We start from the raw sequence: 114189 nt of genomic DNA, 5'->3' as shown, positions 1-114189 counted from the left end.
TTCCAGGATAGGCATGCCGGCAATCGACGACTTCGGATCCTTGGCGGCCGGATTGACGACGTCGTTGGCGCCCAGCACCAGCACCACATCGGCCTGGGCGAATTCGCTGTTGATGTCTTCCATCTCGAACACCTGGTCGTACGGCACTTCAGCCTCCGCCAGCAACACGTTCATGTGGCCTGGCATGCGCCCCGCCACCGGGTGAATCGCAAACTTGACGGTAACGCCCTTGTGCGACAGCTTTTCAGCCAGCTCCATCAAGGCATGCTGCGCACGCGCCACCGCCAGCCCGTAGCCGGGAACGATGATGACGGTTTCGGCATTCCCCAGCAGGAACGAGGCATCGTCGGCGGAACCGGACTTCACCGGACGCTGGGCCTGTGCGCCAGCCGATGTCGCCGCCGCGGCGTCGCCGCCAAAGCCGCCCAGGATCACGTTGAAGAACGAACGATTCATCGCCTTGCACATGATGTAGGACAGGATCGCGCCGCTGGAACCGACCAGCGAACCGGCGATGATCAGCATCGAGTTATTCAGCGAAAAGCCGATGCCGGCTGCCGCCCAGCCTGAATAGCTGTTGAGCATAGACACCACCACCGGCATGTCGGCGCCGCCGATCGGGATAATGATCAACACACCCAGCGCAAACGCGATGATGGTCATCAAGATGAAAGGCAGCCAGGACTGGGTCAGCACAAAGATGATCCCCAGCCCCAGCATCGCCACGGCCAGCAACAGGTTGAAGAAGTGCTGGCCGCGGAAACTGACCGGCGCACCCTGGAACAGGCGGAATTTGTACTTGCCCGACAGCTTGCCGAAAGCGATCACCGAACCGGAGAAGGTAATCGCGCCGACAAAGGTGCCGATAAACAGTTCGATGCGGTTACCGGTCGGCAGCAATTCGCCATGTGCGGCAATACCGAAAGCCCATGGCTCCGACACCGCGGCAACCGCGATACATACCGCCGCCAGACCGATCAGCGAGTGCATCGCCGCCACCAGTTCCGGCATCTTGGTCATCTCTACCCGCTTGGCCAGGAAGGCGCCGATGCCGCCGCCCGCCACCACGCCGCCGGCCACCAGCCAGAAACCGAGGCCGGCTCCTTGCGATTCCGCTTTCAGCTTGACGATCAGGGCAATCGTAGTGACGACTGCTATCGCCATGCCGCTCATGCCAAAGACATTACCGCGCCGCGCCGAAGACGGGTGCGACAAACCCTTGAGCGCCTGGATGAAGCAAACCGAGGCGATCAGGTACAACAAGGTCACCAGGTTCATGCTCATTGCTGCGCTCCCTCTTTAGCTGCAGGCTTGGCCTTGGGCTCTTTTTTCTTGAACATTTCCAGCATGCGCTGGGTCACCAGAAAACCGCCGAATACGTTGACAGCCGCCAGCGCCACCGCCAGCGTGCCGGCGACCTGGCCGACGATGCCTTCGGTCAGGCCGGCGGCCAGCATGGCGCCGATGATGATGATGGCCGAAATGGCATTGGTGACCGCCATCAGCGGTGTATGCAAGGCAGGTGTAACGGTCCAGACCACGTGGTAGCCGACGTAGATCGCCAGTACGAAAATGATCAGGTTGGTGATGGTGTGCGTGACTTCCATGATTTCCCCTTGATAGAAGGACAGCGCTGTTGAAACGCGCCGCTGGCCTTAGATTTTCTTCAGGCCGGTGATACGGTTGTTGTCATCGACAAACACCACTTTCGGCACATAGCTGCGGGCCTCTTCATTCGAAAGCGGAGCATAAGTGCAAATGATCAGCAGGTCGCCCAGATGCGCGCAACGTGCAGCGGCGCCGTTCAGCGAAATCTCGCCGCTGCCGCGTTTGCCGCGGATCGCGTAGGTCGAAAAGCGCTGGCCGTTGTTGACGTTGTACAGTTCGATCTTTTCAAACTCGCGGATGTCGGCCGCTTCCAGCAGATCCTCATCTATCCCGCAAGAGCCCTCGTAATGCAGGTCAGCCTGAGTAACGGTTGCGCGATGAATTTTTGCGCGCAGCATGATGCGTTGCATATCTTGTTTCTCCAGTTTACGAAGCCTCCGACCTCAGCCGGACGCCTCTTTACAGCTATTAATTAAATCGGTATTTATATCGGTATTTTTTTGCGCCGCTTAGTAATTTACTTATGTAACTTACTTGCGCAGCACCTCGCCGCCGCTGCACAACAAGGTGCCGGCAACGATATCGTCCTCGCGGTTGATCACCAGGCCGCCTTCGGCATTGATGATCAGCTTGAGGAAATCGAGCACGTTGCGCGCATACAGCGCCGAGGCGTCAGCCGCCACCAGCGTCGCCAGATTGCCTTCGCCGATGATGTGGACGCCGTGCCTGATGACGGTTTTGCCGCTTTCCGACAAAGGACAGTTGCCGCCCTGGTCCACCGCCATGTCGAGAATCACCGAACCCGGCTTCATCGCCTTGACGGTGTCTTCGCTGATCAGCACAGGTGCTTTGCGGCCGGGAATCAGGGCGGTGGTGATAATGATATCGGCTTGCTTGGCGCGCTCGTGCACCAGTTCGGCCTGGCGCCGCATCCAGTCGGCCGGCATAGCCCGCGCATAGCCGCCTACGCCTTGGGCGATTTCCCGTTCTTCATCCGTGATGAAAGGCACATCCAGGAATTTCGCGCCCAGCGATTCGATCTGTTCCTTCACCGCCGGCCGCACATCGGAGGCCTCGATCACCGCGCCGAGACGCTTGGCGGTGGCGATCGCCTGCAAACCGGCTACGCCCGCGCCCATGATCAGCATGCGCGCCGCCTTGACGGTGCCGGCTGCGGTCATCAGCATCGGCATGAAGCGCTGATAGGTATTGGCGGCCATCAGCACCGCTTTGTAGCCGGCGATATTGGCTTGCGACGACAACACATCCATAGCTTGCGCACGCGAAGTGCGCGGCGCCGCTTCCAGCGCAAACGCGGTCAAGCCATGGCTTGCCATAACAGCAATATTGTCGGCATCAAAAGGATTCAGCATACCGACCACGACCGTACCGCTCTTCAGCAGGGCCAGTTCGTCAGCGCCGGGGGCACGCACCTTGAGCACGGTTTCCACGCCGAATGCCGCCGCCGCAGTCACCATCTCGGCGCCTGCAGCCGCGTAGGCTTCATCGGTAATACTGGATAAAATGCCGGCGCCGGACTGCACCAAAACCTGGTGTTTGGCCGCCACCAGCTTTTTTACCGTCTCCGGAGTCGCTGCAACCCGTGTCTCGCCAAGCCGCGTCTCGGCGGGAATGCCGATTTTCATGTACTTCTCCCACGATGTTAGAAATTTTTTAGATTTGTTGAGGACAGAGTAATTCACCACGCTACGGTGGTTCTTAAACCCTACCCGGGCAGCTCTGTCCCGCAATTAGTTGTATGGAATCTTACACGGAAAAATTGCGGCTCAACAACCAGACGTCTTGATGTAGGTTATTTATCCTAAAATTAATCATTAGTTGCGCGTATGACTACAATCGCTTCTTCGCTCTATGCTAGGACGCTGCGGATACCCTCCTTGCCCGCTTTTCATCGAAAACCGGCAGGCAAGTTAAAATATCGGATTAACCGAGGAATTTATGACTGACGTTTGGAAACCCTCTGTCACAGTCGCCGCGATCATAGAGCGCGACGGCCGCTTCTTGCTGATTGAAGAAGCGACCAGTGACGGCATCCGCATCAACCAGCCAGCCGGCCATCTCGATCCCAACGAGTCGCTGCTGCAGGCTGTCGTGCGCGAAACGCTGGAAGAAACCGCGCATGATTTCACCCCTACCGCGCTGGTCGGCATGTATATGGCGCGTTATGTATCGGCGCGCACCGGCAAAGCGGTCACTTACTTGCGCTTTGCCTTTTGCGGCGATCTCGGCGCACAGCACGATCAGGCGCTCGATCACGGCATCTTGCGTACCCTGTGGATGTCGCGCGACGAACTGGCAGCCTGCCAGGAGCGTCATCGTAGTTCGCAGGTGTTGCTTTGCATCGACGATTACCTGCGCGGTCAACGCGCACCGTTAAGCATGCTGAACACTCATCCAAGTGCTTACGGAGCGGCTAATGTCTAGTAAAAAACGCGTAGTCATCGGCATGTCGGGCGGGGTCGACTCCTCGGTTTCGGCCTGGATGCTGAAACAGCAAGGTTATGAAGTCATCGGCCTGTTCATGAAAAACTGGGAGGACGACGACGATTCCGAATACTGCTCGACGCGCCAGGATTGGATCGATGCGGTCAGCGTGGCCGACGTCATCGGGGTCGACATCGAAGCGGTGAATTTTGCCGCCGAGTACAAAGATCGGGTATTCGCCGAATTCCTGCGCGAGTATCAGGCCGGACGCACTCCCAATCCGGACGTCCTGTGCAATGCCGAAATCAAGTTCAAGGCCTTTCTCGATCACGCCATGAAACTGGGCGCCGACCTGATCGCTACCGGCCATTACGCCCGGGTGCGGCAAGCCGATTCGGGTCGTTTCGAGTTGTTGAAGGCGGTCGACGCCAGCAAGGATCAAAGCTATTTCCTGCACCGCCTGAACCAGTCGCAGTTATCGCGAACCTTGTTCCCGCTGGGTGAAATCCAGAAAACCGAAGTACGCAAGATCGCCGAACAGATTCAGTTGCCGAATGCCAAGAAAAAGGACTCAACCGGCATCTGCTTTATCGGCGAACGGCCATTCCGTGAATTCCTGAACCGTTACCTGTCCTATCAGCCGGGGCCGATGAAAACCCCGGACGGCGATGTGGTGGGCGAACATGTGGGTCTGAGTTTTTACACGCTGGGCCAGCGCAAGGGCATAGGCCTGGGTGGCATGAAGACGCACAAGAATGCGGGCGGCGATAGCGATCCCTGGTATGTCGCCAGGAAAGATGTAGCAAACAACACGCTGTACATCGTCCAGGGACATGATCACCCTTGGCTGCTGTCGTCGACGCTGCAAGCCGGACAACTCAGCTGGGTGTCGGGTGAAGCGCCGGATAGCGGGCATTTGTCGGCCAAGACGCGTTATCGGCAGGCTGACATGGCATGCGCGTTTGACGGCCTGCTGTTGCCGGGAACGGAAACCGAAACGGGAGTGAAAACGGGGGTGGAAAACTTCGCCCTCAAATTTACCGATCCGCAATGGGCGGTCACTCCCGGCCAATCCGCCGTGCTGTATGACGGCGATATCTGTCTCGGCGGCGGCATTATCGAATCATCCGGCAACACTGCCTGACCACGATCTGGCGCTGGTTTTGCATCTTGACAATGCAAAACCAGCGCGCTTCCGACCGGCCGTTCTGGCCCGCTCGTTCTTACCTACCTTACCGACCAGCCTTCCCGAACTATGCTTTGTTGTGCGTCCGCAGCAAAAAGTTTCCGATAATTATTTCTATTTCAGAAATAGTTAATTTCCAATAAGGCTATTTATTGTTGATCGTGGAATCTCTACACTGAGCTTCATCGATGGGCGCAACACACAAGCAATCTCAACAACGCAAGTGCGCCGCTCACCGAGGCAGGACCCGACGGGCTGCACAACGCCTGTTCCGCCGAGCCCGGTGCCATCAACTTACTGGAGAAAAACATGAATGCCAAACAACTTATCGCAGGTCTCGCAATCTTAGCCGCCGCTGGCAGCGCCCTGGCCGTCACCCCATATCCACCCGAAACACCGTTCGTCTCGACCAAGTCGCGTGCCGATGTCCAGGCTGAACTGTTGCAAGCCCAGAAAGACGGTTCGCTGACTGTAGCGCGTAACCAGTACCCTGTCGTTGCAGCCGCAGGCAAGTCGGTTAGCCGCGCTGAAGTCGCAAGCCAGATCGACAAAGCAGAGCCATCGGTCTACAACGGCAACTAAGCTGAACCAAGTTAAAAAAAGCAGCTGATGCGACGCTGACCCAGCAAGTTTCAGCGTTGCGCAAAAACGCCAGCAATGCTGGCGTTTTGCTATTATTCACGCATATCCTTGTGCGCCGCGAAACCCGGTTTATTTAGCAGGTAGAAGCGTTCAAACCAGTCATCATATTTTGGGTACACATGCGGTTATTTTCCTTCCCCAAGCGTTACCCTCCGGTCAATCTGCTGCTGGCCTGTTCCCTGACGCTCCTGCTAAGTGCCTGTGCCGATTTTTCGGGCATCATTCCGCAATCCAAATTGACGGACGGTAATTCGCTCTCCGCAGGCGCGGCGCTGACGAACATCGCCAACACCGCATGGCCAACCAGCTCCTGGTGGGAAAGTTATCGCGACCCGCAACTTGACGCCCTGGTGCGACAAGCCATCGCCGACAGCCCCAACCTGAAGATCGCCCAGGCGCGCATCCGCCAGGCTTCGTCATTGGCCGGCGTAGCGCGCGCCGCCACACTGCCCAAGGCGGGCGCCGAAGCAAGCAGTACGCGCGGCTTGTACTCATCCGAATATATCTTCCCGCCGCCGCTCGGCGGCAGCTGGAACTGGGACAATGAAATTACCGTCAAGGCCAGCTACGATCTTGACCTGTGGGACAAGGATCGCAGCGCGCTCGAATCGGCACTCGATACAGTCCATGTGAGCGCCGCCGAAGCCCAGAGCGCCCAGTTGAATCTGGAAGTCGCCGTGGTGCGCGGCTATCTGCAGCTGGCCACGCAATTCGCACTGCGCGACATCTCCAGCGCGACGCTGGCACAGCAAACTTCCATCGCCAGCATCGCGCGACGAAAACTGGCGGCGGGTCTCGGCACCCGGCTGGAAGTCAGCCAGGCCGAAACGGCATTGCCTGACGCCCGCGCCAACATTGAAAAAATCGACGAAAACATCGCCTTGCTGCGTAACCAGATTGCCGCCTTAAGCGGCAAAGGCCCTGGCAGCGGCGCAGCGATTCAGCGGCCGCAACTGGCTGCCCGCCTGGTCGGCGCCGACAACCAGGCGCCGCTGGCGATCGGCTTGCCCGACAATGTGCCGGCACACCTGATCGGCCGCCGCCCGGATGTGATTGCGCAACGCTGGCGGGTCGAGGCGATGGACAAGAATATCGATGTCGCCAAGGCGGCGTTCTATCCGGATATCAATATCTCCGCCTTCATCGGCTTGCAAGCGCTCGGCTTCACCAATTTCCTGAGTTCGTCTGCCGCAGTACGCGGCGCCGGACCGGCGATTTCGCTGCCGATTTTTGAAGGCGGCCGCCTGCGCGCCAATCTCGGCGCGCAAACCGCGGCGCTCGACGCCGCTATCGAAAGTTACAACAACACCTTGGTGCAAGCCCTGCAAAACGTCGCCGACCAGATCATCAAACTGAAGTCGCAGCAACAGCAGCGCGGACAGTCGGAACAGGCATTGGCGCTCTCGCAGCAATCCTACGATCTGGCCAAGCGCGCTTACCAGGCCGGCCTGACCGCCAATATCAATGTCATACAAACTCAGTTGACCCTGTTGCAACAGCAGCAGCACGTGGCGCAAATCCGCGCCGCTTACCTGGATAGCTGGGCGCAACTGATGCAGGCGCTAGGCGGCGGCCTGGGCGACGATTTGCCGCAGCCGGCGAGCACCGTCGCTGCAGAAAAATAAGCGGCGCCAATCATGACCATCGCGAGCGAGATTGCAGGCAGGCGGCAAAACTGGCTGGACCATCTGAAGCATGCTGCCGTCAGCTGGGTAGAAGGCCATGGCCAGGATCTGCTGCATATCAGCAAAATCCTGCTGGCGACTTTGCTGGCGCTGGGCCTGTCGCTGTTGTTCAACCTGTCCAAGCCGGGCACCGCAATGGTCACCGTCGTCATCGTGCTGCAGCCGCGCAGCGGCCTGGTGCTGGCCAAAGGTTTTTATCGTTTCATCGGCACCGCGGTCGGGGTCATCATGTCGATCATCCTGGCCGCCTCGTTTTCGCAGCAACCGGTTTTGTTCCTGGCTGCCGGCGCCTGCTGGCTGGCTTTTTGCACCGCCGGCTCGACCATATTCCGCAATTTTCAATCGTATGCCTTCGTGCTGGCCGGGTATACCCTGGTCATTGTCGGCTTGCCGGCGGCGCTGCAGCCGGACCAAGCCTTCGATATCGCCATGACGCGTCTGAGCGAAGTGATGCTGGGCTTGCTCTGCGCCGGAGTAGTCAGCGATGTGCTCTTCCCTAAACACTTATCCGACGTCCTGCTGCAAATTGCGCGCAAGCGATTCGCCGATTTCAAGGGCTTCATCGCACTCGATGACGTTGCCGCCGACTCGCGGCCGGTGCGCGAGCGGATGGTGCTGCGCTTTATCGGCGAAGTCGTTTCGCTTGAAGCCCTGCGCACCTCATCGGTATTTGAAAGCGCTGCCGGGCATCTGCAAAGCCTTCGGCTAAGGCAGTTAAATAATGCCTTCATGACCGCCTCCACTACCTTTCACTCGCTCGACCAGCTGTTCGGCCGCCTGCAAACCAATGGCAAGCTAAGCACGCTCAATGCACTATTGATGGAATACAAAGCGATCGTGCACGCGCTCTGCGGCAAGGATCGCACGCTGCTGGCGCAAGTGCGCAGCGCGCTGCCGCAACGCCTGACCGCCTTGCGCCGCGGCCTGGCTGCCAGCAGCAGCGACAGCGACAGCAGCAACCTGCTCGATTTCGACTCAGCCACCGAATTGCTGACAAGATTTGCCGATGAATTGCAGATCTATGCAAGGATCCACGCAGTCGTGATCCAAACCGAATTGCACAGGCCGGACGACGTCCAGCTGATCTCGCATTATGTAGCGCGCACCGACCCGACGCTGGTCGTGACATCGGCCTTGCGCGCGGCGATCGGTTTCGGCGTGTCGTCGTTATTCTGGATACGGTCAGGCTGGGTTTCCGGCACCGACGCCGTCGTCATGGCAACCGTCGTCAGCGCCCTGTTTGCAGCAGCTCCCTCCCCTGCCAAGGTAGTAAAACAGTTCATGATCGGCGCTGCACTGGGAGGATTTTTCGGTTTCTTATCCGCTTATTACCTGCAATCGCAAGCCGAAAACTTCACCATGCTGTGCCTCTCGCTGGCGCCATTCATCCTGATCGGCGCCTGGCTTAGCACCACCAAAAAACATTCCGGCATCGGCACCGGCATCTTGCTTTTCTTCTTATCCTACGCCAGCATCGGCAGCAATTATCAATTCGACATGCCGGCGCTGCTCAACGGCATGGCCGGCGGCCTGATCGGGGTTGCCATTGCCTTGGTCATGTATCAGATCATCGATCCATCCGACAGCAGCTGGATCAAACGCCGCCTGGCGCGGGCGTTGCGACGTCAAGTGGTAGAGGCATGCAGCCGGCCGCTACCCGGATTGCCGGCCCGCTTCGAGAGCGGCACCCGCGATCTGCTGTCGCGCTTTGCGGTGACCCACTCGCTGGATAACCCGGATGACCGCGATATCATGACCTGGTTATTATCGGTACTGGAAATCGGCCGCGCCGTGCTGCAGCTGCGGCAGGAAACCCTGAGCGTCGCCGATCCTGCGGTGCACGAAAAAATCGAACACAGCATACGCAGCATCGCCCATCTTTTTGCGCGCCCTAGTCAAACCCGCCTGCGCGCTGCGCTGGATGCCGTGTTGGCCGCGATTGCCGTGTGCGGCGACCTGCCGGCAGTGCTGGCCAACCTGCATCTGATGCGCGGCGCCATGCTGGAGCGCGTCACGGTGCTGACGCCGGCCGAAACTTCACCTATCGCTTCCGAGACTTGACCATGCCGCGTGAAATCGCTCTCTTCGATGCGCTCATTCCAACCTTGCTGTTGGTATTTATCGGCTGCCTGTTGTTACAGATGGCAATCGATTGGGTGTTCACCCGCCTGGGCCTGTTTCGTTATGTCTGGCATCCCAATCTGTTCCGGATCGCCCTGTTCTTTTGTATTTTCGGCGCCGCCGGATTGCTGTTGCACACCGCTTAACTTGCCGTAAAAATTTGTTCTAAGGCTGACATGAAATCATCCACTATTTTAAAAACCCTGTTGCAGGTAGCGATCACGCTGATTGTGGTGCTGATCGCCTGCTTGCTGGCGCGCGCGCTGTGGGACCGCTACATGAATACGCCCTGGACCCGCGATGGCCGCGTGCGCGCCGACGTCATCAGCGTCGCCGCCGACGTCTCCGGCATCGTGGTCGCGGTGCCGGTAGCCGACAACAGCTATGTACACAAGGGCGATTTGCTGATGAAGATCGACCCGGCGCGCTACGCGCTGGCGTTGGCCCAAGCTGACGCGGCGGTAGCCGAACGCCGGATCGGCCTGAGCACCAAACAGCGCGATGCCGCACGCCGCGCCAAGCTGGACGGCGATGTGATCTCCAGCGAAAACCGCGAAAACTCCAGCGCCGACGCCTCTGCCGCCCAAGCCTTGTATCAGGCGGCCCTGACGGCACGCGACAGCGCCAAGCTGAACCTGGACCGCACCGAAATCAGAGCCACGGTGGACGGCTGGATCACCAACCTCAACGTGCATGCCGGCGACTTCGCGCAGGCCGGCACGCCCAAACTGGCAGTGATCGACGCCAATTCGTTCTGGGTGTACGGCTATTTTGAAGAAAACAAACTACCCCTGATGAAAGTCGGCGACGCCGTCGACATGCGCCTGCTCGGCAGCGAGCAAATCATCAACGGCCATATCGACAGCATCTCGCGCGGCATCACCGACCGCGACAATGCGCTGGGCAGCTACGGCCTGGCCAATGTGAATCCAAGCTTCAACTGGGTCCGGCTGGCACAGCGGGTACCGGTGCGTATCCATATCGACAAGCTGCCGGACGGCATAACGCTGGCTGCCGGCATGACTTGTACCGTGATTGTTAAACCTGGGCCGCGGAACGACAAAAAATAAGCGTTGCCCGCTGCATGCTATGGCATGTACTCCGTGGTCCGTGTGTGGGGTCAGAGTAATTTTCGCAAACAGCGCGAAAAAAACTCCGACCCCATTTAACTATTGTATGTAGTTGCGCCATCCCGACGAACGATATTTGACATAGAATCAGCTGCACCAATTGGCCAGCTGATTGACGCATGCTGCTTCACTCCGGCTTCGCATACTTGCCAAAACACCATAAAATCGACATTGACATCCATCGCCAAGGAGGCGCATGAGCGCTGCATCATCACAACACGCCGACCTCAATCCGCCGCCACCCGCCAAACGGCTGTCCCTGGCGGACGTGATCGCCGGCCTGTCGATTGCCGGACTACTACTTCCCGAAGCGGTCGCCTATTCCAGCGTCGCCAATCTGCCGCCGCAAACCGGTGTGATTGCGCTGTTTGCCGGGCTGCTCTGCTACGGCTTGTTCGGCAGCAGCCGGTTTGCAATCGTCTCCGCCACCTCCTCCTCGGCAGCAGTGCTGGCGGCAGCCACGGCATCCATGGCGAATGGCGACGTGGGTCTGAGAATGATGCTGGCGACCGGGCTAGTAATGATTACCGGGCTGTTTTTCCTGCTGGCCGGGCTGGCCCGCATGGGCAGCGTTACCGATTTCATCGCCAAGCCGGTGTTGCGCGGCTTTGCTTTCGGCCTGGCGATTGTCATCATTCTCAAGCAGTTTGCCGGTGTAGTCGGCGCCCATCCCGAACACAGCGACATGACTCGCTTCATTCCGGAAATGCTGGCGCAGATCGGCCATTGGAACTGGATCAGCGGCGCCGTAATGGCAGTAGCGTTGGTGTTGCTGTATCTGTTTGCGCGCCTGCCCCGCGTACCGGGCGCATTGCTGGTGATCGTCATCGGCGTCGCCGCCGGCCAGTGGCTGCATTTGACCCAGTACGGGATTGGCCTGGTGGGCAGCATCCATCTGCAACTGGCGACGCCGACCTTGCCCATGCTCGCGCGCGCAGACTGGCTGCGCCTGGGTGAACTGGGCTTTGCCATGGCCATGATCCTGTATGCCGAATCGTATGGTTCGATTCGCAGCTTTGCCATCAAGCACGGCGATCCGGTGGCGCCTAACCGCGATTTGCTGGCGCTAGGCGCATCCAATTTTCTGTCCGGCCTGTTTCACGGGATGCCGGTCGGCGCCGGCTACTCCGCTACCTCCGCCAATGAAGCCGCCGGCGCTACTTCGCGCCTGTCAGGCTGGGTGGCGGCGCTGGTGATGCTGGCGATCGTCTTGACGCTGTTGCCCGCCATCGCCCTGACGCCGGAGCCGGTGCTGGCCGCGATCGTGATTCACGCCGTCGGCCATACCCTCAATCCCGCCATCTTCCGCCCTTATTTCCGCTGGCGCCGCGACCGCCTGGTGGTCATCGCCTCGGTCATTGCGGTGCTGTTGCTTGGCGTGCTGGACGGCTTGCTAGCCTCAATTGCCATCAGCCTGCTGATGATGCTGCGACAGTTCTCGCAATCGACCATCTCGGTGTTGGGCCGGCTCGGACAAGGCCATGACTTCGTCAACATACGTACTCATCCGGAAGCACAGGCGATACCCGGCATCATGATCCTGCGCCCCAACGAGCCGCTGTTTTTTGCCAATGCCGAACGGATACTGGGCCAGGCACGCCATAACATCAACGCTGCAGCACCGCCGGTACACACCGTCATTCTCAGCCTGGAAGAGTCGCCGGACCTGGACAGCTCCAGCCTTGAAGGCTTGCACGATTTTTTCGAATTTGCCGCCGCCCGCGGCTTGCGCCTGTTACTGGCGCGCCTCAAAGATCCCGTATACGACATCATGAAAAGTGCGGTTGCTCCCTGTTTTCCGGCGGAGTCGCTGAGCGCACTGAGCGTAGCGGAAGCAGTGCATCTGGCATTGGCGCAGGCAGGCCAGCAGACCAAGCTATCGTAACCCGAACCGGAGAATAATCATGCGTACATGTTGGAAAATATTGGCCGCCGCACTATGCGCCACAATGACAATCACTGCAGTGAATGCGGCAGAGATAGCCTTTTCCTCCCCGGGCGACTTCACCGAAATCAGCCTGAATATCAAAGATGCTTATAGCGCCAATCCGGATTTTGTCACACTGGAGGTGACGCTGAGCCAAGATGCCCAGCAACGCATGGCGGCGGCCAGCGGCGCCGCGCTGGGGCAGGATCTGACGCTGATCGTCAACGGCAAGGCGGTCAGTACCTCGCACGTCCAAAGTGTCCTCGATACGCCTCAGCTGCAGATTCCCATGTCAAGGCAAACCGCCACGGAATTACTGCCGGTCTTGCTAGGCGTGAATCCCGGAGCAAGCTCGTCAGCCGCTTCACAAGCTGCACCTGTTGTGGCGGCATCAACTGTAGAAACCCCGGTAATGCCGGCACTGGTGGCGCCCGACTGAACGCTGGGGCATGGCATGCCGGTGCGGGCACTTGCTGCCCGCCGCAAACAGTGTTTAAGAATTTCCGATACCATAGCGTACCAGCCGATAAGTTAGCAAAAAAATATCGAATGTATGAAACTCGTAGAAGTTTTATGAGTCTCAGCCCCCTCTGACCAACTCACTTACGTTCAACTTTACGTCCATCTTTCACACCTTTATTTATGCAACGCTATACAACCCCAGCCATTGTGCTGCACTGGCTGGTCGCCATTCTTATCGTCGCGACTTTTGCCCTCGGCCTGACCATGGTCGACATCCCGGGCCTGACGCCAACCAAGCTGAAATATTTTTCATGGCATAAGTGGCTCGGCGTAACGGTGCTTGGTTTGGCCTGCCTGCGTTTGATCTGGCGTAAAACGCAGGGCGCACCGCCTTACCCGGACAGCATGCAGCCATGGCAGCAGCGCGCCGCGCACGCCTTGCACATCCTTTTGTATATCCTGATTTTTGCGGTGCCGATCTCCGGCTATTTTTACAGCCTGGCGGCGGGCGTACCGGTAAGCTATCTCGGCATCATTCCCTTACCGGTGCTGATAGCACCGAATCCGGACTTGAAACCCATATTGAAACTGCTTCACTACACACTCAACATGATCATGCTGGGCGCGGTTTCGGTGCATGTACTGGCCGCACTCAAGCATCACTTCATCAATCGCGACGGCGTGCTGAAACGCATGCTGCCTTAAATACACTGTCTATCAAAAGGAACATTTCATGACACCTATGCGTTTCCTGTCACGTACTACCGCATTCGGCCTGATCGCCCTCGGCGCCAGCTGGTCGGCCGTCGCAGCTCCCCTGAAACCGGATCTGGCAAAGAGCAATGTCACCATCGTGTTCAAGCAGATGAACGTGCCGGTGGAAGCCAAGTTCAAGCAAGTCACAACGCTCATCGATTTCAACAGTGCGCAGCCGGAAACTTCAAAAGCCAGCGTCGACATCGCCATCCCGAGTTTCGACCTGGGCGACCCTGAATACAATAAGGAAGTGCTGAAGAAAGAATGGTTCAACGCCCAGCAATTTCCCAAGGCCACTTTTGTCACCAGCTCGATCAAGGCCAGCGCAGGCGCACCCGCTGGCAGCAAATACGACGTTGCCGGCAAGCTGACCATCAAAGGCAAAACCACTGATGTGAGCTTCCCCCTGAGCGTCAACAAAGAAGCCGGCGCCCAGGTCTTCAACGGCAGTTTGCCGATCAAGCGTCTTACCTACAATATCGGTGAAGGCGAGTGGAAAGACACCAGCATGGTGGCGGACGAAATCATCATCAAGTTTCACCTTGTAGCGAATTAAGTAAGAACACCACCCCAACCGAAAGGATTGACAACAATGAAACTAAAGCTCATCATCGCTTCACTGCTGGCTGCCAGCGCAGTCAGCGCATTCGCAGCGGTAGACACTTACACCGTCGACCCGGCCCATACCTATCCAAGCTTTGCGGCCGACCATATGGGGATTTCCGTCTGGCGCGGAAAATTCGAAAAAACCAGCGGCACGGTAACTCTGGATCGCGCTGCCAAGACCGGTTCCATCGATATCCATATCGATCCAAGCACCATCGACTTCGGCATGCCAAAAATGAACGAACACGCCGCCGGCCCGGACATGTTCGACGTCAAGAAATTCCCTGACGTTACCTACAAAAGCACTTCGATAAAATTCGACGGCGACAAACCGGTTTCGGTGGATGGCGAACTGACCTTGCACGGTGTTACCAAGCCAGTCAAGCTGACCATCAATTCCTTCAAATGCATCCAGCATCCGATGCTCAAACGCGAAGTCTGCGGCGCCGATGCGTCCGCAGAATTCAATCGCGCCGATTTCGGCATCAGTTATGGCGTGCCGAAATTTGCTCCAGAAGTAAAACTGGCAATCCAGGTCGAAGCGGTCAAGGCCAATTAAATCAGGTTCCAGCTGCGGCCAAGCCGGTCTACCAAAAGTCGACGGGGTGCAGCTCACCACGCACCACGGCACTTTAGGCGCGCGCTACGCGTTCTAGCCACGCATGCGCAAGACGGCGCGAGTTGACTTAGCGTCGGCTTGCGCCATTTTTCTTGAAAATAAATAATTTTTCAACAATATTGGCTGACAGTTATCCCGCAAGCCAAATATTTCCTGAAATACATCAAAAAATCATCGCTCAAGGGCGTACGGTAGAAATATCACAATTGTTTTCAATTGTATGGAAAGTTGTGTCAGCCATAATCAATCTGACCGCGTTGATTACCTACCTCGGTCATATTGCCAGGTGCGGTGCACAACATATTGCTTATTTGTTGATTGGTGCCGCAGGTAGACAGATTGAAGCAGGCATATCGAAACAGAGAGTGCGCCAGCTCGACGGCCACACAGGCATCACTTACTCCATGGAGAAAAAAATGAAAGCATTGTTTATTTCAGCAGCAGTTGCAGCAGCCTTACTGACTTCCGTCGCCAGCTATGCCCAGGCGCCTGCTGCAGCGCCAGCCGGCACCACCGGCCTGTGCAAGGACGGCAGCTACTCCTCCAACGCTACCAAGAAAGGCGCTTGCGCCGGTCACAAGGGCGTAAAAGACTGGTATGCCACTGCCGCCGCTGCACCAGCTGCTGCGGCCGCTCCGGCAACCCCTGCTGCCGCCCCAGCAGCAGCACCGGCCGCGGCTCCTGCAGCCATGGCTAAAACCACTCCGGCTGCAACCCCGGCAGCGCCAGCCAAACCGGCAGCTGCAGCAAGCGCTCCTGCAGCCGGCGGCGGCCCTGGCCAAGTCTGGGTCAACACCAGCAGCAAGGTATACCACTGCCAAGGCAGCAAATACTATGGCAAAACCAAGGCCGGCTCCTATATGACAGAAGCCGCGGCCAAAGCAGCAGGCGCACATGCCGACCATGGCAAAGCTTGCAGCTGATAGCTGAACCACGATAGCTGACGGCGACGGAGCCCAGGATCACCAGCGATCCTGGGCTCCGTTGTCGTTTCCGGCTAGCGATCGCGAACGACCGGCAATGCGGCACCGATAGAGTCGCATTCCGGCTCACATTCCAGTTTTATCTATCTTTAACAATTGGTCCATTATCTTTGATGCTGCATTAAGGATGTTTACGCTACTCTTGCCTGGTAGTCTAAAGATAATCAACTCTGAAAGGAAATATCATGGGCTTTATCGCTTGGTTGATAATTGGCGCGATTGCTGGATGGCTAGCCGGTGTGCTGGTCAAAGGCGGCGGCTTCGGCGTGTTGGTTGACATCATCGTTGGTATCGTCGGCGCCTTCATCGGCGGCTGGCTGGCCGGCGTCCTGGGCATCCATGTTGGCGGCGGCTGGATTGCATCGATTGTGACCGCCACCGTGGGCGCTGTGATCTTGCTATTCGTTCTGCGGCTTATTAAGCGCGCCTGAATAAATTTAAAAATCCGCGTGAATCAGACTGCATAGTAGTCTACATAAAAGCCGCCTCAATTTTCGAGGCGGTTTTTTGTTTTCCATCTATCACCTTTACTTATTCCAGATAAGACAAGCTGACAGCCGCGCCGGCATTGGCGTGCACTAAACCAATGCAATCACGCTGCGCGCATCGCACAAATCATTTTTGCTTTTTATATTCATACTATTTCCTAGCGAATCGGCGTAGCGCGCGCTAGAATCCCAAGACCAAATTTGGGAGGATTTCATCTGTGATGTGTACTACTCGTCGTTTCACATTAGCCGCTCTCGCTATCAGCATCGCATCATTCAACGCCGCAGCGGCGACCCCGGATGATACGGCACCGCTGGGAAAATTACCGCGCTGGGTTCAACCGCTGGCTTATCGGCTCGACTTTCGCGTCGATCCGCATCAGCCTGGATACAGCGGCAACGCCACCATAGACATCGAACTGAAACAAGCTGCCGATCATCTGTGGCTGCACGGTCACGATTTGAGCGTCAGCAAAGTCACGCTCACCGATAGCGGCAAGAAAATTCACGCAGCCCAATACAAGGTAGCGGCGAAAAAGGAAGGCGTCGCAACGCTCGAGTTTGGCCAGACGCTGCCGGCCGGACGTTATAGCGTGATGCTGGAGTACAGCGCGCCGTTCAATGAGCAGCTGGAAGGCGTGTACAAGGTCAACAGCCAAGGTGCGCCGTATGTCATCACGCAGATGGAAGCGATCAGCGCGCGCTATGCTTTTCCGGGTTTCGACGAACCGGCATTCAAGACTCCTTTCACGCTCAGCCTGACCGTACCTGAAAACCAGGTTGCCGTCGCCAACACCCGGCAAGTGGCGGAACAGAAACTGGAAAACGGCTGGCGCAAGCTCAGCTTTGCCAGCACCAAGCCACTGCCGACTTATCTGGTCGCGTTTGCCGTCGGCCCATGGGATGTGGTGAACGGCCCTGAAATTGCGGCGACGCAATGGCGCCCTCAAGCCACACCGTTGCGCGGCATCGCACCCAAGGGTGAAGGTCCGCGCATCGAGCCGGCGCTGGCGCAGACGCCAGCCATCATCACGGCACTGGAAGATTATTTCGGCTTCGGCTACCCGTTCGACAAATTGGATTTGCTGGCTGCGCCTGACTTTGCCGCCGGCGCCATGGAGAATCCGGGGCTGGTGACTTTCCGCGATTACCTGATGCTGCTCGACGCCAATTCGCCGGCACACAATGTGCGCAGCTCGTTCAATGTCAATGCCCACGAACTGGCGCATCAATGGTTCGGCGATACGGTCACCATGCCATGGTGGGACGACCTGTGGCTGAACGAAGCCTTTGCCACCTGGATGCAGAGCAAGATCACGCAACAGCTGCATCCGGAATACCGTGCCGACCTGGAACTGATCGGCGGCGCCAACTACGCCATGCAAAACGATAGCCTGGTCAGCGTGCGCCGCATCCGCCAGCCGATCACCGGCAACGGCGATATCGAAACAGCGTTCGACGGCATCACCTACCAAAAGGGCGCGGCCGTACTGAATATGTTCGAGCGTTACCTGGGTGCGGATACTTTCCGCAAGGGCGTGCGAGCGTATATCAAGCAACATCAGTTTTCCAGCGCCACCGCCGATGACCTGATCGCTGCGCTCACCAAGGCTTCCGGCAAAGATCAGCGCCTTGCCAAAGCGATGCAAAGTTTCCTCGATCAAGCCGGAGTGCCGCTGGTGGATACCGCGCTCAGCTGGGAAAACGGCAAGGCGGTACTGCATCTGAAACAACAGCGTTACCTGCCGCTGGGTTCGACCGGTGACGCCAAGCGCCTGTGGGGCATTCCGGTGTGCGTACGCTATAGCATCGCCAATGGCGATGCAAAGACGCAATGCGAATTGCTGGATCAGGAACAAGGGCAGATGGTGCTGCAAGGCGCGTCTGCCAGCAGCTGGTATATGCCGAATGCCGACGCCGCCGGCTACTATCGCTTCAACATGGCGCATGACGATCTGGCGCGCCTGACCGGCAACCTCGAACAGCTGCCCGACACCGAGCAGCTGGCATACGCAGACGCCATCAACGCCGGCTTCGGCCGCGGCGATCTGGATGCAGCGGCGGTGCTGGCAGCGGCGCCGCGCCTGGCCAGATCCGGCACGCGCGAAGTTGTGACAGCGCTGATTCCGACACTCAAGTGGCTATCCAAGTACGAAGCACGCAGCGATGCTCAGCGCACCCGCCTGACTGAGCTGGCGCGCAAGCTGTATCTGCCGCGGCTGCAACAACTTGGCTATCAGCGGCGCGCCAATGAAAGCCAGGACGATGCCTTGTTACGCGCTGCGCTGGCAGATTTCCTGGCGCTCGACATCAAATTGCCCGAAGTGCGGCAAGCTCTGCTGGCGCAAGGTAAACAGGCGTTGCAGCCGAATGCCGATGGCCGGCTCAATCTGGAGGCAGCCAACCCCGACCTGTTGCGTTCGGTACTGGCAGTCAGCACGCAAGATCGCGGCGGCAACGCCATCGACGTTTTAATCAAGGCGCTCGGCGCCACCAGCGAACCGGCGCAACGCATGGCGATGCTGGCCGGCCTGGGCTCCGCCACTGCTGCCGGTAACGCTGAACGCGCCCGCAACCTGGCGCTGGATCCACGCGTCAAAATCGGCGAGATGAGTACCTTGTTGCGCGCCAGCCGAGAAGATGGCGAAGGCCGCGAGGCCATGTGGAAATGGTTTACCGCCAACCATGTGCAGCTGATCAAGCGCAGCGGTGAAATGTCCGGCAGCAGATTGCCCGGGCTGGTTGCCGGCGACAGCTGCTCGCAAGGCGAGGCGGAGCGCTTGACAACTTTTTTCCAGCCTTTGCTCGAACATCTGCCTGGCGCCGAACGCGGCCTGGCGCAAACCCGCGAACAGACTTTGCTATGCACCGCATTGCGCGACAAGCAAAATCCGGAGGCCATTCTGCGCTGATGGCAGAACACTGGAACAATGGAGCTATGTTAAGTCTTGGCGTATAACCGGGCTTAATCAGCTTCGAGTAGTTTCAAATAATTTCAAATTCAAGTAGTTTTATAGAATGCCTTACAAGGCTGTTTTTTTCCGATGACTTCTCATAAGGATTATTTACTCGTGAAACGCTCTCTAATTTGTGCAGCAGTGCTGACCCTGGTTGCCGGCTACACCGTCTCCAGCGCCAGCTACGCTCAAACTCCCCGCACCGTTGCCGCTGCTGTCGCCGCCCCGAAGCAGGTCAGCGGTATCGACATGCAGAATGCCGACCTGACGGTACGCCCTCAGGATGACTTCTATAGCTACGTCAACGGCAGCTGGCTCAAGAAAACCGAAATCCCCGCCGACAAATCGTCATGGGGCGCGTTCTATGAGCTGCGTGAAAATTCCCTGAACCAATTGCATACGATCGTCGACGCCGTCAGCGCCGAAAAGAACGTCACGCCCGGCTCCAACCAGCAAAAAATCGCCGATCTGTACGCGAGCTACATGGATGAGCCAGCGTTGGAAGCACTGGGCGTCAAGCCGCTGAGCGCAGAATTCGCCCGGGTCGATGCCTTGAAAGACAAGAAACAGATCCCGGCCCTGATCGCCCATCTGAACAGCATCGGCGTCAGCGCCCCTTATGATCTGGGTATTCACCAGGACGCTAAAGACTCCAGCAAGGTAATCGCCGATCTCGGCCAAAGCGGCCTCGGCCTGCCGGACCGCGATTATTACCTGAAAGCCGACGACGCCAAGCTGAAAGACACGCTGGCCAAATATCAGGCGCATGTGGAAGCCATGCTGACGTTGTCCGGCGACAAGGCTGCCCGCAAAAACGCCGCCAGCATCGTCGCCCTGGAAACCGCACTGGCCAAGGTGCAATGGACCAAGGTTGAAAATCGCGATCCGGTCAAGACCTATAATCGGGTCGAGCTGGCGCAGTTGCACACGCTGGCTCCGCATGTCGAATGGGACGGCTATCTGACCGACGCCGGCTTGAAAGACAAGGTGTCGTATCTGGTGATCAGCCAGCCTAGTTACATCAAGGGTCTCGACAAGATTCTGGGAAAGACCCCGCTGCCGGTCTGGAAAGCGTATTTCAAATGGCATGTGCTGAGCAGCTATGCCTCCGACCTGTCAAAGGAATACGTCGATCAGAATTTCGGCTTCAAAGGCACGGTGCTGCGTGGCGTACCGCAAAATGAACCGCGCTGGAAACGTGGCATCAATGTGGTCGAAGCCAGCGTCGGCGAAGGTTTGGGCCAGCTTTATGTGGAGCAGTTTTTCCCGCCTGAGAACAAAGCCCGCATGGAAAAACTGGTGGCCAACCTGATCGCCGCCTACCACCAAAGCATAGACGGTCTGGACTGGATGGGCGCCGACACTAAGAAGCAGGCGCAAAAGAAATTGTCGACGCTGATGCTGAAGATCGGTTATCCGGACAAATGGCGCGACTACTCCAGCCTGGTCATCAAACGCGACGATCTGGTCGGCAATGTGATGCGCGCCAACCAGTTTGAATTCAAGCGCAATATCGATAAGCTCGGCAAGCCGGTCGACCGCACCGAATGGGGCATGACGCCGCAGACAGTGAACGCTTACTACAACCCTGAGTTCAACGAAATCGTGTTCCCGGCGGCGATTCTGCAACCGCCGTTCTTCAACGCCAATGCTGACGACGCGGTCAATTACGGCGGCATCGGTGCAGTGATCGGCCATGAAATCAGCCATGGCTTCGACGACCAAGGCAGCCAGTACGATGAGATCGGCAATTTGCGCGACTGGTGGACCAAGGAAGATCACGAGAAGTTCGCGGTCAAGACCAAGGCTCTGGTAGCGCAATACGGCGCTTACAGCCCGGTTCCCGGCTACAAGGTTAACGGTGAACTGACCTTGGGCGAAAACATTGCGGACAATTCCGGCCTGACCATCGCCTACAAGGCCTATCGCCTGTCTCTGGATGGCAAGACACCGGCGGTAATCGACGGCCTCACCGGCGACCAGCGCTTGTACCTTGGCTGGGCTCAGGTATGGCGCGGCAAGGTGCGCGATGCGCAGGCTATCGTTTATGTAAAGACCGATCCGCACTCGCCGCCGCGCTTCCGCGGCAACGGCACGCTGGGCAACCAGCCTGGCTTCTACAGTGCATTTGACGTCAAGCCGGGCGACAAGATGTATCTGCCGCCGGAGCAACGCGTCCTTATGTGGTAACCGCAGTAATCGTTATGAGCAAAAAGCCAGCGACTATGTCGGTGGCTTTTTTTTCAACGCTGACCATAGCGTGGGCAGCTTGTATTGCCCACGCTACACCAGATAATTTCTCCGAATTCGTTCGACATCGATATCGAGCACCTGGCGCAGGTAGCAATCCATGCCCTCATACTCTTCTTCGATCAACGCCAGCGACGCTTCCATGTAAGCAGCCTCAACTGTCAGCAGCGGCGCTATCAGTTCCGGCGCCAGCTCAGCTTTGAAGAGCTTGGCTAACACCTGCGCATTGGCCGCCGCATTGTAGCGATTCGACTCCAGATAGTTGGCGATGATGGTTGCGCGATCGACACCCAGCGCGGCCAACAGCAAAGCGCTGGCAAAACCGGTACGATCCTTGCCGGCGGTGCAGTGATACAGCATGGTGTTGTTCTGTTCCGCGAGTTTCAGGAAGCGCCTGAACTGCGCTTGATAGCGCACCGGGAAGGCGCGATAGAAATCAATCATGAACTGCCGGCTGCGTTCCGGATTGCCGCTCTGCAGTAAAGACAGCATTAGCTCTTGCGACAAATTGCCGACCATGACCGGCTCGGCAATCCAGTTGAAAGAAGAGGCAAATGCCGTCTCTGCAGCATGCTTCTCTGCCTCCGTGCGAAAATCGAGCACGACATCCAGCCGGTAACCCTTGAGTTTGCTGATATCCGCGGCAGACGCCATCCCGGGATTGGCGCCGCGCAGCAATCTTCCCGGCATGATCCGACGCCCTCCGGCCGCCAGGTAACCACCCAGGTCGCGCATATTCTTGATCGCCTCAAAACTGATATGGCGATGATCTTGCGCGCCCTTCGCCTGCTCATCTGAAGAATTCAGCATGAGTTCGATTTTTCGCTGATGTGCATTGAGATATCCAGCATTCCAGTTCCTCATGTCAATTTGACGATGCATGCCTATGTTTGATTTTATGCCAGATTCAGCCGCGAACTCCGACTGGCGCTCACAGTCAGATGCTGTTGCGCGAATAGTTGAACAAGTAAAAACACTGGCAAAAACGCCAACTACCGTCAAAACCACTTCTTCTTTTGTCTTCCTGCAGCAATAAATCTATAATGTGCATGGTTGCAGTGCTGTAACGCTCATTTGATGCTCAGCCCGGTATTGCAGCGTCTGATCAACATAAGAAAGTGGCACATGCGACCTCAACGTCATCTTTTATCTTCCGTATTTTCCTTCGTGCTCCCGCTGATAATCGGCGTCTGCAGCCCGCTATCCGCCAGTTTTGCGGAATCCGGCGTCACCGACCAGAAAATCGTGCTGGGACAATCGGCCGCATTCTCCGGCCCCGCCGCACAACTGGGGATTCAGATGAATGCCGGCGCCAAAGCCTATTTCGACTCTGTCAATGAACAAGGCGGCGTCTATGGGCGGCGGATTGAGATCATCACGGCCGACGACAAATACGAAGCCGACCTGGCTGCAGCCAATACCAAGCGCCTGATTGAAAAGGACGATGTGTTTGCCTTGTTCGGCTATGTCGGCACGCCGACCAGCAATGCCGCATTGCCGATTTTCACACAGGCCGGCGTACCGTTCTTTGCACCCGTGACCGGCGCCCAATCGCTGCGTGAGCCGCTGAATCGCCAGGTCTTCAATATCCGCGCCGGCTACTTCGATGAAACCGAGCACCTGGTGGAAAAACTGGTTAACGTCGGCATCAAGAATATTGCCGTGTTCTACCAGAACGACGCCTATGGCCGCGCCGGACTGGAAGGCGTGCAGCGTGCCTTGAAGAAGATGAATGTGGAACTGGTCGAGGCCGCCACGGTGGAGCGTAACAGCACCGACGTCAAGCTGGCCGTCAGCAAGATCCTGCCGAAACGCCCTGCCGCGATCATTCAGATCAGCGCCTACACCTCGTGCGCCGCTTACATTAAAGAAATGCGCAAAGCCGGTTATACCGGCCAGTTCTACAACGTATCGTTTGTCGGCAGCCTGGCATTGTCCGATGCGCTCGGCAAGGATGGCGAAGGCGTCGTCATTTCCCAGGTGGTGCCGTTCCCCTGGAGCTCGTCAATCCCGGTGGTTGCCGAATATAACAAGCTGATGGAAAAAGCCGGTGTCAAGGAAGCTAACTTTTCCAGCCTGGAGGGTTTCATTGCGGCCAAGGTATTCGTCGAAGGCTTGAAACGCGCCGGCAAGGATCTGACGCGCGCAAAACTGGTCAAGGCGCTGGAAACGATCAATGTGAAAAATTATAACGGCGGCGGCTTCGATGTCACCTTCACTGGCAGCAATCACAGCGGCTCGAAGTTTGTCGAGATGACCATGATCACCAAGGACAAGAAATTCTTGAACTGACGCCTCAAATCGGCGTCAGTACCGCCTGCCCGGAAAAATGCAGCTTGGCATTCTGCAGAAACAGGCGGACCGTCTCCGCCACCGACTCCGGCGACCATCCGGCCACATGCGGCGTCAGAACCGCATTCGGCAAATCCAGTAATTCAGCCGGCGGCAAGGGTTCGCTTTCGTAAACATCGAGGCCGGCGCCGGCAATCCGCCCATCCCGCAAGGCTTGCGCCAGCGCCGCAGTATCAATCACGCTGCCGCGCGCAATATTGACGATAAAGCCCTGCGGCCCTAAAGCGTCCAGCACCTGGCGATTGATCATGTGGCGGGTAGTTGCACCGCCAGGCGTGGCGATGACCAGGAAATCAGCCCATTGCGCCAACTCCAGCGGCGCAGCGAAATACGCGAACGGCACATCGTCGCGCGCCGAACGGTTGTGATAGCCGATCGTCATGTCGAAACCTGCGGCGCGGCGCGCAATCTGCTTGCCGATCGTGCCGAGTCCGATAATCCCGAGACGCTTGCCGGATACACTGGGCGGCAAAGGCAAGGCGTCGCGCCAGATGCCTTGACGTAGCGCGACGCCCAGTTGCGGAATGCCGCGTACCGTCGCCAGCAGCAGACCCATGGCGTGATCGGCGACACAAGCGTCGTTGGCGCCGGCGCCATTGGATACCTTAATGCCACGCTCACGTGCAGCCGCAACATCGATGTTCTCGAAACCGGCGCCCAGCGCGCAAATCAGTTCCAGCTTCGGCAAGGCCGCGATTTCCTCGGCGCGCAGTCCGATCGAGCCGATCGTCAATACCGTCCGTATCGCGTCGGCGTGGCTGGCGATAGCGGCGTTGCGCTGTTCGGCTGTGGGGGCATACACGATCCGGAAGTCTTGCGCGATGCATTGCAGACTTTGATCGGACATAGGATTGAGAATCAGGAGAGTAGGAAGCATTGGTCGTGGGCGCAAGAAAAGTCGAATCAATCGTTGAGTCAATCTGCGCCGGAGGCGCAATGCCCATGATGATAATCTCGAAACCGTATTTCCTGCTTGGCCTTGGCGATTTCGATCGACGCCAGTCGTTTCCTGATGTGGCCGATCCGCCCAATCCCGATTACTTTGCCTGGAGTAAGCCTATACTGCGTCCAACAATATCGTTTATCAACAAGGACATGCAAAATGAAAAAGACAGGAATGGCGAAGAGCGATGCCAAGAAGCTCATGGGAAAAATGACTGCGCCAGGCGCAGGCGGTTTTGGCAACAGCGACACCGCTGTGATCGACCGGCGCGAACAGCGCAAGCGCGATCAGGCGCTGGGGCTGGTGCCGTTTGCGGTCAAACTGAACGGCGTCCTGGTGCAACAGCTGCAAACCCTGGCGAAAGAGCGCGAACTGGACCTCAATCAGCTGGTGGCCGAGCTGCTGGCCAAGGGCCTCGCCGGCTAACCGTGAACAGCGAAGAAGACAGATGCGCACAGGGGGCGCATCACGGCTGTGGTTGAGCGCGAACCGGAATGATGGCTGCTTTCCCACCCTTCGTTATAATACCGGTCCAGCGGGAATTGTCTGACCACCAAGACTTGGTCTTATGGCACGGTATTTCTCCTGCTTCCCGATACGGTAAATTGATGATCACTCCAACAACAAACGACGAAGGCGTCGGCACGATAGACGAGGAAGCGATAGCAGGGGAAGCAATAGCCGTGGCGGAAAAGCATCTGCGCGATATCCTTTCCATGGCAATCCGGCATGCGCCGCCGCGCGCTGCCGTAGTGGTATCGGATGCGCCGCCGCGCGCTGCCGTAGTGGTATCGGATGCGCGCTGCGAACTCACCGTCGCGCTTACCGAAGCCTACCGGCGCTGCCTGCCGGATGCGACATTCATCGACTTCGATGCGGTCACGCCGGATGCGGTACTCGCCGCCTTTGCGGGACTTGAGGCGAACGACCTGGTGGTCCTGATTCAATCGACCAACTTCCGCCTGGAGGCGTTCCGCATCCGGGTCGAACTGTTCAAGCGTGCGCTCAAGGTGATAGAACATCCGCATCTGTCGCGCATGCCCGGGGCGCAAGCGCTCTATTACATCGAATCGCTGGCGTATGACTCCGGCTACTACCGCGGCGTCGGCTATGCGCTGAAAGCGCGGATTGACCGCGCCCGCACCGGCGTCGTCGACAGCGGCGGCGCACGCCTGGTGTTTGCATCGCCGTTCGAGCCGGCCAAGCTGAATATTGGCGACTACAGCGAGATGAACAACGTCGGCGGCCAGTTCCCCATCGGCGAAGTGTTCACCGAAGCGCAAGACCTGGAAGCCGTGAACGGACGCGTACGCATCTTCGTGTTTGGCGACACCTCGTTCCGGGTCAACCGGCCGGCACATCCCATCACCCTGGTCATCAGCAAAGGCCGGGTCACCGAAGTGCTGGACTCCACTCCCGATTTCGACCAGGTACTGGCCAATATCCGCGCCGACGAAGGCGAGGTCTGGCTGCGGGAGCTGGGTTTCGGCATGAATCGCGCGTTTTCGCGGGACCGGATGGTCAGCGATATCGGCACCTACGAGCGCATGTGCGGCATCCACCTGTCGCTAGGCGCCAAACACGGCGTCTACAACAAGACCCATATCAAGCGCGCGAGCGCCAGATATCACATCGATGTTTTTGCGGTAACCGAAGCGGTCTACCTTGATGACGAGCTGGTCTATCGAAACGGCGCCTGGCAAATCTGAACCAAGACCAGGCCCGGCTGTCTGGCAAACCCACTGCCTAAGACGGCATGTACAAAGGATAGAGAATATTTTCTTCGCGCGTGATGCGGTCTGCCAGCACCTTGCCGAGGTGATCGAATTCAGCCTTGAACGAGGAGCGAGAATCCGCCGATGCCAGCCAATCCTTGCCTTGATATTTGTCGAAAAAATCAAAGGCGAACCGGCCTATGCCATCCATTTCCTTTTTATAAGAACGGTAGACCTCAAGCAGATTCGGCTCCTCCGCCAGGCTGCGCCGCATATACGAATACAGCTTGACGCCCTCGGTCAGCAGGTGGCCATACATCGCCATGCGCATCTCGCGCAATGAGGCTGGCACGGCATCCCATGCGCCGGCGCTCATCTTGTTCGCCACCGAGGAATACATCAACAGCAAGGCCGCATGATCGCCCTTGAGCTGGGGAATCAATTTTTCGTCGTAGTGAATCTGGTGGCCGACGCTTTTCGCCGGCTGCAGTTCTGCCCGCTCCTCTATCGAGGCTACTCGCCTGGCCGGCGGCTGGGGGCTGGCTGAGCTTTTAACAACTTCGTGCGCCCCCTCATCTTGATTATTGCTTGCAGGTTTGTTGAAAATTGATTTCAGCCACATTTTTATTCTCCCCAGTTCCCATGCAAAAGGTGTGCTCGCCTATTTTTATATATCACCCACAAGTTGCCAGCAAGAAATAAAAGTACATTAAATCCCCCATGGAAATGAATTCCTCAAATGTGATTTTTCAACAGCTTTTCACGTTTTTGCCGTCCCAGCCAGACAGCCGCATCCGGCCTGGAACGGCCGGCTGGAAGCCCGTACCCGTCATAAGGAAGACTGCGCTCCGCATATGGAAATGCAAATGGCGGCTATTAAGCCCTCATGATGGGTTGGCTACATCAATACCCTAAGCTGTATTCACCGAACTCATCATCTTTTCAAATGACGAGCAGTCCAGCTACCAGGGTTCGGGCTGGCTATTCAAAACATAACATGAGACACCCTGATGACGGTCGAGTGACGGCCGCTTCAAGGACATATAAGGAGCAGCTCGATCATGATGGAACAACAACTCCAGTCCCAGCCTGTTGTGGGCCTGGGAGATCCTATCGCCGTCGGCGAAGGTAAACTCGATCAATACTTTCAGATTACCGCCCGCGGCAGCACCACGCGCCGCGAGGTTGTGGCCGGTATCACCACTTTCCTGGCGATGGTCTATTCCGTTTTCGTCGTGCCAGGCATGCTGGGCAGGGCCGGCTTCGATGTCAGCGCCGTGTTCGTGGCGGTTTGCCTGACGACCGCTTTCGGCTCGCTGCTGATGGGCTTGTGGGCACGTTTGCCGATCGCCGTCGGATGCGCGATTTCGCTGACCGCGTTCACTGCCTTCGGCCTGGTGCTCGGCAAAGGTTTGTCGCCCTCCGTCGCCCTCGGTGCGGTATTCCTGATGGGCCTGGTGTTCACCGCCATTTCCGTGACCGGCATCCGTTCCTGGATTCTGCAAAACCTGCCGTCCGGCGTTGCGCACGGCACCGGCGTCGGCATCGGTTTGTTCCTGCTGCTGATCGCCTCCAGTGAAGTCGGGATGGTGGTAAAGAATGCCGGTCCCGGATTGCCGGTAGCACTCGGTCACATTACCGCATTCCCAGTGGTGATGAGCATCCTCGGCCTGGCGGCCATCTTCGGTCTTGAGCGGCGCCGCGTACCGGGCGGCATCCTGCTGGTCGTCGTCGCCCTGTCCGTCATCGGTTTGATCTTCGATCCTGCCGTCAAATTTACCGGCGTGTTTTCAATGCCGGCGCTGAGTTCTCCCGGCCACGCCTCATTGATCGGCTCAATGGATATCAAGGGCGCGCTGAACATGGCGGTGTTGCCAAGTGTGCTGGCGCTGGTGATGACGGCGGTGTTCGATGCCACCGGCACGATTCGCGCGGTCGCCGGTCAGGCTGGCCAGGTCAATGAAAAAGGCTATATCCACAACGGCGGCAAAGCGCTGACAGCCGATTCGCTCAGCTCCATTTTTGCCGGCCTGGTCGGTGGCGCACCTGCTGCGGCTTACATTGAATCGACGGTAGGCACCGCCGCTGGCGCCCGTACCGGCCTGACGGCAGTCGTAGTCGGCCTGCTGTTTCTCGCGGTCATTTTCTTTTCGCCGCTGGCTGGCCTGGTGCCTTCCTATGCGACAGCGCCTGCGCTGATGTATGTCGGTTTGCTGATGCTGGGCAGCGTGAGCCGCATGCATATGGATGATACGGTCGATGCCATGTCTGGTCTGCTGTGCGCGGTGTTCATTGTGCTGACATGCAATATCGTCACCGGCATCATGCTTGGTTTCTGCACGCTGGTAATCGGTCGTATCGTATCCGGCGAGTTCCGCAAATTGAACGTGGGCACCGTCGCCATTGCTATCGCGCTGGCAGCCTTCTACGCTGGCGGCTGGGCGATCTAGGAACTGACAACTTACCGGGTAACTTCGACTGTTTGGGTCTCCTTGAATTGTCGATTTATGGCAGCGCCTGCGGGCGCTGCTTTTTTTGGCTATCGATTCTCTTGCGGCCACCAGCAAAGACTAGCCATGCGCTCGCTGCGTCGAAATCCCAGCGACTCGTAGACACGCGCGGCATGATAATTTTCATCGGCAACCATCACCAAGCGCACGGCGCGCTGGAAGCCGGCCAGGGCAACATGATGCACCAGCGTACGACAGATGCCTTGATTGCGATGAGACGGTGCGGTATGCACAGCTTGAAAACGCGCGGTTTCACCATCGAAGAATAATCCGAGGTTGGCCACTTGTTTGCCTTCAATGAACGCACCCCACCAATCGCCCAGATTGTCGGCAATCATTCGTTGGTACGTCGCTTGTTTGCCAGCTAGATAATTGAGAAATTCCGGTTCGGGAAATTTTCCTGCATTGTCGGCAAGCTGCATCTCCTTCCAGCCAGACCAGTCGGCGCTATCTCTAAAGCGGCGGATGGTGACAGCTTGATTTTCTCGCGCTGGTCGCAGCAGATCTGCCGAAGTGGCAATCAGAACGGTATTTTCGCTGAACTCATATCCGGCATTGATAAATGAATTCAATTCAAACCGTTCGTTCCCGCTAACCGGCCACAGGAAAGTACGATGTTTGATGCCCGGCGGCGTGCCAACAAACCGGGCGAAGTCCGACTCCAGTAGTTCACGCTCGCCATCCTGCGGCGCGCGATTCAGTACCAGCAGGTTCCCGAAATAGTAATCCGGCGAATCGGGTGTCCGCACTACCATGTACTGATCATTTCGAGTCACATCGCCAGCGACGCGATTGAACATCAGGTCAGTATCGATACCCCGGTGAGGAAGGATTTTTTCTTGATTTTTCATAGTCTGGAAATTCTTGATACTGCATGACCTCAATCGACAAACAAGAAACATTCTTATTCGCCACGCGCCGCCAAACTCTTCTGTATGAATTTAAACACAAGCCAAAATATTAGCCTGACAATATTCCAATATGGAAATCTTATCTGCTACGATACGGCGACTAAATTCGGCGGCAAGGCGGCATGCGCCGACCGGTAGCATCGTAATTCACTCATATAAAATTCAAAAAAACAGGGAAGCAGATGAATAAGTGTTTCTTGGTCAGGGCAGCCGCAGCGATAGCAATCATTGCATCTTCACTGCTTAGCGGCTGCGCATCCATTGTCAGCGGAACTACCCAGGTGGTGACGGTCGAAGCCCGCAGCCAGGGGCAACTGGTCAACGGCGCCACTTGCAAACTGCAGAACACCAAAGGCATTTTTTACGTGACTTCGCCGGGTACGGTGAGTGTCCATAGATCGCGCGATGACCTGATCGTGCAATGCGAAAAAGAAAATATCAAACCCGGATTAGCGCAGATCAAATCGAGTGTTAAGGGCATGACGTTCGGTAATATTTTACTCGGCGGCGTGGTTGGCGCCGTCGTCGATCAAAGTTCCGGTGCAGCGTTTGACTATCCGGCTGTCATCATGGTCCTGATGGGGGAGAATGGCGCAAACCGGATGCCGACAACGGCGCACACCACCTCCCCGGCTAACCCGATTGCTCCGCCTGCCGCAAATATCCAGGCCACTCCTGGCAGCTATGTCGAGCGCCAGCTGACGGGTGAAGAAATGCGCACCCACTTTATGACTTTGGGCTCCGTATCAGGTCACAACCCGTCTGGCGCAAAAATGCTTTACGAAATCGATCAGAACGGTGGCCTGGAGGCCCGCAATCTCGATAAGGGAGGCGGCACGATGGGCTCGTATGAAATCAAGGAAGCGGAGAACAAGATTTGTATCGGGATTTATGGCGGAAGCAACTGGAGAGTAATGCAGGACTGTTATCGCTTGTACCAGGTTGGCGCCGACATGTTCGCAATGAGATCGACCACCGACAAATACTTCTTTACCTATATAAAACCTCAATACACGGGTGAGAATAATGCCTTCGCTGCCCAGACAGCTGCCACGCCATCCGCCTCACATGAGAATGCTGCACCCGCCGCAACGGAATTTACCGGCAACAAGCCTTCTGTATCTTTGCCAGCTGCAAATGTAGCGCCAGCGCTTCATGGTGCCTCAGCGTCCGAATTACCGGCAGAGCAAATCGGTCAGTATTCGTATCAAAGTGAACACATCGCCAGGACACAAGCATGCGCGACGGCGCCGCACGCCGTCCTCAGCGCCAAAGGCCCGGGATTCGAGTCATACACGGTCTCTTGCGACAACGGCGATTCAATTGCCATGCGCTGCGATTTCGGACAATGCCGAGTTCTTCGCTAAATGCGGCGAAGAGCTCGGCGTTGCTGATGCCTGCTGTCCAGCTGCTTAATTTGGTGCGGCAACCAAAACATTGACGGTATTCGGCAGTAGCGGAGGACGTGGGTGAGGAGTCGTTGCAGTGGGCGCCGGCGCCGCACCGAAATTCCCGCTCACCAGGTAAACCAGATGGCTTTCCGGGTTGAGCGCCAATGTCCTCGCTCCTTTTTGCGTGGCAAGGTTGGCCTTTATCGTATATCTATCCGCTGCATCCTCGTGCACCACCGTCAACGAACCGTCGCCGTTGGAAACAAATACGAATCCTGAATCAGGATCGAAAGCGGCCGCGTCCGGCCCCTGCCCGATCGCCACTGTGGTGACGATTTTTCCCGACAAGGAATCAAGCACCATCATTTTCTTGTTGCTGCATACCGAAAACAATCTGTGATGCCGGTCATCGATCGCCAGCCCGCTCGGTTCATCGCATGGCGCCATCCTCCAATGCTTCACGATTTTCGAAGATTGCGCGTCAATGACGGCAATCTCGTTCCTGTCTTCCACATTGAAAAAAATATGACCCTGGCTGTCGCTGACCGCGAATTCCGGATGACCGGAAATGGGCAGCGTATCGATGACCTTGCGTGCAACGGCATCGATTATCGTCACGCTTTGGCCTCGTCTGTTGAAGCTGTAGATTCGCTTTAACGGAGGGTAATAAAGTATCGAATCCGGACCGGCGCCGGTCGTCTTCACGGTATCGATTGTATTCAGGCTGTCGAGTTCAAAAACAGTTATCGTGTCTGACCGGCCATTACTGGTAAATCCAAGATTCAGATCCTGCGCGATCGCCACGCCGTGAACGCCCGCGGTATCGGCTATGTTGGCAATCACTTTCCCTGATGTGGTATCGAGCACCTGAACATGATCAGAACGGCTGACAAACAAGTGATTCCGTTTGCTGTCGACAGAGATGTAATCCCACCCTTCTGTTCCTGTGACGGGAAAACGCGCCACGACCTTGTAGTTATCCGGTGTCGCGGCCTGAACCGCCGGGACAAGCGCGGCCTGCAATAAGATGAGGGCACCGGCGGCAACGATAGTCGGCCTGCTGAGGGTGAAGTTTTTCATGTGCTCAATCAATGGTTAAATGAATGTCCTGTGACGGCGCTGATTTTTTTACATACAAGCCGGACTCAGCCTAATGAAGAATAGTTAGCGCACAATTAGGACATCAATGAAGTTGATATGCCATCCAGGCAGCTCCGCCCATCGCTTCAGCACAGCGAGGAGCGGGAGCTTTGATTGACGCTCCGTGAACGGCCGCTCACGGCTTCGCCGGGTCAAAGCCTGATATTTTTTTCTACAGCGTTTTTTCTGCAGCGTTTTTGTGTACAACGCGCATGGCACCCCGAACAGAAGAGGCAGCTCTTTTATCAGGCGCAGTCCAAGAGCCGCCTTGATCCTGTCCACGTATGCTCGACCTGTTAAAAGGGCCATGTCGGCATGGATGGCGACCGCAGGTAGCGCGAATTCAGAAAATTCCCGCGAGAAGTATTTTTAAAAATCCAACATATTCGATATTCATTTATGTTTGCTTACAAATGAATTTTCAAGTTTCTCTTTCACCTGCCGTAAACCCCAACAACAGCGCAGTGTTCATGATCCGGCCTTCCCAGGCGCGCTGACGTTGTTGTGTCGCGAGTCGACAGGCGTATTCCGTGCAATGTTATTTATTGTCCAACAAGATTTTTTCCTATTCCAAAAAACAATGAATATCTCTAATTTAAAAATATCCGCCAGGCTCACCGCATTATCGACATTGCTGATACTGACCTCCATCTTGATGGGCCTGATTGGCTGGCGCTCGCTTTACGAGAGCAATGTACGGACCGCCGACATGATGAAAAACGCGGCTAACTTTCAACTGGCCGTGAATCTTGCCAGAAAAGCGCAGGTCGATTTCAAAATAGAAATACAAGAATGGAAAGACCTTCTGCTAAGAGGCAGCGACAGCGCTGCGTTTGAGAAACACAAAAATGCCTTTGTAAAAAAGGGCGAAGAATCCAGGGACGGGCTTAATCAGTTGGGGAAGACGCTCAGCCAGTTAGGCCTCGACACGCCGCTTATTGCAGAAGCAAGCCGGACCAATGCCGAGCTGGCGCAAAAATATCTGTCCGCCCTGGCCCGGTTCGATCCGGCAAAAGCGGACAGCGCCCACATTGTCGACAAATCGGTCGCTGGGATGGATCGCGAGCCGACAAAAAAAATCGACGACATCGTCGCCTTGGTTGCACAAGAGTCAAAAGATCTGATGCAGCAAAGCGAAAGCGAGGCCACGCAGAGAAATGCCCTGGCGCTGCGTTTTTTACTTTCGGTGGTAGCGATCGGCACGCTAATCGGCAGTGGCTTGACCTACTGGATCATCAACGGCATTACCGGACCGTTGCGCTCGGCAGTCAAGGTTGCTCGCACCGTTGCCGACGGCGACCTCACCAGCCGGATTGAAACCGGACGCAAAGATGAAATTGGCGAATTGCTGGGCGCCCTGCATCAAATGAACGAAAGCTTGCAGGGCATCGTCGGCCGCTGCCGCAGCGGCATCGAGACGATTGCCGCGGCGTCGGGCCAGATCGCATCCGGCAACCAGGATCTGTCGGCACGCACCGAGCAGCAAGCTGCGTCGCTCGAAGAGACTGCTGCATCGATGGAAGAATTGACGTCGACGGTAAAACTGAATGCCGACAATGCACGCCAAGCCAATCAACTGGCCGCAACTGCTTCCGGTGTCGCACTCGAGGGCGGCGCCGTGGTCTCCCGGGTGGTGATAACGATGGGCTCCATCCACGATTCAGCCAGGAAAATTGTCGACATCATCGCGGTGATCGACGGCATTGCGTTTCAGACTAATATCCTGGCGTTGAACGCCGCGGTCGAAGCCGCGCGCGCCGGTGAACAGGGGCGTGGCTTCGCGGTAGTCGCCAGTGAAGTGCGGAATCTGGCGCAGCGCTCCGCATCTGCGGCAAAAGAAATCAAGGCCTTGATCGGCGATTCGATGGAAACGGTTGACGCCGGCAGCAAACTGGTCAATGAGGCCGGAAACACCATGGAGCAGATAGTCGATAGCGTCAAGCGCGTGAGCGATATCATGGCGGAGATTACTGCCGCCGGTGAAGCGCAGAGCAGCGGTATCGAACAGGTTAATCAGGCGATCGGGCAGATGGATCAGGTTACCCAGCAAAATGCCGCGCTGGTCGAGGAAGCCGCCGCTGCGGCTGAATCGCTGAAGGAACAAGCCGGAAACCTGACCTCGGTGATCAGCGTGTTCAAGCTGGACGCGGTGCAGTCGGCCGCGATATTGCCCATGCGCGAACAGGCTATTCGTGTCAGACAAGATGATTTGGCTTGGGCGAGGAAACATGTCTCCTATCGATAAGCCTTCTTGTTAATCTATTGAAAAAAGGCGCGGCAGATCACGCGTCACGGCGTTTCACCGGAATTCCGTCTGTGCCTCGTTCGTCACGCTGGCTGCCATACCCGAAAAGCCGCAATACCGGAACCGTCATTGCAGTGGTTGCCAGCGCCATGACAAAAAGCATCGTGTACACGGAAGGCGGCAGAATGCCTAGCTTCAAACCGATCGTCAGGACGATAAGCTCCATTAGTCCGCGCGTATTCATTAACGCACCGATCACGCTGGCGTCACGATGCCCGACGCCCGCCATACGCGCTCCCAGATAACTGCCGCCGAACTTGCCGGCGATTCCGCCGATAAGGAACAAACTGAACCACAGCCAGAAATTCGGCAAAGACACATTTCCGCTTGCGGCCTGGATACCTGCAAGCGCAAAAAATACCGGCATGAGTATCAACGCTACAAATCCCTCAACCTTGTCGCGCCATTCAATCTTCAACCCGGGCAGATCACGCAGCACCAACCCGGCCATCAGCGCACCGAATGCACTGTGAAAACCGATTTCAGCCGTGATCCAGGACGATATCAACACATAGCAAATCACGGCAGGCAGCACGCGCGACGTGACGCGGGATGCCGCCCTGCCGGCAATTACCCAGGTCCAAAGCGGTCGCACGATCAACATCGAGACTGCGACAAAAATAAGCAGGAGCGCCACATTGCGCGCAATATGTTCCCATGTAAAACCGCCTGTAGAAATCGCCGTGATCACTGCCAGCAGCAACCATCCAAGCAGATCCGTCAGGGATGCGGCCGTCAATGCGACTGTGGCAGTGAATGTGCCTTCCATCTGCAAATCCAGCACGATGCGCACCATCACCGGCATTGCGGAAATAGACAATGCAACGCCGCAAAACAGCACATAGCCGAGAGCGGGAACTTCCGGCGCGAGCGCCGACCGGGATACGGCAGCAAGCGCGCAGCCGATTGCGAATGGGAAGACGATTCCAGATAGCGCGACAGTAACCGGCATGCGCATCGGCACGCGTCCCTGGAGACTTTTCAGGTCCAGGTGCAGTCCAAGTTGGAACATCAGCAAAACCAGGCCGAGTTCCCCGAACTGCGAGATCACCGGCATGACCGCATTGGAGAACAGCATGTTATAAAGATCCGTGTTGATCGCGCCAAGAACCGCAGGCCCCAATATCAGGCCGGCAGCGATTTCCCCGACTACGCGGCTTTGCCCGATGCGCTTGGCCAGGGCGCCACATAGCATCGTTGCAAGAATGATGATGCAAAGCTGAATCGGCCACATTGCCATGTTGAGTCCTGATGATGGATACGTTGGCGTGCCATGTCTGGCACGTACAGAAGCGTTAGAAGCGAAAGGGGGCATTCGATGTTGATATCGAACGCGTTGCGGATTTTACACCGCAGACGGCCCGCCGTAGCATTCATGGAGAGCATCCCCTGAAGCACCAACTCTCGTAGCTAATGCGGCCCCACCCCATGCACCAGTAAAGCAATCGCATGCCGTGCGATTGCCGCGGCATCAATTGGACTGTGCTCCGGACCGACCTGCCGCGTCATGATTGTTGCGAGCGGCAGAATCGTCAGGCCCATCAGCGACAAAAATATCAACGACGGTTCCAGACCGGCATTGAGCAACCCTTCGCGTTGCCATCGCTTGATGCATCGAAGCGCCGCCTTCTGGTCCTCATCGCCGACACGTTCGTGCATCCGCTGCTTGATCAGGCCGTCATGCGTGATTATTCCACGCAGCCATAGCGGCGCAAACCACGGATAGGTTGTCGCGACATCGACGAACCGTCGCGTCAGTTCGGTGATGGCTGCCACGGGATCGTTTGGATGGGCCTGGAACACGCCAGCCAATGCTGCTTTCACCGGCAGAAAACGCTCTTCGACTAACACGTCGATCAACTGATCGCGGCTGGTGAAGTAGTAATTCACCATCGCCGGCGTCACCATAGCTTCGCGCGCAATAGAGGCGAGCGTGGTATCGACGATTCCCTGCCGCGCAAACAAAACCAGCGCCGTGTCGAGCAGGCGGTTGCGTTGCTCAGGCCCGCGCGCGCTGCCCGTCGGCCGCCCTGGCCGCTTGGCCGTGGCGCCTGGTTTCGCCGTTACGTCCGACTCAGCCGTTGCATGCTCAGCGGATTTTCTTTTTACCATCTTCGATTCGATCATTTGACTATTTAACTATTTGACCATTCGATCATTTGACTACGCAAGGCATTTCACATATATTAAACGATCATTTAATTAATTTCAGCCTGAAATTCACTCATTTTCCCTCTATGAATGCCAACATCCCTGCGCGTATTGAAGACGCCGGCGCTATAGACGGTCAGGCGCAAAATCATCCGCCGATTCGTCTCATCTTTTCGGCGCTGCTGCTCGTGATGCTGCTCGCGGCACTCGACCAGACAATCGTATCGACCGCCTTGCCGACGATTGTCAGTGACCTGGGTGGCCTTGAAAGCCTGTCATGGGTGGTTACCTCCTATCTGCTGGCGTCGACCATCGTCGTACCGCTCTATGGCAAATTCGGCGACCTGTTCGGCCGCAAGATCGTCTTGCAGGCGGCAATCGTGCTATTCCTGCTTGGATCGGTCTTGTGCGGGGTCGCGCAGAACATGACGCAACTGGTGGTACTGCGAGCAATACAAGGACTTGGCGGTGGCGGCCTGATGGTGGTGACGATGGCCGCAATCGGCGACATTGTTCCGCCTGCCGAACGCGGCCGCTACCAAGGCATGTTTGGCGGCGTGTTCGGACTGGCAACCGTGATCGGCCCTCTCATCGGCGGCTTTCTGGTCGAGCACTTGTCCTGGCACTGGATCTTCTACATCAACCTGCCGCTCGGCATCGCCGCACTGCTGGTTATCGGTACCGCATTCAAGCCGCACATCGTGCGCGTGAAGCATGAGATCGACTATATGGGGGCCGCATTCCTTGCATCCGCACTGACTTGCATCATCCTGTTTACCAGCCAAGGCGGTACAGTCCTGCCATGGTCGTCACCGCAACTTTGGTTCACGCTGGCGCTCGGTCTCCTGTCGATCGGCGGCTTCATCTATGAGGAACGCCTCGCAGCTGAGCCAATCATACCGCTCGAACTTTTCCGCCATCGCACTTTCGTGTTAAGCAGCCTGGTCGGGTTCATCGTGGGGATGTCGCTGTTCGGATCGGTGACATTCCTCCCGCTCTATCTTCAGGTCGTCAAGAATTCGACTCCCTCGGAAGCTGGCATGCAATTGCTGCCGCTGATGGGCGGCTTGCTAATCACATCGATCATCGGTGGGCAGATCATCAGCAGGATCGGCAAATACCGCTACTTTCCGATCATAGGCACATTTCTGGCTTGTATCGGGATGTTCCTGCTCGCCTCGCTGGATAACGCGACGCCGATTCGCGTGATGTATTTATACATGGGCCTGCTCGGCGCCGGGCTCGGCATGGTGATGCAGGTGCTTGTACTTGCGGTGCAAAATAGCGTGCCCTTCAAACACATGGGCGTCGCGACATCCGGTGCGATGATGTTCCGTTCGATTGGCGGCTCAATCGGTGTCGCCACGTTCGGTGCGCTGTTCACCCAAGGATTGCAGACGCGGCTTGCTACGCTCGTTCCAGCCGGCACAGAACTACCGCAAGCATTCGGCCCCGCAACGGTGCATCAGCTGCCCGCCGCACTGCGTGACGACTATCTGCAAGCGTTTGGAGGAGCACTGAGCACAGTCTATATCGTCGCCGGATGCCTGATCGCGCTGGCGTTCACGCTGGCGTGGCTGTTCGAGGATATCCCGTTGCTGAAAAACGCTGAATCGTAAAGTATCGTTTCCTTTAAGCCGGACATCCTCAAAACTGGCGGCAAACCTCTTTCGTTTAAAATGTCGCCCATTCATCGTCAGCGGTGGTCGCGGCGGTTACATTCGCCACACGTTTCAACGGCTTCAGGTTCGTCACCGCCGCTTGCCTGGCGCTGCGAGGTACGGCGGCGATGCGGCCAGATGTCGCCGCGTGCGGAGACAGCCGATTTGTCGTCTTCGAAGACGCGCCGCCAGACTCTGCCATTCCGCCGGTATTGAACACGCTGACCACCTGCACCAGGTGCGCGGCCTGGTCCTGCAGAGACGCGGCGGCGGCGGCGGCCTCCTCGACCAACGCGGCATTCTGCTGCGTGACCTGATCCATCTGCATGATCGCCTGGTTAACCTGTTCAATCCCGGCAGTCTGTTCCTCGCTTGCCGCGGTAATCTCGCTCATGATATCGGTCACGCGTTTGACGCTGTCGACGATCTCGCCCATGGTGGTGCCAGCCTGGTCGACCAGCTTGACCCCGATATCGACTTTTTCCACCGAGTCGTCGATCAAGGCTTTGATCTCTTTCGCCGCCGCGGCGGAGCGATGCGCCAGGTTGCGCACCTCGCTGGCAACGACCGCGAAACCACGCCCCTGCTCTCCGGCGCGCGCCGCTTCCACCGCCGCATTCAGCGCCAGGATATTGGTCTGGAACGCGATGCTGTCAATGACGCCGATAATGTCGACGATCTTCCTGGCCGATGTATTGATCGACCCCATAGTCTCGACCACTTGCGACACGACGCCGCCGCCCTTGACTGCGACACCGGACGCGGATACCGCCAGTTGATTGGCTTGCCGCGCATTATCGGCATTCTGTTTCACCGTGCCGGTCAATTGCTCCATGGACGCGGCGGTTTCTTCCAGCGAGCTGGCCTGTTGCTCGGTACGCGACGATAGATCCTGGTTGCCGGATGCGATCTGGCCCGATGCGGTAGCGATAGTATCGGTACCGATGCGCACGTCACCGACCACCTTCAACAAGCTGTCGTTCATGTCCTTCAAGGCCTGCATCAACTGCCCGGTCTCTTCAGTGGTTTTCACTTCGATGCGGCTGCTCAGATTGCCGGAAGCGACGGTTTGCGCAACCTTGATTGCCTCACCCAAGGGCCGCGTGACGGAGCGTGAGATCAGGAATGCGCACACCGCCCCCAATGCAACTATCAACACGCCTAGCAACACCATCAGATTGAAGCTGCGGCTATATAACTGCGCAACCTCGCGTCCGGTCTGGTCGATGCTCTTTCTTTGCAAGGAAAGAAGTTCATCAAGCAGACCTTTGTAGTTTTTCGCATTTGGTAAAAACATATCATTGTAAATCCGTGATGACTCTTCACTGTTACCGTCTTGCTTTGCTTTCATCGCCAATACTTTGGCCTGTTGGTATTTTTCGCGGAGACCCATGATCGACTTGAATAATTCTTTTTCTGCGTCGGAAATCAATAGCGGCTCAAGCGTTTTCTGGAGTTCGCCCCCCTTTTTGACACTGGCATCGATATCTTCCGCAAACGTCGTCGCCAGCGACCCATCCGTACTTTTAACAATTAACGAAGTACGTACGATAGCGGAGGTAGTGAGAACGCCCCAGTCAGATACCAGCCGTTCTTTTACCAAAGGCTTTTCCATCATTTGTTGCGTCGCCATTGCAACCTGGCGCAGGTTAGATATTCCGATGACGGTCGAAACGACCGAAAGAGCAAGAATAATGGCGAACCCGATCCCCATCCGCGTGCCGACTTTAAGATTAGCGATTTTCATTTCTATTTCTTCTGTAAGAGTGCGATTCATAGATGTCAAAGCAGATGTCAAAGCAAAATTTCAAAGAAAAACCTCAAAGAAGCCTCTTTTGCAAATTGCGAGCGTTGCATTCAATCCGCTTCCGTGTCGGCTATCACGCCGTCGAAGCCAATCAGGATCAGCGTGCGGCGATGCGCTGAACAACATCGTCCACGTCCTCGTTAACGGCAAAAGTGATGCTTTTATTTAGGGCGCCACGGAGATCAGCAGGTCGACCGATTGGTCGATATCCGGCCGAATAGTCAATTGCACTTATACAACACAATGTTTGCTAAACTCGTCATCACCCGCGGTAAACAGACAGGAGTGAAAGTTGATTTCCAGAGAACAGGCAGATGCCATATCGGATCAGCAATTAGACATCAAGAGAAACTCTCACGCGTTAAATGCACGCCTTATCCGCACTCTTGAATCGCCGGATTATGAATTCGTCGCCTCTGTAGTCGATGACTGGTGGGGCGGCCGTCCTGTCCGCGCATTGGTTCATCGCATATTTTTCGAGCATTTGAACGCAACCAGTTTCGCCATAGGCCCGTCGGACGCTATTCAGGCATTTCTGATCGGCTTTGTCTCGCAATCCGATCCCAAGGTCGCCTACATCCACTTCGTGGGCGTAAGCCCTGCCGCACGTGCCGGCGGGCTCGCCCGCACGCTCTACGAACACTTCTTCAACGTGGTCGGTGCCAAGGGCTGTACAGAGGTGCAAAGCATCACATCTGTGGTCAATACCGGTTCTATCGAATTTCATCGCAAACTGGGATTTACGCTTCTTCCTGGATCAGGCGAAATCAATGGCATTCCGGTTGTTCTTAATTATGCCGGCGAAGGACAGCATCGTGTGCGCTTCCATAAATCGCTGTAATTCGGCGAAGCCGACACGTGACGGCCATGGGTAAATCAAGAGCGTGCCATATGAACATAAGAACATAAGAACATCAGGTATATGCACCCATTGCAGACAAACCATTTTGATTGACGGGAAGAGCCAGTGACATTCATTTCCTATGCACAGAATTTCGAAGATATCCGGTTGTGGCGCGTGCTCAGATATTTCCCGAACGGGTTTTATATCGACGTTGGCGCTAATCACCCGTCGATCGACTCGGTAACACGGGCATTTTACGAGCGCGGCTGGAGCGGCATTAACATTGAGCCGCTGCAGGAATTCTATGACCCTCTTTGTCAGCAAAGACCCAAGGATATAAACCTGCAATGCGTCGCTGGCGACGCCAATGAAGTCCGCACTTTTTACGCGGTTGCCGGCACCGGGCTCTCGACTGCGGACGCCGATACAGCCAAGCGATATAAAGATTCCGGCATGCCGTTACAGAATCAAACCGTCAACTCCCGCACCCTGACATCGATTTGCGAAGAACACGTAAAAGGCCCCATACATTTCCTGAAGATAGACGTTGAAGGCCATGAAGAGTCCGTGTTGCGCGGCATGGATTTCACCAAATGGCGGCCCTGGATCATTCTGATAGAGACCCCTTGGGACAGGGATCAACCGTGGGAAAAAATCGTCACCGACGCATCTTACCGCCCGGTTCTGTTTGATGGCCTGAACACCTTCTACCTGGCAGAAGAACATCTGAATTTTTTAGCCGCTTTTGAAATTCCACCCTGCAATCTAGATGAATTTCAGTTTTGCTATGGCCATAAATTCAGCCATCCCGTGGCAGAGTTCGAGCGCGCGTTATTGATGGAAAAGGAACGTGCCGACCGGGCCGAAGCGCAACTCGACGCTTTCAAGCAAAGCCGATCCTGGCGCGCGATCCACCGGCTGAAAACCATATTGCGTCGCCGCTAACGCTTCTCGCTGGACCCGCCATGAGTGCGCGGCTGTCCTGTCAATGTTGTCCGCGCCAAGCGTCACCGCTCCGATAACACGAAAGCGCGATGCTCATGCGCTCCTGCAGCTGCGCTTCCCTCTGCTTTTCCCGATCTTCACGTAATTCCCTCAGCAAACCCCTCGCTTGCCGTCAATGGCATGAGCGTTCAAGATTTAAGCTAGTGCGAGCACGGCCGCTGGTTTAAAGAGCCCTGTCTTCCCTTTCCGGAAGAGCCCGATCAGCCCAAAAATAACAATCCCATAATTTGGGAATTTTATTTGTAATTATGGGAATTGTGGCCGATGATAAGTTCATGAACGAGATCAATTCATCCGATTTGGAGAGCCCTCTTTCAGCTACTCCTACCAGCGAACGGTCACTCATGGTGCTTTCCGTGATCGCCAGGCATGGCAAGCCGATCACGGTGAAGCAGCTTAAGGACGTAACCAAGTTGCCCCAAAGCACTTTATACAGGCATTTGCTTCCCCTCAAGAAATGGGGATTGATACAAGAACAAGATAATCTCTACGCACCAGGTCCATTCAGCGTGCAACTCGCCTGGGGCTTTGATCACACCTCATATCTGGTCGCCCATGCTCGCCCGGAAATGGAAAAATTGATGATGCAATGCGGGGAAAGCGTCGGACTGATGGTCGCCGTCAACAATCAAGTGATGTGTCTCGACATGGTGGAAAGCCAGCATTCCCTGCGTTGCTCGTTTTCGAAGGGACGTTCGCAGCCATTGCTGCGCGGCGCTTCCGCCAAAGCGTTGCTGGCGCATTTATCTACCCCAATGGCTGATAAGGTAATTGCGGCATCGCTGCCCGGGCAAGCAAAAGAACAGCATCTCCTGCGCGACGAATTGTCGAAGATACGTGCTCAGGGATATGCGGTGAGCGAGGGAGAAGTAGACATGGGTGTCTGGGGTATCAGTGCTCCCATTTTTAGCAAGTCAGATCACATGGTGGGCGTCATTACCTTGATGTCGCCGGCTATCCGAGCTGAAGACAGGCAACAAGAATTGATTGGATTGACGGTCAAGACCGCACTCGTCATCAGTGAGTGCTTAAAACTATATTAACAAGTATTTTTTCAGGAGACAAAAATGAATCATCGCCGCTTTCTCATTGCGCTGGCCGTCGCAGTCAGCTTCATCGTGCCGGCACTGGCTAGCGCCCAGTCTGCAGGGGTCATCCGGGTCGTAACCGATTCGACTTTCCCGCCCTTCGAATTTTTTAAAGATGGGAAAAGAACCGGATTCGATATCGAATTGATGGAGACGCTAGCCAAAACGATGGGTAAGAAAATCGAATGGACCGACATCGACTTCAAAGGCCTGATTCCGGGATTGATTTCGAAACGGTTCGACGTCGCCGCCTCGGCAATCTATGTCACCGAAGAACGGCGCAAGGTGGTCGATTTTACCGATCCGTATTACCCCGGCGGCCTGGTTATCGTCGTCAAGAACGGCAACAACACCATACTTAAATCAGCCGATCTGAATGGCAAGCATGTCGCGGTTCAGGTGGGCACCAAATCCGTGAACTATCTCAAAGAATATTTCCCGCAGGTCGAGCGCGTAGAAGTCGAAAAAAACCAGGAAATGTTTAATCTGGTCGAAATTGGACGGGCCGATGCAGCGGTCACCGGAAAACCGGCCGCGTTGGAATATGTAAAAGCGCGGCCCGGCTTGAAAGTAATCGATAAGCCGGTCAGCGTCGAACTGTACGGTTTCGCGGTCAGGAAGGATTTGCCCGAACTGACCCAGGCGTTGAATGCGGCTCTCAAAAAATCAAAACTCGATGGCAGCTACGACAAACTAGTCAAAAAATGGCTTGATTCGTCTGCGAAATAATCGCGGCCGACCACCACAATATCGATGTTGAACGAGGAGAAATGCAATTGAGCCTTGATTTTTTACCGGTCCTTGGCGGCTGGACTGATTTGGCGCATGGCGCTTTGGTCACGATAGAAATTACTTCGGCGTCGCTGCTGATGGGGTGCGTGCTCGGGCTGCTGGTTGGGATGGGACGACTTGACCCGAGCAAACGGATACGCTACGGGCTTTGCACCACCTACGTTACCTTTATTCGGGGAACGCCGCTGCTGGTGCAATTGTTCCTTCTGTTTTTTGGCCTGCCCGAACTGAACATCCTGCTGCCGGCTTTCGTATGCGGCATTTTAGGACTGGGAATTTATTCCGGAGCCTACGTCTCGGAAATTGTCCGGGGCGCGATTCAATCGATTGAGAAGGGGCAGATGGAAGCTGCGCGGTCGCTCGGCATGTCCGCTGGAACAGCCATGCGCACCATCATCCTGCCGCAGGCGGTGGTGCGGATGATTCCTCCTTTGGGTAATGAATTCATCGCATTAATCAAGAATTCCGCATTGGTTTCCCTGTTGACCATTGCCGACCTGATGCACGAAGGCCAAAAAATCATCAGTGTTTCGTATCGGTCGCTCGAAGTGTATCTAGCTGTCGCTCTGGTGTACCTGGTATTAACCAGCCTTACCAGCATGGCGTTGCAAAGAGTCGAGCGTCACTTGAGAGCAGGAGGAGCAGTGCAATGAAATCCATCATCAAACTAACTGGGCTGGGCAAATCGTTTTCGGGCAACCGCATCCTGCACGGTATCGACCTAGAAGTCCATCCGTCCCAAGTGATCGTCATCATCGGCCCCAGCGGCTCGGGAAAAAGCACGCTGCTACGTTGCTGTAACGGTTTGGAAGTGGCTGAAGAAGGCGATATCGAAATATGTGAAAAGAAACTGCTGACCGATGGCCGCATGCTGTCCGATCATGACTTGAACCATCTTAGAGAACAAGTCGGCATGGTGTTTCAATCGTTTAATCTGTTCCCGCATTTATCGGTATTGGGGAACGTCACCGTCGGACCGCGCAAGATCCAGGGCATGGATAAGCAAAGCGCTGAAACCCTGGCCCGTGAACTGTTGGCTAAAGTCGGGCTGGCGCACAAGGCGGACGCGATGCCGGCCACCCTGTCCGGCGGACAAAAACAGCGGGTCGCCATCGCCCGTGCATTAGCGATGAAACCGCAAGTCATGCTGTTCGACGAGCCGACTTCCGCGCTGGACCCGGAACTAGTCGGCGAAGTGCTGCAAGTGATGAAAGCCCTCGCCAATGAAGGCATGACAATGCTGGTCGTCACCCATGAAATGGGATTTGCGAGAGAGGTTGCGGATATTGTCGTAGTGATGGATCACGGCCGCATCGTAGAATCGGGACCGCCCGAGCAGATTTTCGTCAACCCGCGTGAAGACCGCACCCGCAGCTTCCTGCAGGCGGTATTGTCCCGCAATCAGCAAAGCAACGCCGCATGATAGATCCAACCATTTGGGCCGGCCGGCGCGATACCGACAGCGCAGGCGACACGCGTCGCCTGCATCAGGTCGTCAAGCCATTCAACGACGCATCCGAACACGGCGCTGCACTGATCGGTTTTTCCTGCGACGAAGGAGTGCGCCGCAATCATGGGCGCATCGGCGCGGCGCAAGGCCCGGATGCGATCAGGCGCATGCTGGCTAATCTTCCTGCGCATGGCATTGAGCATTTGTTCGATGCCGGCAACATCTATTGCGTTGACAGAGAACTGGAGCAAGCACAACTGCAGTTGGCTGATCGCGTGAAGCAAGCACTCTCACAGCAGGTATTCCCTGTGATATTGGGTGGCGGGCACGAGGTCGCGTACGGCACCTTCCTTGGCATCGCGGGCCATCTGGATCAAGCGTTGCGCACCGAACAGCTGCTCATCATTAATTTTGATGCACATTTCGACTTGCGAGAATCCGATCAGGCCAGTTCGGGGACGCCATTTAAACAGATCGCTGAATGGTGTCATCAGGCCGGCGTTGAATTCAACTATCTCTGCTATGGAATTAGCCGCTTAGGCAACACGCCCGCCCTGTTTGCCCGCGCCCGGGAACTGGGGGTGCATTTCAAATCAGATAGCGAAATCGCTTGCGGCAAGCTCGCCGATTTCGGACGAGAACTGCAGGAGCAACTCGCAGCTGCGACTCTGGTGTACCTGACGATAGACCTGGATGTACTACCTGCCGAGAAGGCGCCAGGTGTTTCCGCGCCTGCGGCCCTGGGCATGCAACTCGAAAAAGTGGAATATCTGATACGCATCGCCAAGGATTCCGGCAAGCTGATCGCCGCCGACATTGCTGAATGCAATCCAACCTATGATCGCGACGGACTCACCGCAAAAGTGGCGGCGCGCCTGGCGCATACTTTACTTCAACCCGATTGAATTTCACGTCTTTGCCTAAAATGCATGCACAGTCCTTGATGACTGGCCGGTCACCGCAACTGTAGTTGTTTGTAACAGCTAACGAACATCCTATGCGGATGGCGTAGCATTAGCGCTGCGTCGCCCCCAAAATCAACCGCTATCCTGCTGCCTGTAACCGTATGTCTTCGCTCCCTGTCTCATTAGTGCCATTGCGCAACCTTATTTCTACCTCATCGCGACATATCAAAAAAATCATTTCCGGCTTGGCCGTGATGTTCGCGGCGATCGCTGTTACAGCTTGCGCCATTGAGCCGGTTCCTATGTCGCCGCAAACCGCCGAGCAATTGAAATCTCAGGCGCCGATCCGCTTCCTGCTGACTTTCGACGATGGCCCGGCCAGGCCAAGGACTGACAATCCGACGCTATCCATACTGAACACGCTCGCGCACAATCCGCTACAACCCGGCATCAAAGCCCTCTTTTTTGTGCAAACCCGTTCGTCTGGTGCTGGCGAGACGGACTTTGGGCGCAACATACTGCGGCGTGAAACTGATGAAGGGCATTTGCTGGGCTTTCATACCGCCACGCCGCATCATGCAAACCATCGCTTCCTCAGCCCCGACATATTCGAGCAATCGTTAAACGATGGCATTGCCGACATTGCTACGATTCAGGGCAGCGCGCCGAAACTGGTCCGCCCACCGTTCTGGAACTACGACAAACAGACTTTCGCCGCTTACCAACAGCATGGCATGCATATCTTGCTGACGGATTTGAGTGCGAACGACGGCAAGATATATGGCTTCAAGGCCAGCTTGAGAAGACGCTCCAACATGTTGCATCTGTTGACTGACGTGCGCGGGCGGATTGCCGCAGGCGAGTTGCCGGCGGTCGATGGAAGTATCCCGGTGGTGGTGACTTTTCACGATATAAATAGTTACACCGCCGATCACATGGCGGAATATTTGCAAATATTGATGGATTGCGCGCGTGCGGTCCAACTGCCGACCGCAAGCAAACCGTTTTACGACGACAAGGCCGCGCTGGAACGTGCGGCCCTGGCAAGAAGCATACGTGACAGCGCACAAGCTGCGCGCCTGCCCGGGTTCTGGAACTGGCTGTGGGAAAAGATATAGGCAATCCAGGAGCGTCCGCCATGCACATCGGAGCGAATATGAAGTCATGACATTTCCAGCCGAACCTGTACCGGCAAAAGAACTGTTCATGTCATTGAATCTGATCTGCGATCTTGCAGCGACCAGTTGCGTCAATGATGCGAGCTGCCTTGCGGACGCGATGCGCTGGAAAACACGGCCTGATTGAAATAGTGCTGCAGCGTCATGATCTCTCGCGCGACGCTCATCGGGAAGCCCTGGCGACTTCCCCTGTTATCCAGCAAGAGCTGCTCCAGATATCTCATGCATGCCGCCGGCCTGTCCCAGCTCCGGGCCAGTTCGTTGGTAATCCGCGGAAAATATCTGGCCAGATCCCAGGGCTTTTCATTGGCAGGCAATTTTGCAAACCACTGGTAAGTCAGTTCGCACAAATCATGATCTTTCCGATCTTCCTGGCGTCGAAAAAACTCCCAGCGCTTCACTTCCGTTTTCGGCATCATATCGACTCCATCTAGCACCAACTTGGCCTCAATGATGGATACCTTTTCAAATGGCAATGGGTTTAATTCTGTATTCATCGACTTCATACCTGGCTCCAATTGATGCATGATTATTACATTCGGAGTTAACGGCCAAGGCGCGAAGATATTTAGAAAAAAGACTTTCTTGATTTTGGGAAACGATCAATAAGCTCACGCAGAAATAGCCAAGTGGAAACATTTCTTCGCGATCACGCTTCGGATACATCGGCCATCACATTTTCCACCCGCCTGTGCAAGTAGAAGCTGCTGATCCGCTTGCCTGAGCGTTACGCGGCACTTACAAAAGTGGCAGGGGCAACGTGATTTTTGTAGCGTTTTGTGCGCTCTCCATGTCCAGTTTCGCGTTGATTCTGGTTGCGCGCATCTGCATGTTGACGATACCGTGACCCCGGCCTCTTGCTATTGCATGTCAGGCTAGCAATGCTGCCCGCTGGTAGTTGTTGGCATGAGCATTCTCCACACCTGGCGACGAAAATCCACAGGAATAATGCTGCGTTTGGGACTGTCGAAGTTCAAATTGGATTTATCATCGAACTATCGGACATATAGGCGCTAATAATGAAACCTTCATCAACCATTGTAATGATATCGATCGTAGGGTTGCTGGCATTCACAAATCCTAAATTAGACAGCTATGAGCAGTACATTCATCAAGCAATCACTCAGGAAGCCAATAAGCGGGATGACTTAGCTCGGACACTGGGTACGTTATTTGGAGGGGTGGCTAGCAGTCTGATAGCTAGCAGCACCGTGAGAAATAATTATGTCCTGTTCAGCACCTACGACTCGAATCTGGGCGGACGGCATCTCAAATATGTAGGTGTCCTTGGTAATTTTTTTCAGGTTTCACAGTCTGATAGCAGCGATCACGCGCCGTGATCACAATGAAGCGGGCGATGGATTGATCGCTCCTCAATACGATCGGACCGATAGGTGCCAGTCTGATTCGCATTGAAGGCGAGGACCACCTGAATAGCTCAACTGCCGGGAATAGCTGGTGAACGATTGAACCTATCGACGGTCTGATTTGTTCTCACTGTTTTCTGCATGGCAGCTCCCTGCTTGCGGATAGTCCTAGGTATCGCTTCGTTACACGTTTTTCCAAAGGATAGATATATATGCGCAAACTCGTTTCTGCGGTCGTTGTCGCAACTGCGTTCGCCATCGGCCTGGCAAATGCTCAAGTGCCCGCTAAACCTGGCATGAATACAATAACAAATGGCGCGGTCGGTATTGCAACTACTTCAGCTACCACCGCTGCAAAAGCTACGGTGAGCAGCAACGCTCCGCTTGGGGCCTTGAACGAGTGCTACAACGCTATTGGCGATCAACCCCGGACGGCGTTGCAGTCTTGCCTTGAGGGTAAACTTCGCGAAGCCAGGTCGCAAATGAATAGCGCCTACAAAAAATTGGAGGCGCAGACAAAGGAAATCGATTCGAGTGCGACTGTCAAAGCCCTGGCCTCGTTGCACACTTCTCAGAAAGCTTTCGAGAGCTTCAAGGATGCGCAGTGCCTGTGGGTCGGCGACTCAGTGATGGGAGGTTCCGGCTCTGGAGATCTTTTCAATTCGTGCGAAGTCGATTTAGTGCGCTGGAGAACGAAGCAACTTGCCAAGTGACGTTATTGCCTGCTCAAAGTTCAAATCGAGCTATTTTCGCTTGCTCGAGACCGGATAATAAAGAACTCAGCTTTCCAGACGCGGGGTCGATTCCCGCCTCATCTACCATTCCGCCGGGAAGATCTTGCGCCCGGCTCGCTGCCGTCCGGGCTGATGCGCGAGACGCCGCTCGAGGGCCATGCTCCGGCGGTCAGAGCGTGGTCGGGCGCTACCCCCGGCAAGGTGCGTCCAGACGCCTCAAAGCTCACCGAAGCACGCAGCACTGGTAGAGAATTGCTCAGCTCGCTCTGAAAATGGGAGGAACGATATCGTGCGTAATGGAACCCTGCTGGAAGGATTTCCCGAAGGCAGGGTTTGGATCGAGCAGGAAGACGCGATCCCCCTCGTCGGGTCGACAGCCGTCTGCAATCGGTGTCCAGCCACGGTGTACGACGATCTGCTGATCGTCATGACACACCTCGATGCGGTCACTGCCGGGCAAGCGTTCCCGGACGAAGGCCTCTACCGTTGATGGCAGGCTGATCTTCAGCTTCATTGCGAAGAGGTCGTCTTCCGGATGATCGTCGAGATGCAGCAACGGCACAAATGTTGCCGCGAACATCAGTGCGTGTGAGCCGACATCCACTGGCTTGGGCGCATAGTTCGCCTCCTTGAGCCAATGCTGGGCACGCCTGCGCAAGTCGTCGCCGTCGGCCAAATCTCCCCAGGCCACCGCGAGTATTTCCATCACCCACTGATTGCAATTCTGGTGGCGAGTGCTGAACGGGTAGGCGTTGGCACTGTAGCTCGCAGCCAGCAGGTGCTGGACGCGAGGCATATCGAGCGATGCGTGCTGCAGCGCTTGGGCTGCGTTGGCCGGTATCCGTACGATCGACACGTAGCCGAGCGCAGGATCGTCAGTGCCGATCACAAAACCGGCGAGGCCTTGGTCGTAGATCCGTGGTCGGCCTTCGTCACAGGCGTAATAGAGTTGGCGTGCTGACCATGCGCTGGTTTTTCCGCGCCAGGCGACCGCGGCATGCGAGTAACGGATATGAAAGCGCGAGAGATCGAGTCCTGACCGACTGATCAGCGCAGTGTCGCCGCCCATGGCATCGAGTTCGTTGCGGACCACGGCGGCAAAGCGCAGCAGCCGATCCTGCTGGCCGGCGGTAAGCTGCTGCGCTCGGTCGCAAAAGGCTGAAGATGTCGAGTAGCCAGGCGAACCGGGTTGCGCCTGGGCCGCACCCGCAGCGATTGCAGCGGCAAGAACGAATGCGCGGCAGATCCTCAAAGGGTCACCGGTCGCGCGGCAAGTTCGTTGTACCACTCGTCGGCGAGCACCAGGTAGAACGCCTCCCGCGTGTCGTTGCGCGCGAACTCGAAACCGTACACGCGGTGCTGCGCGTGCACAAGATCGCCCCGGCCAAGATTCTGTTTCTCGGCAATCGCCTGCGGCAGGTCGAGCACGATGCGCTGCTGCGTATCGTCGATTTGCATCGTGACGCGCGTGATGCCGGCGCGGCCGGGCGCCATGGCGACATCGATGATGCGATAGTTACCGTCGGCAGTCTTGTTATCGCCGGTCGAACTGTTGCTTGAACCGTGTAACGATGCCGAGACGCTGCCGCTAGAGGCCGAACCAGTGCTGACGACCGAGGATGTGAAACTTTCGGCATGCGCGTGCAGTGTGAAACCGGCGGTTGCGGCGAGGTAGGCGAGACGGAAGGTAGCGGGGAAGTTCATTGAATGCTCCTTGGCAGTTGGATGGGTTGGTGTGTGGCGCAGCCGCGCCATGTAAGTAATAAGTTCGGGCCTCGTTTTCGCATCAGGGAATTTCCTGCTTCTCGGGAGCGATGTGATATTGGCCGTAGCGCGCCAGGGAATTCCCAGTTTCTGAGGGAGCCAATGCTATTTTCTGCAGCGACCGTATTGCCGTCGCGATATCGGCGGCGGTGTTGGCGACAATCCGCTGGTAGGCGGCTACCACGCTATCCACCCCGCCCGGCGCCAACAACTCCGCCTGCGTGCGGCCCGCTGCCACCTTGCCGTCCGGGAATCGCTGCACCGCCCAGTTGATGGTGGCGCCGGCGCTTCTACCGGGTTCGGCATCCATGCGCACCACTTCGACAGTAACGCGATACAGGGGCGCCACGCCGGATGCGTCGCGATGGTAATAGGTGTCGATAGCGCCCAGGCTGGCTTGCAGCCGCTGCGAAAGCGCGTCGCGCAGCTCGTCGGGAAGCGGCGCCGACCAGCGGTCCTGTTCCATCATCCTGAGCGCGCCCTTGCCATCGTCGAGTAGCAGGTTGGCCCGGTTGAGCCGCTCGGGGACGCGGACGGGAGGCACCTCAATCATTAGCGGTTCTTTGTCCTGGGCGCTGGAGGAGCCTGCGGCGGCATCGATGGCCAGCCCCGGCGCCAGCGTGTAATAGCGCGGTTCGGGCGAGGCGCAGCCGGCCAGCACTGCGGTGGCGAGCAGCAGGTCCGCACAGAGCACGGCGAGATTGGCGGATGGGATCATGGCTTCTCCGTATCCGCTTTCCCGCGCAGCAGCGCTTCGGGATGGCGTTCCAGGTAATCGGTCAGGCTGCGCAGGGAAGCGGCGCTGCGCGTCAGTTCCTGCATCATGCGGCGCGTGTCCTGCTGCAAGGGAGCATTCGGGGCTAGCGTTTCGTTGGCCGCCTGCAGGGTTTGGCGTGCGTCTTGCAATGCGGCGGCGAATTGCGGCACGAGGTTGCCGTCGACCTGGGCCATCAGCTTGTCGGCGTTGTTCAGCATCTTGTCCAGCGCCGCCATCGAAGTACGCAGGTCGCGGCCGATCTGTTCGAACGGTACGTTGTCAATCTTACTTGCGATGGACCCCAGCTTGGCCTGCAACTCGTCAAATGTGCCGGGGGTTGTGGCCAGTTCGGGCATGGCGCCGTCGACGCTGATTTTGACCGGCGGCGCCTTGGGGAAGAAATCAAACGCCACGTAGAGCTGCCCGGTCAACAGGTTGCCGTTGCGCAGTTGCGCACGCATGCCGCGCTTGTTCATGGTTTCGGCGATATCGTATGCTTTCTGCTTGTCTTCCAGATCGCGCGAGCTGAAGCCCATGCGGGATGGATAGAGTTCCACAACCACGGGGAAGCGGAAGGTTTTTTTGCTGCGCTGGTATTCGATCCCGATCGAGCGTACCTGGCCCACCACGATGCCGCGAAAATCCAGCGCGGCCCCTGGCGACAAGCCACGCACAGACTGGTCGAAATTGAGGACGGCAAGCGCCGGTCTCAGTTCGTCAAGGGGCTTCATGGCTTCCGCCTGGTCGCTGGCCAGGGTGAACCGCGCGTTCTCGCCGGCCGCGGCAGCGGCCTTGGAATTGTCGGGATCCTGGAAGGCCACGCCGCCAAGCAACATGGTGGCGAGCGCCTGCGTATTCACCTTGAGGCCGCCGGCGTCGAGCTTGATGTCAATGCCGCTGGCATGCCAGAAACGGGTGTTGGCGGTGACCAGCTTGTCGTAAGGCTTGTCGACGAACACCCGCAACGAAAGATTCTGGCCGTTGGGTTCGAGCTGGTAAGCCACTACCTGGCCCACCCGCACGCGTCGGTAATAGACAGGGGAACCGATGTCGAGCGAGCCAAGGTCGGCGGCGCGCAATACGAATTGCTTGCCAGAGGCGTCCGTGGATACTGCCGGCGGCACCTCCAGCCCGGCGAAACTGTCGCTGCGCGCATCCGCCTTGCCGGCGTCCACGCCGATATAGGCGCCGGACAGCAGCGTCTCCAGGCCCGAAATGCCGGAGACGGCAAAGCGCGGGCGCACCACCCAGAAACGGGTGTCCTTGGCTAAAAAGCTGCTGGCATCGTTGCTCAGGGCGATGGTGGCGATCACATGGGAACGATCGCGCGCCAGGCGCAGCGACTTGACCACGCCGATATCGACTGCCTTGTAGCGTACCGGCGTCTTGCCGGGTGCGAGTCCGTCCGCGGTGCGGAAAGTCACCGTGATTTCGGGGCCGCGTTCGGACAGGGTGTGGATCAAGAGCGACAATCCGACGATGGCGGCGACGATCGGGATCAGCCATACCAACGAAGGCAGCCAGCGTGCGCGCCGGCGCAGTTCGGGTCGCGGCGGCGCGGGCGGCATCGGCGGATTGGAGGAATCGGATTCAGTCATTGCGTGCATCCAGCGCATCCCACAGCAGGCGGGGATCGAAGCTCAGCGAAGCGAGCATGGTGAGTACCACGACGGCGGCGAACGCCAGGGCCCCGGGGCCTGGGACAATGGTGGCCAGTTTGCCCGCGCGTACCAGCGAGGCCAGCATGGCGACGACGAAGATGTCGAGCATCGACCAGCGGCCGACTGTTTCCAGCAGGCGGTACAGCTCGGTCTGCTGCCGGATGCGCCAGCTGGAGCGGAAATGCACCGAAAGCAGCAGCAGCGTCAAAGCCATCATCTTTAGCAGCGGCACCACCACGCTGGCGGCCAGCACCAGGATGGCCAGCGCCTTCGCATCCGAAATCCAGAAATAGACAATGCTGGAGAGGATGGTGTCACGCGAAGTCTCGAAAACAGATTGCGTGACTATCATCGGCAAAAGGTTGGCGGGGATGTAGAGGATCGCGGCAGCTATCAGGAAAGACCAGGTGCGCGCCAGGGAATCTGGTTTGCGGCGGTGCACGGCGGCGCCGCAGCGCGAGCAGGGCCAGCCTTCGAGCGCATGTGAGCTGAGCAGGTTGCAGGTGTGGCAGGGCACCAGTCCCATCGACGTGGTTGTCGGCGGCGCGGACAGCGGCATGCTCATCGCAGTGGCTCCCTGTATTGCCACAGGTCGCGCGGATCGAACGACAGCATGACCGCCAGCACGATGACCAGCGCGCTGAATGACCAGAGCGCCTGGCCTGGCAGGATATCGGCAATGCTGGAGAGCTTGACCAGCGTTACTACTACGCCGAGCAGGTAGACCTCGATCATTCCCCATGGCCGTGTGCGCCGGATGTAGCGCACGACGTACTCGAAGCCTGCCGGCAAACGGCGCCGTGCCATCGGCACCAGCAAATGGAGCATCATCAGCATCTCTGCCAGCGGCAACAGGATAGTGGTCGCGAACACCAGCGGAGCTACCAGCGCCATGTCGCGATCAGCATACAGCGCCTGCACCGCGCCCCATAAGGTGGTTTGCGTGCGGATGCCCTTGAGGTCCATCTCGACAATCGGAAAGATGTTGGACACCAAAAACAGGATGAGCGCGGTCACCACCAAAGGCAGCAGCCGTTGATAGGCGCGCGTGCTCTCGCGGTACAGCGTTCCGCCGCAGCGCCGGCACTGCGCGCGTTCGCCTTCGGCAAGGCCGGTGCGCTGGTAGACAGCGTCGCAGTACTCGCAGGCGATCAGGTGCTGGCGGTCAGCACCTGAAGCCGGCGCATTGCGCGTAATGTCATGGTTTGTCATGGCATGTTTATCTGCGGATTTAGCCGCTTATCGAGCCGCTTATTTCAGGGAGGCAACCAGCGCATCTGCGCCTTTTTCGATGCCAGTTTTAGCAGCATGGAGCGAACCGAAGGTCGCCACAATATTCATTGCATTGGGATACTGCTTTGTCACAAACGCCTTCAGGAGTTGCTTACTCGTCGAATCATAGATTTCGACTGAATAGCTGACTGATCCCATGAAAACCCCTTCTTTCCCACGTATGGATTGGACAACGTTGTAAGGCATTCCAGCCAAGTCGAAGCGTGTCACCGTCGATGCCACGGCAGTGTTTGTAGCCACGCCGGTCAAAGTCAATCTGAGCTTGAGAGTATTCGATCCGGGACTGGTGACTACGCTAAAGCGCTGACTTAATACTTTCCTGAACGTTGTATCCATGTAGCGAGCGAGTTCCTGCTTGTCCGCCTCTGACAAATCCCCTAACTGATGATCTGGCCCGTTGTAGATTGCGACCGGATCGATGATGAGCGCGTTGTATTTCTGCCATTCCACGGGGGCCGAATAACTGTACGGAACACGTCCGGTATCGTCTTTCTGGTTAGGCATCAGCTTTGACGACGACGAGATTCCCGAGTACGCCACCGGCTGCGTGGTCCCGCATGCCGCAAGCGCCAGGCAGAACGCTGCGATCATGCCCAGCCGGCCGGTCTTGATAGATATGTGCATTTCAATTCCTCTTCAGTCTTCAGGTTTTTCCAAGGAATGACTGCCATTCCCTGGTACAGCTTGGTGGACGAGTCGGGCACGACCGTGACGGAGATCGCTGCCTGGCGCTATTGGGCGGGTGAAATCCAACGCTCAACCGATACCGAAATCAGCTCTCCAGCCGCCCTTTCGCGCTAACTCAGGGAGCGAATATAGCACCGAATTCGATATTTACAAACCGTCTGGTCGGTTTTTATGAGAAAAATACAAAACCCTCTCCGATGCCTGTGCCATGCAAGAGGAGGCGTCGTACTAGGCTTTCTGGGGGAGGGATGGGGCAAGGCCCTTTTGGTGCGGAATGTTTATATTGCAACATGCGCCGCACGACGGCCATCAGGGCTGCGTCGGAAATCTGACCCTGGCAGAAGTTGGCCAAGGCGCATCATTACTCGTGTGTCCTCCTTCGAGAAGGCGCGAAAGCGGGACGTTCTTCCAGGGCTTGTTAACATTCAATTTGGGAGTGCGAGCGCGCGGCAGGCGTTGCGTGCCTAGGCGCAGCGACGCGACGTAGCGGTGCTACGGCAAGAATGCGGATGGCCGCCCCCTGCAACAACGACATGCGACGCCTGCAGCCGTTCCCGGAGGGTTCAAACCAAATTGAATGTTAACAGGCCCTAGTCCTTGCGAGGAATCAGCCACTGCTTGCTGTCGAGCAGGCGCTCAAACAGGCGCTGGCGTTCTTCGTCCGACAGCGGACATAAGCCGAACAGGGCATTCAGGAGCAAGCCTTTGGCCGCATACCAGCGCAACATCGCCAGCTCAGGATCAGCAGCCTCGGCCTTGATCGCTGCGATCTTCTTGGCGTCGATCTCTTTAAAGGCGGACAACAGCCCAGGCTCTTCGCTGATGGCGCCGAGGATGGCAAAGGCGACCGATTGCTGCGTAGTGACGGCTTCGCGGGCTACCGCAATTTGTGTCGCCAGATGGGCTTCGGGCGATGCCGCGCTGACTTGCGCCATGTAGTCCTGGGAAAATTTCTCGAAATATTCGGTCTGGTATTCCAGCAATGCCTTCAGCACGGCCTCCTTCGAGCGGAACTGATGCATCAGCCCGCCCTTGCTGATGCCGCTTTCGCGCGCAATCGCATCCAGCGTCAGCCGGCGCGGACCGTCGCGCGCAATGATGGCGAGCGCTGCCTGGATGATGGCGTTGCGTGATCGTTCCGATCGAGTGGTATTGTCCATTCTCTGTCCCCGCTGCGGGATGGGTAGCCGTCAAACCCGTGACGATAGCTCGGAATGCCGACAAAAACAATCTTTGCGGTCTGTTTTTTTTACTTATCCAGGCATTCATGTGCAGTTTGTGTAATGGCAAGGCTAGGAATCTTCCCCGGCCTTCGCCCTATTAGCTGACGCTCTTCGCTACCGGGCCTAAGTGTCCACAACTTGCGCTACGAGTGGCCGCTTTTCGGAAACGGCTTTGGCGGCTCTGTGTCGTTTGTTGCCTGTCGCAACACGTATCAGTTGATCATGACGCGCCGTGCGGTCAACGTGGAGCAGCGCAATCGATCGGCTAGAATCGGCGCAATGGTCATTTCGCAGCAGCAACCGCCACTTGCCCTCAATTGTGGATGTGTGGTCTACGTCGAAATTCGTATATTCCACGCTCCTGGCAGCCGCTCTTGATGGTGTCGCTGGCGGTGTGGCTGAGCAGTTCGGTCCCGACCGCGCCCGGCGCGATGGTGATCACGCGCACGTCGTGCGGCGCCACTTCCTCGCACCGGGTCTCCGGCATCGGCCTGACCACGAATGCGGCGCATCCGGTTCAAGAACTTTTGCTTGTTTTTAATTAAGCACCTAAAAAACTTTCCGTTGCGCACCAGATACTTATACATGCCGAGATCAAGGTTTGACGCGATTAAGACGCAACGCGTTGGTGACTACCGAGACTGAACTGAGCGCCATGGCCGCACCGGCAAATACCGGTGACAGCAATAAGCCGAAAGCAGGATAAAGCACACCTGCGGCAATCGGAATACCGAGCGCGTTGTAACCGAACGCGAAAATAAGGTTTTGGCGAATGTTGCGCATCGTGGCGCGCGATAAAACGGCGGCGCTCGCGATGCCGCGCAGATCGCCCTTTACCAACGTTACTCCGGCGCTTTCCATCGCCACGTCGGTGCCGGTGCCCATGGCAATGCCAACATCAGCCTGCGCCAGCGCCGGTGCATCGTTGATGCCATCACCTGCCATCGCCACCTTGCGTCCCTCTGCCTGCAAGCGCTTCACATGACCAGCCTTATCCTCGGGCAATACTTCGGCGAGCGTTTCGTCGATGCCAAGTTGCCGGGCGACGGCTTCAGCTGTGCTGCGCGAATCGCCGGTCAACATCACTATGCGCACGCCCGACCGCTTGAGCGCCGCCAGCGCACCCTTGGTGCTGTCCTTAATTGGATCCGCCACTGCAGCGATGCCAGCAGCGGTCCCGTCCACAGAAAAGAACACCACCGTCTTCGCTTCCGCGCCCCAGGTTGCGGCACGTTCTTCCCAATGTTTGGTCTCGATACCGCGCTGCGCAAGAAAACTGCGACTGCCGACAAGCACCCGCTTTCCATCTATATCTGCCTGCACCCCCAGGCCGTTATTTGCTTCGAATGCCTCAACCGAGCGCGGCGTTACACCTCTCGCCTTTGCCCCCTCGACAATCGCGATCCCGATCGGATGCTCGGAAAGCTGTTCCACCCCGGCGACAAGCGCAAGTGCTTCATTTTCCGGGATGCCGTGGGCAACGAAATCAATTAGTGCGGGATGGCCAAGCGTCAGCGTACCGGTCTTGTCTATCACCACCGTGTCGATGTCGCGCATGCGCTCGATCGCCTCGGCATTACGAAACAGGATGCCCACGCGCGCACCTTGCCCCATGGCGACGGTCATCGAGATGGGTGTGGCGAGACCAACTGCGCAGGGGCAAGCAATGATCAGCACGGCGATAGCGTTCAGGAACGCGTATCCGAATTTCGGTTCCGGCCCGAAGAACCACCATACAAGCGCTGTCGCAATGGCGATACCCACCACAATCTGGACGAAATATGCGGCGATGATGTCGGCGAGCCGCTGGATCGGCGCACGCGTGCGTTGCGCTTCTCCCACCATGTGAACGATGCGTGCCAGCAGCGTGTCTGCGCCAATCCGTTCGGCCCGGATAAGCAGTGAGCCGTTGCCGTTAACCGTTGCGCCGGTTACCTTGCTCCCCACAACTTTGGCGACCGGCACAGGCTCACCGGTAATCATGGACTCGTCCACTCTGCTCGTACCATCCATGACCGTGCCATCCACTGGCACCTTTTCACCTGGTTTCACGCGCAAACGATTGCCAACAATAACCGCATCCAGCGGCACCTGCTCCTCACTGCCGTCGTCACGCAAGCGCCAGGCAAGGTTAGGAGCAAGTTTCAGCAATTGCCGGATTGCCTGGCTGGTCTGCCCCATCGCTCGCAACTGCAGGAAGTCGCCAAGGATCACCAGCGTCACGATCACTGCCGCCGCCTCGAAATAAGTGCCCACTGCGCCATCGTGTTCGCGAAATTCCTGCGGGAATAGACCTGGGACTAGAACCGCAGCGAGGCTGAATAAGTAGGCCAGCCCCACTCCGAGTCCGATTAACGTATACATATTGAGCGCACGCTGCGTAATCGACTGCCAGAATTTGTGCAATATCGGCCAGCCGACCCACAATACAACCGGCGTACCCAGCACAAACTCAATCCAGCCGCGTAGCCGTGGTTGAATACCGAACAGATCGTGAATGCCGATCATCGGCGACATTGCGAGAACAACAAGCGGAATAGAAAATGCGACACCAGTCCACAGTCGACGGGCGAGGCCGCGCAATTCAACGTTGTTAGTTTCTCCTGCGACCAGCACCAGCGTCATCCCGCATTTGGGGCAACTGTCGGGATGCGGGCTGCGAATCTCCGGATGCATGGGGCAGGTATATTCGGCAGCGCGCGGGACAGCCTCTGCTATAGGCACCAGTGTCATACCGCACTTCGGACAGCTGCCCGGCGCGTCGCGCACGATCTCGGCGTGCATCGGGCAGCTGTAACGGATGCCGCTTGCCCCTGCAGTTTTTGGGGCGGCTGGTACGACAACATTGTGGTGCGAGTAGTTCATGGTTACCCAGATAGCGTTGAAATACTTCACGGCCCCGTCGTACATGGCATCCTTACACGGGCGGCTCAGGCTGCACGCGTAATTCCCAGACAAAATCGCATTCGCGCTTGCCATCCGCGATCCGTCGCCCGATGCCGCCCCGGTCAAACGTCATTTCGTCTAGCAAGTAGGAACTGAACATCGCGTTATCGATTAATAGTTCACTTGGGCGGCGACTCCTGTGCATTCTGATGTTGCATCATCTGCTCCATCATCATCTGCATCATATCCATGCGCGCGCTCATCATTTTGTAGCGCTTCATCATGTCGCCGCCTGCCATGTTGTTACGGTTACTCATCATCGGGGCATCCATGCCACGCATTGCTTTCATGTTTTCCTGCATGGTTCGCATATGTTCCTGCATCAGCTTTTGGCGTTCCTTCGAGTCGGTGGTCGCGTGAATTTGATCCATCTGCCGCTGCATCTTTTCCATATTTCCCATCATCCCTGCCGGCGCTCCGGTTTCCGTGGCCGTTGACGATGGTTTCGACGCGCCGGGCGCCTGCTGCTTTAAATTGTGTTCATCAACGGCGCTTGCTGGCAATACCCAAACAAGTCCAGCGACGACTGCAATTAACAGGGATTTTTTCATAGCCATTCTCCAGGTTTGTTCTACTTGACGTTGCTAACGCAGCTACCGCAAACCATGCCTATAAGCTGGGCGGAAATTCACCTGATCTTGCCCCTGCATAACCAGCCACCGGCAAAAAGCCTATCCAGATCCAGTTGAATATCAGGTTTGTCCTATGGCCGTCGTGCAACTGATGATTATTGTCCATGTGCGTTCTCCGTCGATCCCAGTAACGCCTATTGAGGTTCCAAATGAAAATCAGGAGTTCATGACGACAAAATAGTTGTTTGTTAGCTGATATCTATTGATCTGTATCAAAATCCAGTTCTATTTATTTGAGAACATCCATATACGCATCCATTTCTGGCCCAGTCGCTCGGATTCCGTCAACCCTGCGCAATTCGATTACGCCGATCAGTCATCAAGATGATCGGGCTGCCGCCACTCGCGCTATGCTTCGGGCAATTTGGTAGTGACACACGGCGGTATCAGGAAGACAATCTGTCGAACGGGTAAGGAATTGCGAATGCATGCACTGCTAAACGATATTGCCATTCACCCTCATTGGGTACTGCTTGCCGTCTTTCTCGCCGCGTTTGTTGAATCGCTTGTACTCATTGGCACGCTCGTCCCAGCCGGGCTAGTGATGTTCACCGCGGGTGCCTTGATTGGTGCCGGAGCATTGAATGTTTGGCTAACTCTGAGTATTGCGGCAATCGGCGCGGTGGCTGGTGACGGCCTGAGTTACGAAGTGGGACGTAAGTATTACGAACGTCTCAGAACCTGGCAATTTGTTAAACGGCGTACCGCCATAATCGATCGCGGAGAACAGTTTTTTCAGCGGCACGGTGGCAAGAGTATCTTGTTCGCACGATTCTTCGCACCGGTACGGGCGGTCGTCCCCGTCATTGCCGGCATCGCACATATGCCGCGCGCCAGATTCTATGCGGTGAATGTCGGTTCCGCGCTGGCATGGTCGCCCGCGCACATCCTGCCGGGCGTCATCTTCGGCGCCTCGATCCAACTCGCCGAGGCGGTGAGTGGCAGATTGGCGCTGATCTTGATCATGATGGCTGGCTTCGTGTGGCTTACAACCTGGGTGATGCGCGTAGGTATCAGGACTGGTCTGCCTATTATCAAGAGCTCGCGCGACCGCCTTTTGCAATGGGCCAATCGACAAGCTTCCGGACGATTTACGCGCCTCGAGGGCTGGATGTCTTATTTCCTTGCCCCTCGTCGTCCGGAGTCGCAGATCTTGCTCGTTTTGACGCTGCTGCTGGTTGGCAGCAGCTGGCTCTTCCTGGGCATCATGGAGGACGTCATCACTAGCGATCCATTGGTGGGGGCGGATGCGGCCATCTTCCATTGGCTGCAAGGACTGCGGACTTCGCCGGTCGATCATCTGATGGTCGCTATCACCGAGCTTGGCGGTGCCGGCGTTCTCTGGGTAGTTGCTCTCACGGTACTGGGTTGGTTCGTCGCATGGCGTTGTTGGCGCACGGCCGGCTATTGGGTGATCACGACCGCTTTCGCTCAAATCCTCGTCAAACTACTTAAATGGACGATAGGCCGCCCGCGGCCCTTGAGCCTGTACAACGGCGTCGAACAATATGCCTTTCCGAGCGGCCATGCGACGTCCAGTATGGTCATCTACGGTTTCCTGGCGTTTTTAATCGCTCGACGTCAACCACCGTTGATTCGGATGTCTACCGCCGTGATCGCCGTGGTTGGCATCGTACTCATCGGTTTCTCTCGCCTGTATCTGGGCGCACATTGGCTGTCCGACGTGTTGGCCGGATGGAGCATTGGACTTGCGTGGATTACGTGGATGGCCATCGTCTATACCCATCAACAGGTGAAGGAAGACCTGCACCCAAGAATCCTAGCGGCGTTAACTGCAGTGGCATTGCTGCTCGGTTCGACATGGACCATGCACGAGCAATTCTCAGCCGATCTGACTGGCTACGCCCCAACGGCAAAGATAAAGGCTGTCACGCTGGATCAATGGACCCGTACTGAATGGCGCCAGTTACCTCAGCAGCGAACGGAGATCAGTGGTGACAATGAGGAATTTTTCCCTCTGCAATGGGCGGACAGTGCGACAACGCTGCAAAGGCGCCTGACCCTTGCCGGTTGGCAGCCGGCTGCAACCTGGTCGATGCCAGCGGCACTGCTATGGCTCGCGCCCGGCACAGAAGTGAAAAATCTGCCGGTGCTGCCGAAATACGATCAGGGCAAAAGCTCCGAGTTGGCGTTCGTTGCTCTCGACCCGGTGCGGCCACTGACGCGGATGATACTGAGGTTGTGGCAGTCCGATTATCTGCTGGAGGACTCCGTCCATCAGGACCGCATCCCAATCTGGTATGGCGCGCTGTATCAGGAAAAATTGCAGCGGCCGTGGCATCTTTTTACACTGGGCAGCACGGCCAATTTGCCGGACGCATCGCTAATTCCACATCTGCTGCAGGTAGACATGCGAACTGCAGTGCTCCCGAACACGCAGAACGGGCTATTTCGTCAAGTTGTACTGGTTCTACCAGGCGGGTAGAAAATGTTGACTTGCGCCGAACGCTGACAATCATCTAGCAGTCCCCCCTCCTGAAGCAGAAGCGGATCGAGCCGAGTCCGAGTTAGCCACGGCGGCGGCTGTCCGTCCGACACCTACGTGAATAGACGCCATGCGCAATTTATACAATTATCGCGCTACGAATTAAGCATTGAATCAGGATTTCACGATCAGAACAGGGCGATCCGAGATGCGCAGATACTGTTCTGCGACGCTACCCAGTGCGAATCTCAGCGCACCATGCAGTCCGTGCGAACCCATTACCACCAAACCTGCACCCCATTGCGCAGCGGCGTTCTTGATGGTATCCGCGATTCTTGTTCCTCGTTCGTTGAGTTCAATTATTTGCATATCACACGGGACACCAGCGGCGTTAAAAATATGAGTCGCGGCTTGCCTGATGTTCGCGGTCTGTTTGGCGGTCGCTTTGAGTATTTGGTCATGGTGGAAATACTTGGCGCTCAGCATAAGTAAATCGAGAAATGGATCCGCACTCACATACAAAGCACGAATTTCGCAGCTTTTTTCTTTGGCCAGCACTATCGCTTGGCGCAAGGCACTATTGGCGAGTTCACTGCCATCTATCGCAACCAGGATGCGTTTTACCGCAATATGGTCCTCCTCCTGAGATAGCCCAGAAACCCGATTATGGATCTGTATTTGGGGCGGCTCGAAATGCACCAGTAGTACCGGACGCTCTGAAATGCGTACAAAATGTTCTGCCACACTTCCCAACATCAAGCGTCGCACCCCGCCTCGCCCGTGTGTCCCTAGCACTGTCAGGTCGATGTCGTGCTTGTCGCCTTCGGCTTTGATTGCTCCCGCGACGTCGCCTCCAAGATCACGCAATTCCAGCAGACTTGTCTGTACCTCAAAACCTTGCGACCGTAAATCGGTCTCTGCTTTAAACAGCATTTTTTTGCTGTCGGCAAGAATCGCCTCGCGCAATGACTCAACGGAGGAAAAATCTCCGTCAATCGACGGATAGTTTGTGAGCAAGTCTTCGATGACGTGGACGATGCGTATCGTGGAACCCGGCGCAGAAAAACTGGCAACTTCCATCAATGCTCTGCCGGAAGTTGGGCTACCGTCAAGGCCGAGTAGAATGTTCTTGTACAAAGACATGGTGTCCCTCCAATAAAAAATTGCAAATGTGACTATCAGTTGGAGATGATCGCTCCGGTGATTCGATATTCATCAACGGGCCAGGGATCCGCGCCGGCCAAATGGGTGTTTCACGGCTTCGAACCATAACAAATTCATTGCGGCCACACCGACACCACCCAATAGCATAGAAGGCGTCGGCAGGACGAACGCGAATAAGCGGCTGATAGCAGGAATCCCCAGTGCGGCGCCCAGCAAGACAAGTGTAATCAGGGCAATCCATCCGAAGTAACGATTGGAGCTCCCGGCACGGCGCCAGGAGGCCTGCCCCCACGAGCGATTCGCATGGATTAATCCGAGATTCGATATCACCAGCACGGTGAAGGTCATGGCGCGCGCCATATCGTCGGAACCCGTCATGAATCGGGCGCCTGCATATACCGCCAGTAACGTTACAAGCAACCCACCTCCCTGCCATAAGCCGCGCATGAGAATCTGCGCATCGAACAGACGCGCTTCCGGGCGACGTGGCTTGGCCAACATGGCGTCGGCCTCAAGCGGTTCGGCCTCAAACACGACGGAACAAGCGGGGTCGATGATCAGTTGCAGAAACAAGATATGGACCGGTAGCAGCAGCATTGGCCAACCCAACAGGACGGGCATGATCGATAGACCCACGATCGGTACGTGAACCGCTACCACAAAGACGATTGCCTTGCGCAGGTTGGCAAACACGCGACGGCCATAACGCACCGCAACGACGAGTGACGAAAAATCGTCATTTAGCAGTACCAGTGCGGCGGCTTCGCGAGCGACATCGGTACCCCGCGCTCCCATGGCTACGCCGATGCTGGCTGCTTTCAGAGCAGGCGCATCATTGACACCGTCTCCGGTCATCGCCACGATATCCCCCCGAGCACGGAAGGCCTGTACGAGGCGCAATTTCTGTTCCGGTCGAATGCGGCTGAAAATGTGGGTATTGGCGAGTCGCATGCGCAGCTCGTCGTCGCTCAATATAGCCAGTTCGGCTCCGGTGATGACCGCGCCATCGGTGGGAATCCCTGCCTGCCGGGCAATTGAAACTGCGGTTGCGGAATGATCGCCGGTGATCATTACTACCCGAATTCCTGCTGCATGACACTCGGCAATCGCTTGCGGTACGTCGGGCCGTACCGGGTCCTCCAGCCCTATCAATCCGAGGAATTCGAACTCGAAATCATGCTGGTTGCCGGGCAGTGCTTCCGCAGCGAAGGTGGCGCGTGCAATGCCCAACACCCGCAGTCCGTCAGCCGCCATGCGCTGCACCTGCCCGGCAACCATGGCGCAACGCGCATTGTCGAGGTGGCATAGATCAACGATGGCTTCCGGCGCGCCTTTAGCGGCAATCACCCGCTCGCGCTGATTGGGTGATTCCCAGACACGCGACATGGCCAGCATCTCGCGTGACAAAGGGTAGTCTTCTATTAAGGTCCAGTCGCCATGAAGGTGCTCCGTATCGGCTAGCAAGCGTTTCCCCGCGTCACCGATAGCTGACTCCATCGGATCAAAAGCACGGCGATGGCTAGCTAATACCGCGAATTCCAAAATGCCATGCAATTCCTCCGGAAGCGCAGCGGATCCAGCCGCCACCGTATCGTAAATGACCGCATCAATCCATAGCCGTCTGACCGCCATGCGATTAGTTGTCAATGTCCCGGTTTTATCGACACACAGCACGGTAGTCGCCCCCAATAGCTCGATGGCGGGAATGCTTCTCGCTAGCACTTTCTCACGCGCCAACCGCCATGCGCCAAGGCCCAAAAAGAGCGTCAGCACGACCGGCAATTCTTCGGGCAATATCGCCATCGCCAGCGTCAACCCTGCAAGCAGGCCGTTGAGCCAATCTCCACGTGTCAACCAGTAGGTAACTGCAAGTCCGGCCGCCAAGAGCAAACCGACGCTTGCTACACGTTTCACGATGCGACGCGTTTCAAGTTGGATCGGCGTGCTCTGCCCGCCTAGTCCCGCCAGCGATTTGCCGATGCGGCCAAGTGCGCTGCGTTCGCCGGTAGCAATGACACGACCACGTGCCGTGCCTTGCGTGACGAGAGTTCCGGAGAACAGTTGCGCGGCATCGCCCACATCCGATACGATGGCCGCGTGGTTTGAAATAAAACCGGTTTCCTTAGCTACCGGAACAGACTCTCCCGTCAGCATGGATTCGTCGACTGTAAGGTTTGATGAATCTACGATATATATATCAGCGGGAACGCGGTCGCCTTCGGCCAACAATACGATGTCGCCGCGCACGAGTTCGCTGCCCGCTATCTTGCGTGTCAGTCCGTCGCGTACGACTAGTGTTTGCGGGCTGGAGAAGTCGCGCAACGCCTCCAGTGAACGTTCTGTACGACGCTGCTGGAAAAATGTTATTCCCATGACGACGAAGACAAAGCCAAGCAGCATCAGCGCCTCGTTTCGATCGCCAAGGAACATGTAGATGGCGCCGCAAGCTACCAGCAGTAGGAACATCGGCTCAGATACGACGTCGCGTAGCAAGCGCAACACTCCCCGTTGACTAGAAGCCGGAAGCTGGTTTGGACCGTCTTGGATGAGGCGTTCGCGCGCTTCTTTTTCGCTCAATTCATCATCATGGGTGAAGGCTGCTGACATTGATGATTCCTCCAGCGATATCGCTTATGTTTCGACAGTTCTGTGGTCCAGATCGGGACGCCGCCAAGGATCCACGTGCGTCATCAGATTTAGCACGCGATGACGCTGCAGCACCCGCTGCCGTGCTGCTACCGCTATGTCATGACCAGCCTCCACGGTAATTGCGGCATCAACTTCAATATGGGCATCGACAACTATCATGTCGCCCATCTTGCGCGTGCGTACGTCGTGGACACCGCTGACGCCGGGTGTTTCAATTAGCGTGCGGCGGATGGCCTCAACTTCTTGTTCATTAACCGAGCGGTCCATCAGGTCATGTAGTGCGTCCCAGCTAAAACCCCAACCCATCTTGGCGACCATGAATCCCACGATCAGCGCTGCAATCGGATCCAGGATAGGATAACCAGCCAGATTGCCGATGATACCTATACCCACAACCAACGAAGATGCCGCATCGGAGCGCGCATGCCAGGCATTCGCTACCAACATACTGGATTTGACGCGTTTGGCTGCCGAAAGCATGTAGCGAAACAGCGCTTCTTTTGCAATGAGGGCAGCTCCTGCCACCCAGAGGGCGATAACGTGGACCTTTTGCACCGTATCGGGATCTTCAAGTTTACGGAAGGCAGACCACAGCATACCGATGCCGACGGCTAACAGAAGCAAGCCTAAAACCAGCGAAGCTGCAGTCTCGAAACGTTGGTGACCATAGGGATGGTCTTCGTCCGCATCTTTTTTTTCGTGGTGGCTGGCGAACAGCACAACAAAATCGGCCACCAGATCCGACAGGGAATGGATGCCATCTGCGACGAGGCCTTGAGATTTGGAGATTACGCCCACAACCACCTGGGTAACGGTCAGCAGGAGATTGACGCCGACGCTTACCCAAGTGCTACGAGAGGCAGCTGCCGCACGCTCGACCGGACTGTGTCGCGTGTCTTCCGGATCATCAGCAATTTCATTGAAATTCATCAAAAGGCGGTCCTGTGCTGTGTAAACAGCGTAGTGGATAACATTGAAGCTGCTACACGATGATGATCATTGACTAAACGCATAGCTGAATTGATTCAAATCAAATTCGTCGATAGTTTATTGCCAAGTGCAGACCCGTCCCGGCACCCTCGTTGAGGAACGGCCCTTCCCTAGCATGTGAGTGAGATCTGCGCGTAGGGCGCATGAAAAATACGACGTATTGTCGTATCCGAATTCAGGTCAAATGGAAATTCGTTGTCGCCGTAATGTCGCGGGCTTCCCCGGGATGTCCGGCCAAATTAAGCGGTATGGAAAGGAAAGTCACCGCAATGACAGGCAACAGTGCGGCAAATATGACACCGAGATACTGACGGATGAATGACTGAAGGGCGGGATGCATGACAGATTTCCTTTATTGAAATGACTGATGCTGCATGCTAGCCGCTACACCTTAAGGAATGCTTAAGGCAAAGGCATGCTAGCGCCTGTTAACAAGCCCTAAGAAAACCTTAAGAAAACAGCCGCATCATGAATTCCAGGAAATAACCATCAATCCGGAAGGTATTGCCATGAAGCTATCGCCGTTAGCGAAGTCCTTGATTCAATCCGCTGTGTTCTTGCTCATAGTGGCTGCTGTTGCGCTTACGTCCGTTGCCGTCCACGCAGCCACTCCGGCAGAACTCCTCTCGAATTATTCCGCACAAGCAGGATCGCTTGCCGTACCTGCCCGTGGGCAACAACTCTTTATCACGCGCCACGGCCGCGAATGGAGTTGCGCCTCTTGTCATGGCGCCGTACCCACTCAGACCGGTAAGCATGCGTCAACAGGCAAACCTATCAATGCGATGGCGCCTGCCTTCAATCCTGAGCGTTTCACTGATGCAGCCAAGAGCGAGAAGTGGTTTCGTCGCAACTGCAATGACGTCGTAGGCCGTGAATGTAGCGCCGCTGAGAAGGCAGACGTATTGAGCTGGCTACTGACACTGAAGCCTTGATCGCGACACTCCCTTAACGCTTGATGAGAATAAAACATGACACCTCTCTTTTATCCTAACGTCTATCGATGCATATTCAGTTTGCTCGCTGCGATCGGAATGGCTGCTCCAGTCATGGCCGACAATGACAGGCGCTTTCAGCAGGTCCCAATGCTGCCTAAGTACCAGCAGGAATGTGCCGCCTGTCACGTCGCCTATCCTCCCGGCATGCTTCCGGCTGCCTCCTGGCAGCGGCTCCTGAACAATCTGCCGCACCATTACGGCACAGATGCCTCGCTTGATCCGGCCACGGTGAAGCAGCTCGCGGCCTGGCTCGCGAGCTACGCCGGCACCTATACGCGAGGTAATGATTCTCCGCCGGAAGATCGCATCACCCGTTCTGCATGGTTCATACGCCAGCACGATGAAGTATCTGCGGCCACCTGGAAATTGCCTGCAGTTAAGAGTGCAGCCAACTGCATTGCCTGCCACACCCAATCCGACAAAGGAGATTTCAATGAACGCCATATCCGAATCCCCCGTTAAGTCGCCAGCGTCCCATACGGACACGCGGAAAATCCTTGTCTGGGATATTCCCACTCGGGTCTTTCACTGGCTGTTGGTTCTGAGTTTTGGCGGCGCTTATCTCACCGCCGAAAGCGAAAGCTGGCGGCTACTGCATGTGACGCTCGGTTACACGATGGCCTCCCTGGTAGGCTTTCGCATCATGTGGGGATTGATTGGTACGCGATATGCGCGTTTCTCGACGTTTGTACGCGGCCCCAAGGCCGTCGCACGCTATCTCGGCGCATTGCTGCGCGGGCGTCCGGAACACCATACCGGACATAACCCGGCAGGCGCGTTAGCTATTGTGGCTCTGCTGACGCTGGCGTTAGCAGTCAGCGCATCAGGTTGGGCCACATATAACGATATCGCGGGTGATTGGGTCCAGGATATTCACGAAGCGGCAGCCAACGTAATGCTGGCCATCGCCGGCATCCATATTGCGGGCGTACTGTTAGCCAGCTGGCTGCACCGCGAGAACCTGGTCGGCGCGATGTTCACCGGACGTAAGTTGGGCAGACCGGAAGACGGTATTCGGAGCGCATGGCGCAGCGTAGCGGCACTGTTGCTGGCGGCGGTCCTGGCGATTTGGTGGACGCAATGGCAAAGTGCGCCAAAGTCAGCTCATCTGGCCGACCGACCCATTGCATCAACCAAGGCCGGCGATCCTGATCGTGATGGCGACTGAGGGCGCCTTCGTGCGACAATCCACCCTATGCACATCCTGCTTGTTGAAGACGACCTCCTACTAGGCGACGGCTTGAGAGCCGGATTGCGGCAGCTTGGTTTTCAGGTTGACTGGGTGCGGGATGGTCAGGCGGCGGAAAATGAGTTGCGCACGCAGTCTTATGCGGCTGCGGTACTCGATCTCGGCCTGCCGCTGAAAGATGGCATTGATGTGCTGACGGCTATTCGTCGTGCAGGCGTCTCGGTGCCAGTGCTGGTATTGACTGCGCGTGACGCTGTGCCAGACCGTATCAAGGGGCTCGACGTTGGCGCTGATGATTATGTAGTCAAGCCGGTCGACCTGCATGAATTGGCCGCACGGTTGCGCGCGCTTGTCCGGCGCGCGCACGGTCAGCCACAGGAATGCCTCGCCGCGCAAGACGTCATACTTGATCCGGCTGCACATTCGGTGTTACAAAAAGGGGAAAACGTCATTCTCTCGACCCGAGAATTCGATCTGCTCCACGCGTTCATGCTTAACGTTGATCGCGTACTTTCACGTGAGCAGCTTGAACAGCACCTCTACAGTTGGGGGCAAGAGGTGGAAAGCAACGCCATCGAAGTGCATATCCACAATCTGCGCCGCAAGCTGGGAAACGCATTGATCCATACAGTACGCGGCGTTGGCTATATTTTGTTGCGAGAATCACAGAAGCCATGATCAGACTACCCCGTTCATTGCAAGGGCGGCTGCTCCTATTGGTATTGGCGATGGTAACGGGTGTTTGGTTGATCTCCGCGACGCTGATCTGGTTCGACGCACGCCGCGAGCTGGATGAACTCCTGGATAGCCATCTGGCGCAAGCAGCAGCGTTGTTAGTGGTGCAGCAAGGGCAAGAGGCCGACGCCGACGACCGCAGCATTGACGCGCCTATATTGCATCGCTATGCCCCAAAAGTTGCTTTCCAAGTCTTCCACGATGGCCGCTTGACGCTACGCTCGGCCAATGCCCCACTCCAGCCGATGGCCGAATCTGGTCGGCGTCATAAAAATGGTTTCGAGACCGCGCAGATCAACGGCATCATGTGGCGTGTTTTCACTGCCAATGGCGCCGAGAAAGACGTGCAAGTCTATGTAGGCGAGCAAACAGATTCAAGAGCTTCGATCATGTGGGCGATGCTACGCACCACGTTATGGCCGACGGTCGCCGCATTGCCTTTATTGGCATTGGTGATCTGGTGGGCAGTGTACTGGGGCGTCGCCCCTATGCGTAGACTCGGATGGGCTCTCGCTGCGCGCCGGCCGCAAGCATTGCATCCGGTGGAAATGCAAGATACAAGCTCGGAAATGGAGCCCATGATCAATGCATTGAACGGCCTATTCGAACGCATAGGCATGCTATTGGAGGCAGAACGTCGCTTTACTGCAGATGCGGCCCATGAATTACGTACCCCGATTGCCGCAATTCGCGCCCAGGCCCAAGTGGCGCTCGGCGAAGCCGACGACGCATTACGAAAGCGCGCGCTAGAAAACACACTGGCAGGCTGTGATCGCGCTACACGCCTTGTGGAACAATTATTAACCCTATCCAGACTGGAGGCCGTCGCAGCCCCTGCCATGACTGACGTCGATTTGGTGGCTCTGACCAAAAAGGTGTTGGCTGAGCTGGCGCCGAAGGCTGTCGGAAAAAAGCAAGTGCTGGAATTTGAAGCACCAGGGTCGTATTCGATTCAAGGTGAAGAGACATTATTGGCAGTTCTGGTACGCAATCTGGTGGACAATGCGGTGAGATACAGTCCGCCGTCGGGCCGGGTGAAAGTGAGAATAAAGCGAGAGAATGGTCGTGTCGTGCTAAGCGTGGACGATAGCGGCCCCGGCCTGTCCGAGACCGACATCGCTCGACTTGGCGAGCGATTCTTCAGAGTGCCGGGCAGTATTGAAAGCGGTAGTGGACTCGGCTGGTCGATCGTACAGCGTATCGCAACTGTGCATCGGCTAGAGCTGAAAGTTGAGCGGTCGCATGAACTTGGAGGGCTCGTCGTTCAAGTCTTCGGAGAGATGAATGATCCAAAAATGCCTGGCTAGAGACATTTATATTTTAGATGGACTATTCCAGCGTATTCATGCCGCAATACAATTTTGTCCTGTTTATTTGCTTTTTATTGCGCTAAATCAAAGCCGTTCGCCAATCGCCCATTATTGTGAACAACATGGACTCTAGATCGTTCACTCCATGGCTACAACACATACTGCCGGCCGTATTGCTTGGAGGCCTGTTTGCGCTTGTTTATCTGGTGCTAGCACCATTTCTGGCTTCCGTCGCGTGGGCGGGAGTGCTGGCGTACATCACCTGGCCTATATATCTGCGGATTCACGCCTGGATGGGCGGGCGACGCTCCTTCAGCGCGCTACTGGCGACGGTGTGCATGGGGATTGCGCTGGTATTACCGCTGCTATGGCTGATCGTGATGGTTGAAAAGGATCTGGCTGTCGAGTACAACACTTTCCAGGCCTATTTAAAGCAAAGCGAGCATCCCATTCCAGGCGCCATTACCTATTTCCCATGGATTGGAGAATACCTGCAGAATTGGTTGGAAAAACATCTTGCCGATCCGGTGGGATTGGAGCAGTACCTGGCGCAGTGGCTGGCACAAGGGGCGCACCAAATGCTTATTCTGTTTGGAGGGATTGGACGAAACATTGCGAAGCTTGCATTTGCCATGATGACGCTGTTTTTTTTCTATCGTGATGGCGAAACTGTCTTGCGTCAGATCCGAGCTGTTTTGCGTAGCTTGGTGGGCGAACGAGTCGATACTTACCTGAGTGCTGCAGGTCATATGTCTAGCGCCATTCTCCTAAGTGTGATCGTCGCAGCACTGATACAAGGTGTCATTGCCGCGATCGGATATTGGCTGTTTGGTATTGAGGCGGCTGCCTTGCTCGGTATTGCGACGGCGCTTGCTTCCATTATCCCAATCTTTGGAACGGCCTTGATCTGGATACCACTCAGTATTGGATTATTGTTGAATGGCCACCTTTGGCCAGGACTCGGGTTAATCGCATGGGGTATCCTGCTGATCCATCCGGCCGACAATCTGATTCGTCCTCTGCTGATCAGCAACGCAACAAAAATTCCGATCTTATTCGTCATGTTCGGCGTTCTCGGCGGACTAGCGGCTTTTGGATTAGTGGGGTTGTTTCTAGGACCAGTGATTTTAGCCATCGCGATTGCGGTCTGGAGCGAGTGGGTTAAATCAATTGAGGCGCTGCCTGACTGCTCGAAAACAAAAAAATGATTGCTGCCGCCGAAGAATAACTCGCTCTGATTGGCAAGCCTGTACAACACCGGCATCTGACTCTCGGAATCCACGTGAAAAGCTGCTCGGTCGAACTGCCCGAACTGCCTATGCTGAAAGGCGTTGCATTGCTGCTCCAGAATCGTTACGGATATGGGGAAATAGAATCACGATCTCTTTCAAAGTATTGAAGAACGATGCGGCAAACAGCAAATCACAAGCTGTAAGCGGCGTCCTGAATTTCACTGCTCAACACGCTTCATTATGGAGAACCTGCCATGACTATCAAATATGGTTTCGGGAAAACCGTCAATGTTTCCTTCCCAGATGCAATCGACTGCGTTACGCATGCGCTGCAGCAGGAGGGTTTTGGTATTTTGAGTGATATCGACGTTGCCGCGGCGTTAAAGAAAAAACTCAACAAAGACATTCCTCCCTACCGCATCCTTGGCGCATGCAATCCTGCGTTGGCGGACCGCGCCATCGCGATGGAGCCATCCATTGGATTGCTGCTTCCTTGCAACGTAGTGGTGCGTCAAGATGAGGCCGGCCACATACAGGTCGAGTTCATGAATACCGATGCGGTGCTGCAGTTGGTCGATAGGCCGGAAGTCGCCGAGCTCGCAAGTGAGGTGCGGCAGCGGCTGGCGCGGGTGATGGCCGCTATGTAGGCGCCAACTGCATTCCAGGAGGAGCCGGCGGTTGCAGCGCATGGTTCACTGATTTTGACTTACCAACCAAAGGAGCTGGCATGAGCGGTATTCCAGGCTACAAAGAGCTGATCAAAGAGGTCGCAGCCAAGATGCGCGGCTTGCGGCAATCACAGCCAGACTTGATGGCGGCATTTAGCCAGCTGGCTGCAGCTGGCACTCAAGAGGGAGCGCTGAGCAAGAAGACGCGGGAACTGGTGGCCTTAGGCATTGCGGTAGCCTGCCGTTGCGATGACTGCATCGGCTTTCACATGCAAACTCTTGTCAAATTAGGGGCAACGCGAGCCGAGATAGAAGAAGTGTTGGGAACTGCCGTGTATATGGGGGGCGGTCCCTCCATGATGTATGCCACCCATGCATTGAAAGCATACGAAGAGTTTTCAGAGTAGCGTTCGCATCGCGGAAGAGAATCGACATTCGCGTATTATCTAAAATTTGTAGGTGTCCTCGGCAATTTCTTTCAAATATCAAGCCACTAAAAAGATGATGTTCACTTTGACGGCTGTATATTCTGAAAATACCCCCCGTCATCTCATCAGATCAACTGTTATTCGGTTGAGCAATTAAAAAGGACAAGCACGATGTCGAACCATGGTTTCAAGCTACGCTGTCACAAAACGCAACAGCTCTCGCCCGTAACACGGTTGGACCATTTCATCGTGATGGAGCTGCTTTGACGAAGGCCCAGCAACTACTCGGTCTATAAAAAAACCCGTCAACACAAGTTAACGGGTTCTTTGACACGGAAGAAAACCTGTCAAGTCAAGCTGTCAGGCCGCATTGCTTATCCAGATCGACGGCAACCTTCCTCAACAAATTATTCAGTGCATAGTTGAGGGTAGTAAGGTATTCGGCATCCGCTCCCCACATATTGGTCTTGTCGCCTGAAGCACGGTATGTCTTGCTTTCAAGCTTGCCGTCGGGCCGCGTGTAATCCATTTTAATCACAACCGTACCGAACAGCTTCAAGCCGATTTGCCAGGTATAGGCACGGATAATCTTCGGCGACAGCGTAATGCGGGCCTGCCCGTCTGTGGCGCCGGTTTTCTCGATCCGAAAACCGAAGTCGCTCAGATGCTGCAGGCCGGCAGTCGCCCAGCCGGTAGCATCGCCGCTGATCAGGGGATTGGTGAAATTGACTCCCAAGGTGTCCTTGTTTAAGCGTTCATCAGCAACAGGAAGCACTTTGAGCATGCAGGCATGTGCTACCGGAACAGGGGGTACATCGGTAGCGACAGGATCATAAGTCATGCTCAAAGGCTGCCGTTCACCTTCGGTAGCCAGGGCGGGCCGGGCCGCCAGGGCCGCGAACATGAGCGCGATGCAAGTGATCTTTTTCATCAGGTAGTCTCCTAATCAAGGCAAAAGTGAATACAGGCTGCCGCTGGCGCCGCGGATGATGACGCGTTCGCCTCGTTTGTCCACGAGCGTGCCCTTGACGGCTTTCTGATTGGCCGATGCATTCTCGCCAAAATTGAATTTGACATCCATCTTGTCGGTCTTGGCCGAAGCGGGAGCATTTTCCTTGACATCGATCGACAGCATGGCCAGCGTTTCGTCTATGCCCTCTTTCAATTTGTCAAAAAAAGGCTTGCCGCCGTCGGCAGCCCAGGCTTTCGCGGATTGCTCTCCGCCGCTTCCCAGCGCGGCCGACTGATACTTCAAGAAATTTTTATAGACCGGCTGCTGCGCACCCTTTACCCACAAACTGGAAGCCGTAACGATGTTCAATGAGCGCAGATCCGTCGACAGATAATAATCGGTGGAAATGAACAGCTCGGCTTCGCCATCCCTCAGATTCTGGACCTGCTGCAGAACATCTTTGGCGGGTATTGCGCGCGCCGTCGTAACGACATTGGTTACCTTGAACGGATACTGTTCATGCAGTTGCCGCGTCAGCTCCGGCCAATAAATCGTACGAAAGTCGTAATCCTCCAGAGATTCGTACATTGCGTCCATCGCCGCCTGCAAACGCGCCTGCCTTGCATTTGTAACAGCTGCATCGATCAATGCCGGAATCAATCCGCCACCAAGACCGGCGGAAACCATCGACGGGTCGGCCTTGGCAATCACCTCGTCCTGGACCACCAGGCTGCGTACGTTGACGGTTTGGATTTTCTTTGCGTTTTCCTGGCTTAACGGAATGTACTGCGGCGCGGCGCAACCGGCTAAACCAATGGCTAGCGCCATCATGATAATGATGCTTTTAAACATATATTCCCCCTGGTTAATTATTTTTTTGCCACGTAAATATAACCGAAATGGCAGAAATGAACTTGCAAAATGGAAATTAAATATAATCAGCGACACAATCAGCTTGCGACAAACTGCGGGGAAAATGCGGAACCACAGCGGGGGTTGAGAACAAGCCGGAAAGAAGAGTGGCGGCCGACCAGGTCGCTCGCGTACATCAAGAGGGATTGACCGACAAGGTCGCAAAAAAAAAAGACCGGAATATCACTATCCGGCCCGTCCCTTGCTCGGCTTCAACTCTACGGATCAGGTATTGATTCGTGATGTTTTGTTACGCCATATAGGTAGATATTGAATTCCTGGGCGTATAGCCGATGTTTTATTTCGCTAAAGTTAATGAATGGCAACCAGTGAAGCGGCATATTCCAAAGGCTTTTTGTATTCCGGCAGGCTGTAATGAGCTTCATTGGCCATTTTTGTTAACCGGCTTTTGAATGCCAAGAGATTCGCCGTCGCATCGGATCTCTGACGAAGGAGGAAATAACATGCTTCGCTGATGACGGATCTAATGGGTGAGTCAACATTTTGCCCGTACAGGGCTAGGACTGCCAATGCTTGAATTTTATTGATGTACTCGTTAATCAATTCTTCTTCGATATGCATGTCCATGGTGAACTCCCAAAACCGAAACCGTAGAAAAAATGACAATAATTCATCTTAGTAATCGGGGTGAAATTTGTCCATGGTTCAGATCGGCTTTAGCAAAATTTATAAATACCATACGGCAACGCACGTCAACTCTCTGGCGGCTTCGTCCAACCAATGCCTAAGCAGTGGCAGTGACCCGTCCTGAATTAGGTTGACACCCGTCGGTGCGCCGATTCGATAGGCGATATGCTTGCCAAGCGGGAAGTAGTTCTACGTGACTGTGCGTTTTGCATTATATTTCTCGGCTGAAGTTGCCGCAGTGAAAGCGATCGGCTTTCATGAAAAGCACTTTATTTTCTTCGTCAAGGGCTAAGCATGCATTTTGAACTACCAGAAAAAGTGGCCAGTTCCGTCAAGGAATTTGCGTCTCATTACGTGATGATCGTCGTCTCCATCCTGACGGCGCTGGCGCTGGAGCAGGTTGTGGTGACGATTCACCACAAGGCGGCAGCGAGCATGGCCTCGGCAAATATTCGAGCCGAACTGAGGGAAAATTGGAGGTATGTTGCAAACTTGCGCAAAGCCCATGCGGAGAATGAAGTAAAACTGCAGGCCATCGTGGATACTCTGACCGCTCACATGAGCAAGGGCCGCAGCATCGATGCCGAACAGCTGAACAAACTCGCTCAGGAAGCCGCGCATTTTTCAATCGACACGGCGCTCAATCGTACCAGCGCATGGGATACGGCGATTGCCAATCAAGCCTTGGCTTATATGGACCAGGCAGACTTGAATCGCTATTCTGTCGCATACGCGGGGATGCGACATGTCGAAAGCTTCGCTCCCGCCCTGGTGACCGATAAGCTATTGCGCGACGCCGCAGACCTGCGCCTGGCCGTCAAAACCGGCAAGGTCGACATGCAAGAGGCTGCGCGTATCCTGTCGCGCAGGCTAATCACCATGCAAATAATCGGAAATCAATTAAAGGACCTGGACGAGGCACTAAAAGAATTTGGCGGGGATGTAACAACGCCTTGATCGGGCCGGTTATCACTATACAAATACAGCAAGTCTGCTATACGTAAAAATTGACGCGAACAATCACTACTCTGCGGGTGCTCGTGCGAATTGACCGCTGCGCCGGGAGCGTGCCTACGGGTTCACTTTAGGAATCTCAAATAGAAGGCTGCGAACACCAAGACAATACCGATGTTCACCATCAGCCGTTCCCAGAATCGATTCTTAAAGAACAGTAAATCTACACTGACGACAACTGCTATTAACACCAGAACGTAAAGCACCACATAGGGCTTCCTTGGCATTTCAATCCCCCTTTCAAATATCTCAGCAGTCGCCTTTCCACGAAGTGGCCCGGTTTCCGATTCGATCCAATTGGGCTGTTCCTGTTGTCAACAACCAAGTGGGTTCACCACGAAGATGGCTGTGATCGGGAGGTTATGCTTACTGGCTGATTGATGAATCACCATCGCCACGTAGCGAAGTTCAGGAATTCCGAAATTGGATCATCAAGGAAGTTCAGCTTTGGGCCAATGAACTTAAAGGAATGGGAATGCCGCTATCTTGAATTGTAGTGGTCGCGAGCCGATCTGGACCAGACGATAGTGTTTTTCTAGCGCTTGTCATCCTGCCTGATTAGGATGCATACGCCATGGGTACAGTTGTTGGCTTGGCCGTCATGGCATCTCAATGCCACGGCTTCCCTTTGCCGTATTGCTGCCACGCCGTCCGCGCTCGTAACCATATTTTCATGGCCATTGCGCATTCTCCTTGGTGGCTGTTTAGATAACCACAAGGCAATAATTTCAAAATACACAAATAGAACCACCCGCTCTCGATATTTTCAACGGCATTCACCTTCAGCTCAATGCCTGCCATACCCTGCATCAATCACCAACTCATTTCCACTGACAAAACGGCTGGCGTCCGATACCAGATACAAGATCGCCGCCGCGACATCGGTGGCCGAACCGCTGCCGCCCAGCATTTCCAGCTCTGCCCTGTCGCTCAATACCTGGGGCAGATCGCCGCGCTCACGCATGGCTGCCGCCAGTACCGGCGGACGCACCAGACTTGGATGGATGAAATTGACGCGCACGTTGCGTGCGGCGTACTTCATCGCATTCAAGTTGGCCATGCGCAGTGCGGCTTTGGCGACATGATCGGCGGCCTCCTGCCGCTCATCGTCCATATTGCACAAGGACAGCACATTGACGATAGAGCCGCCGCCGGCCCGCTCCATGGCGGCAAGCACATGTTTGCTGCACAGGATGCTGCCGTGGACATTGAGCTGCATCGCCCTCTCCCAATGCCTTAACGGCAGTCCCCGAGCGGTCGGATTGTCGGCATCGACACCGGCGCTGTTGACCAGAATATCGATGCGGCCGAAATGCAGCTCGACAGCATCGACCACTCGCCGTACCGCGCCGTCATCGCTGACATCGAGCCGCCAGAATTTTGCTTGCGCTCGCCCGTTGTCGAGCAGCTTGGCGATGACCCGCCCTTCTCTTTCCAGCACATCCAGAATTGCCAGCCGCGCACCGGCGGCGGAGAGCGCACAGGCGATCTGCAGCGCCATGCCGCGCGCTGCGCCGGTGACTAGCGCGACTTTGTTTTTGAGGGGGAAGTAGGTTGAAAGCTGGCTCATTTTGTTTTCCTTACTCTGCGTGGCGCGGCTTGGATATGCGCCAGCGTCAGCTTGGCATTGGCGTCGTTGGCCCCGGGAACTGGAGTGACATGCTTGCGGCGCCTGTGTTCCTGCGCATAAATCATCTTCATATTTCCCCCTTGAGCAAACCCGTTAAAAATATTCTGACAAGTAACCCCATCTGAATTCAAGATATTTTTAAACTTATTAGGATAATATTATCCCAATTGGTTGATATGAGGCACTAAGAGATATCGCAGAATGCGATCATGCCTACCACCACTGAGAAAGCAGCGTTCACGAAACGCCTGGAATTTGCATTGCGACGCAGTCCTGAATCGGTTCAGGGTGCGACTGAACTTGCGCTGAGATTCAATCTTCGGCACCAGGGTAATGCGATCTCGCCGCAGACGGCTCACAAGTGGCTGACTGGACGAGCGATTCCAACCAACGACAAGCTGGTGACAATCGCAAAATGGCTGAACGTGGATCAGCATTGGCTGCACTACGGTCCCGCGCCAGCGAAGCTGGCATCTGAAGCAAAAGATGTGGCCGCGAAAGGTGTGAAGAAGCTACCGCCAGAACTAATCAGTCTCGCTGTGAAGATTCAGGAATTGCCGCCGCATCGTAGATATCTGGTCGAAGAATTAGTCGAGCAATTACAACAGAATCTGTAATGACCGCCGCATCCGGACAACTGTCGCTGTCTATTAATTAAATAAAACATATAGATAGTTATCCGGAATTTATACTGGGATGCTCATGAAATTCATCGTATTGCTCTTCTTATTCGTAGCACTCCCCGGATACGCACAATCGACATCAGGTCAATCCGAGTCCAGTTTTAAAGCAGCGGTTGAAAACGAATCCACGGCGCCGGCCTACGCAATGTTCACGCTTATTGACGATGCCACTGGTCAGGCACGCACCGGTTGTAATGGCACGAATTTCCTAAAAGGTGCAATTCAAATCGAGTACAAAATTGAATATGACTCCGAGGGATCGAGAAAAATTAAAGACCTGATACTTTCAAACAAAGATCATGTGTATCGCTTTAAAAACCAGAAGGCACTGGCAAATATTGCGTTTACCTACTCCGAAACGGACGCCACAGCGGCTAGATCCAGAATCTCAGGTTCGAACATTCAGCAATTGCGCGAGTATTTTTCTTCGAATTACGGTACTCGTTCGCTGGAACAGCCTGGGCCTGATTGGGATGCAGCACATAACGCACTGCGCGACGCTATGGTTTGCGCACTCATCGAGCGCGGCCTCTCGGCTGGAATTGGCGACAGAACTGATCGAATATGGATTAAGTAGCTGGTGAGATACGGGCCAGCGCCAGCGAAGCCAGCATTAACGGCAAAAGATGTGGCCGCGAAAGGTATGAAGAAGCTGCCACCAGAGTTGATCAATCTCGCGGCAAAGATTTAGGAATTGCCATCACACAGTAGGTATCTGGTCAAAAAATTAATTGCACAATTGCAACAATATATTTGGTAAACTTGAATTCGACTGTGCCGTAATTCACGAACCTATATACATTACTAAAAAATGAAAAAAAATACGTTATTGCTGCTTTCCGCATTGATCGCTACTAGTTTTATAACGGGATGTGCGGTGCGAAATCCTTATATATCACCTACGTCAGGCGATACAGCAAAAATTAGAATCATTAACGACAGTAACGGCACCACTTTTATTCATGCCACCTCGAAATGTGAACGTTCGTCGGCCAGAGCCATCGCCGGATTCAGCAAATTTCTTAGTACAGACACAAGCAGAGCAGGTATGTATGGAAGCCAAGGATACGAAAACAACAGCGATGTAATAGAACGTATCGTCGAGGCAGACAAAGAAACCAATTTTTTTGTAGCGAATCAAGGTGCCGCTGGCCTTTTGCAAACAAGCTGCTTTGTAGAGGCTGCATTTACGCCAAAAAAAGACAAACAGTATGAGATGCGCTTTACTGCGAGATTGGGAGTGTGCAACGTGCAGGTTAATAATTTATCCGAAGTCGACGGAAAAATTCTAAAAGAAAAAATCGATGAACTCCACCCAGTAAAAAAAGAATGCGATAAGTAAGTGGTGTGATTGGAGTTATCGCAGAATGCGATCATACCTACCACCACTGAGAAAGCGGCGTTCACGAAACGCCTGGAATTTGCATTGCGACGTAGCCCCGAATCGGTTCAGGGAGCGACTGAACTCGCGCTGAGATTTAATCTTCGGCACCAGGGCAATGCGATCTCGCCGCAGACTGCCCACAAGTGGCTGACTGGACGGGCAATTCCAACCAACGACAAGTTGGCGACAATCGCAAAATGGTTAAATGTGGATCAGCATTGGTTGCACTACGGTCCTGCGCCAGCAAAGCCAGCATCTGAGGCAAAAGACGTGGCTGCAAAAGGCGCGAAGAAACTACCGCCAGAATTGATCAATCTCGCAGCGAAGATTCAGGAATTGCCACCGCATCGCAGATATTTGGTCGAAGAACTGGTCGAGCAGTTACAGCAGGAAGTTTGATACGTTTAATCTTCGACTGGCCTGTGGCGTCATAACTCAAGACCGAGCCCTAAAATCACAATCAATCAGGCGGCCAAAGACATGAAAACTAATGATGAAATTTTTCGCTCATTTGATCCACTTTGGGCCGATATACAAAATTCCGATTCATTTCCTGCAAAAAGACCATTATTGGCGCATTACACATCCATATCCACTCTTGAATGCATCATGGCGAATGATGAAATATGGCTGTCGAACCCTCTCTATATGAATGATATGGAGGAGCTACGATTCGGTATATTGGAGGGTGCGCGTGCTTTTAGGCAAAATGAGGCGATCAAAACCGCTTGCGGCAATTCGAATAGATACAATCTAACTCTGGATGCGTTTGAAGCCAAATTGAAACAATTCAGCGAAGAACAAGCATTTGATATCTATGTCTTCTGCCTATCTGAGCATGATGCAGCGAAAAATTCTGACGGGCGTCTGTCGATGTGGCGAGGTTACGGCAGCAATGGTAACGGCGCTGCGATTATATTTGACACAGCAAAGCTCAACTACCTGTCAGGGTCTCCGCTTATTATTGCGAACGTTACCTATGCCTCCGGAAATGATCGATGCAGTTGGATTGATGGAAAGCTGACAGAATTCGCGAATCTCCTTGTTGAGCAAGATATCCCTGATGATAAATTGCACATAGCAGTTGGCGCACTGTTTGAACGAATCAAAATATTTTCCATATTCACAAAGCACCACGGCTTTTCTGAGGAGCAGGAATGGCGGATGGTGTATTTACGTGAACGAGACCATCAAAAACATTTATCTGGCATGCTGCATTACGCCGTAGGAAAGAATGGTATTGAGCCAAAGCTTAAATATAAAATTTTGCCAATTGAGGGTGCAACGACTAACGATCTCTCGTTGGAAAAAGTAGTGCATCAAATAATTCTTGGTCCATCCATTTCGAATCCGCTGGCAGTGAGTTCAGTAAAACGAATGCTTGAGACAGTCAAAAAAAGCGAATTATCCAACAGAGTTATTGCCTCCACCACTCCGTTTCGTGCGTAAAAATTTGAGCCTCATATAAAAAAATGGACTTCACTCCTATATTCGGCCAAGTTTTTCACAGTCTTTGGTATTTGATCCCACTGCTGCTTGTCGCCGCAGTAGTCAAATCTCCTTGGTTCAAGGGCGTGATGGGCGAAGCAATCGTCAACATATCCGCAAAATTTTTCTTGGATCGAGAGACCTACCATCTCATCAAAAATGTGACATTGCCCGTTGACGATGGCACTACCCAGATTGATCACATCATCGTTTCGAAGTTTGGCATCATTGTGATTGAGACGAAGAACATGAAGGGTTGGATTTTCGGCGATGCCAAGCAAAAAATGTGGACGCAAAAAATCTACAAGCACACAACGAAATTTCAAAATCCCTTGTTCCAAAATTACAAACATACAAAAGCACTCGAAGCGCTTCTGGATCTTGACAACTCGGTGATTCACTCGGTCGTCGTTTTTGTTGGGGATAGTACTTTCAAAACACCGATGCCGGAGAATGTTACTCAGGCCGGTGGCTATATCAGGTACATCAAATCGATGAATCAGCAGGTTCTCGATACCAGTCAGGTGGCAAACGCTATCGAACGTATTCAGACCGGCAGAAAACCCGCATCGTTTAACACAAGCCGTGAGCACGTAAAGCATGTGAAATCGATTGTGGCAGAAAAAGCCAACAACAATGCATGTCCGAAATGTGGAAGCGAGTTGATCTTACGGACGGTCAAATCCGGCGTGAATGCCGGATCGCAGTTCAAGGGATGTGCGAAATTTCCTGCCTGTCGCTACACAACAAACTAGGAACAATTATTGACTCCGGCGAGCGACATTTCTGTTGGAGTACCAGGTAGCCCGTTCGAATTATCGTCTAAACGCGAAATCACTATCATGAACAGGGAGCCCGCATCATGGCAATTATCGTAGTGGCGAACGCATTTCTCTGCGCTATTGTTACTATCAACATAGTAGCGACTGTCCGAGTGCCCCGTGATGATCTATCCTCTCGTATGCAGCGAGCCGGACAAATTGCTTTTATCTGGCTAATTCCAATTCTTGGTACCACGCTCACCATCTACTTGATGCGAAACGATTTACCAAGAGGTGCGGGAACATATCCAAAAGAGCCTGCTAATATTGAAGACATTGTTTTCATAAGTGGCCCAGGCGTTACCCATTCCGAAAATGAGGATCTCGATCACGGGTAAGCATTTGTTGCTAAATGCAATGCTGTGATTGCCGAGGTAGTCGCAAAATTCTGCCTGAACAATTTCCGGCGCTTTAAAGGAGAGACGTACTGCCGTCCGTGTCAAAAAAAATTCTAATACGTTCAGCCGATCAATTGCATTTGGCCGCCAGTGAACAATCAAATTAATAGTGAGAGCCTTTATGACATTCGATTTGCGAGCTGCGTTGCCGTACCTTTTACCAAAGGCTATTGCCTGGGCCGAAGAACGAGAGGCAGAAATCCTACGTACTGGAATTCCACTTAACGAATATGATTTCACCATCGCAAAGCGTGTAGGTATTGCTCGACCAGAAAGAGTTCGCGTTGTTTTAGTCGACGATCAGCTTCCCTTGCCATCTGACCCAGAGCTTCAACATGCATGTGTGACTACCGGTCTATTCGGGCCACACATGGCGGGCATTACTCTTGGTCATGGTATTTATATTTGTCGACCACATGCATCCATTCGCTTGTTATCCCACGAATGTCGCCACGTTTATCAATACGAGCAAGCTGGATCAATAGCCGTGTTCTTGCATGCCTATCTCCATGAAATTGCGGATTATGGCTACGAAAATTCTCCATTTGAGATTGACGCACGCGTGCACGAAATTCGTGCCTAATCGAATATCCGAGTTTGCAATATAGCCGAGCGATAGATTCTGGGGAGGAAGCTCAATTACGTGTTCTTCAACTTCTTTAAGCTTGCGGATCAATGCACTTTTCCCTGCGCCAGTCCGTCCAACTATTATTCTCTTCGGATTTCCGCAGTCTCTCAAAACTTCGAGATCTCCCGTCTCAACGAAGCAATCTGACAAATAATTATCGTCCGATTCGGCATCAGCGGTGCCTACGGTGTCATTTCTACGAAATCTGAAAGGAATGCCGGAATTTTGATCGCTCATTTTATATTTTCGTCTTATCGTTAATTAGATAAAATGCATGATGTTGATCAATTGCAACTGTTGAGTCGAACAATACAATATTGCTTTAGAAAAAAATTAGTCCGCCATTAATCCTCGCTCGAGGTCGTCAAATGCCTCTTGTGGTTACTGGAGGCGTGGCCGTTCAAAGCGATGGATTTTCCCGGACGGACTATTGGATGGCAGGAGTAGATGGCATTCAAGTGCCGATCCTGGCATGACAATTGCCGTCTACCGTCCGTACGTAATCCCCCCAGATTCAGCCCTGCTGTTGCGCCTACAAAATGGTGAACAGCCCCGCTGGACGGGCGCTGTTGGTGGCGTCGGGATCGACGCTCAACGCATTGTCGTCATCGACCGTGATTTTCGTAGGCAAATACTGGATCAGGTTATAGCTTTGACTGCTTGCATAATCCTTCGACCCGGCAAAGCCGATTGACTGCGATAGCCAGCTCATTTCCGCCAGGTTGTTTGTCAACAACGTCTTACAGCACAATCCTGAGCCATAGACGCCAATCCGGTATCCGGCCGCGCCCTTTGAGGCGGCGTCAAATGCATCGCCTATGCCGAAGAAATAATCGCTGATTGAAGTGGCGATGTCGGTAGCGCTGGGATCATAGTCAACAGCGAAGTAAATGGTCGAGCCTACCGGCTGGCCGATACTATTGGATGCCATCTGATATGCAGCGCTACCATCGGCGAGGCCTTGAAGTCGATTGAAAAATCCGCTATAGGTACCGGCCGTTTCCCATACGACGCCGATTTTCAGGCCAGCGTCGGACAAAGCGCGGGCTTCTGCCAAGGACAAGTTCTTTGACGCGTTGTAGCTGTAGTAACGCATCACGAAATCGATGCCCTGGGCCTTCAGGGAAATTGCGTGTTTTGTAAGTTCAAAGCTGGCATCCAGGCCGTTGGTGGTTAGCATGCGTATTCCTTTGCGCAGGTAGTGAAAACAATGAAAAAATCCTGCAGCGCCATGCTGCAGAAAAGGGAGAAGATAAAATTGTCAATTCATGCCAAGGTACTTGCGCAAGATATCGCAGCAGGCTTCAGCGAGCCGCTCCTGGCGCAGTATCGGCAAATCGAATCCATGATCGAGCTGTTCGCTCCAGGCGATGGCGCTCTTTATCCGGTCAGTCAGCCGGAGGGAGGTACGGATACGTTGATCGTCTTGCCGCACACTGCCTTCAAGTAGATAACTAGTCTCTCGCCGTTGAAATGGCTCCTGGCAACGCGAGTACATTGCTGTGCCCTGCAGTTGCTCGCCAAATTCCCGATGCAGCCGGTAGCTCAGTTCCTCGTTGAGCCCCAGCGTAAATGACTGCGCCAGCCATTCCTGGCTGAGGCAGGTCAGCGGCTGGAAGGCCAGGCATGCTGTCGGCGTCATGACGTCGGCCAGCTCTATACTCGGCATATAGCCGCCTAACGGAATATTGATACGCAAAGAGTTGTTCTTGCCCTCGATCGCATAATAGGCAGCCAGTTTGCTGCGCAAACGACCTGCCTGGACCCGTACGATGGGATCGTCGCCGGTGCAGTAGTTCACCGCCTTGCGTCCGAATACCTCAATCCCTATCGCATATTCATTCGTGCTGCCGGCTCCGCCCTCCAGCATTTGCATGACGACAAAGCGCAGCAGTGCACAAGATCGGGGTGCCTTGGAAAATAGCGTGCTCGACAAGATGCGCTGTAACTCCGCCTGCACTTCGCCAGCCGTCAAGGGCGATGTGGCATGTTTATCCATGGTGAATTGATTGGCAGCGGAGACCATGAACTGGGTTGGAGCGATGATCATTTTTTTCCTGGTAATGAATGTTAGTATTTAGAAAGTAATTGCACTGAGGATACTGCGCTGCCCGCCTCCAAAATCACCTTCAGAAAATCTTCTGATTTCTAAGTCATTGTTTTAAAAGAAAAATCATGGTAGGCGCCCGGAAAACAGAATATAAAAATTTTCGACTTGGCGACTGGCAAGTCGATCCGAACACAAATTCCCTATCATTTGGTGCCCTGCGAAGGCAGCTTGAGCCTCGCGCCATGAATGTATTATTGTTCTTGATACAACAATCAGGTGCTGTTGTTTCTACCGAGCAGTTGCTTACGGAATGCTGGGCAGGAACCTTCCAAGGCGACAATGCCGTACACAAAATCATTACGCAATTACGCCGCGCGCTGGATGACCCGAGTGGCCAGCCGCGCTATATCGAAACAATCAGGAAGCGCGGCTATCGCATCTTGGCTGAGCTGGTCTATGACGACGAGGTAACTACCGGAAGCTGGACGCATGGTTCGCCGTTTCGCGGATTGGAGGCGTTTGAAGAAAAACACGCTGCCATTTTCTTTGGACGAAAATTTGCATTAAAGCAATTAATGCAAACTGCGCTGGCCCAGGTGCATGCCGCCTGCGCCATGGTGCTGATATTGGGTCCGTCCGGATCAGGCAAGACTTCTCTGATCCGAGCCGGCTTCATACCACAACTGATGACGGCCTCTGTTACACCAGATGCCATGCTGGCAATTACCTGCAACCTGTATCTCGACTGCGCCGATCTGGGTAACACGGACTTGTTCCAGGCGCTCGGTAGCGTCCTGCTCGACAGCGAAGTCGATGGCTGCCTGCTTTTTAAGCAGGACAGCGCTGAATCGCTGGGGCAGCGAATGGCGGAGGACATGGATGCGGTAGTTTCCGGATTACAGCGGCAGCTGCCGGTGATCCGCCTGGTATTGTTTATCGACCGCTTCGAAGCAATTTTTCGCCTGCCTCACGTTGATGAAGCAATGCGTCATCGTTTTGTGACTGCGCTTGAACAACTGGCGCGATCCGGTTGCGTATTGCTAGTTTTGGCGTGCCGCAATGATTTTTATCCGCATTTGGCAACCTATCCGACACTGGTGGAGCTGAAGAGACGCGGCGGTCATTTCGACCTGAGTCCTCCCAAAGGCAATGAAATTGCCCAAATCATCCTGCAGTCGGCGCGCGCCGCTCAACTACGGTTCTCGATCGACGAGATCACTGGAGAGCGCCTCGACGACGCATTGTGCGACGCGGCCAAAGGCAGCCCGGACACCTTGCCGCTGCTGCAATACTGTTTGCAGGAACTGTATCGCCAGCGCAACGCATCCGGCGAGCTCAGTTATGCCGTATTTAAAAACCTGGGTGGCATCGAGGGTGCCATTGGCGAACGAGCCGAACAGGTATTCTCTTCTTTGACGTCTGCGCAGGCCGCGGCTTTGCCGCGCTTGCTGTCGCAACTGGTGATCGTTTCCGAAGATGAGCTGGCAGTCACATCGCTCCGGTTGCCGTGGTCCACTCTAGATGGCCCGGCCGAGAATGATCTGGTTAAAACATTAATAGATGCGCGCCTGTTTGTCAGCGATCTGCATGGCGGCGTTGCCGCTTTCGGTATTGCGCACGAGGCTTTGCTACGGCGCTGGCCGCGCGTGGTTGCCTGGATAGAGACCCATCGCCGGACTTTGCAAATGCGCTCCCGCATTCGTGCGCAAGCCTTGCGCTGGCGCGCCAGCGACTATAGCCGCGACATGCTGCTGCCCCGCGGCACACAGGCAAATCAGGCCAAGAGTCTGCTGCAGATGGCCGAATTTACTTTCAGCGAACAAGAGCAGGCATTCATCCGCGCATCCCTGCAACGGGTCAAACGAGGCGAATACATGCGCCTGACGGCGTTCTTCGTCCTGATCGGACTAGCGGTCTTGGCAAGCGGGCTCGGCCTCGTCGCACGCTCAGCCGAAAAGCAGGCTGAGGAACATCGCAACGAAGCCGAGGGCTTGATGACATTTATGTTGGGTGAATTCATCGATAAGCTGCGCCCTCTGGGCCGTCTCGACTTGCTAGACAGCGTCAGCGCCCGCGCGCTCTCCTATCTGTCCGGCGCACAGAATGCGGAGGCGAACACTATCGCTCTGACGCAACGCGCCAAAGCATTGCAAGTGATCTCTGAAGTCAAGATTGCACGCGGCGATACCGGCGAGGCCAGTCGCGCGTTGCACATTGCACGCGATATATTGCTACGTCAGCTGAAGGAAGCCCCTACCGATAAAACAATATTGAAAAGCGCCGGAGAAAACGCATTTTGGCTTGGACAAATTAACTTTGACCAGAAGGATTGGCCCAATGCTGAAAAATACTTCGTCGAATACCGTGAGTTGAGTAATCGCCTGGTGGCTGCGGCTCCCGCGGATGTCGATGGCTGGATCGAGCAATCCTATGCGCATAATAGCTTGGGCAGCCTGGCATTGCAGCGCGGCGATATCCAGCGCGGCGCAGACGAGTTCGCCCAGTCGGTGAAAATGAAATCGCGCGCTTTCGCCCAAACCCCCAATGATCAGCGCCTGGCGGTCGATCTGGCGGACAGTCTGTCGTGGCTGGCAGACACCCAGAAACGGCAGGGAAAATTTGCGGATGCTGCCAAATTATATGAACGGGAATTCGACCTTATCTGGGCTCTCCACGAGACGATTCCCGACAATGCGCTATGGACCAATCACTTGTCATCCGCCTTGTCGCACCAGGCCGAGCTGAAACGGATAAGCGGCGACGATGCCGCGGCATATGGCTATTTCGCGCGGGCCGAGGCGTTACTGAAATCGATAGTTAAGCAGGATCCGAGCAATCGTACATGGCAAAGGAATTTATCCATCGCCCGGCTCGAAATATTTGATATCGAAGCAAACAACCTGGGAGAAATTCCGGCGCTTGCCAAGCTTGCTGCGCTGAATGATGACGTTTCCGTATTAAGCAAGCTGGAACCGAAAAAAATCAATTTGCAGCTGGTCTTGGCGAAGATACAACAACGACAGGCGTATATAAAGTTTAAATATGCCAATCCAAGTACCGCAGACCAAGACATAATAGATGTCGTTGGGAAACTCGAGAAGCTGCATGAATACGCACCTGCCGATCAAGTCATTCGTGACGCTTTGACAGATGCCTTGCTGCTTCAGGCCGACATCAAATCAGTACAGCATGACACCCAGGCTGCCCGCGATAGCTGCCGTAAAGTGCAGGTCTTGCTTGAAGCGCCAGTTGCCGGCAGCACCGATTTTCATTTATTAGTGCCGTGGATTCGCTCCCACCTTTGCCTGGGCGAGGATGTCAAAGTGATAGTTGAAAGAAATCTGCTTGAAAAAATGCATTACCGCGAACGTACTTACATGCACTACATTTCAACCCGCAACTTAAGGAATGATCTCAATGAATCGAAATGATGCTTCCATTGCCCCTCCGGCTTTTGTCAATGTTCAAGTCACGGCACTGCCGGGACCGGTCGCAGGCGAATACACCATCACTTGCAAGCCTGACCCAATTTCGATCTTGTCCCCTACCATTATTAATTTCCAGCTGGTTCCGCCGACACCGCTGGGTATCGCTTTCACCCCCGAAATCAATAAACATCCGTCCGATACACATCAGTTAAGCCTTCCAACCGTCAGCACTGACGGCAGAATGCTCACGTTAAGCGATGTGTATACGCGCGTAGAATCCTTGAGTGTCATGTTGCATGTCGTTGACGGGGATGGACGGAATATTGCATTTGACCCTCAGATACAGAACGAGCCGCAAGGCCTTTAAGGTACAGAAGTGCTTTGATGGTTTTGAGATGATCCTGGCCCAGCCGGCATGGCTGGGTTTTTTGTTTTCTAGCCTTCCGCTGCGGCAGAACGTCACAGGCTTAAAAGATCGATGTTCTCCGCGCACCTGGGTGTGCGGCGTATCAGCAGTAACGAATAATGTAGTTGAGACTCAGGTTCAGCGGCCGGGTTTCTGAGGAAACGCGTGGATCGCCGTCGGGCGACTGCGTGACTTCGCTACTCGTCACTTGTGTAATCACCCCGTCAGTAGGAGCATCGCCCGGACCAAGCGTAGGAGGGGCTGCGGCGCTGATGCCGTTATAGTCGTGCTCATGGCCCTGGAAGGCATCGGTTTGCAGCGATCCGACCAGATTCCCCGCATTACCTCCAGCTGCAGATGCTGTGCGGGACGAAATATCAGGATCCCGTACTTCGCCATTATCGAAAGTACCGCTGACACCGCGAATGAATCGCCCCCGCAAATCCGGCAGGCAGAAATTGCTGGCGTCGCCGCCGAAGGCGGTCCCGATAACCCCATGCAACAGACTATAGGCGGCAATGCTCAAGGTCGCGCCATCGCAGAACAACCAGCCGGCAGAAGCAAGATTCGCCCTGATTTGCGCGACATTGACCGGGGCAGGTCCGGTCGTCTTGTTCTCCGAATTGGCCAGCGCTCCGGCATACGGCAATACGACGCCGACGGGAAAGAATTGGTGTCGTAGCACGGTGTTTATACCTCTGGTTCTGGGTCGATATGTCGATGCCGATACATCTGCGGCAACTCTGCACCCTGCTGTAGATAGATCATCGACGTCGGTACCCGTACCGTCCAATTTTCTGTAGGAATGCGCGATTTTTCCAGCGGAATTTGAGCGGACGAATCCAGACAGTGATCGCCGGCCTCGACATCCTGGCGCAGCAGTTCCTCCATGATCGGCAACGTACTTTCCGTCAAGAGCGTTCTCGCCGGGCCGCCGATCCACGGACGCTTAAACTGGAGATAAAACAACAGCCAGCTTTCCCAACCCGAATTCACTGGTAACAACACTCGCGCCGCCTGCGCCGCGAGGAAATGCTGGAACAGGCGATCGGACGAAGGACGTGTAGCTTCCGAAGTATGGCTCTGCGGCCAGTTATTGCCGCTAGCCGACGTCGGCGACTGGTATTGCCAGGTCATGTGCGCCCAATCGAACTGGGGCTCCAGCAAACGCTCACTGACTCCAGGTGCGCCGGATACCTGCAAAAGCAAGCTCATGCAGGCTTGTTTGAGCGTGTCGCGCTGGACTTTTCCAGTGTGCCCTGCACTGGCTTGGTCGATCCGCGCATGCAAGGCGGCATCATAGGTTTTCCATGCGCTTTTCCATGCGCTTTGCAGACGGTTATAGATGCGCATTTGCCACGCGATCAGCAAAGAATTAGCCGTTCCGGCCGCGGGCACGATTAGCGTACAGGTCAGCGTCACCGTCACGCAAAATAACGGCGCAGCCGACATGACCGTGACGGGAATACGACCCGTGGTAATCGGCAGCCCGGTGAGCGTGACCGTGCTGATCACGGAGGTAGGCTGGTTCGGCGGATTGACTAACGCCGGCCCTGTGCCGGTGGTAGAGCATGCAGGCACAGCCACGGACAGCGGCGACGACGCGAGTTGCGGCGGCAAGGTACCGGACGGTGCCGGCGTCGAAGCCGACGCAAGGGCCGGCGCCGCAGTCGGAGCAGCAGTCGGCGGGGCGCTGGAAACTGGCAAATCATGGCCGCAGATCGAGCAAGCGAGGTTAAAGGTGTTGTCGCTCAACGCCACTGTCACCGCAGCGCTCGCCACCGAGTAGCCATCGGGCACGCACAGCAGCGACAGGTCGCCTAGCGTCACACGGCTGATCGTCGCGCTCAAGACCACCTGGCTTGGCGGCGGCGCCTCAAGCTCCAGCAAGCCATAATCGGCGCCGATGTCCTGGTAGTTGCCCGGCTGTATGGCGGCGTAACTGGCGGGCAATGCAGCAGGTTTTTTCAACGGCACCGCACCTTGCGCCGCCACCGCAGCCACCCAGTTTTGCGCCGGTTGCTCAAGGACGAACGCCAGTACCAGCCGTGAGCCCAACTCCTCGACGTGGACCCGCACCACCCGGTCAACCCAGCGATAAACTCCCACCAGGCGTTCGTTACCGGTATTGTCGATCAATTGGGATTGGCGCCGCTCGCGCAGTTCCTGCCATTCCTTACCTCGCTGGCTGCTAACCCGGTCTCCCAGCCGCCTCGCGGCTTGCTCCGTCAAGCGCTGGAACATGCGTGAGGTGTCAGCGGCAGACCAGGCACTGCGGCCCTGGCTGCTGGAACCGCTGCCGTTGAGTAACAGATTCAGGTTGCTGTACTGGGGCGTAACGCCGCTCATGTCGACTGCCATGCCGTCTGCCGCCATCACTTCGTGGATGGTGTCGGCCAGTTCGCTGGAGGCCGACGTCTCGCGCGAAGTATCGCTTTGCTGAGCCTGTTCGTCGACGTGGCTGCTGCGTTCGGTGGTGGTGCTGACGGTGCGTTCCAGCATTTCCTGACGTTCGCGCGGCATGACATTGACCACGTCCGCCAGTTCGCCTGGCGCGTAGCCTGCCAAATGCTGGCGCGCCATCTTCAGCTTACCGACCCCGAGCACTTCCCAGGTGTTCGGCGGCGTCGCCGTGTCGGCGCCCGATATTGCCGGGACCGGCGGCAGGATGGCGACATTGTCTGGAATGGCTACGATGGCGGATAGTGCGATCTGCCGGCAAAGGTCGTGCGTGAGCGCGTCGTCCGTCAGCGTCAGCAAGGTCAGGTATTGCCCCACGCGCAAGATGTCGAGCAGCTGATTGCTCAGCGCCGCGTCGACGGCTTGCCCGGCCAATGCCAGCGCAAAAATGCTCTGCCAGACCCGCTGCAAGGCAGCCGGCCATGCCGCATCCTGGAGAAAATCCGCCAGCGATGGTATCGACAATGCCGCTTCGGCAGCGCTGACCAGGTCCGCGACCGGCACTGCTCCCGGCGCGGCCATGAATTTCAGGCGCGCGGCGGGAAACAGCGCGATGGTCACCCCTAGCCCGGCGATGTCTTTGACGAAATCGCTGCCATTGAGATAAGTCGTTGCGGTGCTGACTTTTTGTGCAGCATCGAGGCTTGCATAGAGCGTCAGCAACGCCGGGATCTTGCACCTGACAAAGCGCAACGCAGCATCGGCGGTTTCCGCGTCGCTTAGCGGACGCAGCCAGATGAAGGGAATCAGGTCAGTCGCATCGCCGGGCGCTTCGATGACGATCTCCCCGCCATCGTCAGGACCGGGATGGGGCGATGGTCCTGGCCCCGGCGCCGTCGACCATTCACCGATTGCATCATAAAAAAATTCATTGACAGCAATCGGCAGATTACATTTCAAGGAAATCAGATCGTCATCGCGAACCAATGTCAGGGTTACATCGATAAAGGTGGTTCGTCCTGCGTCATCGACATGCACCAGCGCCAACGTAATGCCTGGCTGTTGAGAGACATCGAGATCGAGCGAGAAGAATTGCGATTCACCGCCGCGCGTGTCGCAAACCATACCACTTACCGCTGCGCCGCCATTCAGGCGATTCCAGGCGATGTATACCTTGAAACCGCCGCGTGCCGTCTTCGACCAATCATCATCGTAGCGAACTTTGGCTGCGGGGCTTGATACTGTTGTGCTGGCTGACGATTGCATGATTTCTCCACCTCGGGATCGGGTGCGTATAAGGCGCGGTTGCCGGGATACGAGCGCATTTCCATGCGAACCGCCGCATGGAAATGCCGCTGTTTAACCGACCAGGCCGGAGGGGCCTTGCCCGGCTCCCGGATGCCGGATGAACAGCGCTTGCGCCAAGGGCCGCATGAGCGCGAACAAAGCGTCTTCGGTGTACGGAATATCCGTACGGAAGGCAGTTGGTGCGGGTTCGATAACGTAGAACCGCGCTGCCTGCGATGCGTCGACTGACTTGAGCCAAAGTATCAAGAGCTTCAGCGGCGCCAGCCTTAGCAGAGAGAAATCGTAGTGTTCGTCGTCGGCTTCGGATTCCGCCAGAATAATGGCTTTTTCGGTTCCCTGGACGAAGGGACCGTGGTTGATCAACTTGAACTCGCCGGCAGTGGTACCGTGCGGATCTGTCTCTATTTCGATGGTCGCGCTCGGTTTGCCTTTGACCATGAGAAGGTAGCGGGACCCCGTGCGCTGCACCTGATCGAGCCGGCCGCCGGCGGCCACGGCATCAGCGGCCAGGTCATAGACCGCATGGTGGGCGGCGTATCTAGTCTCGTCAGGCTTGAATTGCCGCAAGCTTGAAAGTGTTTCAGCGGGGCGGTAAAGCCGTGTCAGCGCTTTGGCCAGCATGACGTCAGCGTTGTGCGGTTCCGGTGTGGAATGAAGATTCGACATGATGAATTCCTTATGTTGGCTTGCAAGCTTGGGTACGATAGGTGTGGGTCCAGAGCGAGCCGCTGTGATAATTGGCAGGGAAACCCTTGTACGTCACCACCGACTCGCCGTAGGTCGGATCCTTCAGATCGATCGTCGCATGGTCGGGATCAGGATCAGTGCAGTCGTAGCCGACGATGCAAAGCGCATGCCCGACATTACCGCCTCCTTGCCAGGTAATCCGGATCCCCACCGGCCTGGCTGCAACAATCTGGCCGACCACGTCGCTGAAAATCAGTCTCTCGCTAAGCACAGGCGCATTCAGGCATTGCGCATAAGCGAGCGCGGTGTCCACGAAGTAAGGCTGGTTACAGGCAGCAGATGACGCGCCGTCGACAGTGCAGCAATTTACCTGTTTAAAAAACAGATTAGCCAATGAGCATTGTGTCACCACCTTGGTCGGCGCATAGTAAATCCATACGCTCGCAGTCAGCGCCGCCCAGCACCATTGGCTTTGCTCCTGGAATTGCATTTCGAATGTGAGCTTCAGGCATTTTGGCGGCGCCGCCGCTGCTACCGGCGTCACTGGCGGAGTCGCAACTGCTTGCCAGTTGGCGGAATCAAGCAATGAGGTGTTTGATGACGGCGCGAATCCTGTTAAACCTGAACCCGATGCCGGTGCTGGTGCTGGTGCTGGTGCTGGTGCTGGTGCTGGTGCTGGTGCTGGTGCTGGTGCCGGTGCCGGCGTTGGCGCTGGTGCCGGCGTTGGATCAACCGGAGGCTGAACCAAGACTGGACTCAGCGCCGAGGTGATCACTGCGCTCGGGTCAGTGAATTGCACCGCCGGGCCGGTCAGACTGGGGCCGGTGACACCCGTGCCATTCAATGTCGCGATGATATTCCAGGGCGCGCCGGCCGGATCGGTCGGATGCTGCACCGATCCGCTGGCTGGCACCGTGAGCCCGACTTGTGTCTGAAATCCATCCGTGATGGTGTAAGTCAATAAACCGAAGCCTGCCGGGATCGGATTGTCGAACGTCATATAAGTAGAGTCGCTCATTGTATATATCCTTTGGGTAACCTGACGAAAATGCCTAGAGGCCGTTTGACTCGTGCGCCGATATCTTCATCTGCGGAAATTTCTGACCGTTCTGATAGTCGATCCCGATCACCACGTCACTCGACCACGACTTGATCGGAGTGGCGGCCGACGTAATGCCGTCGACCGTAGCGGACACATCCAGGGTAGTGAAACCAAGTATTTGCTCAGCTTGCGGTGCTACGACGGTACTCAGGCTGAAGGGTGAATCCGGGAATCGAAACAGGAAACGAAGATCGGTCGAAGTCAGGTTTAACAATCCGACTTGTCCGGCTTGATCAAACGGTTCCTGATCGACGCTGAAACTTCCCGCGCCTGCAGCGAAAAACATCTTCGCAACCAGGCGCACGGATTTCCTCGATATTCTCGACGGCACGGTATAAGCGACGTTTGTCACCGGATCAACCAGTGCCGTACTCACCATGATGTCGCCGGCATTGGGATTAGGCACGGCCAGGTTGCTCCCTGCTTCGATCCATGTGTCCCAGATAGGGAAGCCGTCGCAGCGAAACCTCAGCCTGGCGTGCAAGGCGGTCTGGTTGAGTATACGTAGCGGGCCCGTCGGCCTTGGTATCATCATCATATTGACTCGATTTTTCAAGAAAGCCCGGCCTGCGCGGGCGCGCCAGGCTTTCTCATGACCACTTAGTTGACTTGCAGCGTGACGTAACCGCTTTCGAGATCGGAAGTGTCGGTCACTGCTGTGACGACTGCCGACGCGTTGGTGAACGTCGTCACGGCAGTCGTCACGCCGTTGACCACGGCATAGACGTAGAAGGTGTCGCTGATATCAAGGGTCTGGACCATGAATCCATCCTTTACCACAACGTTTTGCAACGCCTTGCCATCTTTGGTGATGGTGAACGTGACGGCGCTCAGGCAAGTCTTTTGGAATTCCAGTGCATTGGGCGTTTTGCTTGCCACTTCCTGCACGTCAAATTCGTAGGTGCCTTGTGCCGGAACCTGCAGCACCTGGGCGAGAAAACCCATGCTGCCCTGAACGTCTTGCGGCGCCGAAGTGTAGGTATTGCCATCGATAACAGCAGTGGCAACAACTTCAAAGGTTTCATTTGTCGGAATCGTCATCTGGGCGTTCGGCTCGATGCCCGGAATGCGGGCAATGATCTGTTGCCCCTTCCTGACAACGTATTGAGCGACGGAATTGGTGTTATTGCGTAAAGTAATGCTGCTCATTTAATACTCCTAGAAATGTGACGGTTTGCTTTTAGCCTGGACGGCAAAACGGGGGAAGTCGGCTTCACACTCCACATCCGGCGGCAGTCCCGATAGCTGAAGCTCTCAAGCCAGGCCGATATAAAGTTCCGACAGGTCAAAGTTATACGTCGCGGGGAAGCTAGTTAAGTGTCGTTACCGTAACAGCGAGGTAACAACCAAGGAGAGTAGTAGGCGGCGTACCGACGCCGGAGGCCGGCTGCGGCAATATGCAGATGTGCAATGCATGCGGCCGGAATCGGCTCAAGCCAGCGACGCCCAGAGATGCTACGGGACGCTTGCGGCCACCCGCAACTCAGGCTCGCTGCGGCTGAAGCGGCCCTAGGCCGAGGAGCGTGAGGCGGTGAGGATGGTCTTGGCCGGTCATCAGTTGGGTCGGACTTTTACCGACTCGCTCCTGAAGCCGGCTGCGCAGGAAGCGCCGATGGTTCAGGAAAAATTGTAGTAGGTCCAGGTACGAGCCACCGAACTGTTGGCGCAACGTGAAGTAGTTCCGAAGCCGCGAGTTCGGATTCTCGACCAGCGCGCTTGAGCGTGGTGTCTGCGCCATGGCCAGCGCCACGGCGTCGAAGACGGCATGGAATTTACCGCCCATCCTGGCGCGCAGTCGGTTCCAGGCTAGCCAGTATGGCTTCGTTGAGCACCGCACAATTGACGCTGGTAAGGATATTTTTTCGGAACGGATAGTCCCTACGCTGCCACCGGCTGCCTTCGCCGGTTTTGATCCATTTTTTAAGTTGATTAAAAAAATACTTGAGGCGTAGGACTCCATGCGATCACACTTCGGATAGATCGGCTATCACATTCCCCATCCCCTCAAACATCTTTCAAGTTTGCAAACCCCGTCAAATCCCGCGTAAAATGCGGGTATCGCGGGTGTAGTTCAATGGTAGAACGAAAGCTTCCCAAGCCCTGCCGCGTGTCAAAACCCCACTGTTCATGCGGTTCTCCGCCGCGTTGTTATGACATGGATTTAAAGCTCCACGCTAATCAACGAGTTAGCAGCCATCACATTTTCTACCCCACCTGTGTAAGCAAAAGCTGCTGATGTGTTTGTGTGATGGCTGCTCTGATTTCTTAATCTGAATCGCCAAAATCACTATCAAGCGCAGATTGGGATGAATCGATATTCTTACGACAGATAACGTTTTGTTGATTTGCACCGAAAATTGACCCACTTGGCCACATAATTTGCACCGAAAATTGACCCACTTGGCCACATAATTTGCATCGAAAATTGACCCACGTTTAGCACACAATCCTACTTATCAGAATGAGTAGGGGATCGGAGTGATTGACGTGGCATTACTAGGAATAATCAGACGCTGGCACCTTCGGGACCAGGTCCCGCTGAGGGAGATAGCCAAGAGACTAGGCATCTCCCGCAACACCGTCAGGCGCTATCTGCGCTCGGAAATCACCGAGCCTGCCTATGCGGAGCGCCAATCTGCCAGTGCCATCGACCCATACGCCTTCCAGCTTTCAGGCTGGCTCAAGACCGAGGCAGCAAAATCCCGCAAGCAGCGGCGTAGCCTCAAGCAGCTCCACGAAGAGCTCATCGATTTGGGATTCAAGGGGTCTTACGACAGGGTCGCTGCGTTCGCCAGGCAATGGAGAGAGGGTCAAACGAAGTGGGTCAATTCAGCGCGCAAACGAACACTTACGGGTCAGCGCCAGCGACGAAGCTACCGCCGGAGCTGATCAATCTCGCGGTGAAGATACAGGAATTGCCACCACACAGAAGATATCTGGCCGAACAATTAATTGCTTTTACGCATTACAATGTTTGCTAAACTCATAATCACTCGCGACAGACAGGAGTAAAAGTTGATTTCCAGAGAGCAGGCAGATGCCATATCGGATCAACTATTAGGTATCGAGAAAAATACTGGCACGTTAAAAATAGATATCCCGAAATCGGGGAAAACCGTGCTCTTACCTGTGCTTCTGACCCCATTTTTTTTGGGATCGCTATGGCACGATGCTGAAGTTATAGTCGCTTGGGTTCCCGTTCGAATTTCGTCAGCGATTCGCTCAACTTCTGCATTCGCCGTTTTCCACTCCGCATCCGCCCCAGTCGCCGTTAATATGTCTGTGAACCAGGTTTTGCGGTAATGTGTCGTGATTAGGCGATGACCACGTCCATAGGACGTGGATTCCAAGAGATGATTAAAGTTAAAACGAAAGTTTCCAAATTTGAGATGCGTAACCGCTACCAGTAACAAAAAGATTTCCTTTAGTGTCGGTAGTCATTGAACTGATTTGAATAAAATTGTCGGTAAATGTTTTGATTTTGTAAGTAATGATGAAGCCTCGGCTATCAATACGAGAAAAATTGCCGTAATCATCCTGGAAGTAAATATTTCCAGCTGAATTAACCGCTATCGGTCCAGTAGGATAAATATTAGAAGGAACCACTCCCACTCTTTGCCCATCGGCTTGCGCAGCTACCGCGATGGTAGTCACAGTACCATCTGGCGAAACCTTCCTTACTGTTTTATTGATTGTGTCGCAGAAGAAAAGGTTGTCGTTAGCGTCAATGGCCAGGTTCGTAGGAGTGGTGAGCGACGCCATAATACCCTGGCCATCAGCCACACCCTTTGTACCGCTCCCGGCAAATACTGACATCACACCATTTGGAGTAAATTTGACGATCTTGTTATTCCATGTATTGGCTAAAAATATATTTCCGTGACTATCGACAACAAGGTCACCACTGGCCGTGAAGGCATAGCTTGAACCGCTTATCCAGTTGCTTGCAAAATCGTAGCTTGTGCCGGACGTATTTGTCATCCGAATTGTTCCACCATAGGTCGTGATTTGCACCAAGGGATTTCCTTGTGGATCAGGTACCGATTTTGCCGTAAGGAAGGATTCAAAAATATTTCCTGTGCCGTCGACTGCAATTCCATCTACTGCCCAAGTTGGATCTTTGTATAACGTCGTTACAACGCCGGCTTGCGTGACTTTTCTAAGGACACCGTTGTCAGAAAATATGAGGTTGCCATTGGGGTCAATTTTTATATGTCCAGGTGACGAAATAACAGCCGCAGTTCCTGATCCATCTTTTTGAGGGTCTACTAAATAATGTGAATTAGGATCTCCGGCAATAAGAGTAATCGTTGGGAGTGGTACGGTTGTAGTAATAGCGCCGGCCGGTGCCGGGGAAGTGCTGATGCGATTATTCGCTAAACCCGTATTAGCTGTCGGCACGGATATGGTTGTGCCCTCCGTGGTATAGAAGGTGTTCGATGTCCCTGTCACCGATATGTCTACGGTGTCACCTAAAATCACTGTCCCAGGTGGCACTAATACATCGACTCCAGCCTTCATTTTGTAACTTTGACCCGACGATAAAGTTATTGCTGCAACTGACGAAGGCGCTTGAGGCGGAGCAGCAGATGAATCACCTCCTCCGCCACAACCAGCCAACAAAACTAAATTTAGCAGTGCTAACGATATTACGTTGATCCCCCTCAGACGCATTCTCGACATCTTCGCTCCCAATTAATAAATGAAATATTTCCAAAATACAATAATACATGAAGTTACATTAAGAATTAATCATTTACTATTGACGTGATAGCACTCAAACCGGCACACTCCGGATAAACCGGCCATCACATTCCCCATCCCCTCAAACATCTTTCAAGTTTGCAAACCCCGTCAAATCCCGCGTAAAATGCGGGTATCGCGGGTGTAGTTCAATGGTAGAACGAAAGCTTCCCAAGCTTTAGACGAGGGTTCGATCCCCTCTACCCGCTCCAGATCAGCGCTGGCACCTGTTACTTAGGTGCCATTTGTATTTTTGAGGCGATCAATTCTCTGGCGTTACAATGACGCTGGCGCTTCCGGCAATCCAGCACGGCACTTTCACTCTCATCTCCTATTAAGCATGTCAGAAAACAAATCCGGCAAACCCCTTTTTTACGATCCTACCGAGCACAGGATCCGCAGCTTCGTCACGCGCGCCGGGCGCTTGTCGACGGCGCAGGCGCGCGCCATCGAGGAATTGGGGCCGCGTTTTTGCGTTCCTTATGACAAGGCTGTCGCCGATCTCGACCAGGTTTTCGGGCGCCGTGCGCCGACCATCCTGGAAATCGGTTTCGGCATGGGTGAAACGTCTGCGAAAATTGCCGCCGGCATGCCGGAAAAGAATTTCCTTGGCGTCGAGGTCCATACGCCTGGCGTCGGCAGCTTGCTGAAATTGATCGGCGAGCAGCAGTTGAGCAATTTGCGCTTGATACAGCATGATGCAGTGGAAGTGCTGACGAATATGATTGCACCCGGCTCACTAGCCGGCGCTCATGTATTCTTTCCTGATCCGTGGCACAAGGCGCGGCACAACAAGCGCCGCCTGATCCAGGGGCCGCTGGTCGGTTTGCTGGCATCGCGTATTGCGCCGGGCGGTTATCTGCATTGCGCGACCGACTGGCAGGAGTATGCTGAACAGATGCTGGAAGTGTTGAGCGCTGAGCCGCTGCTGAAGAATACCGCGGAGACTTACGCGGAGCGGCCGGATTATCGTCCGGTGACCAAGTTCGAGAATCGCGGCTTGCGTCTCGGGCATGGAGTCTGGGATCTGGTGTTTACACGGGTTTGATGCACAAGTTTGATGCACGCGTTTGAGCTGACCGTTAGCGCCGCATCAAGCGCGGCGCCAGGCAAATGCCATTGTCATAGGAAGTCTGCGGCATGTTGATGATCCAATTTTTTTCCCGTATCGATAAACGGATGGCCGGATTGGCTGCCGCGGTGTCGCTGCTTGCCTTGTCTCAACTTCCGCTCGCGCAGGCGGGAGAGCACGTAGCTCCGCTGCCACCTGGAGCGATCACGGTCGAGGATACGCATTATCAGCCGGTCGCTCCCGGCAGTACGGCGCCACAATTGCCCGCGGCTTCCCGCCACCCGTCCGCCGAGGACATGGTCGATGCGGCGAAACGCAATATCGGCAAGATAGACCGGGATCTGCGCAAAGATGCGCCTGCGGCAAGCCAACCGGCGCCGGCAGCGGCAGCGGCGCCAAGCAGGCAGCAAATACTGGAAAAAGCCCTTGCAGGGCCGGTCGCGCCGAAAGAGACGCCCAAGCCAGGTGCAACCACCATGGAAGAGATTACCCGGCCGGATGGCCAGCGGGTGACCAAGGTGACCGGGCCGAACGGTACATATTGCGTGACGCAGATTTCGGTCGGCAATACCAAGGGCGAAGACATCATCCAGAAAGGCGCCGTGTCGCGCACTACCAGTTGCGGAGCGCCGTTTTGAGTATGTTTGCCTCTGCGCAATCATTTAATTCAAAAACTAAGCAAAACCGCTGTAGTTGGCCGCCATTCGGTACAATCTACGCATGTTGTCCGAATTCGACCTAATCTCCCGCTATTTCACTCGCACGGCGCGCAGCAATATTGATCATATTGCCCTCGGCGTCGGCGACGACTGCGCATTGCTGACGCCCACGGCCGGTATGCAAATGGCCATCTCCACCGACATGCTGGTGGAGGGGCGGCATTTTTTCCCCGATGCAGATCCCTTCGCGCTGGGCCATAAATGCCTGGCGGTCAACCTGTCCGACCTGGCGGCGATGGGTGCGCGTCCGCTGGCGTTTACGCTGGCATTGGCGCTTCCTGCTGCGCGTGAAGAATGGCTGGCGCCGTTTTCAGCCGGCTTGCTGGCGTTGGCCGATGAGCATCATTGCGAGCTGATCGGCGGCGATACGACCAAGGGTCCGTTGAATATCTGCATCACCGTGTTCGGCGAAACCCCGCCGGGGCAAGCGCTGCGCCGCGATACGGCGCAAGCGGGCGATGACATCTGGGTCTCCGGCACACTCGGCGACGCGCGGCTGGCGCTGGCGGGCTATCGGCATGAACTGGCCGATCAGCTGGCAATGGATGCCGCACATCATGCTCAGGCAGCGGCGCGCATGCACCAGCCAACCCCGCGCGTAGCCCTGGGCCTGGCCTTGCGCGGCATCGCGCGTGCGGCGATCGACATTTCGGATGGCCTGGTTGGCGATCTCGGCCATATCCTGGAGCGCTCCGGCGTCGGCGCTACGCTGGCGGTCGATAGCCTGCCGGCCGGCCCGGTCCTGTCGCAACAAACCCAGGCGATCCGCCGCCAATTCACCCTGGCCGGCGGCGACGATTATGAATTGTGCTTCACCGCCCCCGCCGACCGGCGCGCTGCGGTGTTGGCGGCAGGCCAGGCGGCCGCTACGGCCGTGACCCGCATCGGCAGCATTGACGCCAGCCACGGCCTGCGCCTGCGCGACGCCGGCAATGCCCCGCTTGAGCTGCAACTTGCTTCTTTCGATCACTTCCTCTCAACCTGATTCCAGCAACCTGACTCACGCTACATGACTCAAGCCAACCCCACTCCGCAACCGATCAAAGCCAGCGCCCGCTTCATGCTGTCGCACCCGGCGCACTTCATTGCACAAGGTTTCGGCAGCGGACTCTCGCCCATCATGCCGGGCACCTTCGGCACCTTGTTCGGCTGGTTATCGTATCTGGTGATGACTACCCGCTGGCCGCAAATTTTCACGCCGCTGAACTGGCTGGTCATTATCGCCGCCGGTTTTGTGGTCGGCATCTGGACTTGCCAGAGCACCGGCCGCCATCTTGGCGCACCGGATCACGGCAGCATGGTGTGGGATGAAATCATCGCGTTCTGGCTGGTGCTGGTGCTGGTCACGCCGGCCAGCTTGCCGGCGCAGTTCGGCGCCTTTGTCGTGTTCCGTTTTTTCGACATGGTTAAACCGCCGCCGATTGCTTATTTCGACCGTCATTTGAAGGGTGGTTTCGGCGTCATGTGGGATGACATTGTGGCAGCGTTTTATACCTTGTTGGCGTTGGCCCTGTGGCGCCTGTTTTAAGTGGCCTGCAGGCCCTAGCCGGATTGCATCTGGCCGCAACAAGTGGCAGTATGTAAGCACCGACAAGGCAGAAAACAGGAGCTTCGACATGAACACCGTGCTTGACGATACCACTGAACAAATCACTGATCTGGCCGCACAAGTCGGGCGCGCCCTGCAGACCAAGAACTGGTTCCTGTCTACTGCCGAGTCCTGCACCGGCGGCGGCGTGTCGCAAGCGATCACCGAAATCGCCGGCTCCTCGGAATGGTTCGACTGCGGTTTCGTCACCTATTCCAACGCTTCCAAGACCGAAATGCTGGATATCCCGGAAGCCGAGATTGCCCAATACGGAACGGTCAGCGAAGAAATCGCTGGCGCCATGGCGGAAGGTGCGCTGGCTAACAGCAATGCCGACGTCACCGTCTCCACCACCGGCATTGCCGGCCCGGGCGGTGCGGTGCCGGGCAAGCCGGTCGGCACGGTATGTTTCGGCTGGTCCGTCGGCCATCACACGCATACCGAGCGCCTGGTGTTCTCGGGCGATCGGCGCGCTGTGCGCGAACAAACCGTGATTCATGCGCTGCAAGGCTTGTTGCGCTTCTTGAAATAATTTCAGGGCCGGTATTCGGGCCCGATCATCAGGCCAGACAATCAGGCCGAATAATCTCAGCCCCGAAAACGATTGATCGCATCGCGGGTTTCCTCGGCCACGCGGCGCGCGGCCTGGGCGAAGTCTTCACCGTTAGCCTGATCGGGCTTGGCGTACAAGATGGCGCGTGACGAATTGATCATCATGCCCATGCCGTTTGCCGTTTTGCCGGCATTCACGGTCGCCTGGATGTCGCCGCCTTGCGCACCCACGCCCGGCACCAGCAACGGCATGTCGCCGATGATGCTGCGTACTTGCGCCAATTCCTGCGGAAAAGTCGCTCCTACCACCAGGCCGCACTGGCCGTTGGTATTCCATTTTTCAGCCACCAGGCGCGCCACATGCAGGTACAGCGGTACGCCGTCCACCTTCAGGAATTGCAGATCGGAACCACCGGCATTGGAGGTGCGGCATAACACGATGGCGCCGCGATCCTTCCATTCCAGGTAAGGCGCGACCGAATCGAAGCCCATGTACGGACTCACGGTCACGGCGTCGGCGCCGTAGCGCTCGAATGCTTCGCGTGCATATTGCTCGGCGGTAGCGCCAATGTCGCCGCGCTTGGCGTCCATCACAATCGGTATCTGCGGGTAGTTTGTGCGCAGATAACCGCAAATCGCTTCCAGCTGGTCTTCTGCCCGTATGGCGGAAAAATAGGCAATCTGCGGCTTGAAAGCGCATGCGGTGGCGGCGGTAGCGTCTATAATTTCCTTGCAGAAAGTAAAGATGGCGTCCGGCTGCTGCTGCAAATGCGCTGGGAATTTGGCAATATCCGGGTCCAGCCCGACGCACAGCAAGGAATTGTTGGCGCTCCAGGCGGCGGATAGTTTTTCGATAAAAGTCACGATCAAGCCTCAATAATACGAACCCCGCATTGTAAGTCCAATTTAGCCGGGAATAACCGGAGTAGCGGCTATTTAACACTTGAGCAGCCATCCATAGTTTGCTAACGTGCATTACATTGCTTCTTTTATCAGGGATATCCATGAAAACTTTCTTCAAATGGCTGGCTATCGCTGCCTTCGCTTCCTTGCTCAGCGCTTGCGGCTACAACGATTTCCAAACCAAGGATGAGGCTGTGAAAGCCGCCTGGGGCGAAGTCGTCAATCAATATCAGGGACGCGCCGACCTGGTGCCGAAAATCGCCCAGATCGTGAAAGCCTATGCCGTCCATGAAGAAGCTACGTTTGAAGCCGTGACCAAAGCCCGCTCCGCGGCGACCAGCTTCCAGATCACCCCGGAAGTGCTGAACGATCCCGCCGCTTTCGAGAAATTCCAGCAAGTGCAGGGGCAACTGTCGTCGGCCTTGTCGCGCTTGATGGCAGTGTCCGAGAATTACCCCCAACTGAAAGCCGACGGTCTGTATCGCGATGCCCAGTCGCAGCTGGAAGGCATAGAAAACCGCATCAAGGTAGCGCGTAACCGCTACATCGTCGCAGTCCAGGATTACAATGTGCTGGCGCGCAGCTTCCCGACCAACCTGACTGCCATGGCGATGGGATACAAGGTCAAGCCTTCGTTCACGGTGGATAATGAAAAAGCTATCTCGACTTCGCCCGACGTTGATTTCGGCGGCAAAAAATAATGTCGCTTAAGGCAATTCCTGCAATCACGGCAATCCGCGCGCTGCTATTGGCGCCGGCGCTGGCCTGCTGCCTGGCGCTGCTGGGCATATTGACGCCGCCCGTCATCGCGCAGACCATGGCGGCCCAGGTGGCGGTGCCGCCCCTGCAAGCCCATGTCACCGATCTGGTCGGCATGTTGCAGCCGGCGCAGCGCGATGCGCTCGACCATACCCTGAGCGAGTATGAGGCGCGCACCGGCAGCCAGATTGCGATCCTGCTGCTCAGCAAGACCGAGCCTGAAGGCATCGAAGACTATGCCGTACGGGTGGCTGATGCCTGGAAACTGGGCCGCAAAGGCATAGACGACGGCGTCATTCTGCTAGTAGCGAAAGACAATCCGAAAGCCTTGCGGCGCATGATGATCTTGACCGGGCGCGGCGTCCAGGGCACGTTGACCGATGCTCAGTCCAAGCGCGTATTGCAGGAAATCATCGCTCCGTATTTTTCCAAGAACGACTATTACGGCGGCCTGACTGCCGGCATCTCGGCCATCATGCCATTGCTGGACCAGGAGAATTTCGCGCCGCCCAGCCGTAAGTCCGGGCCAGCGCAAGAGCCCTCTTCCGACTGGCTCGGCGCTTTGGCGCCGCTGCTGTTCTTTGCTTTCTTCGTCTTGATCACCATCATTTCGCGTGCGCGCGGCGGCGGTTCTGGCCGCGCGCTTAACAGCAATGTCTGGGGCAACGCCGCCGGCGTCATCATCGGCAGCATCTTGAGCCAGGGCGGACGCGGCGGCGGCGGTTTTGGAGGTGGCGGAGGTTTGGGCGGCGGTGGCGGCTTTTCCGGCGGCGGCGGTGGATTCGATGGCGGCGGCGCGTCGGGAGACTGGTAATGGGAAAAACTTTACAACGCATCTGGCGCCATTTGCTGACCACGCGCCGCGGCGCACAGCGCGCATTTACGGCGGCCACGCTCAAGGCTATCCAGCAAAAAATTGCTGAAGGCGAAGTCACGCATCGGGCCGAAGTCAAAATGATTGTGGAAGGATCGCTGAGCTTGCCGGCAGTACTCAATGGCGTGACCTCGCGCAATCGCGCCCATGAGCTGTTCGCGCATTACCGGATCTGGGACACGGAAGAAAACGTGGGCGTATTGCTCTACGTGAACCTGGCCGATCACAAGGTCGAGATCATTGTCGACCGCGCCATCGGCCGCGCCACCAAGCCTGCAGAATGGCAAGCCGTGTGCAAAACCATGACCAGGGAATTCGCCAACGGCGCATTCCACGACAGCACGCTGGCAGCGCTGGAACAAATGAACGCCCTGCTGACGCAGCACTTCCCGGATCAGGGCCGGGAAAAGAACGAGCTGTCGGACAAACCGCTGGTCTTGTGATCGCCCGATTAAATCGACTCTGACCCCAATTAATTAATTGGGGTCAGAGTCGATTTAACTGACCGCTTATCTCAGCCGTTCTCGTATACCCATTGCAGCAAGCCGTCTTGTGCGGCTTGCCCTCTAGGGGCGTTGGGGTGGTTGATCAGGCATACCACGGCGTAGTATTTGCCGGAGGCGGCCAGGACGTAACCGGCGATCGCTCTTACATCGTTCAGGGTGCCGGTCTTGACGTGGGCCTGGCCTGCTACGGTTTGGTTTTTCAGACGCTTGCGCATGGTGCCGTCGTAGCCTACCAGCGGCATGGAGGAGACGAACTCGGGCATGGTCGGCGACTGGAATGCCGAGGCCATCATGCGGCCCATGGTCTTGGCTGAAATCCTTTCGTTGCGTGACAGTCCGGAGCCATTTTCAATCACCAGGCCGCTGGCATCTATGCCCTTGCTGGTCAACCAGCTTTGGATGGCGCGCGCGCCACGTTCCGGAGTGGCCGGGACTTTCAAAATATCGGAAGCAATGGTCAGCAATACTTGCCGCGCCATCACGTTGTTGCTGTATTTGTTGATGTCGCGTATGACTTCCGGCAAAGTCACCGAACTCCATTCGCTGATCAGGCTGCTGCCGGCCGGCATCGCCCCGCTTTTCACCACGCCGCTGAAAGTACCGCCGAGGTCGGCCCACATTTGCCGGAATACCGCGCCAAAGTATTGGGTGGAGCTCATCTTGTAGGGATTGAGGTACCAGGTCTTCTCCCCGCACGAGGCCGGCAGCGCGCCGTTGAAACTGGCGCCGTCGGCATCCACCGTCGCTTGCAGTTTGCCTTGCCAGTCATCGCAATTGCCGCTGCCCAGGCGCGGCGGCGTAACCGGGTAGCCGCTCATCGGCGGATCGGTCAGCACATTGACCTGGCGTGTTTCCAGGTTCGGTACAAACTGAAAAGTCAGCGTCTTGTAGTTCAGCAGCAAGGCGTCGGGGCCGACGTTATACGGCTTCGTCGGATCGCCGTCGAATTCGGCGGGATCGTAGGCATTCTCGTCAAACGTGCTGCGGTCCAGGACGATATTGCCGCGGATGTCGCGAATGCCCTTGGCGCGGATCTGACGCAGGAACAGCCAGAAATTTTCCAGCACCAGCTTGGGGTCGCCGTTGCCCTTGAAGATCAGATCGCCTTGCAATACGTTACCGGCCTGGCTGCCGTTGCTGTACGCCTGGGTTTTCCAGCGATAGGTCGGCCCCAGCAGTTCCAGCGCGGCGTCGGTGGTCACCAGTTTCATGGTCGACGCCGGATTGAACGGCACGCCGGCGTTGGCCGATGCCAGCACCGTTCCCGTGCCGTCGACCTCTTGCACATACACGCCGACGCTTTGGGCCGGAATCCCGGCAAGCTGCAAGGCTTTGCTGAACGGCGCCGGCAACGCAGCGGAAGACTCTTGTGCCTGAACACCGCTCAGCAAGGCGGAAGACAAAATAAGGAGACTGATCGCGTGGATTTTATTCAAGTGGCACCGGTGAAAAAGAGAATTTGCGTGGGATTATCCCACGCGTTCACACGATGCAAAGGATGAGGTTGTCGCCGACTTTGAAATAAGGCGATCAAATGCGCAGCAAACGAAGTGGCCGCGGAATGCTGTCAGCGATCCCGATGCATTTCTCCGGACTGCGGCTTCAGAGCAAAGCCGGTATGGCTTCCAAAATAAACAATGCCAGCAAAGCGCCACAAATAGCGCCGATGGCGCGCAAGCTGCCTCTGGCAAACTTGGATGCTACCGGTATTTCGCCGCACAATATCAACCCGGCCAAGGCTGCCGGCACAAAGAAAATCAGATTGTGCGTTATCAGGTTGACCATCATCATCTCCTCGGCTTACTTGTAATTTCAGTATAGGTTTCTCATTCTCAAAGACAAGGCGGAATAATGAAATGACAACAGTATGGATATTAAAAAATCAATGAAGAATCAAAGTCCAAAAAGCTTGTGCTGTCCCGCACAATTTTCTTGACCGCCATCAGCGGCGCGGCTACTATCCACCAGTCTAAATTTTATGGAGTCCCTTTAATGGGCACTTGTTCGAGTGACAGTTGTAGCCAGACCTGTTCTGGCACCGCCTCGGCAAGATAACGCAGGATTTCCCCTGCCGTCATCTCGCCACCGGCGGATGATGGTATCTCAGTGTCCGGAATCCGTTTCCGGCCATGCAGCATCCCACCACCTGATCTTGTTTTATGCAAAGCTGTGCTGCCGTGCCGGTAGCGCGCTAGGCTGAATCTGGCTCCGACCATGGCTTTTGCCGGCCTTCGGAGTTATCGAACACCTGTATACCAGCTCTTGAAATTGACCCGAGATTGTCATCAAGATGTCACCGATCGAATTTACAGTCTGGTGCCGTCCTAAAGCTTTTACTTTTTTCGCCGACTGGCTGTCATCCGGCTGGATTGCCAGTCGTTAACATAAAGTTAAATCGATAAAGTTAAATCGACAAAGTTAAAAAGCAAGCAGGAAGCAGCACACTGATCGACGACAGCCGACCGTATTGCATGAAAAAAAGAAGAACTCCATGAATCTGAATATTCTTAAAGAAACATTCGTCAGCTTTGTCCGCACGCACGGCATGGATCGCCACTTCCGCCGTCTTGGCGCGGACATGTTTCGCAGCACGCCGGTCACCAAGGAAGTGCCGCCTTCGCTGGCGGAAATCTTGTCCAACGCTGCTCGCGTCGATATCGGCGAGCTGTTCCAGACACTGCACAGCCGTGCCGACGGCCTGACAGAAGCCGAGGCGGACGATATCCGCGTCAGCGCCGGCCCGAATGAAGTCGAACATGAAAAGCCGATCTCAAAATGGGTGCATCTGTGGCAATGCTATAAGAATCCGTTCAACCTGCTGCTGACCGTGCTGGCCGCCGTGTCCTTCCTCACCGAAGACATGAAAGCCACCATCGTCATCGGTTCGATGGTGGTGTTGTCGACATTGATGCGCTTCATTCAGGAATCGCGCTCCAACACTGCTGCCGACAAGCTAAAGGCAATGGTCAGTAATACCGCCACCGTGCTGCGGCACGACTTGGCCGAAGACATTGCCGAAGAGGCCCTGCGTTACTTCGACGTCACCTTGCATCCGAAGGGCGCGCGCCGCATCGAATTGCCGATCAAGAAACTGGTGCCGGGCGACATCGTTCAGCTGTCCGCCGGCGACATGATTCCTGCCGATTTGCGCTTGCTAACTGCCAAGGACCTGTTTATCAGCCAGGCGGCTATGACCGGCGAATCGTTGCCGGTGGAGAAATTCGTTACCCACCGCGGCGCCGGCACCAGCAATCCGCTGGAACTGGATAACCTGTGCTTCATGGGCACCAACGTGGTCAGCGGTTCGGCCACCGCGATCGTCGTGACTACTGGTAACCGTACCTATTTCGGCGCCCTGGCAGAGCGCGTTACTGCCTCCGACCGTACGCCAACCGCGTTCCAGTCGGGCGTCAACAAGGTCAGTTGGCTGTTGATTCGCTTCATGATGGTGATGACGCCGGTGGTGTTCCTGCTGAACGGCTACACCAAAGGCGACTGGGTCGAGGCGTTCCTGTTTGCGATGTCGATCGCGGTCGGCCTGACGCCGGAAATGCTGCCGATGATCGTCACCTCGACGCTGGCCAAGGGCGCGGTCGCCCTGTCGCGTAAAAAAGTGATCGTCAAGCGGCTCGATGCGATCCAGAACTTCGGCGCCATGGATGTGCTGTGTACCGACAAGACCGGAACCCTGACCCAGGACAAGATTTTCCTGGAGCGCCATACCGACATCCTCGGCGAACAAGATGACCTGGTGCTGGAATACGCCTACCTCAACAGCCACTATCAAACCGGACTCAAGAACCTGCTGGATGTGGCCGTGCTCGAACATGCCGAGCTGCAGCGTGAAATGGCGCTGGCCTCGGCCTACCGCAAGGTTGATGAAATCCCGTTCGATTTCCAGCGCCGCCGCATGTCGGTGGTGGTCAGCGAACGCGAAGACCATCATGAGCTGATCTGCAAGGGTGCGGTAGAAGAAATCGTCTCGGTCTGCACCCATGCCCGCCACAATGGCGAAGTGGTGCCGTTCACCAAGCAACTGCTGCAAGAAATCTACGACACAACCTCCAGCCTGAATGCTGAAGGTTTGCGCGTGGTAGCGGTAGCGGCCAAGGATCTGCCGCCGACCAAGGAAGTGTATGGCGTGGCCGATGAATGTAACCTGGTGCTGATCGGTTACATCGCCTTCCTCGATCCGCCGAAAGAATCGACCAAGCCGGCGCTGGATGCGCTCAAGGCGCACGGCATCACCGTCAAGATCCTGACCGGCGACAATGAACTGGTAACCGCCAAGATCTGCCGCCAGGTCGGCCTGGCAGTGGACGGCATGCTGCTCGGTTCCGACGTCGAAAAAATGAGCGACGCCGATCTCGCGGTCGCGGTCGACACTACTACTGTGTTCGCCAAACTCAGCCCGACCCACAAGGAACGCATCGTACGGGTCTTGCATGACAAAGGCCATGTAGTCGGTTTCATGGGCGACGGCATCAACGACGCGCCGGCGCTGCGTGCCGCCGACATCGGAATCTCGGTCGATACCGCAGTCGATATCGCCAAGGAAGCCGCCGATATCATCTTGCTGGAAAAGAGCCTGATGGTGCTGGAAGAAGGTGTGCTGGAAGGCCGCAAGACCTTCGCCAACATGCTGAAATACATCAAGATGACCGCCAGCTCCAACTTCGGCAATGTATTCTCGGTACTGGTTGCCAGCGCGTTCCTGCCATTCCTGCCGATGCTGCCTTTGCATCTGCTGGTGCAAAACCTGCTGTACGATATCTCGCAAATCACGATTCCTTTCGATAACGTCGACAAGGAATTCCTGGAAAAGCCGCAGCGCTGGAATGCCGGTGAAATCGGCCGCTTCATGGTGTTCTTCGGTCCGATCAGTTCGATTTTCGACATCACCACTTTTGCCTTGATGTGGTACATCTTCGGCGCTAATACACCGGAGCATCAAACCCTGTTCCAGTCTGGCTGGTTCATCGAAGGCTTGCTGTCGCAGACCTTGATCGTGCACATGATCCGCACCCGCAAGATTCCGTTCTTCCAGAGCCGTGCGTCATGGGCCTTGATGAGCATGACCATCATCATCATGATGGTCGGTATCCTGTTGCCGATGTCGCCGCTGGCGCATTACTTCAAGCTGCAGGCTTTGCCGCTGACATACTTCCCGTGGCTGCTGCTGATCCTGGTTGCCTATGCAGTACTGACACAGGCAATGAAGGGCTGGTATGCCCGGCGTTATGGCTGGCAATAAACCGATATGTTGACGGCGCAGCGGGAATGGTAAATTAACCGATAGCCGATCATTCCCGGCCTCTGTCCAGTCCTAAAATAGGTTGACAATATTTATTGCCATAGAAACGCTTGATGCACTGCATCGGGCGTTTTGTATTTCAAGGCGGTGTGCGGCCGTTCTTGATTATAAATTTGAACGGATTGGGCCACCATTTTACGAGCTTGCTTCAGATCGGCCGACCGGCTTAGCAAGAGCTCTCCCTTGAGGATGCCGTTGACTCGTTCAGCCAAGGCATTCTGATAGCAGTCGTAGCCGTCCGTCATTGAGCAGGTCAGCCCGTGGCGGCGATGGATGTCCTGGTAGTAATTGGAGCAGTATTGGATACCTCGGTCCGAATGATGAATCAACGGCC

At 55.6% G+C, this 114189-nt stretch carries 111 protein-coding genes, 1 tRNA gene and 1 pseudogene (1 of these 113 only partly in view); 67 read left to right on the top strand and 46 right to left on the bottom strand.

All coding sequences use genetic code 11. The annotated features are described in order from the left end of the window. The 4 genes from BLV81_RS06545 to BLV81_RS06530 form a co-directional block, all read right to left on the bottom strand. A protein-coding gene (locus tag BLV81_RS06545; protein WP_092353621.1) for an NAD(P)(+) transhydrogenase (Re/Si-specific) subunit beta crosses the window boundary here: on the bottom strand, positions 1-1284 show its 5' portion. The gene continues 153 nt to the left of window position 1, outside the view; the window shows 1284 of its 1437 coding nt (coding positions 1-1284); it begins with the start codon at positions 1282-1284; the stop codon falls past the left edge of the window. Beyond that, the gene (locus BLV81_RS06540; protein ID WP_092353619.1) at positions 1281-1607 is read right to left on the bottom strand and encodes an NAD(P) transhydrogenase subunit alpha part 2; all 327 of its coding nucleotides are present in this window, start codon (positions 1605-1607) and stop codon (positions 1281-1283) included. The genes BLV81_RS06545 and BLV81_RS06540 overlap by 4 nt, the downstream gene beginning before the upstream one ends. Before the next feature lie 48 nt (positions 1608-1655). Then, the gene (gene panD / locus BLV81_RS06535) at positions 1656-2018 is read right to left on the bottom strand and encodes an aspartate 1-decarboxylase (RefSeq protein ID WP_092353616.1); all 363 of its coding nucleotides are present in this window, start codon (positions 2016-2018) and stop codon (positions 1656-1658) included. A gap of 120 nt (positions 2019-2138) precedes the next feature. Further along, a complete protein-coding gene (locus tag BLV81_RS06530) occupies positions 2139-3254 on the bottom strand; it encodes a Re/Si-specific NAD(P)(+) transhydrogenase subunit alpha (RefSeq protein ID WP_092353614.1) in 1116 nt (371 codons plus the stop codon). 313 nt (positions 3255-3567) lie between these two features. On the opposite strand from BLV81_RS06530, the gene BLV81_RS06525 reads away from it, so the two are divergent. The 16 genes from BLV81_RS06525 to BLV81_RS06450 all read left to right on the top strand — a co-directional run bounded on the left by BLV81_RS06525 (position 3568) and on the right by BLV81_RS06450 (position 21805). After that, the gene (locus BLV81_RS06525; RefSeq protein ID WP_092353612.1) at positions 3568-4053 is read left to right on the top strand and encodes an NUDIX hydrolase; all 486 of its coding nucleotides are present in this window, start codon (positions 3568-3570) and stop codon (positions 4051-4053) included. Next, on the top strand, positions 4046-5197 hold the full coding sequence (gene mnmA, locus BLV81_RS06520) for a tRNA 2-thiouridine(34) synthase MnmA (protein WP_092353610.1): 1152 nt from the start codon (positions 4046-4048) through the stop codon (positions 5195-5197). Before BLV81_RS06525 ends, mnmA begins: the two co-directional genes overlap by 8 nt. Before the next feature lie 351 nt (positions 5198-5548). Next, positions 5549-5821: a DUF4148 domain-containing protein gene (locus tag BLV81_RS06515; RefSeq protein ID WP_092353608.1), complete on the top strand. Its 273-nt coding sequence runs from the start codon at positions 5549-5551 to the stop codon at positions 5819-5821. Between the two features lie 179 nt (positions 5822-6000). Then, a complete protein-coding gene (locus BLV81_RS06510) occupies positions 6001-7506 on the top strand; it encodes an efflux transporter outer membrane subunit (protein ID WP_092353606.1) in 1506 nt (501 codons plus the stop codon). Between the two features lie 12 nt (positions 7507-7518). Further along, on the top strand, positions 7519-9627 hold the full coding sequence (locus BLV81_RS06505) for an FUSC family protein (RefSeq protein WP_092353604.1): 2109 nt from the start codon (positions 7519-7521) through the stop codon (positions 9625-9627). 2 nt (positions 9628-9629) lie between these two features. Then, positions 9630-9833 carry a DUF1656 domain-containing protein gene (locus BLV81_RS06500; RefSeq protein WP_092353602.1) on the top strand — a complete coding sequence of 68 codons (204 nt, stop codon included), beginning with the start codon at positions 9630-9632 and terminating at the stop codon, positions 9831-9833. A gap of 30 nt (positions 9834-9863) precedes the next feature. Beyond that, positions 9864-10757, top strand: coding sequence for an efflux RND transporter periplasmic adaptor subunit (locus tag BLV81_RS06495; RefSeq protein ID WP_092353600.1), 894 nt, complete (start codon positions 9864-9866; stop codon positions 10755-10757). Between the two features lie 256 nt (positions 10758-11013). Beyond that, a complete protein-coding gene (locus BLV81_RS06490; protein ID WP_092353598.1) occupies positions 11014-12702 on the top strand; it encodes a SulP family inorganic anion transporter in 1689 nt (562 codons plus the stop codon). Positions 12703-12766: 64 nt separating this feature from the next. Continuing rightward, positions 12767-13183: a hypothetical protein gene (locus BLV81_RS06485; RefSeq protein WP_092353596.1), complete on the top strand. Its 417-nt coding sequence runs from the start codon at positions 12767-12769 to the stop codon at positions 13181-13183. Positions 13184-13386: 203 nt separating this feature from the next. After that, entirely contained in the window at positions 13387-13911 is a 525-nt protein-coding gene (locus BLV81_RS06480) for a cytochrome b (protein WP_092353594.1), read from the top strand. A gap of 28 nt (positions 13912-13939) precedes the next feature. Continuing rightward, a complete protein-coding gene (locus BLV81_RS06475) occupies positions 13940-14518 on the top strand; it encodes a YceI family protein (RefSeq protein WP_092353592.1) in 579 nt (192 codons plus the stop codon). Positions 14519-14554: 36 nt separating this feature from the next. Further along, complete coding sequence (locus BLV81_RS06470) at positions 14555-15127, top strand: YceI family protein (RefSeq protein ID WP_092353590.1); 573 nt, start codon at positions 14555-14557, stop codon at positions 15125-15127. Between the two features lie 476 nt (positions 15128-15603). After that, a complete protein-coding gene (locus BLV81_RS06465) occupies positions 15604-16110 on the top strand; it encodes a DUF3761 domain-containing protein (protein ID WP_092353915.1) in 507 nt (168 codons plus the stop codon). A gap of 245 nt (positions 16111-16355) precedes the next feature. Continuing rightward, complete coding sequence (locus tag BLV81_RS06460) at positions 16356-16601, top strand: GlsB/YeaQ/YmgE family stress response membrane protein (RefSeq protein WP_092353588.1); 246 nt, start codon at positions 16356-16358, stop codon at positions 16599-16601. A 278-nt stretch (positions 16602-16879) separates the two neighbouring features. Beyond that, positions 16880-19570 carry a M1 family metallopeptidase gene (locus tag BLV81_RS06455; RefSeq protein ID WP_092353586.1) on the top strand — a complete coding sequence of 897 codons (2691 nt, stop codon included), beginning with the start codon at positions 16880-16882 and terminating at the stop codon, positions 19568-19570. A gap of 159 nt (positions 19571-19729) precedes the next feature. After that, the gene (locus tag BLV81_RS06450; RefSeq protein WP_092353584.1) at positions 19730-21805 is read left to right on the top strand and encodes a M13 family metallopeptidase; all 2076 of its coding nucleotides are present in this window, start codon (positions 19730-19732) and stop codon (positions 21803-21805) included. Positions 21806-21898: 93 nt separating this feature from the next. On the opposite strand, the gene BLV81_RS06445 is transcribed toward BLV81_RS06450, so the two are convergent. Next, complete coding sequence (locus tag BLV81_RS06445; RefSeq protein ID WP_255365003.1) at positions 21899-22675, bottom strand: tyrosine-protein phosphatase; 777 nt, start codon at positions 22673-22675, stop codon at positions 21899-21901. 315 nt (positions 22676-22990) lie between these two features. On the opposite strand from BLV81_RS06445, the gene BLV81_RS06440 reads away from it, so the two are divergent. Beyond that, entirely contained in the window at positions 22991-24157 is a 1167-nt protein-coding gene (locus BLV81_RS06440) for an ABC transporter substrate-binding protein (RefSeq protein ID WP_092353911.1), read from the top strand. 4 nt (positions 24158-24161) lie between these two features. Here the strand turns inward: BLV81_RS06440 and BLV81_RS06435 are convergent, their stop codons facing one another. Next, complete coding sequence (locus tag BLV81_RS06435) at positions 24162-25094, bottom strand: 2-hydroxyacid dehydrogenase (protein WP_092353582.1); 933 nt, start codon at positions 25092-25094, stop codon at positions 24162-24164. A gap of 225 nt (positions 25095-25319) precedes the next feature. Between BLV81_RS06435 and BLV81_RS06430 the strand changes: the two genes are divergently transcribed. Continuing rightward, entirely contained in the window at positions 25320-25586 is a 267-nt protein-coding gene (locus BLV81_RS06430) for a hypothetical protein (RefSeq protein WP_092353580.1), read from the top strand. 182 nt (positions 25587-25768) lie between these two features. Then, entirely contained in the window at positions 25769-26869 is a 1101-nt protein-coding gene (locus tag BLV81_RS06425; protein WP_092353578.1) for a M29 family metallopeptidase, read from the top strand. A gap of 37 nt (positions 26870-26906) precedes the next feature. Here BLV81_RS06425 and BLV81_RS06420 read toward each other — a convergent pair whose 3' ends face one another. Then, the gene (locus BLV81_RS06420) at positions 26907-27497 is read right to left on the bottom strand and encodes a hemerythrin domain-containing protein (protein WP_092353576.1); all 591 of its coding nucleotides are present in this window, start codon (positions 27495-27497) and stop codon (positions 26907-26909) included. Positions 27498-27936: 439 nt separating this feature from the next. Between BLV81_RS06420 and BLV81_RS06415 the strand changes: the two genes are divergently transcribed. Continuing rightward, the gene (locus tag BLV81_RS06415; RefSeq protein ID WP_369823821.1) at positions 27937-29325 is read left to right on the top strand and encodes an NCS2 family permease; all 1389 of its coding nucleotides are present in this window, start codon (positions 27937-27939) and stop codon (positions 29323-29325) included. Between the two features lie 89 nt (positions 29326-29414). Here the strand turns inward: BLV81_RS06415 and BLV81_RS06410 are convergent, their stop codons facing one another. Next, complete coding sequence (locus BLV81_RS06410) at positions 29415-30236, bottom strand: GNAT family N-acetyltransferase (RefSeq protein ID WP_176992772.1); 822 nt, start codon at positions 30234-30236, stop codon at positions 29415-29417. A gap of 341 nt (positions 30237-30577) precedes the next feature. Between BLV81_RS06410 and BLV81_RS06405 the strand changes: the two genes are divergently transcribed. Continuing rightward, positions 30578-31663, top strand: a complete 1086-nt coding sequence (locus tag BLV81_RS06405) for a hypothetical protein (RefSeq protein ID WP_143036294.1) — start codon at positions 30578-30580, stop codon at positions 31661-31663. A gap of 45 nt (positions 31664-31708) precedes the next feature. Here the strand turns inward: BLV81_RS06405 and BLV81_RS06400 are convergent, their stop codons facing one another. Further along, positions 31709-32767, bottom strand: a complete 1059-nt coding sequence (locus BLV81_RS06400; RefSeq protein ID WP_092353570.1) for a YncE family protein — start codon at positions 32765-32767, stop codon at positions 31709-31711. A gap of 640 nt (positions 32768-33407) precedes the next feature. On the opposite strand from BLV81_RS06400, the gene BLV81_RS06390 reads away from it, so the two are divergent. Then, a complete protein-coding gene (locus BLV81_RS06390) occupies positions 33408-35072 on the top strand; it encodes a methyl-accepting chemotaxis protein (RefSeq protein WP_092353907.1) in 1665 nt (554 codons plus the stop codon). Between the two features lie 37 nt (positions 35073-35109). Here BLV81_RS06390 and BLV81_RS06385 read toward each other — a convergent pair whose 3' ends face one another. Then, positions 35110-36372: a cation:proton antiporter gene (locus BLV81_RS06385; RefSeq protein ID WP_092353566.1), complete on the bottom strand. Its 1263-nt coding sequence runs from the start codon at positions 36370-36372 to the stop codon at positions 35110-35112. Between the two features lie 170 nt (positions 36373-36542). Beyond that, the gene (locus tag BLV81_RS06380) at positions 36543-37244 is read right to left on the bottom strand and encodes a TetR/AcrR family transcriptional regulator (protein ID WP_255365002.1); all 702 of its coding nucleotides are present in this window, start codon (positions 37242-37244) and stop codon (positions 36543-36545) included. A 125-nt stretch (positions 37245-37369) separates the two neighbouring features. On the opposite strand from BLV81_RS06380, the gene BLV81_RS06375 reads away from it, so the two are divergent. Then, positions 37370-38902 carry an MDR family MFS transporter gene (locus tag BLV81_RS06375; protein WP_092353562.1) on the top strand — a complete coding sequence of 511 codons (1533 nt, stop codon included), beginning with the start codon at positions 37370-37372 and terminating at the stop codon, positions 38900-38902. 55 nt (positions 38903-38957) lie between these two features. Here BLV81_RS06375 and BLV81_RS06370 read toward each other — a convergent pair whose 3' ends face one another. Then, positions 38958-40691: a methyl-accepting chemotaxis protein gene (locus BLV81_RS06370; RefSeq protein ID WP_092353905.1), complete on the bottom strand. Its 1734-nt coding sequence runs from the start codon at positions 40689-40691 to the stop codon at positions 38958-38960. A 352-nt stretch (positions 40692-41043) separates the two neighbouring features. Here BLV81_RS06370 and BLV81_RS06365 point away from each other — a divergent pair, with 352 nt between their 5' ends. The 8 genes from BLV81_RS06365 (at position 41044) to BLV81_RS06330 (ending at position 47953) form a co-directional block, all read left to right on the top strand. After that, the gene (locus BLV81_RS06365; protein WP_255365001.1) at positions 41044-41592 is read left to right on the top strand and encodes a GNAT family N-acetyltransferase; all 549 of its coding nucleotides are present in this window, start codon (positions 41044-41046) and stop codon (positions 41590-41592) included. Positions 41593-41718: 126 nt separating this feature from the next. Next, positions 41719-42540, top strand: a complete 822-nt coding sequence (locus tag BLV81_RS06360) for an FkbM family methyltransferase (protein ID WP_092353560.1) — start codon at positions 41719-41721, stop codon at positions 42538-42540. 335 nt (positions 42541-42875) lie between these two features. Then, on the top strand, positions 42876-43643 hold the full coding sequence (locus tag BLV81_RS06355) for an IclR family transcriptional regulator (RefSeq protein ID WP_092353901.1): 768 nt from the start codon (positions 42876-42878) through the stop codon (positions 43641-43643). 24 nt (positions 43644-43667) lie between these two features. After that, positions 43668-44417, top strand: coding sequence for a transporter substrate-binding domain-containing protein (locus BLV81_RS06350; protein ID WP_092353558.1), 750 nt, complete (start codon positions 43668-43670; stop codon positions 44415-44417). A 47-nt stretch (positions 44418-44464) separates the two neighbouring features. Beyond that, entirely contained in the window at positions 44465-45133 is a 669-nt protein-coding gene (locus BLV81_RS06345) for an amino acid ABC transporter permease (RefSeq protein WP_092353899.1), read from the top strand. Further along, the gene (locus BLV81_RS06340) at positions 45130-45903 is read left to right on the top strand and encodes an amino acid ABC transporter ATP-binding protein (protein ID WP_092353556.1); all 774 of its coding nucleotides are present in this window, start codon (positions 45130-45132) and stop codon (positions 45901-45903) included. The genes BLV81_RS06345 and BLV81_RS06340 overlap by 4 nt, the downstream gene beginning before the upstream one ends. Then, positions 45900-46835 (top strand): formimidoylglutamase, encoded by a 936-nt coding sequence (hutG, locus tag BLV81_RS06335; RefSeq protein WP_176992771.1) that lies wholly within the window; start codon positions 45900-45902, stop codon positions 46833-46835. Before BLV81_RS06340 ends, hutG begins: the two co-directional genes overlap by 4 nt. A 302-nt stretch (positions 46836-47137) precedes the next feature. Continuing rightward, the gene (locus BLV81_RS06330; RefSeq protein ID WP_255364999.1) at positions 47138-47953 is read left to right on the top strand and encodes a polysaccharide deacetylase family protein; all 816 of its coding nucleotides are present in this window, start codon (positions 47138-47140) and stop codon (positions 47951-47953) included. A 131-nt stretch (positions 47954-48084) separates the two neighbouring features. Here the strand turns inward: BLV81_RS06330 and BLV81_RS06325 are convergent, their stop codons facing one another. Next, complete coding sequence (locus BLV81_RS06325; protein WP_092353552.1) at positions 48085-48519, bottom strand: hypothetical protein; 435 nt, start codon at positions 48517-48519, stop codon at positions 48085-48087. Positions 48520-49032: 513 nt separating this feature from the next. On the opposite strand from BLV81_RS06325, the gene BLV81_RS06320 reads away from it, so the two are divergent. Both BLV81_RS06320 and umoC read left to right on the top strand, forming a co-directional pair. Beyond that, positions 49033-49353, top strand: a complete 321-nt coding sequence (locus tag BLV81_RS06320) for a DUF4359 domain-containing protein (protein WP_092353550.1) — start codon at positions 49033-49035, stop codon at positions 49351-49353. A gap of 239 nt (positions 49354-49592) precedes the next feature. Further along, positions 49593-50093: a lysozyme inhibitor LprI family protein gene (umoC, locus tag BLV81_RS06315; protein ID WP_092353548.1), complete on the top strand. Its 501-nt coding sequence runs from the start codon at positions 49593-49595 to the stop codon at positions 50091-50093. Between the two features lie 277 nt (positions 50094-50370). On the opposite strand, the gene BLV81_RS06310 is transcribed toward umoC, so the two are convergent. The 8 genes from BLV81_RS06310 to BLV81_RS06275 all read right to left on the bottom strand — a co-directional run bounded on the left by BLV81_RS06310 (position 50371) and on the right by BLV81_RS06275 (position 57436). Continuing rightward, on the bottom strand, positions 50371-51366 hold the full coding sequence (locus BLV81_RS06310; protein ID WP_092353546.1) for a DUF2145 domain-containing protein: 996 nt from the start codon (positions 51364-51366) through the stop codon (positions 50371-50373). Beyond that, complete coding sequence (locus BLV81_RS06305) at positions 51363-51818, bottom strand: hypothetical protein (RefSeq protein WP_092353544.1); 456 nt, start codon at positions 51816-51818, stop codon at positions 51363-51365. Before BLV81_RS06305 ends, BLV81_RS06310 begins: the two co-directional genes overlap by 4 nt. Positions 51819-51900: 82 nt before the next feature. Beyond that, complete coding sequence (locus BLV81_RS06300; protein ID WP_092353542.1) at positions 51901-52596, bottom strand: PqiC family protein; 696 nt, start codon at positions 52594-52596, stop codon at positions 51901-51903. Beyond that, entirely contained in the window at positions 52593-54233 is a 1641-nt protein-coding gene (locus BLV81_RS06295; RefSeq protein ID WP_092353895.1) for a PqiB family protein, read from the bottom strand. Before BLV81_RS06295 ends, BLV81_RS06300 begins: the two co-directional genes overlap by 4 nt. Next, the gene (locus BLV81_RS06290; RefSeq protein ID WP_092353540.1) at positions 54226-54861 is read right to left on the bottom strand and encodes a paraquat-inducible protein A; all 636 of its coding nucleotides are present in this window, start codon (positions 54859-54861) and stop codon (positions 54226-54228) included. The genes BLV81_RS06295 and BLV81_RS06290 overlap by 8 nt, the downstream gene beginning before the upstream one ends. Beyond that, a complete protein-coding gene (locus tag BLV81_RS06285; protein WP_092353538.1) occupies positions 54858-55508 on the bottom strand; it encodes a paraquat-inducible protein A in 651 nt (216 codons plus the stop codon). The genes BLV81_RS06290 and BLV81_RS06285 overlap by 4 nt, the downstream gene beginning before the upstream one ends. Before the next feature lie 39 nt (positions 55509-55547). Then, the gene (locus tag BLV81_RS06280) at positions 55548-56213 is read right to left on the bottom strand and encodes a DUF3313 domain-containing protein (RefSeq protein ID WP_092353536.1); all 666 of its coding nucleotides are present in this window, start codon (positions 56211-56213) and stop codon (positions 55548-55550) included. 653 nt (positions 56214-56866) lie between these two features. Further along, a complete protein-coding gene (locus BLV81_RS06275; RefSeq protein WP_092353534.1) occupies positions 56867-57436 on the bottom strand; it encodes a TetR/AcrR family transcriptional regulator in 570 nt (189 codons plus the stop codon). A gap of 440 nt (positions 57437-57876) precedes the next feature. On the opposite strand from BLV81_RS06275, the gene BLV81_RS23905 reads away from it, so the two are divergent. Continuing rightward, positions 57877-58044: a hypothetical protein gene (locus BLV81_RS23905; RefSeq protein WP_176992770.1), complete on the top strand. Its 168-nt coding sequence runs from the start codon at positions 57877-57879 to the stop codon at positions 58042-58044. Positions 58045-58093: 49 nt separating this feature from the next. On the opposite strand, the gene BLV81_RS06270 is transcribed toward BLV81_RS23905, so the two are convergent. Then, positions 58094-60409: a copper-transporting P-type ATPase gene (locus BLV81_RS06270; protein WP_255364998.1), complete on the bottom strand. Its 2316-nt coding sequence runs from the start codon at positions 60407-60409 to the stop codon at positions 58094-58096. Between the two features lie 155 nt (positions 60410-60564). Further along, the gene (locus tag BLV81_RS06265) at positions 60565-60996 is read right to left on the bottom strand and encodes a hypothetical protein (RefSeq protein WP_092353532.1); all 432 of its coding nucleotides are present in this window, start codon (positions 60994-60996) and stop codon (positions 60565-60567) included. Between the two features lie 505 nt (positions 60997-61501). On the opposite strand from BLV81_RS06265, the gene BLV81_RS06260 reads away from it, so the two are divergent. Beyond that, a complete protein-coding gene (locus BLV81_RS06260) occupies positions 61502-63523 on the top strand; it encodes a bifunctional DedA family/phosphatase PAP2 family protein (protein WP_092353530.1) in 2022 nt (673 codons plus the stop codon). Between the two features lie 174 nt (positions 63524-63697). Here the strand turns inward: BLV81_RS06260 and BLV81_RS06255 are convergent, their stop codons facing one another. The 4 genes from BLV81_RS06255 to BLV81_RS23900 all read right to left on the bottom strand — a co-directional run bounded on the left by BLV81_RS06255 (position 63698) and on the right by BLV81_RS23900 (position 68666). Continuing rightward, complete coding sequence (locus BLV81_RS06255) at positions 63698-64666, bottom strand: universal stress protein (protein ID WP_092353528.1); 969 nt, start codon at positions 64664-64666, stop codon at positions 63698-63700. Between the two features lie 72 nt (positions 64667-64738). Then, positions 64739-67294 carry a cation-translocating P-type ATPase gene (locus tag BLV81_RS06250; protein WP_092353526.1) on the bottom strand — a complete coding sequence of 852 codons (2556 nt, stop codon included), beginning with the start codon at positions 67292-67294 and terminating at the stop codon, positions 64739-64741. 24 nt (positions 67295-67318) lie between these two features. Next, positions 67319-68266 carry a cation diffusion facilitator family transporter gene (locus BLV81_RS06245; RefSeq protein WP_092353525.1) on the bottom strand — a complete coding sequence of 316 codons (948 nt, stop codon included), beginning with the start codon at positions 68264-68266 and terminating at the stop codon, positions 67319-67321. 235 nt (positions 68267-68501) lie between these two features. Then, positions 68502-68666: a hypothetical protein gene (locus BLV81_RS23900; RefSeq protein ID WP_176992769.1), complete on the bottom strand. Its 165-nt coding sequence runs from the start codon at positions 68664-68666 to the stop codon at positions 68502-68504. A gap of 169 nt (positions 68667-68835) precedes the next feature. Between BLV81_RS23900 and BLV81_RS06240 the strand changes: the two genes are divergently transcribed. From BLV81_RS06240 to BLV81_RS06205, 8 genes are all read left to right on the top strand, one after another. Further along, positions 68836-69261, top strand: coding sequence for a DUF1924 domain-containing protein (locus BLV81_RS06240; RefSeq protein WP_092353523.1), 426 nt, complete (start codon positions 68836-68838; stop codon positions 69259-69261). Positions 69262-69360: 99 nt separating this feature from the next. Then, complete coding sequence (locus tag BLV81_RS06235; protein WP_255365024.1) at positions 69361-69786, top strand: diheme cytochrome c; 426 nt, start codon at positions 69361-69363, stop codon at positions 69784-69786. After that, entirely contained in the window at positions 69758-70492 is a 735-nt protein-coding gene (locus BLV81_RS06230) for a cytochrome b/b6 domain-containing protein (RefSeq protein ID WP_092353519.1), read from the top strand. The genes BLV81_RS06235 and BLV81_RS06230 overlap by 29 nt, the downstream gene beginning before the upstream one ends. A 27-nt stretch (positions 70493-70519) precedes the next feature. Next, positions 70520-71191, top strand: a complete 672-nt coding sequence (locus BLV81_RS06225) for a response regulator (protein ID WP_092353517.1) — start codon at positions 70520-70522, stop codon at positions 71189-71191. Next, complete coding sequence (locus tag BLV81_RS06220; RefSeq protein ID WP_176992768.1) at positions 71188-72555, top strand: ATP-binding protein; 1368 nt, start codon at positions 71188-71190, stop codon at positions 72553-72555. Before BLV81_RS06225 ends, BLV81_RS06220 begins: the two co-directional genes overlap by 4 nt. Positions 72556-72680: 125 nt before the next feature. Next, entirely contained in the window at positions 72681-73766 is a 1086-nt protein-coding gene (locus BLV81_RS06215) for an AI-2E family transporter (protein WP_092353515.1), read from the top strand. Positions 73767-74044: 278 nt separating this feature from the next. Then, complete coding sequence (locus tag BLV81_RS06210) at positions 74045-74437, top strand: DUF302 domain-containing protein (protein ID WP_092353513.1); 393 nt, start codon at positions 74045-74047, stop codon at positions 74435-74437. 80 nt (positions 74438-74517) lie between these two features. After that, entirely contained in the window at positions 74518-74865 is a 348-nt protein-coding gene (locus BLV81_RS06205) for a carboxymuconolactone decarboxylase family protein (RefSeq protein WP_092353511.1), read from the top strand. A 373-nt stretch (positions 74866-75238) separates the two neighbouring features. Here the strand turns inward: BLV81_RS06205 and BLV81_RS06200 are convergent, their stop codons facing one another. Beyond that, positions 75239-75817: a hypothetical protein gene (locus BLV81_RS06200; RefSeq protein ID WP_092353509.1), complete on the bottom strand. Its 579-nt coding sequence runs from the start codon at positions 75815-75817 to the stop codon at positions 75239-75241. A 15-nt stretch (positions 75818-75832) separates the two neighbouring features. After that, positions 75833-76690, bottom strand: a complete 858-nt coding sequence (locus BLV81_RS06195) for a hypothetical protein (protein WP_092353507.1) — start codon at positions 76688-76690, stop codon at positions 75833-75835. Between the two features lie 262 nt (positions 76691-76952). On the opposite strand from BLV81_RS06195, the gene BLV81_RS24410 reads away from it, so the two are divergent. Beyond that, on the top strand, positions 76953-77024 hold the full coding sequence (locus BLV81_RS24410) for a hypothetical protein (RefSeq protein ID WP_369823833.1): 72 nt from the start codon (positions 76953-76955) through the stop codon (positions 77022-77024). A gap of 38 nt (positions 77025-77062) precedes the next feature. On the opposite strand, the gene BLV81_RS06185 is transcribed toward BLV81_RS24410, so the two are convergent. After that, positions 77063-77338 carry a hypothetical protein gene (locus BLV81_RS06185; protein ID WP_092353505.1) on the bottom strand — a complete coding sequence of 92 codons (276 nt, stop codon included), beginning with the start codon at positions 77336-77338 and terminating at the stop codon, positions 77063-77065. Between the two features lie 354 nt (positions 77339-77692). Between BLV81_RS06185 and BLV81_RS06180 the strand changes: the two genes are divergently transcribed. After that, positions 77693-78355, top strand: coding sequence for a hypothetical protein (locus tag BLV81_RS06180; RefSeq protein WP_092353503.1), 663 nt, complete (start codon positions 77693-77695; stop codon positions 78353-78355). An 844-nt stretch (positions 78356-79199) separates the two neighbouring features. Here the strand turns inward: BLV81_RS06180 and BLV81_RS06170 are convergent. Both BLV81_RS06170 and BLV81_RS24165 read right to left on the bottom strand, forming a co-directional pair. Beyond that, the gene (locus BLV81_RS06170; RefSeq protein ID WP_092353499.1) at positions 79200-79982 is read right to left on the bottom strand and encodes an SDR family NAD(P)-dependent oxidoreductase; all 783 of its coding nucleotides are present in this window, start codon (positions 79980-79982) and stop codon (positions 79200-79202) included. After that, positions 79979-80113 (bottom strand): hypothetical protein, encoded by a 135-nt coding sequence (locus tag BLV81_RS24165; RefSeq protein ID WP_255364996.1) that lies wholly within the window; start codon positions 80111-80113, stop codon positions 79979-79981. The genes BLV81_RS06170 and BLV81_RS24165 overlap by 4 nt, the downstream gene beginning before the upstream one ends. Positions 80114-80251: 138 nt before the next feature. Between BLV81_RS24165 and BLV81_RS06165 the strand changes: the two genes are divergently transcribed. The 8 genes from BLV81_RS06165 to BLV81_RS06130 all read left to right on the top strand — a co-directional run bounded on the left by BLV81_RS06165 (position 80252) and on the right by BLV81_RS06130 (position 85399). Beyond that, entirely contained in the window at positions 80252-80659 is a 408-nt protein-coding gene (locus BLV81_RS06165; protein ID WP_092353497.1) for a transcriptional regulator, read from the top strand. Positions 80660-80744: 85 nt separating this feature from the next. Beyond that, on the top strand, positions 80745-81302 hold the full coding sequence (locus BLV81_RS06160; RefSeq protein ID WP_143036293.1) for a hypothetical protein: 558 nt from the start codon (positions 80745-80747) through the stop codon (positions 81300-81302). Between the two features lie 234 nt (positions 81303-81536). Further along, positions 81537-82067, top strand: a complete 531-nt coding sequence (locus BLV81_RS23530) for a hypothetical protein (protein ID WP_143036292.1) — start codon at positions 81537-81539, stop codon at positions 82065-82067. Between the two features lie 33 nt (positions 82068-82100). After that, positions 82101-82508, top strand: a complete 408-nt coding sequence (locus BLV81_RS06150) for a transcriptional regulator (RefSeq protein WP_092353887.1) — start codon at positions 82101-82103, stop codon at positions 82506-82508. Between the two features lie 81 nt (positions 82509-82589). Beyond that, positions 82590-83558 carry a DUF2971 domain-containing protein gene (locus tag BLV81_RS06145; protein ID WP_092353491.1) on the top strand — a complete coding sequence of 323 codons (969 nt, stop codon included), beginning with the start codon at positions 82590-82592 and terminating at the stop codon, positions 83556-83558. Positions 83559-83581: 23 nt separating this feature from the next. Continuing rightward, a complete protein-coding gene (locus BLV81_RS06140) occupies positions 83582-84352 on the top strand; it encodes a nuclease-related domain-containing protein (protein WP_092353489.1) in 771 nt (256 codons plus the stop codon). A 107-nt stretch (positions 84353-84459) separates the two neighbouring features. Continuing rightward, the gene (locus tag BLV81_RS06135; protein WP_092353487.1) at positions 84460-84756 is read left to right on the top strand and encodes a hypothetical protein; all 297 of its coding nucleotides are present in this window, start codon (positions 84460-84462) and stop codon (positions 84754-84756) included. Positions 84757-84937: 181 nt separating this feature from the next. Continuing rightward, positions 84938-85399, top strand: a complete 462-nt coding sequence (locus BLV81_RS06130) for a hypothetical protein (RefSeq protein WP_092353485.1) — start codon at positions 84938-84940, stop codon at positions 85397-85399. Between the two features lie 577 nt (positions 85400-85976). On the opposite strand, the gene BLV81_RS06125 is transcribed toward BLV81_RS06130, so the two are convergent. Together BLV81_RS06125 and BLV81_RS06120 are read right to left on the bottom strand one after the other, a co-directional pair. Then, positions 85977-86624, bottom strand: coding sequence for a DUF1906 domain-containing protein (locus BLV81_RS06125; protein ID WP_092353483.1), 648 nt, complete (start codon positions 86622-86624; stop codon positions 85977-85979). 81 nt (positions 86625-86705) lie between these two features. Beyond that, positions 86706-87494, bottom strand: a complete 789-nt coding sequence (locus BLV81_RS06120; RefSeq protein WP_092353481.1) for a hypothetical protein — start codon at positions 87492-87494, stop codon at positions 86706-86708. A 125-nt stretch (positions 87495-87619) separates the two neighbouring features. On the opposite strand from BLV81_RS06120, the gene BLV81_RS06115 reads away from it, so the two are divergent. Together BLV81_RS06115 and BLV81_RS06110 are read left to right on the top strand one after the other, a co-directional pair. Further along, positions 87620-90925, top strand: coding sequence for an nSTAND1 domain-containing NTPase (locus tag BLV81_RS06115; protein ID WP_092353479.1), 3306 nt, complete (start codon positions 87620-87622; stop codon positions 90923-90925). Further along, positions 90912-91289: a hypothetical protein gene (locus BLV81_RS06110; RefSeq protein ID WP_092353477.1), complete on the top strand. Its 378-nt coding sequence runs from the start codon at positions 90912-90914 to the stop codon at positions 91287-91289. The genes BLV81_RS06115 and BLV81_RS06110 overlap by 14 nt, the downstream gene beginning before the upstream one ends. Positions 91290-91431: 142 nt before the next feature. On the opposite strand, the gene BLV81_RS06105 is transcribed toward BLV81_RS06110, so the two are convergent. The 4 genes from BLV81_RS06105 to BLV81_RS23890 all read right to left on the bottom strand — a co-directional run bounded on the left by BLV81_RS06105 (position 91432) and on the right by BLV81_RS23890 (position 96309). Next, positions 91432-92013, bottom strand: coding sequence for a phage tail protein (locus BLV81_RS06105; RefSeq protein ID WP_176992767.1), 582 nt, complete (start codon positions 92011-92013; stop codon positions 91432-91434). A 5-nt stretch (positions 92014-92018) separates the two neighbouring features. Beyond that, positions 92019-94994, bottom strand: coding sequence for a hypothetical protein (locus tag BLV81_RS23895; RefSeq protein ID WP_176992766.1), 2976 nt, complete (start codon positions 94992-94994; stop codon positions 92019-92021). A gap of 93 nt (positions 94995-95087) precedes the next feature. After that, positions 95088-95702, bottom strand: a complete 615-nt coding sequence (locus tag BLV81_RS06100) for a hypothetical protein (protein WP_092353473.1) — start codon at positions 95700-95702, stop codon at positions 95088-95090. Positions 95703-95712: 10 nt separating this feature from the next. Then, entirely contained in the window at positions 95713-96309 is a 597-nt protein-coding gene (locus BLV81_RS23890; protein WP_092353471.1) for a papain-like cysteine protease family protein, read from the bottom strand. A gap of 11 nt (positions 96310-96320) precedes the next feature. Between BLV81_RS23890 and BLV81_RS23885 the strand changes: the two genes are divergently transcribed. Continuing rightward, a complete protein-coding gene (locus BLV81_RS23885; RefSeq protein WP_176992765.1) occupies positions 96321-96494 on the top strand; it encodes a hypothetical protein in 174 nt (57 codons plus the stop codon). A gap of 281 nt (positions 96495-96775) precedes the next feature. Here the strand turns inward: BLV81_RS23885 and BLV81_RS06090 are convergent, their stop codons facing one another. The 3 genes from BLV81_RS06090 to BLV81_RS23520 form a co-directional block, all read right to left on the bottom strand. Continuing rightward, a complete protein-coding gene (locus BLV81_RS06090; RefSeq protein WP_092353469.1) occupies positions 96776-97363 on the bottom strand; it encodes a hypothetical protein in 588 nt (195 codons plus the stop codon). A 62-nt stretch (positions 97364-97425) separates the two neighbouring features. Beyond that, entirely contained in the window at positions 97426-97974 is a 549-nt protein-coding gene (locus BLV81_RS06085; protein ID WP_092353467.1) for a hypothetical protein, read from the bottom strand. Between the two features lie 334 nt (positions 97975-98308). Continuing rightward, positions 98309-98785 (bottom strand): adenine nucleotide alpha hydrolase family protein, encoded by a 477-nt coding sequence (locus BLV81_RS23520; protein WP_143036290.1) that lies wholly within the window; start codon positions 98783-98785, stop codon positions 98309-98311. Between the two features lie 518 nt (positions 98786-99303). On the opposite strand from BLV81_RS23520, the pseudogene BLV81_RS06075 reads away from it, so the two are divergent. Beyond that, a pseudogene (locus BLV81_RS06075) lies at positions 99304-99627 on the top strand (helix-turn-helix domain-containing protein); the annotation flags it as partial. Positions 99628-100188: 561 nt separating this feature from the next. Here BLV81_RS06075 and BLV81_RS23515 read toward each other — a convergent pair. Continuing rightward, the gene (locus tag BLV81_RS23515) at positions 100189-101508 is read right to left on the bottom strand and encodes an NHL repeat-containing protein (RefSeq protein WP_143036289.1); all 1320 of its coding nucleotides are present in this window, start codon (positions 101506-101508) and stop codon (positions 100189-100191) included. 198 nt (positions 101509-101706) lie between these two features. On the opposite strand from BLV81_RS23515, the gene BLV81_RS06065 reads away from it, so the two are divergent. The 6 genes from BLV81_RS06065 to BLV81_RS06040 all read left to right on the top strand — a co-directional run bounded on the left by BLV81_RS06065 (position 101707) and on the right by BLV81_RS06040 (position 105479). Continuing rightward, positions 101707-101780, top strand: a tRNA-Gly gene (locus BLV81_RS06065). 128 nt (positions 101781-101908) lie between these two features. After that, positions 101909-102616: a tRNA (guanosine(46)-N7)-methyltransferase TrmB gene (gene trmB, locus BLV81_RS06060; protein ID WP_092353461.1), complete on the top strand. Its 708-nt coding sequence runs from the start codon at positions 101909-101911 to the stop codon at positions 102614-102616. A gap of 92 nt (positions 102617-102708) precedes the next feature. Next, entirely contained in the window at positions 102709-103278 is a 570-nt protein-coding gene (locus BLV81_RS06055; RefSeq protein ID WP_092353459.1) for a hypothetical protein, read from the top strand. Positions 103279-103360: 82 nt separating this feature from the next. Then, positions 103361-104344, top strand: a complete 984-nt coding sequence (gene thiL, locus BLV81_RS06050; protein WP_092353885.1) for a thiamine-phosphate kinase — start codon at positions 103361-103363, stop codon at positions 104342-104344. A gap of 24 nt (positions 104345-104368) precedes the next feature. Next, positions 104369-104887, top strand: coding sequence for a phosphatidylglycerophosphatase A family protein (locus tag BLV81_RS06045; RefSeq protein ID WP_092353457.1), 519 nt, complete (start codon positions 104369-104371; stop codon positions 104885-104887). A gap of 88 nt (positions 104888-104975) precedes the next feature. Then, the gene (locus tag BLV81_RS06040; RefSeq protein WP_092353455.1) at positions 104976-105479 is read left to right on the top strand and encodes a CinA family protein; all 504 of its coding nucleotides are present in this window, start codon (positions 104976-104978) and stop codon (positions 105477-105479) included. Between the two features lie 56 nt (positions 105480-105535). Here BLV81_RS06040 and pyrF read toward each other — a convergent pair whose 3' ends face one another. After that, complete coding sequence (gene pyrF, locus BLV81_RS06035) at positions 105536-106363, bottom strand: orotidine-5'-phosphate decarboxylase (RefSeq protein WP_092353883.1); 828 nt, start codon at positions 106361-106363, stop codon at positions 105536-105538. A gap of 140 nt (positions 106364-106503) precedes the next feature. Here pyrF and BLV81_RS06030 point away from each other — a divergent pair, with 140 nt between their 5' ends. The 3 genes from BLV81_RS06030 to BLV81_RS06020 are packed head-to-tail and all read left to right on the top strand — an operon-like array spanning position 106504 to position 108478. Then, positions 106504-107103 carry a LemA family protein gene (locus tag BLV81_RS06030; protein WP_092353453.1) on the top strand — a complete coding sequence of 200 codons (600 nt, stop codon included), beginning with the start codon at positions 106504-106506 and terminating at the stop codon, positions 107101-107103. Beyond that, entirely contained in the window at positions 107103-107975 is an 873-nt protein-coding gene (locus tag BLV81_RS06025; protein WP_092353451.1) for a TPM domain-containing protein, read from the top strand. The genes BLV81_RS06030 and BLV81_RS06025 overlap by 1 nt, the downstream gene beginning before the upstream one ends. Beyond that, the gene (locus BLV81_RS06020) at positions 107975-108478 is read left to right on the top strand and encodes a TPM domain-containing protein (protein WP_092353449.1); all 504 of its coding nucleotides are present in this window, start codon (positions 107975-107977) and stop codon (positions 108476-108478) included. Before BLV81_RS06025 ends, BLV81_RS06020 begins: the two co-directional genes overlap by 1 nt. A 71-nt stretch (positions 108479-108549) precedes the next feature. On the opposite strand, the gene dacB is transcribed toward BLV81_RS06020, so the two are convergent. Both dacB and BLV81_RS06010 read right to left on the bottom strand, forming a co-directional pair. Next, positions 108550-109968, bottom strand: coding sequence for a D-alanyl-D-alanine carboxypeptidase/D-alanyl-D-alanine endopeptidase (gene dacB, locus BLV81_RS06015; RefSeq protein WP_369823831.1), 1419 nt, complete (start codon positions 109966-109968; stop codon positions 108550-108552). Between the two features lie 175 nt (positions 109969-110143). After that, positions 110144-110326: a hypothetical protein gene (locus tag BLV81_RS06010; protein WP_092353881.1), complete on the bottom strand. Its 183-nt coding sequence runs from the start codon at positions 110324-110326 to the stop codon at positions 110144-110146. A gap of 706 nt (positions 110327-111032) precedes the next feature. On the opposite strand from BLV81_RS06010, the gene mgtA reads away from it, so the two are divergent. After that, positions 111033-113795 (top strand): magnesium-translocating P-type ATPase, encoded by a 2763-nt coding sequence (gene mgtA, locus BLV81_RS06000; RefSeq protein WP_092353443.1) that lies wholly within the window; start codon positions 111033-111035, stop codon positions 113793-113795. Between the two features lie 92 nt (positions 113796-113887). Here the strand turns inward: mgtA and BLV81_RS05995 are convergent. Continuing rightward, on the bottom strand, positions 113888-114189 hold a 302-nt coding region (locus tag BLV81_RS05995), incomplete at its 5' end, for an integrase core domain-containing protein (protein WP_143036288.1).

The sequence above is a fragment of the Collimonas sp. OK242 genome (assembly GCF_900107095.1).
GTDB lineage: Bacteria > Pseudomonadota > Gammaproteobacteria > Burkholderiales > Burkholderiaceae_D > Collimonas.
The sequence above is the reverse complement of the archived record's forward strand: the minus strand, read 5'-3'. Positions and strand labels throughout refer to the sequence as shown.

Excerpts from the sequence above, each read along its gene's own strand:
- BLV81_RS06540 (WP_092353619.1), bottom strand. The coding sequence starts at position 1,607 with ATGGAAGTCACGCACACCATCACCAACCTGATCATTTTCGTACTGGCG.
- panD (WP_092353616.1), bottom strand. The coding sequence starts at position 2,018 with ATGCAACGCATCATGCTGCGCGCAAAAATTCATCGCGCAACCGTTACT.
- BLV81_RS06530 (WP_092353614.1), bottom strand. The coding sequence starts at position 3,254 with ATGAAAATCGGCATTCCCGCCGAGACGCGGCTTGGCGAGACACGGGTT.
- BLV81_RS06525 (WP_092353612.1), top strand. The coding sequence starts at position 3,568 with ATGACTGACGTTTGGAAACCCTCTGTCACAGTCGCCGCGATCATAGAG.
- mnmA (WP_092353610.1), top strand. The coding sequence starts at position 4,046 with ATGTCTAGTAAAAAACGCGTAGTCATCGGCATGTCGGGCGGGGTCGAC.
- BLV81_RS06515 (WP_092353608.1), top strand. The coding sequence starts at position 5,549 with ATGAATGCCAAACAACTTATCGCAGGTCTCGCAATCTTAGCCGCCGCT.
- BLV81_RS06510 (WP_092353606.1), top strand. The coding sequence starts at position 6,001 with ATGCGGTTATTTTCCTTCCCCAAGCGTTACCCTCCGGTCAATCTGCTG.
- BLV81_RS06505 (WP_092353604.1), top strand. The coding sequence starts at position 7,519 with ATGACCATCGCGAGCGAGATTGCAGGCAGGCGGCAAAACTGGCTGGAC.
- BLV81_RS06500 (WP_092353602.1), top strand. The coding sequence starts at position 9,630 with ATGCCGCGTGAAATCGCTCTCTTCGATGCGCTCATTCCAACCTTGCTG.
- BLV81_RS06495 (WP_092353600.1), top strand. The coding sequence starts at position 9,864 with ATGAAATCATCCACTATTTTAAAAACCCTGTTGCAGGTAGCGATCACG.
- BLV81_RS06490 (WP_092353598.1), top strand. The coding sequence starts at position 11,014 with ATGAGCGCTGCATCATCACAACACGCCGACCTCAATCCGCCGCCACCC.
- BLV81_RS06485 (WP_092353596.1), top strand. The coding sequence starts at position 12,767 with ATGACAATCACTGCAGTGAATGCGGCAGAGATAGCCTTTTCCTCCCCG.
- BLV81_RS06480 (WP_092353594.1), top strand. The coding sequence starts at position 13,387 with ATGCAACGCTATACAACCCCAGCCATTGTGCTGCACTGGCTGGTCGCC.
- BLV81_RS06475 (WP_092353592.1), top strand. The coding sequence starts at position 13,940 with ATGACACCTATGCGTTTCCTGTCACGTACTACCGCATTCGGCCTGATC.
- BLV81_RS06470 (WP_092353590.1), top strand. The coding sequence starts at position 14,555 with ATGAAACTAAAGCTCATCATCGCTTCACTGCTGGCTGCCAGCGCAGTC.
- BLV81_RS06465 (WP_092353915.1), top strand. The coding sequence starts at position 15,604 with ATGAAAGCATTGTTTATTTCAGCAGCAGTTGCAGCAGCCTTACTGACT.
- BLV81_RS06460 (WP_092353588.1), top strand. The coding sequence starts at position 16,356 with ATGGGCTTTATCGCTTGGTTGATAATTGGCGCGATTGCTGGATGGCTA.
- BLV81_RS06455 (WP_092353586.1), top strand. The coding sequence starts at position 16,880 with ATGTGTACTACTCGTCGTTTCACATTAGCCGCTCTCGCTATCAGCATC.
- BLV81_RS06445 (WP_255365003.1), bottom strand. The coding sequence starts at position 22,675 with ATGCTGAATTCTTCAGATGAGCAGGCGAAGGGCGCGCAAGATCATCGC.
- BLV81_RS06440 (WP_092353911.1), top strand. The coding sequence starts at position 22,991 with ATGCGACCTCAACGTCATCTTTTATCTTCCGTATTTTCCTTCGTGCTC.
- BLV81_RS06435 (WP_092353582.1), bottom strand. The coding sequence starts at position 25,094 with ATGCTTCCTACTCTCCTGATTCTCAATCCTATGTCCGATCAAAGTCTG.
- BLV81_RS06430 (WP_092353580.1), top strand. The coding sequence starts at position 25,320 with ATGAAAAAGACAGGAATGGCGAAGAGCGATGCCAAGAAGCTCATGGGA.
- BLV81_RS06425 (WP_092353578.1), top strand. The coding sequence starts at position 25,769 with ATGATCACTCCAACAACAAACGACGAAGGCGTCGGCACGATAGACGAG.
- BLV81_RS06420 (WP_092353576.1), bottom strand. The coding sequence starts at position 27,497 with ATGTGGCTGAAATCAATTTTCAACAAACCTGCAAGCAATAATCAAGAT.
- BLV81_RS06415 (WP_369823821.1), top strand. The coding sequence starts at position 27,937 with ATGATGGAACAACAACTCCAGTCCCAGCCTGTTGTGGGCCTGGGAGAT.
- BLV81_RS06410 (WP_176992772.1), bottom strand. The coding sequence starts at position 30,236 with ATGAAAAATCAAGAAAAAATCCTTCCTCACCGGGGTATCGATACTGAC.
- BLV81_RS06400 (WP_092353570.1), bottom strand. The coding sequence starts at position 32,767 with ATGAAAAACTTCACCCTCAGCAGGCCGACTATCGTTGCCGCCGGTGCC.
- BLV81_RS06390 (WP_092353907.1), top strand. The coding sequence starts at position 33,408 with ATGAATATCTCTAATTTAAAAATATCCGCCAGGCTCACCGCATTATCG.
- BLV81_RS06385 (WP_092353566.1), bottom strand. The coding sequence starts at position 36,372 with ATGGCAATGTGGCCGATTCAGCTTTGCATCATCATTCTTGCAACGATG.
- BLV81_RS06380 (WP_255365002.1), bottom strand. The coding sequence starts at position 37,244 with ATGGTAAAAAGAAAATCCGCTGAGCATGCAACGGCTGAGTCGGACGTA.
- BLV81_RS06375 (WP_092353562.1), top strand. The coding sequence starts at position 37,370 with ATGAATGCCAACATCCCTGCGCGTATTGAAGACGCCGGCGCTATAGAC.
- BLV81_RS06370 (WP_092353905.1), bottom strand. The coding sequence starts at position 40,691 with ATGAAAATCGCTAATCTTAAAGTCGGCACGCGGATGGGGATCGGGTTC.
- BLV81_RS06355 (WP_092353901.1), top strand. The coding sequence starts at position 42,876 with ATGAACGAGATCAATTCATCCGATTTGGAGAGCCCTCTTTCAGCTACT.
- BLV81_RS06350 (WP_092353558.1), top strand. The coding sequence starts at position 43,668 with ATGAATCATCGCCGCTTTCTCATTGCGCTGGCCGTCGCAGTCAGCTTC.
- BLV81_RS06340 (WP_092353556.1), top strand. The coding sequence starts at position 45,130 with ATGAAATCCATCATCAAACTAACTGGGCTGGGCAAATCGTTTTCGGGC.
- hutG (WP_176992771.1), top strand. The coding sequence starts at position 45,900 with ATGATAGATCCAACCATTTGGGCCGGCCGGCGCGATACCGACAGCGCA.
- BLV81_RS06330 (WP_255364999.1), top strand. The coding sequence starts at position 47,138 with ATGTCGCCGCAAACCGCCGAGCAATTGAAATCTCAGGCGCCGATCCGC.
- BLV81_RS06325 (WP_092353552.1), bottom strand. The coding sequence starts at position 48,519 with ATGAAGTCGATGAATACAGAATTAAACCCATTGCCATTTGAAAAGGTA.
- BLV81_RS06320 (WP_092353550.1), top strand. The coding sequence starts at position 49,033 with ATGAAACCTTCATCAACCATTGTAATGATATCGATCGTAGGGTTGCTG.
- umoC (WP_092353548.1), top strand. The coding sequence starts at position 49,593 with ATGCGCAAACTCGTTTCTGCGGTCGTTGTCGCAACTGCGTTCGCCATC.
- BLV81_RS06305 (WP_092353544.1), bottom strand. The coding sequence starts at position 51,818 with ATGAACTTCCCCGCTACCTTCCGTCTCGCCTACCTCGCCGCAACCGCC.
- BLV81_RS06300 (WP_092353542.1), bottom strand. The coding sequence starts at position 52,596 with ATGATCCCATCCGCCAATCTCGCCGTGCTCTGTGCGGACCTGCTGCTC.
- BLV81_RS06295 (WP_092353895.1), bottom strand. The coding sequence starts at position 54,233 with ATGACTGAATCCGATTCCTCCAATCCGCCGATGCCGCCCGCGCCGCCG.
- BLV81_RS06290 (WP_092353540.1), bottom strand. The coding sequence starts at position 54,861 with ATGAGCATGCCGCTGTCCGCGCCGCCGACAACCACGTCGATGGGACTG.
- BLV81_RS06285 (WP_092353538.1), bottom strand. The coding sequence starts at position 55,508 with ATGACAAACCATGACATTACGCGCAATGCGCCGGCTTCAGGTGCTGAC.
- BLV81_RS06280 (WP_092353536.1), bottom strand. The coding sequence starts at position 56,213 with ATGCACATATCTATCAAGACCGGCCGGCTGGGCATGATCGCAGCGTTC.
- BLV81_RS06275 (WP_092353534.1), bottom strand. The coding sequence starts at position 57,436 with ATGGACAATACCACTCGATCGGAACGATCACGCAACGCCATCATCCAG.
- BLV81_RS23905 (WP_176992770.1), top strand. The coding sequence starts at position 57,877 with ATGGTGTCGCTGGCGGTGTGGCTGAGCAGTTCGGTCCCGACCGCGCCC.
- BLV81_RS06270 (WP_255364998.1), bottom strand. The coding sequence starts at position 60,409 with ATGTACGACGGGGCCGTGAAGTATTTCAACGCTATCTGGGTAACCATG.
- BLV81_RS06265 (WP_092353532.1), bottom strand. The coding sequence starts at position 60,996 with ATGAAAAAATCCCTGTTAATTGCAGTCGTCGCTGGACTTGTTTGGGTA.
- BLV81_RS06260 (WP_092353530.1), top strand. The coding sequence starts at position 61,502 with ATGCATGCACTGCTAAACGATATTGCCATTCACCCTCATTGGGTACTG.
- BLV81_RS06255 (WP_092353528.1), bottom strand. The coding sequence starts at position 64,666 with ATGTCTTTGTACAAGAACATTCTACTCGGCCTTGACGGTAGCCCAACT.
- BLV81_RS06250 (WP_092353526.1), bottom strand. The coding sequence starts at position 67,294 with ATGTCAGCAGCCTTCACCCATGATGATGAATTGAGCGAAAAAGAAGCG.
- BLV81_RS06245 (WP_092353525.1), bottom strand. The coding sequence starts at position 68,266 with ATGAATTTCAATGAAATTGCTGATGATCCGGAAGACACGCGACACAGT.
- BLV81_RS23900 (WP_176992769.1), bottom strand. The coding sequence starts at position 68,666 with ATGCATCCCGCCCTTCAGTCATTCATCCGTCAGTATCTCGGTGTCATA.
- BLV81_RS06240 (WP_092353523.1), top strand. The coding sequence starts at position 68,836 with ATGAAGCTATCGCCGTTAGCGAAGTCCTTGATTCAATCCGCTGTGTTC.
- BLV81_RS06235 (WP_255365024.1), top strand. The coding sequence starts at position 69,361 with ATGGCTGCTCCAGTCATGGCCGACAATGACAGGCGCTTTCAGCAGGTC.
- BLV81_RS06230 (WP_092353519.1), top strand. The coding sequence starts at position 69,758 with ATGAACGCCATATCCGAATCCCCCGTTAAGTCGCCAGCGTCCCATACG.
- BLV81_RS06225 (WP_092353517.1), top strand. The coding sequence starts at position 70,520 with ATGCACATCCTGCTTGTTGAAGACGACCTCCTACTAGGCGACGGCTTG.
- BLV81_RS06220 (WP_176992768.1), top strand. The coding sequence starts at position 71,188 with ATGATCAGACTACCCCGTTCATTGCAAGGGCGGCTGCTCCTATTGGTA.
- BLV81_RS06215 (WP_092353515.1), top strand. The coding sequence starts at position 72,681 with ATGGACTCTAGATCGTTCACTCCATGGCTACAACACATACTGCCGGCC.
- BLV81_RS06210 (WP_092353513.1), top strand. The coding sequence starts at position 74,045 with ATGACTATCAAATATGGTTTCGGGAAAACCGTCAATGTTTCCTTCCCA.
- BLV81_RS06205 (WP_092353511.1), top strand. The coding sequence starts at position 74,518 with ATGAGCGGTATTCCAGGCTACAAAGAGCTGATCAAAGAGGTCGCAGCC.
- BLV81_RS06200 (WP_092353509.1), bottom strand. The coding sequence starts at position 75,817 with ATGAAAAAGATCACTTGCATCGCGCTCATGTTCGCGGCCCTGGCGGCC.
- BLV81_RS06195 (WP_092353507.1), bottom strand. The coding sequence starts at position 76,690 with ATGTTTAAAAGCATCATTATCATGATGGCGCTAGCCATTGGTTTAGCC.
- BLV81_RS06185 (WP_092353505.1), bottom strand. The coding sequence starts at position 77,338 with ATGGACATGCATATCGAAGAAGAATTGATTAACGAGTACATCAATAAA.
- BLV81_RS06180 (WP_092353503.1), top strand. The coding sequence starts at position 77,693 with ATGCATTTTGAACTACCAGAAAAAGTGGCCAGTTCCGTCAAGGAATTT.
- BLV81_RS06170 (WP_092353499.1), bottom strand. The coding sequence starts at position 79,982 with ATGAGCCAGCTTTCAACCTACTTCCCCCTCAAAAACAAAGTCGCGCTA.
- BLV81_RS24165 (WP_255364996.1), bottom strand. The coding sequence starts at position 80,113 with ATGAAGATGATTTATGCGCAGGAACACAGGCGCCGCAAGCATGTCACT.
- BLV81_RS06165 (WP_092353497.1), top strand. The coding sequence starts at position 80,252 with ATGCCTACCACCACTGAGAAAGCAGCGTTCACGAAACGCCTGGAATTT.
- BLV81_RS06160 (WP_143036293.1), top strand. The coding sequence starts at position 80,745 with ATGAAATTCATCGTATTGCTCTTCTTATTCGTAGCACTCCCCGGATAC.
- BLV81_RS23530 (WP_143036292.1), top strand. The coding sequence starts at position 81,537 with ATGAAAAAAAATACGTTATTGCTGCTTTCCGCATTGATCGCTACTAGT.
- BLV81_RS06145 (WP_092353491.1), top strand. The coding sequence starts at position 82,590 with ATGAAAACTAATGATGAAATTTTTCGCTCATTTGATCCACTTTGGGCC.
- BLV81_RS06140 (WP_092353489.1), top strand. The coding sequence starts at position 83,582 with ATGGACTTCACTCCTATATTCGGCCAAGTTTTTCACAGTCTTTGGTAT.
- BLV81_RS06135 (WP_092353487.1), top strand. The coding sequence starts at position 84,460 with ATGGCAATTATCGTAGTGGCGAACGCATTTCTCTGCGCTATTGTTACT.
- BLV81_RS06130 (WP_092353485.1), top strand. The coding sequence starts at position 84,938 with ATGACATTCGATTTGCGAGCTGCGTTGCCGTACCTTTTACCAAAGGCT.
- BLV81_RS06125 (WP_092353483.1), bottom strand. The coding sequence starts at position 86,624 with ATGCTAACCACCAACGGCCTGGATGCCAGCTTTGAACTTACAAAACAC.
- BLV81_RS06120 (WP_092353481.1), bottom strand. The coding sequence starts at position 87,494 with ATGATCATCGCTCCAACCCAGTTCATGGTCTCCGCTGCCAATCAATTC.
- BLV81_RS06115 (WP_092353479.1), top strand. The coding sequence starts at position 87,620 with ATGGTAGGCGCCCGGAAAACAGAATATAAAAATTTTCGACTTGGCGAC.
- BLV81_RS06110 (WP_092353477.1), top strand. The coding sequence starts at position 90,912 with ATGAATCGAAATGATGCTTCCATTGCCCCTCCGGCTTTTGTCAATGTT.
- BLV81_RS23895 (WP_176992766.1), bottom strand. The coding sequence starts at position 94,994 with ATGCAATCGTCAGCCAGCACAACAGTATCAAGCCCCGCAGCCAAAGTT.
- BLV81_RS06100 (WP_092353473.1), bottom strand. The coding sequence starts at position 95,702 with ATGTCGAATCTTCATTCCACACCGGAACCGCACAACGCTGACGTCATG.
- BLV81_RS23885 (WP_176992765.1), top strand. The coding sequence starts at position 96,321 with ATGACGGCGCGAATCCTGTTAAACCTGAACCCGATGCCGGTGCTGGTG.
- BLV81_RS06090 (WP_092353469.1), bottom strand. The coding sequence starts at position 97,363 with ATGATGATGATACCAAGGCCGACGGGCCCGCTACGTATACTCAACCAG.
- BLV81_RS06085 (WP_092353467.1), bottom strand. The coding sequence starts at position 97,974 with ATGAGCAGCATTACTTTACGCAATAACACCAATTCCGTCGCTCAATAC.
- BLV81_RS23520 (WP_143036290.1), bottom strand. The coding sequence starts at position 98,785 with ATGGAGTCCTACGCCTCAAGTATTTTTTTAATCAACTTAAAAAATGGA.
- BLV81_RS23515 (WP_143036289.1), bottom strand. The coding sequence starts at position 101,508 with ATGTCGAGAATGCGTCTGAGGGGGATCAACGTAATATCGTTAGCACTG.
- trmB (WP_092353461.1), top strand. The coding sequence starts at position 101,909 with ATGTCAGAAAACAAATCCGGCAAACCCCTTTTTTACGATCCTACCGAG.
- BLV81_RS06055 (WP_092353459.1), top strand. The coding sequence starts at position 102,709 with ATGTTGATGATCCAATTTTTTTCCCGTATCGATAAACGGATGGCCGGA.
- thiL (WP_092353885.1), top strand. The coding sequence starts at position 103,361 with ATGTTGTCCGAATTCGACCTAATCTCCCGCTATTTCACTCGCACGGCG.
- BLV81_RS06045 (WP_092353457.1), top strand. The coding sequence starts at position 104,369 with ATGACTCAAGCCAACCCCACTCCGCAACCGATCAAAGCCAGCGCCCGC.
- BLV81_RS06040 (WP_092353455.1), top strand. The coding sequence starts at position 104,976 with ATGAACACCGTGCTTGACGATACCACTGAACAAATCACTGATCTGGCC.
- BLV81_RS06030 (WP_092353453.1), top strand. The coding sequence starts at position 106,504 with ATGAAAACTTTCTTCAAATGGCTGGCTATCGCTGCCTTCGCTTCCTTG.
- BLV81_RS06025 (WP_092353451.1), top strand. The coding sequence starts at position 107,103 with ATGTCGCTTAAGGCAATTCCTGCAATCACGGCAATCCGCGCGCTGCTA.
- BLV81_RS06020 (WP_092353449.1), top strand. The coding sequence starts at position 107,975 with ATGGGAAAAACTTTACAACGCATCTGGCGCCATTTGCTGACCACGCGC.
- BLV81_RS06010 (WP_092353881.1), bottom strand. The coding sequence starts at position 110,326 with ATGGTCAACCTGATAACGCACAATCTGATTTTCTTTGTGCCGGCAGCC.
- mgtA (WP_092353443.1), top strand. The coding sequence starts at position 111,033 with ATGAATCTGAATATTCTTAAAGAAACATTCGTCAGCTTTGTCCGCACG.